The 115,343-nt window shown below is 45.5% G+C and carries 110 protein-coding genes, 2 riboswitches and 1 other annotated feature (1 of these 113 only partly in view); of the genes, 104 read left to right on the top strand and 6 right to left on the bottom strand.

Features of this window, described 5'->3' with window-relative positions; all coding sequences use genetic code 11:
• From bshA to ACYQ3Q_RS05955, 30 genes are all read left to right on the top strand, one after another.
• Positions 1 to 546: the end of an N-acetyl-alpha-D-glucosaminyl L-malate synthase BshA gene (gene bshA, locus ACYQ3Q_RS06100; protein ID WP_459927725.1), read on the top strand. 591 nt of this gene lie to the left of the window's left edge; 546 of the gene's 1,137 nt are visible here — the last part of the coding sequence; its start codon lies off the left edge, out of view; its stop codon occupies positions 544 to 546.
• A 221-nt stretch (positions 547 to 767) separates the two neighbouring features.
• Positions 768 to 1,685 carry an AAA family ATPase gene (locus ACYQ3Q_RS06095; protein WP_459927724.1) on the top strand — a complete coding sequence of 306 codons (918 nt, stop codon included), beginning with the start codon at positions 768 to 770 and terminating at the stop codon, positions 1,683 to 1,685.
• Positions 1,672 to 3,015 (top strand): vWA domain-containing protein, encoded by a 1,344-nt coding sequence (locus ACYQ3Q_RS06090; protein WP_459927723.1) that lies wholly within the window; start codon positions 1,672 to 1,674, stop codon positions 3,013 to 3,015. The genes ACYQ3Q_RS06095 and ACYQ3Q_RS06090 overlap by 14 nt, the downstream gene beginning before the upstream one ends.
• An 89-nt stretch (positions 3,016 to 3,104) precedes the next feature.
• Positions 3,105 to 3,260: a hypothetical protein gene (locus ACYQ3Q_RS06085; protein WP_291300765.1), complete on the top strand. Its 156-nt coding sequence runs from the start codon at positions 3,105 to 3,107 to the stop codon at positions 3,258 to 3,260.
• Positions 3,261 to 3,374: 114 nt separating this feature from the next.
• Positions 3,375 to 3,545, top strand: coding sequence for a DUF362 domain-containing protein (locus tag ACYQ3Q_RS06080; protein WP_291300766.1), 171 nt, complete (start codon positions 3,375 to 3,377; stop codon positions 3,543 to 3,545).
• Positions 3,546 to 3,773: 228 nt separating this feature from the next.
• Positions 3,774 to 4,202 (top strand): Fur family transcriptional regulator, encoded by a 429-nt coding sequence (locus ACYQ3Q_RS06075; RefSeq protein WP_459927722.1) that lies wholly within the window; start codon positions 3,774 to 3,776, stop codon positions 4,200 to 4,202.
• Positions 4,203 to 4,357: 155 nt separating this feature from the next.
• On the top strand, positions 4,358 to 6,511 hold the full coding sequence (locus ACYQ3Q_RS06070) for a glycoside hydrolase family 2 protein (RefSeq protein ID WP_459927721.1): 2,154 nt from the start codon (positions 4,358 to 4,360) through the stop codon (positions 6,509 to 6,511).
• Between the two features lies 1 nt (position 6,512).
• Positions 6,513 to 7,568, top strand: coding sequence for a methionine synthase (locus ACYQ3Q_RS06065; RefSeq protein ID WP_459927720.1), 1,056 nt, complete (start codon positions 6,513 to 6,515; stop codon positions 7,566 to 7,568).
• A gap of 184 nt (positions 7,569 to 7,752) precedes the next feature.
• Complete coding sequence (locus tag ACYQ3Q_RS06060) at positions 7,753 to 7,890, top strand: hypothetical protein (protein ID WP_459927719.1); 138 nt, start codon at positions 7,753 to 7,755, stop codon at positions 7,888 to 7,890.
• Between the two features lie 346 nt (positions 7,891 to 8,236).
• Entirely contained in the window at positions 8,237 to 8,434 is a 198-nt protein-coding gene (locus tag ACYQ3Q_RS06055) for a DUF1858 domain-containing protein (RefSeq protein ID WP_459927718.1), read from the top strand.
• Positions 8,435 to 8,888: 454 nt separating this feature from the next.
• Complete coding sequence (locus tag ACYQ3Q_RS06050; RefSeq protein WP_459927717.1) at positions 8,889 to 9,356, top strand: LysM peptidoglycan-binding domain-containing protein; 468 nt, start codon at positions 8,889 to 8,891, stop codon at positions 9,354 to 9,356.
• A 308-nt stretch (positions 9,357 to 9,664) separates the two neighbouring features.
• A complete protein-coding gene (gene lpdA, locus ACYQ3Q_RS06045) occupies positions 9,665 to 11,047 on the top strand; it encodes a dihydrolipoyl dehydrogenase (protein WP_459927716.1) in 1,383 nt (460 codons plus the stop codon).
• Positions 11,048 to 11,299: 252 nt separating this feature from the next.
• On the top strand, positions 11,300 to 11,731 hold the full coding sequence (mraZ, locus tag ACYQ3Q_RS06040; protein ID WP_459927715.1) for a division/cell wall cluster transcriptional repressor MraZ: 432 nt from the start codon (positions 11,300 to 11,302) through the stop codon (positions 11,729 to 11,731).
• Between the two features lie 16 nt (positions 11,732 to 11,747).
• A complete protein-coding gene (gene rsmH / locus ACYQ3Q_RS06035; protein WP_459927714.1) occupies positions 11,748 to 12,680 on the top strand; it encodes a 16S rRNA (cytosine(1402)-N(4))-methyltransferase RsmH in 933 nt (310 codons plus the stop codon).
• 29 nt (positions 12,681 to 12,709) lie between these two features.
• Positions 12,710 to 13,192, top strand: a complete 483-nt coding sequence (locus ACYQ3Q_RS06030; RefSeq protein WP_459927713.1) for a septum formation initiator — start codon at positions 12,710 to 12,712, stop codon at positions 13,190 to 13,192.
• 54 nt (positions 13,193 to 13,246) lie between these two features.
• Positions 13,247 to 15,301, top strand: coding sequence for a penicillin-binding transpeptidase domain-containing protein (locus tag ACYQ3Q_RS06025; protein ID WP_459927712.1), 2,055 nt, complete (start codon positions 13,247 to 13,249; stop codon positions 15,299 to 15,301).
• A 95-nt stretch (positions 15,302 to 15,396) separates the two neighbouring features.
• Positions 15,397 to 16,884: a UDP-N-acetylmuramoyl-L-alanyl-D-glutamate--2,6-diaminopimelate ligase gene (locus tag ACYQ3Q_RS06020; RefSeq protein WP_459927952.1), complete on the top strand. Its 1,488-nt coding sequence runs from the start codon at positions 15,397 to 15,399 to the stop codon at positions 16,882 to 16,884.
• Positions 16,877 to 18,298, top strand: coding sequence for a UDP-N-acetylmuramoyl-tripeptide--D-alanyl-D-alanine ligase (locus ACYQ3Q_RS06015; RefSeq protein ID WP_459927711.1), 1,422 nt, complete (start codon positions 16,877 to 16,879; stop codon positions 18,296 to 18,298). Before ACYQ3Q_RS06020 ends, ACYQ3Q_RS06015 begins: the two co-directional genes overlap by 8 nt.
• A 15-nt stretch (positions 18,299 to 18,313) precedes the next feature.
• A complete protein-coding gene (mraY, locus tag ACYQ3Q_RS06010) occupies positions 18,314 to 19,321 on the top strand; it encodes a phospho-N-acetylmuramoyl-pentapeptide-transferase (RefSeq protein WP_459927710.1) in 1,008 nt (335 codons plus the stop codon).
• A 538-nt stretch (positions 19,322 to 19,859) separates the two neighbouring features.
• Complete coding sequence (locus tag ACYQ3Q_RS06005) at positions 19,860 to 20,126, top strand: hypothetical protein (protein WP_459927709.1); 267 nt, start codon at positions 19,860 to 19,862, stop codon at positions 20,124 to 20,126.
• A 76-nt stretch (positions 20,127 to 20,202) separates the two neighbouring features.
• Positions 20,203 to 21,576: a UDP-N-acetylmuramoyl-L-alanine--D-glutamate ligase gene (gene murD / locus ACYQ3Q_RS06000; RefSeq protein ID WP_459927708.1), complete on the top strand. Its 1,374-nt coding sequence runs from the start codon at positions 20,203 to 20,205 to the stop codon at positions 21,574 to 21,576.
• A gap of 16 nt (positions 21,577 to 21,592) precedes the next feature.
• Positions 21,593 to 22,687, top strand: a complete 1,095-nt coding sequence (gene spoVE, locus ACYQ3Q_RS05995; protein WP_459927707.1) for a stage V sporulation protein E — start codon at positions 21,593 to 21,595, stop codon at positions 22,685 to 22,687.
• An 82-nt stretch (positions 22,688 to 22,769) separates the two neighbouring features.
• Positions 22,770 to 23,879: an undecaprenyldiphospho-muramoylpentapeptide beta-N-acetylglucosaminyltransferase gene (murG, locus tag ACYQ3Q_RS05990; RefSeq protein WP_459927706.1), complete on the top strand. Its 1,110-nt coding sequence runs from the start codon at positions 22,770 to 22,772 to the stop codon at positions 23,877 to 23,879.
• Positions 23,880 to 24,012: 133 nt separating this feature from the next.
• Positions 24,013 to 24,873: a hypothetical protein gene (locus tag ACYQ3Q_RS05985; protein WP_459927705.1), complete on the top strand. Its 861-nt coding sequence runs from the start codon at positions 24,013 to 24,015 to the stop codon at positions 24,871 to 24,873.
• Positions 24,788 to 25,699 carry a UDP-N-acetylmuramate dehydrogenase gene (gene murB / locus ACYQ3Q_RS05980; RefSeq protein ID WP_459927704.1) on the top strand — a complete coding sequence of 304 codons (912 nt, stop codon included), beginning with the start codon at positions 24,788 to 24,790 and terminating at the stop codon, positions 25,697 to 25,699. The genes ACYQ3Q_RS05985 and murB overlap by 86 nt, the downstream gene beginning before the upstream one ends.
• Positions 25,700 to 25,723: 24 nt before the next feature.
• Positions 25,724 to 26,977 carry a UDP-N-acetylglucosamine 1-carboxyvinyltransferase gene (gene murA, locus ACYQ3Q_RS05975; protein ID WP_459927703.1) on the top strand — a complete coding sequence of 418 codons (1,254 nt, stop codon included), beginning with the start codon at positions 25,724 to 25,726 and terminating at the stop codon, positions 26,975 to 26,977.
• A gap of 127 nt (positions 26,978 to 27,104) precedes the next feature.
• Entirely contained in the window at positions 27,105 to 27,830 is a 726-nt protein-coding gene (locus tag ACYQ3Q_RS05970; RefSeq protein ID WP_459927702.1) for a cell division protein FtsQ/DivIB, read from the top strand.
• A gap of 255 nt (positions 27,831 to 28,085) precedes the next feature.
• On the top strand, positions 28,086 to 28,415 hold the full coding sequence (locus ACYQ3Q_RS05965) for a small basic family protein (protein WP_034145548.1): 330 nt from the start codon (positions 28,086 to 28,088) through the stop codon (positions 28,413 to 28,415).
• A 299-nt stretch (positions 28,416 to 28,714) separates the two neighbouring features.
• The gene (gene ftsZ, locus ACYQ3Q_RS05960; RefSeq protein WP_459927701.1) at positions 28,715 to 29,776 is read left to right on the top strand and encodes a cell division protein FtsZ; all 1,062 of its coding nucleotides are present in this window, start codon (positions 28,715 to 28,717) and stop codon (positions 29,774 to 29,776) included.
• Between the two features lie 257 nt (positions 29,777 to 30,033).
• Positions 30,034 to 30,435, top strand: a complete 402-nt coding sequence (locus ACYQ3Q_RS05955) for a hypothetical protein (protein ID WP_459927700.1) — start codon at positions 30,034 to 30,036, stop codon at positions 30,433 to 30,435.
• 135 nt (positions 30,436 to 30,570) lie between these two features.
• Here the strand turns inward: ACYQ3Q_RS05955 and ACYQ3Q_RS05950 are convergent, their stop codons facing one another.
• Entirely contained in the window at positions 30,571 to 32,190 is a 1,620-nt protein-coding gene (locus ACYQ3Q_RS05950; protein ID WP_459927699.1) for a methyl-accepting chemotaxis protein, read from the bottom strand.
• A 430-nt stretch (positions 32,191 to 32,620) separates the two neighbouring features.
• Here ACYQ3Q_RS05950 and ACYQ3Q_RS05945 point away from each other — a divergent pair, with 430 nt between their 5' ends.
• The 38 genes from ACYQ3Q_RS05945 (at position 32,621) to ACYQ3Q_RS05760 (ending at position 72,345) form a co-directional block, all read left to right on the top strand.
• A complete protein-coding gene (locus ACYQ3Q_RS05945; RefSeq protein ID WP_459927698.1) occupies positions 32,621 to 33,538 on the top strand; it encodes a sigma-E processing peptidase SpoIIGA in 918 nt (305 codons plus the stop codon).
• Positions 33,539 to 34,264 (top strand): RNA polymerase sporulation sigma factor SigE, encoded by a 726-nt coding sequence (gene sigE / locus ACYQ3Q_RS05940; RefSeq protein WP_034145552.1) that lies wholly within the window; start codon positions 33,539 to 33,541, stop codon positions 34,262 to 34,264.
• A 56-nt stretch (positions 34,265 to 34,320) separates the two neighbouring features.
• Positions 34,321 to 35,094, top strand: a complete 774-nt coding sequence (gene sigG, locus ACYQ3Q_RS05935; RefSeq protein WP_034145553.1) for an RNA polymerase sporulation sigma factor SigG — start codon at positions 34,321 to 34,323, stop codon at positions 35,092 to 35,094.
• Positions 35,095 to 35,501: 407 nt separating this feature from the next.
• Positions 35,502 to 35,777: a YlmC/YmxH family sporulation protein gene (locus ACYQ3Q_RS05930; protein WP_459927697.1), complete on the top strand. Its 276-nt coding sequence runs from the start codon at positions 35,502 to 35,504 to the stop codon at positions 35,775 to 35,777.
• Positions 35,778 to 36,014: 237 nt separating this feature from the next.
• Complete coding sequence (pgeF, locus tag ACYQ3Q_RS05925; RefSeq protein WP_459927696.1) at positions 36,015 to 36,902, top strand: peptidoglycan editing factor PgeF; 888 nt, start codon at positions 36,015 to 36,017, stop codon at positions 36,900 to 36,902.
• A 5-nt stretch (positions 36,903 to 36,907) separates the two neighbouring features.
• Positions 36,908 to 37,594, top strand: coding sequence for a response regulator (locus ACYQ3Q_RS05920; RefSeq protein WP_459927695.1), 687 nt, complete (start codon positions 36,908 to 36,910; stop codon positions 37,592 to 37,594).
• 6 nt (positions 37,595 to 37,600) lie between these two features.
• Positions 37,601 to 38,974: a sensor histidine kinase gene (locus ACYQ3Q_RS05915; protein WP_459927694.1), complete on the top strand. Its 1,374-nt coding sequence runs from the start codon at positions 37,601 to 37,603 to the stop codon at positions 38,972 to 38,974.
• Positions 38,975 to 39,039: 65 nt separating this feature from the next.
• On the top strand, positions 39,040 to 39,975 hold the full coding sequence (locus ACYQ3Q_RS05910) for a biotin/lipoyl attachment domain-containing protein (RefSeq protein ID WP_459927693.1): 936 nt from the start codon (positions 39,040 to 39,042) through the stop codon (positions 39,973 to 39,975).
• Positions 39,976 to 40,040: 65 nt separating this feature from the next.
• A complete protein-coding gene (locus tag ACYQ3Q_RS05905) occupies positions 40,041 to 40,736 on the top strand; it encodes a YggS family pyridoxal phosphate-dependent enzyme (RefSeq protein ID WP_459927692.1) in 696 nt (231 codons plus the stop codon).
• Positions 40,737 to 40,804: 68 nt separating this feature from the next.
• Complete coding sequence (locus tag ACYQ3Q_RS05900) at positions 40,805 to 41,248, top strand: cell division protein SepF (protein WP_459927691.1); 444 nt, start codon at positions 40,805 to 40,807, stop codon at positions 41,246 to 41,248.
• A gap of 24 nt (positions 41,249 to 41,272) precedes the next feature.
• Positions 41,273 to 41,527 (top strand): YggT family protein, encoded by a 255-nt coding sequence (locus tag ACYQ3Q_RS05895; RefSeq protein ID WP_459927951.1) that lies wholly within the window; start codon positions 41,273 to 41,275, stop codon positions 41,525 to 41,527.
• A 1-nt stretch (position 41,528) separates the two neighbouring features.
• A complete protein-coding gene (locus tag ACYQ3Q_RS05890; protein ID WP_459927690.1) occupies positions 41,529 to 42,326 on the top strand; it encodes a YlmH family RNA-binding protein in 798 nt (265 codons plus the stop codon).
• Between the two features lie 11 nt (positions 42,327 to 42,337).
• Positions 42,338 to 42,799, top strand: coding sequence for a DivIVA domain-containing protein (locus ACYQ3Q_RS05885; protein WP_459927689.1), 462 nt, complete (start codon positions 42,338 to 42,340; stop codon positions 42,797 to 42,799).
• A gap of 86 nt (positions 42,800 to 42,885) precedes the next feature.
• Positions 42,886 to 43,356 (top strand): hypothetical protein, encoded by a 471-nt coding sequence (locus tag ACYQ3Q_RS05880; RefSeq protein ID WP_459927688.1) that lies wholly within the window; start codon positions 42,886 to 42,888, stop codon positions 43,354 to 43,356.
• 25 nt (positions 43,357 to 43,381) lie between these two features.
• Positions 43,382 to 43,589, top strand: a binding site (T-box leader).
• Between the two features lie 91 nt (positions 43,590 to 43,680).
• Positions 43,681 to 46,449, top strand: a complete 2,769-nt coding sequence (ileS, locus tag ACYQ3Q_RS05875) for an isoleucine--tRNA ligase (RefSeq protein ID WP_459927687.1) — start codon at positions 43,681 to 43,683, stop codon at positions 46,447 to 46,449.
• Between the two features lie 77 nt (positions 46,450 to 46,526).
• Positions 46,527 to 46,634, top strand: a riboswitch (glycine riboswitch).
• Between the two features lie 3 nt (positions 46,635 to 46,637).
• Positions 46,638 to 46,714: riboswitch (glycine riboswitch) on the top strand.
• 201 nt (positions 46,715 to 46,915) lie between these two features.
• Complete coding sequence (gene gcvT / locus ACYQ3Q_RS05870; RefSeq protein ID WP_459927686.1) at positions 46,916 to 48,013, top strand: glycine cleavage system aminomethyltransferase GcvT; 1,098 nt, start codon at positions 46,916 to 46,918, stop codon at positions 48,011 to 48,013.
• 320 nt (positions 48,014 to 48,333) lie between these two features.
• The gene (gene gcvH, locus ACYQ3Q_RS05865) at positions 48,334 to 48,720 is read left to right on the top strand and encodes a glycine cleavage system protein GcvH (protein ID WP_459927685.1); all 387 of its coding nucleotides are present in this window, start codon (positions 48,334 to 48,336) and stop codon (positions 48,718 to 48,720) included.
• 1 nt (position 48,721) lies between these two features.
• Positions 48,722 to 50,062 carry an aminomethyl-transferring glycine dehydrogenase subunit GcvPA gene (gene gcvPA, locus ACYQ3Q_RS05860; protein ID WP_459927684.1) on the top strand — a complete coding sequence of 447 codons (1,341 nt, stop codon included), beginning with the start codon at positions 48,722 to 48,724 and terminating at the stop codon, positions 50,060 to 50,062.
• Positions 50,059 to 51,519, top strand: coding sequence for an aminomethyl-transferring glycine dehydrogenase subunit GcvPB (gene gcvPB, locus ACYQ3Q_RS05855; RefSeq protein ID WP_459927683.1), 1,461 nt, complete (start codon positions 50,059 to 50,061; stop codon positions 51,517 to 51,519). The genes gcvPA and gcvPB overlap by 4 nt, the downstream gene beginning before the upstream one ends.
• Positions 51,520 to 51,586: 67 nt before the next feature.
• Positions 51,587 to 52,477, top strand: coding sequence for a LipS1 family lipoyl synthase (lipS1, locus tag ACYQ3Q_RS05850; RefSeq protein ID WP_459927682.1), 891 nt, complete (start codon positions 51,587 to 51,589; stop codon positions 52,475 to 52,477).
• Positions 52,474 to 53,454 carry a LipS2 family lipoyl synthase gene (gene lipS2 / locus ACYQ3Q_RS05845; protein WP_459927681.1) on the top strand — a complete coding sequence of 327 codons (981 nt, stop codon included), beginning with the start codon at positions 52,474 to 52,476 and terminating at the stop codon, positions 53,452 to 53,454. Before lipS1 ends, lipS2 begins: the two co-directional genes overlap by 4 nt.
• Before the next feature lie 3 nt (positions 53,455 to 53,457).
• Complete coding sequence (locus tag ACYQ3Q_RS05840; protein ID WP_459927680.1) at positions 53,458 to 54,270, top strand: lipoate--protein ligase family protein; 813 nt, start codon at positions 53,458 to 53,460, stop codon at positions 54,268 to 54,270.
• 136 nt (positions 54,271 to 54,406) lie between these two features.
• Positions 54,407 to 55,132 (top strand): 2-phosphosulfolactate phosphatase, encoded by a 726-nt coding sequence (locus ACYQ3Q_RS05835; protein WP_459927679.1) that lies wholly within the window; start codon positions 54,407 to 54,409, stop codon positions 55,130 to 55,132.
• A 375-nt stretch (positions 55,133 to 55,507) separates the two neighbouring features.
• Positions 55,508 to 56,086, top strand: coding sequence for a phosphate propanoyltransferase (gene pduL / locus ACYQ3Q_RS05830; protein ID WP_459927678.1), 579 nt, complete (start codon positions 55,508 to 55,510; stop codon positions 56,084 to 56,086).
• A 228-nt stretch (positions 56,087 to 56,314) separates the two neighbouring features.
• Positions 56,315 to 56,605: a DUF5665 domain-containing protein gene (locus ACYQ3Q_RS05825; RefSeq protein WP_459927950.1), complete on the top strand. Its 291-nt coding sequence runs from the start codon at positions 56,315 to 56,317 to the stop codon at positions 56,603 to 56,605.
• Positions 56,606 to 56,625: 20 nt separating this feature from the next.
• Positions 56,626 to 57,291 carry a TraR/DksA C4-type zinc finger protein gene (locus tag ACYQ3Q_RS05820; protein ID WP_459927677.1) on the top strand — a complete coding sequence of 222 codons (666 nt, stop codon included), beginning with the start codon at positions 56,626 to 56,628 and terminating at the stop codon, positions 57,289 to 57,291.
• A gap of 396 nt (positions 57,292 to 57,687) precedes the next feature.
• A complete protein-coding gene (gene lspA, locus ACYQ3Q_RS05815; RefSeq protein ID WP_459927676.1) occupies positions 57,688 to 58,200 on the top strand; it encodes a signal peptidase II in 513 nt (170 codons plus the stop codon).
• A 19-nt stretch (positions 58,201 to 58,219) separates the two neighbouring features.
• Entirely contained in the window at positions 58,220 to 59,224 is a 1,005-nt protein-coding gene (locus ACYQ3Q_RS05810) for an RluA family pseudouridine synthase (protein WP_459927949.1), read from the top strand.
• A gap of 335 nt (positions 59,225 to 59,559) precedes the next feature.
• Positions 59,560 to 60,114 (top strand): bifunctional pyr operon transcriptional regulator/uracil phosphoribosyltransferase PyrR, encoded by a 555-nt coding sequence (gene pyrR, locus ACYQ3Q_RS05805; protein WP_291299801.1) that lies wholly within the window; start codon positions 59,560 to 59,562, stop codon positions 60,112 to 60,114.
• A gap of 350 nt (positions 60,115 to 60,464) precedes the next feature.
• Positions 60,465 to 61,403, top strand: a complete 939-nt coding sequence (locus ACYQ3Q_RS05800) for an aspartate carbamoyltransferase catalytic subunit (RefSeq protein ID WP_459927675.1) — start codon at positions 60,465 to 60,467, stop codon at positions 61,401 to 61,403.
• The gene (locus ACYQ3Q_RS05795) at positions 61,390 to 62,700 is read left to right on the top strand and encodes a dihydroorotase (RefSeq protein ID WP_459927674.1); all 1,311 of its coding nucleotides are present in this window, start codon (positions 61,390 to 61,392) and stop codon (positions 62,698 to 62,700) included. Before ACYQ3Q_RS05800 ends, ACYQ3Q_RS05795 begins: the two co-directional genes overlap by 14 nt.
• A 63-nt stretch (positions 62,701 to 62,763) precedes the next feature.
• Positions 62,764 to 63,876 carry a glutamine-hydrolyzing carbamoyl-phosphate synthase small subunit gene (carA, locus tag ACYQ3Q_RS05790; RefSeq protein ID WP_459927673.1) on the top strand — a complete coding sequence of 371 codons (1,113 nt, stop codon included), beginning with the start codon at positions 62,764 to 62,766 and terminating at the stop codon, positions 63,874 to 63,876.
• Between the two features lie 2 nt (positions 63,877 to 63,878).
• Positions 63,879 to 67,052 (top strand): carbamoyl-phosphate synthase large subunit, encoded by a 3,174-nt coding sequence (gene carB, locus ACYQ3Q_RS05785; protein WP_459927672.1) that lies wholly within the window; start codon positions 63,879 to 63,881, stop codon positions 67,050 to 67,052.
• A gap of 158 nt (positions 67,053 to 67,210) precedes the next feature.
• Complete coding sequence (locus ACYQ3Q_RS05780) at positions 67,211 to 68,071, top strand: dihydroorotate dehydrogenase electron transfer subunit (RefSeq protein WP_459927671.1); 861 nt, start codon at positions 67,211 to 67,213, stop codon at positions 68,069 to 68,071.
• Positions 68,058 to 68,978 carry a dihydroorotate dehydrogenase gene (locus ACYQ3Q_RS05775; RefSeq protein WP_459927670.1) on the top strand — a complete coding sequence of 307 codons (921 nt, stop codon included), beginning with the start codon at positions 68,058 to 68,060 and terminating at the stop codon, positions 68,976 to 68,978. Before ACYQ3Q_RS05780 ends, ACYQ3Q_RS05775 begins: the two co-directional genes overlap by 14 nt.
• A gap of 146 nt (positions 68,979 to 69,124) precedes the next feature.
• A complete protein-coding gene (gene pyrF, locus ACYQ3Q_RS05770; RefSeq protein ID WP_459927669.1) occupies positions 69,125 to 69,835 on the top strand; it encodes an orotidine-5'-phosphate decarboxylase in 711 nt (236 codons plus the stop codon).
• Positions 69,836 to 69,857: 22 nt separating this feature from the next.
• Complete coding sequence (gene pyrE, locus ACYQ3Q_RS05765) at positions 69,858 to 70,475, top strand: orotate phosphoribosyltransferase (protein WP_459927668.1); 618 nt, start codon at positions 69,858 to 69,860, stop codon at positions 70,473 to 70,475.
• Positions 70,476 to 70,854: 379 nt separating this feature from the next.
• Positions 70,855 to 72,345, top strand: coding sequence for an alkaline phosphatase family protein (locus ACYQ3Q_RS05760; protein WP_459927667.1), 1,491 nt, complete (start codon positions 70,855 to 70,857; stop codon positions 72,343 to 72,345).
• 261 nt (positions 72,346 to 72,606) lie between these two features.
• Here ACYQ3Q_RS05760 and ACYQ3Q_RS05755 read toward each other — a convergent pair whose 3' ends face one another.
• Entirely contained in the window at positions 72,607 to 74,445 is a 1,839-nt protein-coding gene (locus tag ACYQ3Q_RS05755) for an Rqc2 family fibronectin-binding protein (protein ID WP_459927666.1), read from the bottom strand.
• 160 nt (positions 74,446 to 74,605) lie between these two features.
• On the opposite strand from ACYQ3Q_RS05755, the gene ACYQ3Q_RS05750 reads away from it, so the two are divergent.
• The 8 genes from ACYQ3Q_RS05750 to metK all read left to right on the top strand — a co-directional run bounded on the left by ACYQ3Q_RS05750 (position 74,606) and on the right by metK (position 83,150).
• Positions 74,606 to 77,344 (top strand): calcium-transporting P-type ATPase, PMR1-type, encoded by a 2,739-nt coding sequence (locus tag ACYQ3Q_RS05750; RefSeq protein WP_459927665.1) that lies wholly within the window; start codon positions 74,606 to 74,608, stop codon positions 77,342 to 77,344.
• A gap of 218 nt (positions 77,345 to 77,562) precedes the next feature.
• Positions 77,563 to 78,411, top strand: coding sequence for a diaminopimelate epimerase (dapF, locus tag ACYQ3Q_RS05745; RefSeq protein ID WP_459927664.1), 849 nt, complete (start codon positions 77,563 to 77,565; stop codon positions 78,409 to 78,411).
• A gap of 252 nt (positions 78,412 to 78,663) precedes the next feature.
• Positions 78,664 to 79,542 carry a YicC/YloC family endoribonuclease gene (locus ACYQ3Q_RS05740; protein WP_459927663.1) on the top strand — a complete coding sequence of 293 codons (879 nt, stop codon included), beginning with the start codon at positions 78,664 to 78,666 and terminating at the stop codon, positions 79,540 to 79,542.
• A gap of 12 nt (positions 79,543 to 79,554) precedes the next feature.
• Positions 79,555 to 79,830, top strand: coding sequence for an extracellular matrix/biofilm regulator RemA (gene remA, locus ACYQ3Q_RS05735; RefSeq protein WP_034140263.1), 276 nt, complete (start codon positions 79,555 to 79,557; stop codon positions 79,828 to 79,830).
• A gap of 9 nt (positions 79,831 to 79,839) precedes the next feature.
• Positions 79,840 to 80,445, top strand: coding sequence for a guanylate kinase (gmk, locus tag ACYQ3Q_RS05730; protein WP_459927662.1), 606 nt, complete (start codon positions 79,840 to 79,842; stop codon positions 80,443 to 80,445).
• Positions 80,445 to 80,651 carry a DNA-directed RNA polymerase subunit omega gene (gene rpoZ / locus ACYQ3Q_RS05725; protein ID WP_459927661.1) on the top strand — a complete coding sequence of 69 codons (207 nt, stop codon included), beginning with the start codon at positions 80,445 to 80,447 and terminating at the stop codon, positions 80,649 to 80,651. Before gmk ends, rpoZ begins: the two co-directional genes overlap by 1 nt.
• Before the next feature lie 4 nt (positions 80,652 to 80,655).
• Complete coding sequence (gene coaBC / locus ACYQ3Q_RS05720; protein WP_459927660.1) at positions 80,656 to 81,852, top strand: bifunctional phosphopantothenoylcysteine decarboxylase/phosphopantothenate--cysteine ligase CoaBC; 1,197 nt, start codon at positions 80,656 to 80,658, stop codon at positions 81,850 to 81,852.
• Between the two features lie 107 nt (positions 81,853 to 81,959).
• Entirely contained in the window at positions 81,960 to 83,150 is a 1,191-nt protein-coding gene (metK, locus tag ACYQ3Q_RS05715) for a methionine adenosyltransferase (RefSeq protein ID WP_459927659.1), read from the top strand.
• A gap of 140 nt (positions 83,151 to 83,290) precedes the next feature.
• On the opposite strand, the gene ACYQ3Q_RS05710 is transcribed toward metK, so the two are convergent.
• Positions 83,291 to 83,434 (bottom strand): acetolactate decarboxylase, encoded by a 144-nt coding sequence (locus ACYQ3Q_RS05710; protein WP_459927948.1) that lies wholly within the window; start codon positions 83,432 to 83,434, stop codon positions 83,291 to 83,293.
• Positions 83,435 to 83,525: 91 nt separating this feature from the next.
• Here ACYQ3Q_RS05710 and ACYQ3Q_RS05705 point away from each other — a divergent pair, with 91 nt between their 5' ends.
• Together ACYQ3Q_RS05705 and ACYQ3Q_RS05700 are read left to right on the top strand one after the other, a co-directional pair.
• Positions 83,526 to 84,821: a phenylacetate--CoA ligase family protein gene (locus tag ACYQ3Q_RS05705; RefSeq protein ID WP_459927658.1), complete on the top strand. Its 1,296-nt coding sequence runs from the start codon at positions 83,526 to 83,528 to the stop codon at positions 84,819 to 84,821.
• 2 nt (positions 84,822 to 84,823) lie between these two features.
• Entirely contained in the window at positions 84,824 to 85,225 is a 402-nt protein-coding gene (locus ACYQ3Q_RS05700; RefSeq protein WP_459927657.1) for an ACT domain-containing protein, read from the top strand.
• A gap of 414 nt (positions 85,226 to 85,639) precedes the next feature.
• On the opposite strand, the gene ACYQ3Q_RS05695 is transcribed toward ACYQ3Q_RS05700, so the two are convergent.
• Positions 85,640 to 86,869, bottom strand: a complete 1,230-nt coding sequence (locus ACYQ3Q_RS05695) for a solute carrier family 23 protein (RefSeq protein WP_459927656.1) — start codon at positions 86,867 to 86,869, stop codon at positions 85,640 to 85,642.
• A gap of 327 nt (positions 86,870 to 87,196) precedes the next feature.
• On the opposite strand from ACYQ3Q_RS05695, the gene priA reads away from it, so the two are divergent.
• The 18 genes from priA (at position 87,197) to hslO (ending at position 105,527) form a co-directional block, all read left to right on the top strand.
• Positions 87,197 to 89,491: a replication restart helicase PriA gene (gene priA / locus ACYQ3Q_RS05690; protein WP_459927655.1), complete on the top strand. Its 2,295-nt coding sequence runs from the start codon at positions 87,197 to 87,199 to the stop codon at positions 89,489 to 89,491.
• Between the two features lie 135 nt (positions 89,492 to 89,626).
• Positions 89,627 to 90,079, top strand: a complete 453-nt coding sequence (gene def, locus ACYQ3Q_RS05685; protein WP_459927654.1) for a peptide deformylase — start codon at positions 89,627 to 89,629, stop codon at positions 90,077 to 90,079.
• 111 nt (positions 90,080 to 90,190) lie between these two features.
• A complete protein-coding gene (fmt, locus tag ACYQ3Q_RS05680; RefSeq protein WP_459927653.1) occupies positions 90,191 to 91,138 on the top strand; it encodes a methionyl-tRNA formyltransferase in 948 nt (315 codons plus the stop codon).
• A gap of 125 nt (positions 91,139 to 91,263) precedes the next feature.
• A complete protein-coding gene (locus ACYQ3Q_RS05675; protein WP_459927652.1) occupies positions 91,264 to 91,953 on the top strand; it encodes a zinc metallopeptidase in 690 nt (229 codons plus the stop codon).
• Positions 91,946 to 93,301 (top strand): 16S rRNA (cytosine(967)-C(5))-methyltransferase RsmB, encoded by a 1,356-nt coding sequence (gene rsmB / locus ACYQ3Q_RS05670; RefSeq protein WP_459927651.1) that lies wholly within the window; start codon positions 91,946 to 91,948, stop codon positions 93,299 to 93,301. The genes ACYQ3Q_RS05675 and rsmB overlap by 8 nt, the downstream gene beginning before the upstream one ends.
• Before the next feature lie 199 nt (positions 93,302 to 93,500).
• Positions 93,501 to 94,568, top strand: coding sequence for a dual-specificity RNA methyltransferase RlmN (gene rlmN, locus ACYQ3Q_RS05665; RefSeq protein WP_459927947.1), 1,068 nt, complete (start codon positions 93,501 to 93,503; stop codon positions 94,566 to 94,568).
• A 2-nt stretch (positions 94,569 to 94,570) separates the two neighbouring features.
• Complete coding sequence (locus ACYQ3Q_RS05660; protein ID WP_459927650.1) at positions 94,571 to 95,386, top strand: FhaA domain-containing protein; 816 nt, start codon at positions 94,571 to 94,573, stop codon at positions 95,384 to 95,386.
• Between the two features lie 19 nt (positions 95,387 to 95,405).
• Positions 95,406 to 95,855 carry an FHA domain-containing protein gene (locus ACYQ3Q_RS05655; protein ID WP_034140279.1) on the top strand — a complete coding sequence of 150 codons (450 nt, stop codon included), beginning with the start codon at positions 95,406 to 95,408 and terminating at the stop codon, positions 95,853 to 95,855.
• Positions 95,836 to 96,555, top strand: coding sequence for a Stp1/IreP family PP2C-type Ser/Thr phosphatase (locus ACYQ3Q_RS05650; RefSeq protein ID WP_459927649.1), 720 nt, complete (start codon positions 95,836 to 95,838; stop codon positions 96,553 to 96,555). Before ACYQ3Q_RS05655 ends, ACYQ3Q_RS05650 begins: the two co-directional genes overlap by 20 nt.
• Before the next feature lie 4 nt (positions 96,556 to 96,559).
• Positions 96,560 to 97,843: an FtsW/RodA/SpoVE family cell cycle protein gene (locus tag ACYQ3Q_RS05645; protein ID WP_459927648.1), complete on the top strand. Its 1,284-nt coding sequence runs from the start codon at positions 96,560 to 96,562 to the stop codon at positions 97,841 to 97,843.
• Positions 97,843 to 99,246: a peptidoglycan D,D-transpeptidase FtsI family protein gene (locus ACYQ3Q_RS05640; RefSeq protein ID WP_459927647.1), complete on the top strand. Its 1,404-nt coding sequence runs from the start codon at positions 97,843 to 97,845 to the stop codon at positions 99,244 to 99,246. The genes ACYQ3Q_RS05645 and ACYQ3Q_RS05640 overlap by 1 nt, the downstream gene beginning before the upstream one ends.
• A gap of 10 nt (positions 99,247 to 99,256) precedes the next feature.
• Positions 99,257 to 101,020 (top strand): Stk1 family PASTA domain-containing Ser/Thr kinase, encoded by a 1,764-nt coding sequence (gene pknB / locus ACYQ3Q_RS05635; protein ID WP_459927646.1) that lies wholly within the window; start codon positions 99,257 to 99,259, stop codon positions 101,018 to 101,020.
• A 42-nt stretch (positions 101,021 to 101,062) separates the two neighbouring features.
• Positions 101,063 to 101,953 (top strand): ribosome small subunit-dependent GTPase A, encoded by an 891-nt coding sequence (gene rsgA / locus ACYQ3Q_RS05630; RefSeq protein ID WP_459927645.1) that lies wholly within the window; start codon positions 101,063 to 101,065, stop codon positions 101,951 to 101,953.
• Between the two features lies 1 nt (position 101,954).
• Positions 101,955 to 102,623 (top strand): ribulose-phosphate 3-epimerase, encoded by a 669-nt coding sequence (gene rpe / locus ACYQ3Q_RS05625; protein ID WP_459927644.1) that lies wholly within the window; start codon positions 101,955 to 101,957, stop codon positions 102,621 to 102,623.
• Positions 102,616 to 103,317, top strand: a complete 702-nt coding sequence (locus ACYQ3Q_RS05620; RefSeq protein ID WP_459927643.1) for a thiamine diphosphokinase — start codon at positions 102,616 to 102,618, stop codon at positions 103,315 to 103,317. The genes rpe and ACYQ3Q_RS05620 overlap by 8 nt, the downstream gene beginning before the upstream one ends.
• A gap of 703 nt (positions 103,318 to 104,020) precedes the next feature.
• Entirely contained in the window at positions 104,021 to 104,269 is a 249-nt protein-coding gene (locus ACYQ3Q_RS05615) for a hypothetical protein (RefSeq protein ID WP_459927642.1), read from the top strand.
• Positions 104,269 to 104,475: a hypothetical protein gene (locus tag ACYQ3Q_RS05610; RefSeq protein WP_459927641.1), complete on the top strand. Its 207-nt coding sequence runs from the start codon at positions 104,269 to 104,271 to the stop codon at positions 104,473 to 104,475. The genes ACYQ3Q_RS05615 and ACYQ3Q_RS05610 overlap by 1 nt, the downstream gene beginning before the upstream one ends.
• A 176-nt stretch (positions 104,476 to 104,651) precedes the next feature.
• Positions 104,652 to 105,527, top strand: a complete 876-nt coding sequence (gene hslO / locus ACYQ3Q_RS05605) for an Hsp33 family molecular chaperone HslO (protein WP_459927640.1) — start codon at positions 104,652 to 104,654, stop codon at positions 105,525 to 105,527.
• A gap of 500 nt (positions 105,528 to 106,027) precedes the next feature.
• Here the strand turns inward: hslO and rpmB are convergent, their stop codons facing one another.
• Positions 106,028 to 106,219 (bottom strand): 50S ribosomal protein L28, encoded by a 192-nt coding sequence (rpmB, locus tag ACYQ3Q_RS05600; RefSeq protein ID WP_459927639.1) that lies wholly within the window; start codon positions 106,217 to 106,219, stop codon positions 106,028 to 106,030.
• Positions 106,220 to 106,454: 235 nt separating this feature from the next.
• On the opposite strand from rpmB, the gene ACYQ3Q_RS05595 reads away from it, so the two are divergent.
• The 8 genes from ACYQ3Q_RS05595 to ACYQ3Q_RS05560 all read left to right on the top strand — a co-directional run bounded on the left by ACYQ3Q_RS05595 (position 106,455) and on the right by ACYQ3Q_RS05560 (position 113,747).
• The gene (locus ACYQ3Q_RS05595; protein ID WP_034140291.1) at positions 106,455 to 106,811 is read left to right on the top strand and encodes an Asp23/Gls24 family envelope stress response protein; all 357 of its coding nucleotides are present in this window, start codon (positions 106,455 to 106,457) and stop codon (positions 106,809 to 106,811) included.
• Between the two features lie 43 nt (positions 106,812 to 106,854).
• On the top strand, positions 106,855 to 108,528 hold the full coding sequence (locus ACYQ3Q_RS05590) for a DAK2 domain-containing protein (RefSeq protein ID WP_459927946.1): 1,674 nt from the start codon (positions 106,855 to 106,857) through the stop codon (positions 108,526 to 108,528).
• A gap of 88 nt (positions 108,529 to 108,616) precedes the next feature.
• Entirely contained in the window at positions 108,617 to 109,285 is a 669-nt protein-coding gene (gene sdaAB, locus ACYQ3Q_RS05585) for an L-serine ammonia-lyase, iron-sulfur-dependent subunit beta (RefSeq protein WP_459927638.1), read from the top strand.
• Positions 109,286 to 109,301: 16 nt separating this feature from the next.
• Positions 109,302 to 110,165, top strand: coding sequence for an L-serine ammonia-lyase, iron-sulfur-dependent, subunit alpha (gene sdaAA / locus ACYQ3Q_RS05580; RefSeq protein ID WP_459927637.1), 864 nt, complete (start codon positions 109,302 to 109,304; stop codon positions 110,163 to 110,165).
• Positions 110,162 to 112,714, top strand: coding sequence for an ATP-dependent DNA helicase RecG (gene recG, locus ACYQ3Q_RS05575; protein ID WP_459927636.1), 2,553 nt, complete (start codon positions 110,162 to 110,164; stop codon positions 112,712 to 112,714). The genes sdaAA and recG overlap by 4 nt, the downstream gene beginning before the upstream one ends.
• Before the next feature lie 60 nt (positions 112,715 to 112,774).
• Positions 112,775 to 113,347: a Uma2 family endonuclease gene (locus ACYQ3Q_RS05570; RefSeq protein WP_459927635.1), complete on the top strand. Its 573-nt coding sequence runs from the start codon at positions 112,775 to 112,777 to the stop codon at positions 113,345 to 113,347.
• Between the two features lie 110 nt (positions 113,348 to 113,457).
• Complete coding sequence (locus ACYQ3Q_RS05565) at positions 113,458 to 113,583, top strand: hypothetical protein (RefSeq protein ID WP_459927634.1); 126 nt, start codon at positions 113,458 to 113,460, stop codon at positions 113,581 to 113,583.
• 35 nt (positions 113,584 to 113,618) lie between these two features.
• Positions 113,619 to 113,747 carry a small, acid-soluble spore protein, alpha/beta type gene (locus ACYQ3Q_RS05560; RefSeq protein WP_459927633.1) on the top strand — a complete coding sequence of 43 codons (129 nt, stop codon included), beginning with the start codon at positions 113,619 to 113,621 and terminating at the stop codon, positions 113,745 to 113,747.
• Positions 113,748 to 113,955: 208 nt separating this feature from the next.
• Here ACYQ3Q_RS05560 and ACYQ3Q_RS05555 read toward each other — a convergent pair whose 3' ends face one another.
• On the bottom strand, positions 113,956 to 115,053 hold the full coding sequence (locus ACYQ3Q_RS05555; RefSeq protein WP_459927632.1) for a response regulator: 1,098 nt from the start codon (positions 115,051 to 115,053) through the stop codon (positions 113,956 to 113,958).
• Positions 115,054 to 115,343 lie beyond the last annotated feature (290 nt).

Genomic DNA, 115,343 nt, shown 5'->3' with positions numbered 1-115,343 from the left:
GAGAAAATCTTGGCCCACATCTCAAACTTTAGAGAAGTGAAACGGGTCGTGGATGTGGTTAGAATATTTTCTCTGGTTGAGAAAGTCATTCCCTGTCGGCTTTTACTGGTCGGTGATGGACCGGAAATGGTTCGGGTTGAACGGGAGGCCGTAAAACTAGGGCTTGAGAGAAAAGTCATGTTTCTAGGAAAACAAGAAAGTGTTAAAGAAATTTTGCAGATGGTTGATGTTTTTATTCTGCCATCGGAACAGGAAAGTTTTGGTCTTGTCGCCCTTGAAGCGATGGCTTGTGGGGTTCCGGTCATCGCCAGTCGGGTTGGTGGATTACCCGAAGTCGTTATCCATGGCAAGACCGGCTATCTCGCAGAAGTCGGGGACGTCCTAGGGATGAGTGAGGCAGTACTTAGCCTATTGACCGACGATTTACGCTATAAGTCCTTTTCTGAACAGGCTGTAACTTGGGCAAGAGAGACGTTTCCGGTAGAACGGGCTGTGAAAGAATATGAGTCGGCTTACGAAGATGCGATCCAAGGTCGTAGTTCGTAGTTCGATTATCGTGGTTCGTGGTACGGAGCGGGAAGTCCGCAAAGGTCATTATCGTAGTTCGAAGTTAGTGGTTAGTGGATTGTGGTTCGTAGTCTGAATATCAGATATCATAAATGTTCGAGGTTCATGTAGATTTAAACTACGAACATCTTTGTCGTGGTTTATTAAGCATTCGAACCACGAATATCGAACATCGAACATCGATTAGGGGGTGGGTTTAGATGCCAAACCGGATGACGCTAGATCAGTTTGAAAATGAGTTGGAATCCGTCGGTTATATTACCGAACGGGATGATCGAATCGCGCTGACTGCTTTTTTAGCGACGCAATTAGGTAAACCACTTTTAGTCTCAGGGCCAGCAGGGGTAGGCAAGACGGAAATTGCTAAAGTGTTAAGTCAGGTCTTTGGGGCACAGCTTATCCGCTTGCAGTGTTATGAAGGGCTTGATGAAACTAAAGCCCTTTACGAATGGAATTATCAGCGTCAACTTTTAAAGATTCAAATGGGTCGAGAGCACCTCTCAGAAGCTGACCTCTTTTCAACAGATTATTTACTGCCCAGACCCTTGCTTCAGGCACTCTTGAGTGAGAAGCGAACTGTGTTGCTCATTGACGAGATTGATAAGACGGATTCGGAATTTGAGGCATTTCTCTTTGAACTTTTGGGTGAGTTTCAAGTGACTATTCCTGAGATGGGGACAATTATCGCCAAAGAACGTCCTATTGTGGTTTTAACCTCTAATGGAGAACGGGAGCTTTCGGACGGATTAAAACGACGCTGTATTTTCCTGCACGTGGAACCACCTTCAGTGAACAAAGAAGTCCGTATTCTTCGAGCCAAAATTCCCGATTTGCCAGAACGATTAGCTTTAGAAGTGGCTAGAGCGGTTAATATCCTTAGAGAGCGGCTTGTTCTTAATAAGATTCCTTCGGTATCCGAAACCATGGACTGGGCTAAGGCGTTGCTCGTGATGGGTAAGACTGGCCTCGATCCTGCTTGGGTTGATGCCACACTGACCCTGCTGCTTAAGAGCCAGGACGATGTGGAACTTTTCTATCGGGAGATGGGAGCTGAACAACTCCTTTTTGAGTCTAGTAAGTTAGCACAGGGAGAAAGACGTGCTCATGGACAATCATGATAGAGCCAGTGAGTTAGATCGACATTTAGTGGAGTTTGCGCAATTGTTAAGGTCAGTAGGACTTAAGGTTAGCCCTTCTGAAATTTCAGATGCCGCAGACGGATTAGCTGTGATTGGTTTAGCGGATCGTGAAAGGGTAGAGGCCGTGCTCCAGGCAACTCTCGTAAAAAATGTCCAACATATTTCTGCCTTTAAAGAAGCCTTTCGGGCGTACTTCGCGTCTTTAGAACAGAAAGAAGCATGGCAGAAGGATGTAGCAGAGAAGGCTACTCAGTGGAACGAGCAGATCGAGAGTACCCGAAAAGACTTGCGTTTTCAGGAAAATGAGTTGGATATTAATGAGGAACAGCGAGCAATTTATGCTAGCCTACCAGAGAAAGACAAACAACGCCTGCGTGATTTCTTGGAAAGATCGTCCAATGGCACGAGAAGTGGAATACCAGTCGATCATTCTTATCAACCTATGGTTGAACGGGTTTTGCGGGGGTCCTTGGAGTATTGGCGTAAGAAGTTAAACGAAGAAGAGCCAATTTCTTTGCCAGGATCCACGGATGGAGTGCTCTCTGAAGTAGAACGTGCACTTCGCGATCGGGAAGCGGAGGTTTTAAGCCGAGATTTAAAGAAGATTTCCCCTGAAGAGTGGCCAGAGGTTATCCGCTTAATTCGCCGCCTTAGTCAACGCCTTGCCAGCCAGGTAACTCGTCGCTACCGGGCAGCTCGAAGACGTGGTGGACTAGACATGCGCGCGACCTTACGGAGGAATTTACGCTATGGCGGGGTGCTTGTGGAGCGAAGCTATCGCAGCCGTCGGATGGGTCGTCCGAGAATTATTTTGCTTTGTGATATTTCGGGTTCAATGCTTAAGTATACTGAATTTATTTGGCAATTTGTTTATGGCTTATCTACGGTGGTTAGTGGGATTAAAACCTTCGCCTTTGGGGAAACTTTGATTCCTTTAACCGACAAGTTTAGAAAAGGTCAGAGATTCGAGGTAATGGTTAAAGAAGCCCTCTCCGTGTCTGGAAAGGAATGGGGAGGAGGGACGAATTTAGCGAATGCCTTGGAAAGCCTGCAGGGTAGGTTCCCTGATACACTTTCTAGGCAAACATTGCTGCTGATTGTAAGTGATGCACAGACACTGGAAGGGGAAAAAGCAGCGGCCTTACTGGGAAGAATTCGTCGTCAGGTCCGTCAGGTGCTTTGGCTCAATACACTCCCAGAGCGTCGCTGGGTGGAGACACCCCATGTTAAAGCGTTTCTGCCGTCCTGTTTGATGTATGAATGTTTTACCCTAGGTCATTTAACACAGATTCTAAACAAGCAATTCTAATTGAATTGCTTGTTTATTTTATGGACAAAAGGAGCATACTATAGATAGATTATTTGTACAGAAACGCACAAAGTGTGGGGGGTATACTTATGTTAGAAAAATGTCGGGCTTGCGGTTTTGAACATGAAGATTTAGGTCACATCTTATTCCGAAGGAATCACGTGAGTAATCGTGTTTTACCCTATTGCTCACATTGTCTGCGCCGGCTTTATCAAGTACCATATCGACCAGAAAAAGATCTGTAAATTGTTGTATATTTAAAGTGTCAATGGGAAATACTATAGGGTTTTATAGCTTGCCTTTTCTCCGAAGCTTTGGTATATTTGTTTTTGAAGTGAGAGAAAAGGGGATGTAGTAACATGGCATACGTTATTAACTCAGAATGCATTAGTTGCGGCGCTTGCGAAGGCGAGTGCACAGTTTCCGCAATTAGTGAAGGTGATGGCTTGTACGTTATTGATGCGGAACTTTGCATCGATTGTGGGTCATGTGCCACGGTTTGTCCAGTTGAAGCACCAAATCCAGCGTAATACTCATAAACAATACTACCAAAAAGGAGAGTTGAATGAACTCTCCTTTTTGATACTAGTCAGACTCCATTGACTGAGAATGCAAAATGAGCTATTGCTAACCTCGAACATCCCTGTTCAGATTCATATGATTTTTAGGTTGCGAAATTATGTTGACAAATTTATTATATTAATTTATTATCTAAATAACAATAATTTTAAATTATAATAATAAAAGGAGATATGGGTATGGATGCCATCGAAATTCTCAAACAACTTAAAAATAAAGGTGTCCGTTTTACACCGCAGAGACAGGCGATTTTAGAATTCATACTGGAAACTGTATCCCACCCCACGGCAGATGAAATTTATCACCACGTTAAGGAAAAATTTCCGGGGGTGAGTTTAGGTACAATTTATAATACACTCAACATGCTGAAAGAGCATGGGCACCTCTTGGAGTTGTCATATGGCGATATGTCAAGTCGCTTTGACGGGAATCCAGAAAATCATTATCATATTGTTTGCTCAAGATGTGGTAAGGTGGCGGATCTCCATCGCCCTCTAATCGACATGGATCAAGAAGTCGAGGAGCAATCAGGGTTTCAAGTTTTCGGACATCGCATGGAGTTTCATGGAGTTTGTCCAGAGTGTCTTAAAGGTGTACAGTTGAATTAACTGGAAATAGATTTAAACATAACTCATGGGTAAGCGTGCTTCGATGGAAGCTGGTTACCTATGGGTTTATTTTTATGGAGTGCAAGGGTTTTGGAGATCTTTCACGAATAAGTCAACTAATCGCAATTTGCGTGTAGATATAAAGAGGGGATTTTATGTTCAATCGTCGCTTAATGATTTTTATTGCTTTATGGGCATTAACTTTAGGAGCCTTATGGTGGTACTGGCAAAGTCCGCAAGGGGAATCTCTTCAACACGGGCAAATAGGTATAAGTGCGTCACGTTTTACGCAGAATTTAAACGGGAGTTGGGATCAGTTCTCTTCATTGCGCCAAGCTTGGACAACAGAATCCGAACGTGCTAAAGGCATTAACAATCAATCCTTTTTAACGGGAGGGAAGCCCTTAACCCTACCTTCGAGTGAGAGATTTACGGTCGTGGCAAAACGATTGCGAATCCCAGGAGAATGGAGTTCCCGAACTATGTTGCTTACGTTGAATGGTGTTCAAGGGCAGGCGAACATATACTTAAATGGGATCACAACCAGCCAAAAAATTGGTGAATTTGAAGGAAGCGGCGGGGCGGACGAATTAGAGATTCCTGCTAAGGCGTTTCGCTATGGAGAGGATAATATTATCTTAGTAGAGCTTGCCGGAAGCGCTGAACAACGAGCTTCGTTTTTGGGCTCCCGTTGGCCAAAAGCAGGGCGCATTACGGGTGGTATTCGCCTGGATGCTGTGGTTGAAACGACGATAATGCCTCCGCAGGTGCAAGTAGTGTGGAATGGAACTACCGCACAAATCAAGGTAGAATCTAATCTACAGCATCGAGGTTTTTCTCAAGCAGGTCCTTGGACTGTTTACGGGGTACTCTCGGATGGTTCGGCTGGTGTGGCGGAACAGATGCTAACTGTGTCCCCTCAAGAAAAGGTGGATACTTCTCCAGTGATATTGACGTTTTCTGTGCCGGATGCTAGACGTTGGACCTTAGAGGAGCCCTTTCTCTATCAGTTGTATTTAACGGTTACGAACAGTAAAGGGGATAAAGATGATTTGGCGTTACCCATAGGGCTGCGTACGATCGCTTTTTCGGCTGGGAACTGGGTATTGAATGACCAGCTGATCCCCATTGTGGGGAAGGCCTTAATACCAGAGGAGGAGTATCGGCTTAGGCATGTCGGAGAGGTGGAAGCTTGGCTGAGATCCGAGCGCCAAAATGGCGTCAACCTAATCTATTTTATCGGTCAGTCTCCTGACGAGCTCTGGTTACAAGCTGCAGACCGTGTTGGTATGGGATTATGGGCAGAATTGCCCGTTGAACTAATTCCCTCCAAACGACTCCCGCAACCCATTGTCTTCCGAAAAATGATTAAAGAAAAAATGCTACATCCCTCTCTATGGGTATGGACAGTTGGAAAAGGGTTGGATTCCGACGGCTTGACCAAGTCTTATCTCCTCCAAGCAGGGCAAGCAGTGCAACCTAATATAGCCTTTGCCCTCGAAACGATGCATAATGGTGTTGCAAACCTCTCTACGGAGCAGTCGCTCGTTATTCAGGGGAATAAAATTCAAGGAGACTGGGGACAGGTAACGGTCGAGACCCCTTTAACCTCAAGTCTCCTTTGGGTTAAAGAACCAATTGCTAGTAAGGTATGGGCTTTATTAATGGTTTTCTTGGCTTGGATGAATATCAGGTCAGTAACCTGGCGCTATAAGGAAATTGGAGCAAGAAAGCCGAGACGACGCTTGCGTAATGCTTGGCGCTGGGATGGATTGTTCGTATTTGCTCGTGAAGGCATGTTGGCAGGATTAGTGACTTCGGGAGTATTCCGTATCCCGATTCATAGTAGTCCATGGGTTTCACACTTGTGGCCTGGGATTGAATTGATACAAGCGCAATCCCCCTGGTTGACTTGGGCAATGTTAAGCGTGTTCTTTATGCTGATGCGATTACTTCAAGTCGGAGTGGTAGCTCCCCATATGCCAGACGCTCCGCATGCTGTAGGACTTGTTTATTGGCTGGAACGTCGCTATCGATGGGCTGTTTTTATTGCCATCGGATGGGCATCAATACCCTGGGGAGTTCCGTTCTACTATCCAATTCTAGGCTATATGGCGCTTGTTTTCTTGTTTCTACCTATTCGTGTGCGTGATATCCACCGAACAGGAGGACATTACTTGCCATTTTTGTGGGTACCCGGGATCATAGTTGGTTCAGTCTTGGTTTGGGCCGTTTTTTACATTGCAGATTGGATTTACCTGTGGCATATGCTGTCTGAAACAATAATTTACTGGATAGGAAGAGGTTAATATGCAAACTAATAGTTTTAAACCCAACTTTTTGGCTTCCGGAGTAGGAAGTGTACCTCAGAAGAAGAGTGAAGATGCCTTGGAATTGATTTGGAAAAGTGTACCGCTTGCGCCGCATTGGCCTCAACTTCCCGGTCTTGGTGCAGAAAGCTCTTTTGTTGGGCAATACCTCAACGCTCTGCTGGAAACTGGAGTCATTGCTGATGTTAAAGTTCCAAAGTTTCAAGTTGAGGCTGAGGATTGGGCTGAACGGATGACGGTCTTCTATACTCAATATTTGGAGGCTGTTGAGGGAAATGAACAAGCTCTGGAGAGCTTTGGATTTAGTGCCCAAGGTGGCGAGGGGTTTGAAGCTTTCTGCCGAGATCTTGAACGGTTCGGAACCCGGGACGCTGTGCTTTTAAAGGGACAAGTTAGTGGTTCATTGACACTAGGGATGCAGATTACAGATAAAAATAGACGCTCAAGCTATTATGATGACACTCTGCGGGATATGCTAGTTAAAACCCTTGCCATGCACGCCGAGTGGCAAACCAAACGGCTTCGAAAGTTCGGGTTGCCAGTCTTGATGACTATTGACGATCCAGCGCTTTATGGCTTCGGTGCCTCAACTCATGTTACCTTAAATCGTGAGCAACTTATTGAAGAGTTAAATGTAATTATTGAAGGAATTCTTCTGCAAGGTGGGATTCCTGGTGTGCATGTCTGCGCAGGGATGGATTGGACCCTTCTTTTTGACTCCAAGGTGCAGGTTGTAAATTTCGATGCTTATGATTATATGCAAAGTATGATGGTCTTAGCTGAGCCCATCAACCGGTACTTAGCTCGTGGAGGGGTTCTTTCTTGGGGGATTGTTCCCACGAATCCGGTAGCCTGGCAAGAAACGGCTCAAAGCCTTAGACTTCGATTGGAACAGAACATCGCAGAGCTTGTGAAACGAGGGGTCGACGAAGCGCTGCTTCGTCAACAAAGTATGATAACCCCGAGTTGTGGGACGGGAACACTTCCAATTGACTTGGCAGAACATGTGTATGGGCTTTTAGCGGGACTTGCGTGAGGGGACTTGTGAGGGGACTTGTGTCACACAGCGCTCGGTGCTTACGACGCAGAGCAAACTAACCGTTCAAGCTCCTGGTATGGGGAGCGGGATACATCCTTCGGCGAAAGTATTATTTTAAGAACCCGCCTACGGCGATAATCTCCACTGGAGACTATCGTGCCAGACTCGCCATCCGACGACCATGGATGGTCTAGTGTCACCGGAGCCAAGGATGGCGGGAGGGGACCTTGGTTCGGTTGGCGGCAGTGCACATCCCTGTGCACTGTCCCGTATTTGGGGTCGGTCGCTTGAACGGAAGTTTGCTAGTCTGCTTACGTAAAGACGTCGCGCTCGTGTGACACTGCGTCCTGGGCTTAGGTCGGGGAACGAATAGAAGTTGGGTAGAAGTTGGGGACGGTTCTTGACTTGCAGTACTTGTATTTGGGAGACGGCACATTCATGTGCACCGTCTTGTCTAGGGGGGATTTTCGAGGAGGTTGCTTGTCTGTTGTACGTAGAGGCGTCGCGCTTGTGTAACAAATTGGCCCGGGGTTTGCTACTGTGGTATGTTTGTACGTTGTGATTTGCGCATTAGAACGTGGGCTCGACCAGGTTGCATATCCGACAAATATGCTTTATAATAAAACCAAGCGTTTTACTAAGGAATCCAAAGGAGGGACATTTATATGTTAACTAAAGAGATGACAGTAGGTCAAGTGTTACGATCATATCCCCAAACTGTTCAGGTTTTCCTAGAACTTGGGATGCACTGTTTAGGATGCCCGTCTTCCACAATGGAAAGCATTGAAGGAGCGGCGTTAACCCATGGAAAGAATGCGGATGAGCTTGTTGCAAAATTGAATAAGGCTATTGCAGAAGTCTAACATATGCATTGCATAAAGCATCAAGAGAGCTTACCGGATAAGGTAGCTCTCTTTTTTGACGATTTGAAATGGAGCTGTGACAGGCCGTATGCCTAATGATACTTATAAGACAAGGTCTCCATCCACAGGAAGCAACGATATATCTATGACATGGCTTATCTTTAAACAACAATATTGTCCAATATATTCACATAAAGTTCATATTATAAATGTCGAAGGAACGTGATTGTTGCATTTTTTGTACAAGTCACTGTTATAGGATATTAATTTATTTACTGGCAGTAAGTAAGGGCCATATTCGCTAGCTCTAATGTAAAATATGTTTAAAAAAATAAAATAAATAAAAGGTACATACACACTATACCGTAATTACCATATATTGTTATTAATTAAAGGCAAGAAAATAAAGATCAACACTAGATTGTCTTGCAACAGTTAAAAGGAGGAAATTAATATGGAATTACGTTCCGTTGCTTATAATCCAATTCCCGCACCTGGTATGGGTGGAATGCAAGGAATGCAAGGGATGGAAAGCATGCAAGGTATGCCTGGAATGCAGGGTATGCAAGGTATGGGTGGAATGCAAGGTGGTATGATGGGCCATGGTATGTACCCACAAGGTGGTTTTGTAAATTTAGACGTTGACATGGATCCTGGTTTCGCAACGCTTGATCTCGACAGCCAAATGGGCTGTGCACCGTGCGGCCCACACATGATGCATCATCAGGTTCATTGCCCTATGCCGACACCGATTCCTACCCCTACCCCTCAACCGGAAGTTTATGTCGTGAAAAAAGGGGATTCAATTTACAAAATTGCCAAACGTTATGGTACGACCATGCAAGCTATAATTCTTGGGAATAACCTGCGCAACCCAGATCTAATTTATCCAGGCCAAATCTTATTCATCCCTGGAGTATAAGGGTTCAAAGGCTAGATCAACTGTGCGATTGAGTTCATCAGCCAAACGTTCTAAAACGAAGGCTAGGTATAAACTAATAATATCCTATCTAACCTAAACCCTGAGTGAAACTCGGGGTTTAGGTCATTGTAAGGAAGCAAGTCTCTCGGTACGCTGATCTTAAGGACGTGCATAGGGATTGATTGGCTTGGACATATTGTTTAGGAAATTATTTTAGTGTCATTGTCATTGTTAAGGTGATAGATTAGGCAGGGAAAATGATAACATGAGTAGAATAATGGAGAAGGGTATGGAAGGAGAGAGTTAACGTGGATTATCAAGTTGGTATTCTTGGCGGAGGGCCTGGAGGATATGTCTGCGCACTAAGAGCTGCTCAATTGGGTTTATCAGTTGTGCTGATTGAGGGAGAACGATTAGGTGGTACGTGTTTAAACCGAGGGTGTATACCTACCAAAGCTTTGGTAAAAAGCGCAGATTTATGGCGTGAGATGGGACGAGCTGAGGAATTTGGCTTGTTTGTGAGCGAAAAGCGTGTAGACTTTGCGGCTGTGAACGCGCGTAAGGATCAAATTGTTAATGCGCTCGTGAGTGGTGTTGAGAAATTGATGAAAGCGGGAAACATTCGTGTAATCAAGGGTTGGGGAGAATTTAATCAAGTTGGTCAAATCTCTGTGACGACGGATAACGGAGTTGAACATATCCAGGTTGAGAAGGTTGTTATAGCAACAGGCTCAGTACCCATGCGTATTCCGATTCCTGGCGCAGATCTTCCCGGAGTGGTAACAAGTGAGGAAATTCTGGAAGGAAAAGAGTTACCTAAACGCCTTGTGGTCATCGGAGGAGGTGTGATTGGCTTAGAATTTGCATCGATTTATGAAGCCTTTGGAGTCAAAGTAAGTGTCGTAGAAATGCTGCCAACCTTGCTGCCGACCTTAGACGAGGAAATTCCCAAGCGCTTAACTCCGCTGTTAAAGCGATCTGGGATCGATGTTTTTACTAAGACAGCAGTTAAACAGATTTCTCAAGATGGAGAAAGTCTTGTAGTCCAGGTTGAAGATGCCAAAGGATTAAAAGACATTCCTGCTGATCGGGTACTACTATCCACCGGTCGTAAACCCAATCTGCAAGGAATTGACGTTCATAAATTGGGTCTGGAGCTTGAAAAAGGCGCTATCAAAGTAAATGCTCAGATGCAGACGAACCTTCCTAATGTTTATGCCATTGGTGATGTAGTCGGTGGGATTATGTTGGCTCATGTGGCTTCTGCTGAAGGAATCATAGCAATAGAGCATATTGCAGGTCATTCTGTAGAGATGAGATATAGCGCTATACCAAGCGCAATTTTTACGCATCCCGAGATTGCCACGGTGGGGTATACCGAGCAGGAACTTAAAGCTTCTGGTAGGGATTATCGTGTGAGCAAGTTCCCATTCTCCGCGAATGGCAAGGCCTTAGCCTTAGGAGAAAGCATTGGACTTGTTAAGATTTTGGCTGATGCTGAAGGAGTGATTGTGGGGGCTAGTATCATGGGACCGCAGGCCAGCACCTTGATTTCAGAATTAGTCATTGCGGTAGAAAAAGGACTGCGGGCAGAGGAGATTGCCCGGACGGTCCATGCCCATCCAACGCTGCCAGAAACCATTATGGAGGCAGCACACGGGATCGACGGCAAACCGCTTCATTTAGCATAGAATGCTACCAAGCAATGTGATTGCAGAGCAGACACAAGAGGCTGTAACAAACTCATTCCGAGTTTGTTACAGCCTCTTTGTGTTTGAGAAAGTGTCATAGGCTAATGGGCAGATACGGTAGGACTTTATTCCTGTCTTTGGACTTTTATTAAAAAAAGTAAATAAGGAAGCAGGATTATCATCATGCATGGAGAATAGTGGGAAGAAGTGGGGTAAAGTGGGGCGGATATCCACTACAGTGGGGTGAGCACTATGTTTATGGGGGAACACATTCATACGATTGACGGAAAAGGCCGGTTGATAATCCCGGTGAAATTCCGAGAAGGCTTGGGGGAACAATTCATTGTGACCAAAGGCTTAGATCACTGTTTGTTTGTTTACCCTCGTTCTGAATGGAGTATTTTAGAACAGAAGCTCCGTGCGTTACCGTTTACCCAACCTGATGTTCGTGCTTTTGTCCGTTTCTTTTTTTCTGGGGCGTCGGAATGTGAACTGGACAAGCAGGGAAGAATTCTATTGCCGGCAAATTTGCGTGATTATGCGCAGTTGGAAAAGGATCTAGTTCTAGTGGGAGTGTCAAGTCGTGTCGAGATTTGGAGTCAGACACTTTGGACAGACTACAGTCGGCAAGCAGAAAGTGCTTATGCCAGCGCTGCTGAATCCTTAGTTCAGCTCGGTATATAGAAAGGAACGGATTTACTTGGAGTTTCATCATGTTACAGTGTTATTGAATGAGACTGTGAATGCAGTCGTTTCGAATCCCTCGGGTCGATATGTCGATTGCACACTGGGTGGGGCTGGACATAGCCAAAGGATTCTTTCGAAGCTGGGGGCTTCTGGAAAACTGATCTGTTTTGACCAGGATAGACAAGCTATCCAACATGCTGAAGAGATCTTGGGTCAGGATGAGCGGGTCACCTTAATTAATCGCAACTTTGAAGCGTTAGAAGTTTCTCTTCAAGAATTAGACTTGCTTCCTGTCGATGGAATTATATTCGATTTAGGGGTCTCATCCCCTCAACTTGATGAAGCCGAACGGGGTTTCAGTTACATGCAGGATGCCCCTTTGGATATGCGTATGGATCCTTCGGGTGTCTTAAATGCAAGGGAAATTGTCAATACGTGGAGCGAAGAGGCGTTAGCGCAGCTAATTTGGAATTATGGGGAAGAAAAATGGTCGAAACGAATTGCCCAATTTATTGTTCAATCACGCCATGAGCGACTGCTTGAAACAACAGGCGATTTGGTTCAAGCGATCAAAGCAGCGGTTCCGGCAGCAGTTCGGCGTAGTGGACCTCATCCTGCAAAACGGACATTTCAAGCGATCCGGATTGCAGTAAACGATGAATTAGGGGTTTTAGATCGAGTACTGGATCAAGCGATGCGTTGCTTAGATCATGGTGGACGAATGGGTGTAATTACGTTTCACTCACTCGAGGACCGGATCGTCAAAGAGCGAATGAGATCTTGGCTTGGGCGCTGCACTTGTCCACCAGAACTGCCCATTTGCCGATGTGAGGCAAAGGCCATAGCTAAGGTATTGACACGTAAACCTATTCTCCCCTCAGAAGAGGAAGTTGAGCAGAATCCGCGCTCAAGAAGTGCAAAATTACGGGTTGCCGAAAAAATATAAAGTCTAAAGCTTAAGGAGGAAGAATACCCATGGTAGTGGCGCAGGAAACGATAGAGTGGCAAGAACCATTAACCCAAACCCAGGCCCAGAGAAATCCTCGAACCACAAAAAAGGGGAAAGAATACCACAAAATCAAGTGTATCATGGCCTTGGCTTGCATTGTTGGGCTGACTGGTGCAATTGGTGCGGAAACGATCCAGCTCACTGTCGTCAAGGGGGCGCAGGTGCGGAGTCTGGAAAAGGAGATTTCTGCCATCAAAATGAAGAATGATCTGCTTCAAATGGAGGCTGACAAACTTCGGGCAGTGGGGAGAATTGAAAGTGTAGCCTTATCGATGGGCATGGAAAAACCAACTGGAAAAGTGTATATGGCAGGTGCGGTACCTGCGGTCAAAAGTCAAAAAGGGGCTCCTACGACCCAAGCCTTAGATCAACCGACTGAAGCTAACCCCACGACACTTCAGCAATTTTCACAAATTTTTACGAGCTTCTTTGCTTCAACACAACGTTAAGAGAATGGCGCTTTGGGTACGCGGAGACCCCTAGAAAGGTGGGGGTGAGGACTAATGAGTCCTTTTGTCGTCATGCGTAAACGAATCGCTTTTCTTTTTTTGTGTGTGAGTATTTTTTTGGTCGTCTTAATCCTTCGATTGGGGTTCGTGCAACTGAGTCAGGGAGCTGATTTGCGTAAAAAAGCGGATGATTCTCACTTCCGTGGTGTACCTGTGGCGCCTAAACGTGGAAATATTGAGGACCGTCAAGGAAATATCTTAGCGATGAGTGTCAGTAGTGAAACGGTCTATGCTGTTCCGGCAGAAGTTCGGCAGTCAGGAAGAGCCAAAGAGATGGCGGTCACCTTAGCCCCACTGCTGGGAAAAACTGCACAAGAGATTGAAGCGCGGATCACAAAACGTTCAGCTTTAGAATATGTTCAGAAACGTGTTAAGCCAGAAGTTGCAGCTCAAGTACGGGCGTTGAATTTACCAGGAATAGGAACTACGGAGGATAGCCAAAGGTATTATCCTAACGGAACCTTAGCGGCACATATTATCGGCTATGCAGGAATTGACAGTCAGGGCCTTGAAGGGATAGAGTTGACCCGGGAAACAGAGCTGAAAGGGATTCCCGGCAGTATTCTCCAAGAATTTGCGGCTAATGGGATTCCACTTCCTCAGGCGGAACATCAGTATTTGGCGCCCAAACAAGGCAACACTGTTCGATTAACCATCGATAAAAATATTCAGGCTTTTGCGGAGCGAGAGTTACAAAAGCTGATGACCGGTCAGGGGATCAATATGAACGGCAAGGTGCCTAAAAACGCCTCAATTTTGGTGATGGATCCCAATACGGGGGAAATGCTGGCCTTAGCTTCAGCACCGACCTTTGATCCAAATCACTTTCAAGAAGCAGATCCCAGTACGAGGAGAAATATTGCCATTCAGAATGGCTATGAACCAGGGTCGACCTTTAAAATCATCACGCTTGCTGCCGCCCTCGAGGAAAAGAAAATTAAGCTTACAGAGCATTTTTTTGATAAAGGGGCTTATACCGTATTAGGGAAAAATGTGCGTTGCTGGAAAGCGGGAGGGCATGGCGACCAAACCTATTTGCAAGTGGCCGAAAATTCCTGTAATCCAGGGTTTATCGAAATGGGACAGCGTCTAGGAATGGATAATTTTTATAAGTATTTGCGTGATTTCGGGTTTGGTCAGAAAACAGGAATTGAAATGTCCGGTGAAGCGCTAGGGATTCTGGCGAATAAGAAAAAAGCAACTGCGCTGGACTTAGCGACGATGTCCATCGGGCAAACGAATAATGTTACCCCTATCCAGTTATTGGCCGCAGTTTCAGCGGTGGCTAACGGTGGAACCTTAATGAAACCCCAACTGGTGGCAGAAATTGTAGGCCCCAGTGGAAGGGTGATTACCCCCTTTGAAAAGGAAGAAATTCGTCGAGTCATCAGTGAAGAATCCTCTAAATTAGAACGTGAAGTCTTGGAATCTGTCGTGACCAATGGAACCGGGCGACGGTCGTTCCTTCCCGGCTATCGAGTGGCAGGCAAGACTGGGACAGCTCAGAAGGTAGCAAACGGAGGGTATATTCAAGGGGAGTATGTCGCTTCCTTTGTGGCGTTTGCTCCTGCAGACAAACCCCGACTGGCCATACTTTGCGTGATCGATGGTGTTCCGTTTTATGGCGGGGTTGTGGCATCCCCCGTTGTCCAGACTGTGTTGCTCGATTCTCTAAGATACTTGGGTGTTAAACCAGATCCTCAGGCACCGTTGACGCCTGGCAAACCTATGCCGGGTCTTGAATTCCCGCCAATTAAGAAAACAGCTACTGTTCCTTCAGTCGTAGGCCAGCCTTTAGCCGAGGCGAAAAAGATCTTGGCTGAAGCTGGGTTTAAGACTATGACGGAGGGTAAGGGCGAGATGGTTCTCGATCAAATTCCTCATGGGGATGCGCAAGTAGAAGCTGAATCCAATGTGCTCCTCTACCTAGGAACAAATGCATCCACGCCAACACTCGCGAGATGGTGGGAAGATGAGGATGAAGATATCGAAGCAATTCGCAGTCTGACGGGGCGTATTCCAATCTCCGCTAGTTCACTAGGGCGTTAGGAACTCATTCAGGTCTGTCGAAGGGGTATTTTGTCTATAATAAATTAGTTGGATTAATTATAAGATGGGTCGTTCGGAAAACGTTGGAAAGGAAGATGAGGATGCCCACAGTATGCAAACCATTATCAGATATGACGAACGGAATTGAGGTGCTTGAGGCATCTGGGGATAGCCAGGTCATTATTCGGGGGATAACGATGGATTCGCGGCACGTTCAGCCGGGCGATCTTTATGCTTGCGTACCTGGCTTTAAAGTGGACGGTCATGACTTCGCAGCAAGTGCCATCTCTTCCGGGGCTGTGGCGTTAATTGTTGAGCGGTTTTTACCCCTCAATGTTCCTCAAGTCAAAGTTTCAAACGTACGCCAGGTCTTGGGACTCTTAGCGGCTAATGTTTATGGTCAACCCAGTGAACAACTGGAGTTAGTGGGCGTGACAGGGACAAATGGGAAAACGACTATAACTTACCTTATTGAGAAAATCGGGTCAAGGCAAGGCAAGAAAGTCGGTATTATCGGAACCCTAGGTTCAAGGATCGATGGCCGGGATATTCCGGGAGAGCGAACGACACCAGAAGCCATTGAGGTTCAAAAACTCTTAGGAGAAATGGTTGCTGAAGGTGTAGACCTAGCAGTGATGGAAGTGTCTTCCCATGCCTTGGCCCTTGGGCGCGTAGTAGGCTGTGAATTTGACGCAGGAATTTTTTCGAATTTGACACAAGATCACTTAGATTACCATAAGACAATGGAGGATTATCTTGAGGCCAAAGCTCGTTTGTTTGCGCATTATTTAAAAGGCAAGAAATCCTCCCCAAAGATTAGTATCTTAAATGGAGATGATCCGGCATTTTTTGAATTAAGTCACGCTTCCGCAGCTACTGTCGTGAGTTATGGAATTCACAACGAGGCGGATTACCGCGCAGAGAACGTTGAGGTCACCACTGAGGGGGTTAGATTTCAGGTTCGTTTCCGCGAGCATAGCCAGGAGATAGGGTATGCTACCCCGGGTTTCTTTAGTGTTTATAACGCTATGGCAGCGTTTGCCTGGGGTGTCGAACGGGGATATGATAGCGCGGCGGTAGCAGATGCATTAGCGGATATTTCTGGCGTACCTGGCCGTTTTGAAAGTGTTCGACTTGGTCAACCATTCCAGGTCATTGTGGATTACGCTCATACACCTGACGGCTTAGAAAATGTTGTGCGAACAGCTAGAGATTTTACGAAGGGGAGACTTATCACTATCTTTGGGTGTGGGGGAGACCGGGATCGGAGTAAACGACCACTTATGGGGGAGGTAGCCTCGCGGGGGAGCGATTTTCTCTTCGTGACCTCGGATAATCCTCGTTCGGAAAATCCCGATCAGATCATCCAAGAAATTTTAGCAGGAGTTTCAGGAGTGGAATATGTCGCCTTATCAGATCGGCGTGAAGCTATTTGGGCAGCGTGCCGCATGGCAAAACCTGGAGATACAATTCTGATTGCTGGCAAAGGACATGAAACTTATCAGATCTTTGGGACGGAGGTTCATCCCTTCGATGACCGAGAAGTAGCGCGTGAAGCAGTGAGGGGGCTAGGCTATGCGTAAATGGACAACTGAGGTAGTAGCCCGGATTGCCAAGGGAACCTTGATCGGCAACCCTGATCTTGAGGTTGCGGGGTGTATTATAGATAGTCGTCAAGTACAAGGCGGGGAGATGTTTTTCGCGCTACCTGGAGAAAAAGTGGATGGACATGATTATATTGACGTTGTCTGGAAGAATGGGGCTGTTCTGGTAATTGCTGAAGAGGTTCGCTTTCAAGCACTTGTAAACAGCCCTGTTGTCCCAGAAGGAAAAGCTCTCCTGCTTGTCAAATCGGTCTTTAATACACTACAAGAATTAGCTAGGTCTTGGCGTAGTGAATTAGGCTGTAAGGTGGTCGGGGTTACCGGGAGTAATGGCAAAACTACCACGAAGGATATGATCTCAGCAGTACTCTCTCAGCGCTTTAGAGTTCATCGCAATAAGGAAAATCAGAATAATGAATTGGGACTTCCTATAACAATCCTTAACGCTCCACTGGGTACGGAACTCTTGATCCTAGAGATGGGGATGAGGGGTTTAGGTGAAATCAAAACCTTGTGCGATATTGCTAGACCGGATATCGGGGTTATCACGAATATTGGTACCACTCATTTAGAGTTATTACAAACTCAAGAGCGAATTGCCCAAGCAAAGTGGGAATTGGTTGAGTCTCTACCGGAAGCGGGAATAGCCATCCTCAACGCTGAGGATTTGTTTTCAGTAAAGATGGCGAAGAACGATTCGCATTTAACTCGATATTATGGTATTGAAGGTGAGTTTGCGCTTCCTCAGATAAAAGGGGCACAACTTAATTCTTGGGGGGCCTTGGGGACAACGTTTGATGTGACTTTTCAAGACGAAATGGCAAAGGCTAAACTCCCGCTCCCCGGTACTCATAATGTGCTAGATGCCTTAGCAGCCCTTGCGGTCGGCACTGTATTGGGTGTTTCGTTAGCTGAGGGGTGTGTAGGATTAGAAGAGTTAGAATTATCTGGAATGCGCTTAGAGGTTCGTCAAGGAGTTGGGGGAACTGTCCTGCTGAATGATGTCTATAATGCGAATCCGGTTTCGATGAAAGCATCCTTGCAAGTTCTCAAGGGACGAGCGGGTGCGAATAAATCCCTGGCAATTTTAGGCGAGATGTATGAACTTGGAACCTCGGCTGAATCAGGTCATCGTGAAGTAGGTCAGACCCTTGCTGAGTTGGGGGTCAGTAGACTGATCACCGTGGGTAAATTAGCAGAGGAAATTGCCCAGGGGGCTAGAATGGCCGGATATCTTGAGACTCAGATTAAGGTGACGAATACGCGTGAAGAGGCGATCGAGAAGGCACTTGATCTCCTTACTCAGCTTGGACCAGGGACCTGGGTGTTAATTAAAGGTTCTCGGGGTATGAAGATGGAAGAGATTACTACCCGACTCGAAAGATCAGAGTAAAGGATGGAATGACACATGTCTGAGCGTTTGGTCTTAGCGGCAGGATTAGCCTTAATCATTACCTTAGTTTTAGGTCCATTTTTGATACCGGTCTTGAGAATTCTTAAATTCGGTCAAACAGTACGAGATGATGGTCCTAAAAGACACTTGAAAAAGGCTGGAACGCCTACGATGGGTGGGATAATTTTTCTTGTCGGTATCATTGTGAGTGCTTTGTTTTCTGCTGAACAACCTACCTCCCTGGAAATGGTCACCTTAGTAGGGATCACCTTGGGATATGGTTTAATCGGATTTATAGATGATTTTATTAAAGTAGTCATGCATCGTTCTTTAGGGCTGCGTGCCTATCAGAAATTGATTGGGCAGTTTGGATTGGCCTTTATTCTTTTGTGGGTTTCCGTTTATTGGTTGGGTCGGGGAACGGATGTGGCGATTCCTTTCACAGCTATTCACTTGGAACTGGGCTGGTTTTACTATGTTTTGATCTCCTTAGTCGTCGTAGTCATGACGAATGCGGTAAACCTCACCGACGGATTGGACGGTTTGGCTGCGGGAACTACCATGTTTGCCGGGGCAAGTTATGTGGTAATTGCTCTGCTAGCGGCAATTCATGGCGGTGGGGTAGCTGTTATGGCGCATGAGACAGATATGGCTGTTTTTGCGGCAGCTTTGGTCGGCGGGTGTCTAGGATTTTTGCGTTTTAATACTTATCCTGCCCGAGTCTTTATGGGGGACACGGGTTCATTGGCTTTAGGTGGGGCTTTAGTTAGTTTGGCTGTGCTGACAAAGAGCGAATTAGTGCTGATCATCATCGGCGGATTATTCGCAATGGAGGCACTCTCAGTGATTATTCAGGTTATCTCGTTTCAAACGACGGGGAAACGAGTCTTTAGGATGAGTCCACTTCATCATCACTTTGAACTCGTAGGCTGGAGTGAATGGAAAGTGGTCATCGTTTTTTGGACGGTGGCGCTGATTTGTGCTGTGCTGGGGATTATAGGGTATATGCCGACGTTGGGGTAGAGGGAGGAAGCGCGGAGGAAGCTGGAGGAAGTGTCTTAGCACGTTCGCACATCCTACGCCGGTAAGTATTTCTTTTGGGATCACGGCTTCGGCGATACTCATCCTACGGCGCGATAGTAGTCGTATGTGGTACTGCGCCTTCGGCGAAAGTCTCCACTGGAGACTTTCGTCACTGGAGACTATCGTGCTCCATTGCTATTCGCTTGTCGCTCAGGCTAAACCCGCAAAACTTCTGGGCTTACTGGTCGAATGCTATGCCGTCCTTGGCGCATTCGACACTTGGCACGTCCTGTGCCGGCGCATGTGAACAGTTGCGGTTCTTAACGCCTGATCGACTGCGCTCATTGACGCAATTCCACTAATCGTGCTCTCTAAGCTAAGAAACTTCCTCTGGTCTTGGGTCGACGGGTGCAAGATGAGTGCAAGATGGGACGGTTCTTGACTTGCACTTAGAACCGTCTCCACTCCTCCTTCTAAGTGTTTTATCCATGAACCACAATATAATATCTTAAAAAGTAAAATAGGGGAGAAAACAATTGTGCTGAGAAGAGAATTGGTGGATAATAAATCTTTAATATCAGACTTATGGGAAACTGAAAGATTGAATATGATTTTTGCTTGTCATCAGAATCCTAAATCAGAAGAAATGATAAAATCTGTCGTCGAACAACTCAAAAAGCATGCTAATGAAGTCTTTTTGAAGGTTAATCAGAGAAATGAACGAATTTATATTGTGCCGGTAAGAGATGAGAACGGAGACTTGCTAGGATATATTGAAAGGTTCGAAATGAACTTGCAAAAGTAGGTCTGACTGAGCATATGATTGATATGTCATGGAGCTATTTGAGCCAAAAATCTGTGGTTTGCGGAGGACGAAGAACGTGAATTGGATGAATAAACGTGTTTTGGTGATTGGTGCGGGTCTTAGCGGGCAGGGGGCTGTTCGGAAACTGCAGAACTTGGGTGCGGAGGTTTTCTTGACAGATCATCAGTCGAGTGAGAGGCTCGCTGGGGTTGAAGAGTTAGGTCTTGATCAAGATCACTTGCTGCTGGGATTTGAACCAAACTTTGGGGAGATTAAGCCTGAGCTACTTATCTTATCTCCTGGGGTATCCCCTAAGCTTTCTTTGGTACAGGAGGGGATTTTCCTTAATGTGCCCGTGTGGAGCGAAGTAGAGCTGGCTATGTATGAGTGCCCCGCGCTTTGTGTTGGGGTCACTGGAACGAATGGCAAAACGACAACCACCACTTTAATCGGGGAATTGGCGAAGCTGACTGGTCGGTCTACGATGGTTGCAGGAAATATTGGGGTCGCTTTAAGTGGCCAGGTGGACAAGATGGATGAAAGCAGCATTGTCGTGGCTGAACTTTCTAGTTTTCAACTGGAGTTTACCCATAAGCTCCGGGTCCAGATTGGTATTTTGCTTAATCTTACGCCAGATCATTTGGATAGGCATGGTACTCTAGAAGAGTATCTGAAGGTCAAAGCTCGAATTTTCGAGAACCAGACGGAGATGGATTTAGCGATTCTGAATTGGGATGATCCATTAGTACGAGATTTGGGACCGAAATTGAGAAGTAGGGTCATGTATTTTAGTTCGACCTCCTTTTTGCAGGATGGAATTAGTCTTTGGCACGACCAGATCGTCTATGCTGAAAAGGATAAGAGGACGATGATACCGATTATTTACAGAAAGGAACTTCAGCTCCGTGGGGCACATAATCTAGAAAATGTTATGTCAGCTGCAGCTGCAGCGAGGGCGTTTGGCCTTTCATGGACAGAGATTGCTGAAGGTCTGCGACAGTTTAAAGGAGTAGAACATCGACAAGAAGTTGTGGGATTGTTTGAGGGGATTCTTTTTATCAATGATTCCAAAGGGACTAATACGGATGCAGCTGCCAAGGCTTTGTTAGCCTTCGACGAACCTTTGGTGCTGATTGCTGGGGGTAAAAATAAAGGGCTGGATTTCCATGATTTTATGAAAGTTGTTCGAGCTAAGGTTAAAAGCCTTGTTTTATTGGGGCAAGCGGCCGATGAGATGGAACAAGCTGCCCGTGACGAAGGGGTGCAGAGGATCATTAAAGTGAACACCTTCGAGGAGGGTGTAGAAACGGGGATTTCCGAGGCGATTCCTGGTGATGTTGTTATGTTATCCCCTGCTTGTACAAGTTGGGATATGTTTAAGAATTATGAGCAAAGAGGGGAATTGTTTAAGGAGTTAGTGCGTAGGCATTATAGGGAACCCATTCAATAATAAGGGGGAACTATCAATGCGAAAGTATCATCGACCTGATTTGGTCTTGCTGGGAGCGATTTTAGCTCTGTTAGGGATAGGGTTTATCATGGTCTACAGCTCAAGTGCTGTCCGAGGGTTCATACAGTTTGACGATCCTTATCACTATCTCAAGATGGAAATAATGTGGGTTACGATGGGACTAGTAGCGATGTTCTTCGCAATGTGGGTTGATTTGCGCTGGTTGCGTCAATTTGCCAAGCCTGCCCTTTTTCTAGCAATTGCCTTACTCATAGCTGTTAAAATCCCTGGAATTGGAAGAAAAGTCAATGGTGCTGATCGTTGGATTGGGCTTGGACCTCTCTCAATTCAGCCCTCGGAAGTGATTAAGCTTTCTATGGTCTTGATGATGTCCCATTCACTAGCCTTTGATCCTCATAAGATCGAATCGTTTCGCAAGGGGGTACTACCTATCCTTGGTTTACTTGGGGTAATTGCTGGGCTTATCATGCTCCAGCCGGATCTGGGAACAACACTGGTCATTGCGGCTACGACGTTTTTTATGTTGATTGCGGCAGGCGCACGAGTTAGTCATCTTCTTGCCTTAGCAGGAACAGGACTCGGCTTAGTCGTGGCAGCTATTGCCGCTGCGCCCTATCGCATGCGGCGTATCTTTGCTTTTTTAGATCCCTGGGCCGACCCATTAGGAAACGGATATCAGACGATCCAGTCACTCTTAGCATTAGGTCCAGGTGGATTATTTGGCCTAGGGTTAGGGCAGAGTCGCCAGAAGTTTCTGTATTTGCCGGAAAACCACACGGACTTTATCTTTGCCATGATTGGAGAAGAACTGGGTTTTATCGGTGCTACGTTGATTATCCTACTCTTTTTCCTCTTCGCTTGGCGAGGGTTTCGAGTGGCAATGAGGGCCCCAGACGCATTTACAGGTTTTCTGGCGGTGGGACTGACGGCTATGGTGTCAATCCAAGCGATGATCAACATGGGCGTAGTGAGCGGGGTATTGCCAGTCACCGGGATAACCTTACCCTTTATAAGCTATGGGGGCACATCCCTCGTTTTTACAATGCTAGGGGTCGGAGTGCTCCTGAATATTTCCAAAGATGTAAGATAACAAATCGAGGCACGAAGTTCGAGGTTCGAAGTTCTAGTGCATGAGGGTGGAAGTCACGGACGTGGAGAAAGGGGTATAGATTGTGCGTGTGATTTTGACGGGTGGTGGAACAGGGGGGCATATCTATCCGGCCTTAGCCATTGCCAAAGGATTATTGGCGCGTGACGCTGAGACTCAAATTCTCTATGTGGGAATAAAGGATGGTATGGAAGCACGTTTAGTGCCAGAGGCTGGGATCGAGTTTGTGGGGGTTTCAGGAAAAGGGCTTCCACGCAGGTTAAGCCTCGATACGATAAAAGTATTAGGTAAAAGTCTAAAGGCCCTCTGGGAAACAAAGACTATTTTACGACAGTTCCATCCTGATCTAGTCATAGGAACTGGAGGATATGTATCAGGACCGGTTGTCTTGACAGCTTCGCTTTTCAATATTCCAACCTTGCTTCATGAACAGAACGCTTTACCTGGAATTACGAATCGAATCTTAGCAAGGTTTGTGCGCCGAGTAATGGTTACCTTTCCCGAGAGTATCTCACATTTTGGCGCATTGAAAAAGCTTGAACTTGTGGGGCTTCCAGTTCGTGCGGAAATAGGAAAGGTCACGCGAGAGGTAGGAGCTAAGAAATTCGGGTTACGCGCTGAGCGTTTGACCTTGCTAGTAACGGGTGGGAGCCGGGGTGCCCTTACCTTAAATAAGGCCATGATCACTGTCTTAGAGCATCTCGCCCAACGCACGGATATTCAGGTGATTTGGGCAACCGGTCAAATGACCTACTCCCAAACGATTGAAGAACTTCAAAGACGAGGAATTTCGTGGCGACGTCCTGGTTGGCGTGTCTTAGAATATTTGAGCGATATGCCTGAAGCCTTGGCTTGTGCTGACCTCTACATAGGTCGGGCAGGTGCAGCTTCTTTAGCGGAGCTGATGGTGGCTGGCATTCCCAGTGTTTTAATTCCATATCCTTATGCTGCAGAGAATCATCAAGAACATAATGCCCAAGCGCTCGTTCAGGCTGGTGCTGCGCAAATCATCTTAGACTCAGAGTGTAATGGAGAACGGTTATGGAAAGAAGTGGATGGTCTGATTTCTCAACCAAAGCTTCTCGCTACAATGGGAGCCGCTGCACGAAAGCTTGCGCAACCTCAAGCTCTAACTAAAATCGTAGATCTTTGTAGGGAAATTGCTTGGCACTGAGCGAAGCGCGAGGTTCGAAAGCCGAAATCTAAAATCGAACCTCGCGCATCGCGCATCGAACCTCGCGAACACTCACACCTTTTTACTCCGATGCATAGCATATGGCAGTAAACAAAGTAAAGGAGTGAGCGTGGTGTGGCCAAAACGTAAAATTCAACTGGTCGCTTCTTCTGCGGCTCCCGGAATTAACGGGGTACGGGCCGTGTTAAAAGGGATTCAGCTTGAATGCTCTGAGGTAGAACCATCTGCGGAGGATTTACTTGAAGCACCTTCGGAATGCTGGATCGAGAAACCTTTCCCAGAGATGTGCAAGTCTGGTGAATGGCAGCCTGTGACAGAATTGGCATATTGGCCAGAGGGGTTGGAGCATGATTCCTGGAGAAAACGGGCACTTGCCCAGGGGATAAATCAATTGCCTATACAATCCTTGATACATAATCTTCTGGAGGATGAACTAGTCTTATGGATTTCTGAACCGACGGTACTCATCGATGGACGTCCCTTGTTAGGACATATTTTAGAGAGGGCTGGGTTTGAACCGACGATACTTTGGCCGAGGGCAGATGGAGAATGGCAATGTGAGAGGAAACAAGGCTTACATTGGTTGATTCCAGAATCATGGTTGGAGGGACTTGTCGATAAAAGTAGATTAGGAAGAAGAGTGCAGCTTAGAGAAAATGAGCAAACGACTTGGGTAGTCCGCGAAACTCAGGTTGATTTTTATCGCTGTACGGGGAGCCATTGTTATCTAGGTCATTTGCCGCGTTGGCCAGAACCCTTAGAAGAGCAAATGGCGTGTCAGACTATAGCTTTGTGTCTTGATATGGGGGTTTCTTGGCTGGATATTAGGTTGGCTCTGGACACTCTTTGGAAGACCGCACGAAGGGATAACATGAGGTGGAAAATCAATGATTTTGGATGGAATAACGGGACGTGTGGAGAGAAAATATCCACTGAACCAATTGAGCACTTGGAGGATTGGTGGGCCCGCTGAGGTCGTATATTGGCCGGAGAATGCTAAGGATTTGTTAAGTGTCTGGAAACGTGCTAAGGAGGCTGAAGTTCCTGTTTGGTTGATCGGACGGGGATCTAATTTACTGTTGCCTGATGAAGGCCTTCCTGGAATAACGATGGTGACCACTGCATTGCGAGAGATTCATTGGGGTGATTACACTGTTCGAGTGGAAGCGGGGTATCCATTGGCTCGCTTGGCGCAAGAGGCCGGGGAACGAGGCTGGAGCGGTTTAGAGTTCGCACGGGGAATTCCCGGATCTATTGGCGGTGCAGTTATTATGAACGCCGGAGCCCATGGCTCTCAAATAGCTTCTCAAATCAGGAGTGTCACCGTACTGGAGATGGACGGTACGCTGAAAAAGTTAGAACGAGAAGAGCTTGAATTTGCTTACCGTTTTTGTTCTTTACGTAACCATGCTTGGGTGATTGAAGTCCAACTAGCATTTTCCAGAGGAGATCGGGAGCATATTTTAAAGACAATGAAAGAAAACTTAGTTAAGAGATCAGCTAATCAACCGCTCGAGAAACCTAATGCGGGAAGTGTTTTTCGTAATCCTCCGGGTGATTCAGCCGGCCGATTAATTGAAGCTGCAGGTTGGAAGGGTAAAAGTATGGGTGGTGCTCAGGTTTCTGAGAAACATGCAAATTTTATCGTCAATACCGGTGAGGCTAAGTCGAAAGATGTACTTGCTTTAATCGATGCTATTATGAAGGATGTTCGTAGCAAATTTGGAATCACTTTGCAAACAGAAGTAGAGAGTATTTCCACCAAAAATCTTGGAGTTGCAAAAGATATAGAGAATTGACACCTGTGAAAAGGAGGTTGGATTATGGCGATGGATCGGTATGTCATCACCGGAAAACAACGGTTAGAAGGAAATATCCGGGTAAGTGGAGCGAAAAACTCTTCCCTTCCCTTATTGGCAGCAACCCTTCTAGCTGATGGGTCGTCAGCCTTATTAGAAATACCGGATTTAGCGGATATTACTCATATGGTTGAGGTACTCGAGCATCTAGGATGCAAGGTTGTGCGCCAAAATGAGGCTTTACTTATTAATGCTGGGGCTTTAGAGTCCTGTGATGTCGATGAAGGACTCATGCGCAAAATGCGTGCTTCAAATTTGATTTTAGGTCCACTATTGGCTCGGTATGGGCGGGTAAAAATCTCTAGACCTGGTGGTTGTGCCATTGGCTCACGTCCTATGGATCAACATATTAAGGGGCTTCAACAACTTGGTGTAAGAGTAAAAGAAAAACATGGCTATATCGAAGCTTGGGCGGATCGATTACAGGGGGCAGATGTTTACTTGGATGTCCCAAGTGTAGGGGCTACCGAAAATATTATGATGGCGGCAGTCTTAGCAAAGGGTGTAACGTTGATTCGCAATGCGGCACGTGAACCGGAAATTGTCGACTTACAACTATTTTTAAATAAAATGGGAGCAAAAGTACGCGGAGCAGGAATGGATGTCTTGAGAATCGACGGGGTAGATGCGCTCCACCCTGCAGAACATGCCGTCATACCGGATCGGATCGAGGCGGGTACCCATATGATTGCTGCGGTCATGACCGAAGGAAATGTGCTGATCGAGAATGTAGTACCAGAACATCTGGAACCGGTAATCGCTAAATTACGCCAAGCAGGAGCCAGTATAACCCTGATGGATGAAGCAGTTCGTGTTCAACAACGGGGAAGAATTCAGAGTGTAGATCTTAAGACAATGCCCTATCCTGGATTTCCCACGGATATGCATCCCCAGTTTATGGCGTTGCTTTCTTGTGCGGAAGGAACTAGTATCATTACTGAGACGATCTTTGAAAATCGTTTTCAGCATGTCGATGAGTTACGGCGTATGGGAGCGCAAATAACGGTTGAGGGGAGAACGGCAGTGATTCGTGGGGTGGAAACTCTAGAAGGTGCTTTCGTTGAGGCTACTGACCTCCGAGCTGGAGCAGCCCTTTTCCTGGCAGCACTCGCGGCAGAGGAAGCTACAGTTCTTGAAAAGGTAGATTTTATTGATCGTGGGTATGAAAGGCTAGAAGAGAAATATTGCCAATTAGGAGCCAAGGTTGTGCGTGTCTAATTGGACCCAATCAACCGTCGAAGGTGTAAAAACGCACTTATGACATATTTTGTCAATAAAAGTCTCCTAAAAAAGCATGACAGAATAGGACTGTATTCGTTATACTGGGACAAGGAGGAAAGCTAAAATGCAACCCAAGAAAATGAATACGTCCTTTCTCTATGTCGCAGGTTTGACGATGTTGCTTGCACTGGGTATGGTGCTCTTTGTGCGCTCGGGTGCCTTTGCAGTTAAACATGTCATTGTGCAGGGACTGAGTGTGATTTCTGAAAATGATATCTTAAAATTATCGCATGGGATACAAGGACAAAACAGTTTGCTCTTCGATCAAAAGGCCTTAAGTCATAAAATTTCTTTACACCCGCTTGTTCAAAGCGTGCATTTCCAGCGGAAGCTTCCCAACACACTTATCATACAGGTGACAGAACGAACCCCGATTGCGTTGGTCGCGGTCCCGAACGGAGTCTTGGAGGTCGATAACGAAGGTATATTTCTAAGACGATTGGAAAGTTGGCCCAAAATAGATTATCCTGTTATTAGTGGAATAACTCTTTCCGACACGGTAGGACCAGGTCAAAGTCTAGCGAATCCTCTGCTCACAGCTGCGCTTCGCTTACTGGGACAAGCTCCCCCCGAATTGCTTTTACAGATAGGAGAGCTGCATGTCAATGAAATACAACAAATGACCTTGTTCTTAACTAGTGGAGTAGAAGTTCGATTGGGACAAGCTAATGATTGGATCGATAAATTAAAGGCCTTATATCAACTTATTAGCGACAATGGGTATACATCGATTCAACAAGGGGTACGATACATAGATTTTACTGCGGCAAAGCCAGTAATTGGCCGCTAAGTGAACTCGTTCAGCTAAAGCCGAACATCGGGACTTCGGTGACGAAAGCTTCCAGTGACGATAGTCTCCAGTGGAGAGTATCGCCGAAGCGCACGGCCCTTAACGAATGCTATCGCGCTGAGGATCGGTTTCGCCGAGCCGCCTATCCAAAAAGGAATTCTTCGCGGCGAAGGATGACTCTACCCCCACCGAAGCAGATTATGGAACACCCACTTATAGAAGTGGGTGTACGTGGATCAGGGAGGAAATGTAAAAATGTGGTTACCGCTCTTAGGCCTAGTATTAGGATTGGCGATCGGGTATGTCAGCCCGTTTTCAGTCCCGATTGAATATGCTAAATATTTATCCGTCGGAATCCTGGCAGCCTTGGATTCTGTTTTAGGAGGGATACGTTCTGCTCAAGAAGATCATTTTGATAGTGCCGTGTTCTTAACAGGATTTTTTAGTAATATGCTCCTTGCAGCCCTGTTAGCCTACGTGGGAGATCGTATCGGAGTGGATCTTTATTTAGCGGCTGTGGTGGCATTTGGTGTGCGTATATTCCAAAATTTGGGAAGCATTCGACGGCATCTTATAAAAAAGTAAAGTTCGTTTAGACCACTTTAGACTGAAAATAATTTATGGGAACTTTGTAAAAACTTTTTTTCAAATAGAGGGATAAAACATTAACATATAGAATTTGTATTAGTGTATGTAATTTATCTGAATGAATGTTTTATGTTAATGGGCATGTTCAACACCAAATTATTAGATTAGCAGTAGGGTAAGTTTAGGGCATCGTGGTTTTACAAATGCGGGTGCTTGGACGGCAAAGCCGAATATTAGAAACCTGATACTTTCCAAGGGATAGCAGGTTAGAATGAAGCGAGGGGGTTATAACCTAAATGCTGGAATTTGATACGGACTTAAACCAATTTGCAGAAATAAAGGTGATTGGTGTAGGTGGTGGTGGAAACAATGCGGTTAATCGTATGATTACCGCTGGATTACAAGGGGTGGATTTCGTAACAGTCAATACAGACTCACAAGCCTTACAGCTTTCCCGTGCTGGGCAAAAGGTACAAATCGGGATAAAGCTAACTAAAGGACTTGGGGCAGGCGCTAATCCGGAGATTGGAGCTAAAGCAGCGGAAGAAAGTCGCGAAGAACTCGCTAAGGTGCTCAAAGGGGCGGATATGGTCTTCGTTACTGCCGGGATGGGAGGCGGAACAGGTACTGGTGCGGCTCCTATTGTAGCAGAAGTGGCCAAAGAAATGGGTGCGTTGACGGTAGGCGTGGTCACACGGCCATTTACCTTTGAAGGCCGTAAGCGAGCTATGCAGGCTGAAAAAGGGATTGCTGAACTCAAAAGTAAAGTGGATACACTGATTACAATCCCGAATGATCGTTTACTGCAAGTAGTGGACAAGCATACAACGATTCATGAGGCGTTTCGGATTGCTGATGATGTCCTGAGGCAAGGGGTACAGGGTATTTCAGATTTAATCGCGGTTCCCGGACTGATTAATTTGGATTTCGCCGATGTTAAGACTATTATGTCAAATACAGGTTCTGCACTCATGGGTATTGGTCAGGCAACTGGAGAAAATCGTGCTGCAGATGCAGCTCGAAAAGCAATTTCCAGTCCCTTGCTAGAGACTTCGATTGAGGGAGCTAAAGGTGTGCTCCTGAACATTACAGGTGGTACTAACTTAACGCTCTTTGAAGTGAACGAAGCAGCTGGAATTATCGCGGAAGCAGCAGATCCTGAAGCCAATATTATTTTTGGAGCAGTCATTGATGAAAACCTTAAGGAAGAAATAAGGGTCACCGTGATTGCCACTGGATTTGACCAGCATTGGGCTGGATTTGGAGTAGCCCCAGGAAAAGTTCAGGAGAACATTATTAAAACAGTTTCCAAGGAAGGGGATCTCGATATCCCCGAGTTCCTAAGACGCCGACGTTAAGTAAAAAGTGAAGAAAACTTGGCTGGCGCCAAGCCTTGGCGCGGCGGCCGCCTTAGTTGCACTGATGCTTCCAGAAAGTATACAACTGAAAGTTATACTTTCTGACTAGTACAAACAAGCAAAGTATAAAACGAGATGCAATTATTCTGTAAAACGCGTAAGATTTACTTCACTTGGGACGCACTTTATAATTGCACCTCGTTTTTGTGTCGGAAGAAAGGAAGTGCGTCTTGTAGGTAAATAGGGGGTGAGTGAATATGGACGAAGAGATCATGGAAGTGCTCAATAAAATCCTTGAGAATCAAACAATAATGACAAAGAGATTAGATGTTGTAGAGGCTTTAAAGGAAGAAGTAAGGAATAACACAGTGAGCTTGGGAATACTGAAGGAAGATTTGCATAATAATAGTTTAATACTTGAGGCCGTTCAAACGAATATTAAAACTATTGTTGAAGTGCAACACAATCATATGGCCCAAAGTGAACGACGAGATGAAGAAATTATAAGGCATATTGGCGATAAAACTAGCCTATTAGAGAGCATCTTGAAGCGAGTCTCAGCAGATCTCGAGGATTTAAAAGAAGATAAGAAGTCCACTGACGAAGTACTAGGACGACACGAAGTGGCTATTAGAAGCCTTCGACGGAGGCATATCTAAAGCCCTGACAGCCAACAGCAAGAGGCTTCTTAAGCTACATCGTACAATAATTGATCATCGATAAACTCTCGTTAACCTGCAAAAGCGGTCAGATCATTCGGAAGATCTGACCGCTTTATTTATGATGTAATCCTGCTACCAATCAAACCGTTGAATAACACGGTGTAATTGAGACGAAGTTTTCGCTAATTCTGCAGAAATGGTGGCGATCTCCTGGGTCGAATCCATTTGCTGCTCTACAGTCGTTGCCGCTTGAGTTGCCCCTTCAGCAAATTGAGTAGCTATCGATGTAGCTTGCCTTTGAGCTTCGGCTAAGAGTTGACTCTGAGTTAGCAACCGATCGGCATTTTGGAGGTTTTCGTCGACTTTAATCGAGGTAGCATTAATCACTTCGTCTAGAGAGGTGATTGCTTTTCCAGCCTTTTCAATCACCTCTTTGCCATGATTAACCTCACCCATTCCTTGACTAATGTTTTCAACCGTTGTTTTAACCATCCCTTGAACATTAGAAATCAATTCCATAATTTGATGAGAGGAATGAGCTGAACTGTCCGCAAGCTTTCTGACTTCCTCTGCAACGACGGCGAACCCTCTGCCATGTTCTCCAGCCCGAGCGGCTTCGATGGCTGCATTTAAGGCCAATAGATTGGTTTGAGCGGAGATCCCATTGATAACTGAGATGATATCCCCGATCTTTTGTGCCTGCTCGGCTAAACCCAGAATCGAATGATGGGCTTGCTCGGTGACCTGATAAATAACGCCCATCTCCCGAATTGCTTCTTTGACCGCTAAGCTGCCATCATGACTCGTGGCTTTAGCGGATGTTGCTAAGGAAAGGACTTGCTGAGTACTGGTTAAGATACTTTGGGAAGCGGATTGGATTTCATCCACTTGTTTTTGGGACATCTTCATTCCTTGAATTTGTTCAGTAGCTCCTGCACTAAACTCTTCTAATGTGGCTGCTATTGTTTCTTGATTTTCCACTAAAGTGTGAGTATGGGTAGCTTGAGTTTGGCTCATATCCTGAACTCGCTCGGAAAAAGAAGCCAGATCCGTGATGATTGATTTCATGCCAAGAGAGACCTTGTTTACTTCATAAGATAAGTTACCCAATTCATCGTCTGTATGCGCTTTGGCCAGAATTTTCAGATTCCCCTTGGCGATCGCTTTAGTCACCTTAAAGGTTTCGTTAAGAGCAGTCTGGAATTTATTTTTTAGCCAGGCACTATAAAGAATCTGTACCCCCAGAGCGATCAGCGAAGAGATAATGGAAACTGTTGAAAAGGAGCTTAAAAAAACCCAGGCCCCACCGAGAAAAAGAAGGGGAAGTATTCCTGTAAACAACTGCTTGGTAAGTTGAAGTTTTTGAAGAGGAATACCTAAACGAACAGTATAAAGATGCTGTCCGTTGATGAAAATTGGACTTGCAGCGTCCAGTAAAACTTCCCCCGTATTACGATGGTAAATCTGGGTAATGGATTGAGTACACTGAGCCGCTTTGAGTTCAATCTCATTGTTAAAGTAAATACCTTCCCGTAAACGATTCGAGTGAACTATCGCCAGCCCGTTTAAGTCACAAAGCACTAAGAATTCATGGGCTCCGAGGTTGCGATCGATTGCTTCTCTGATGGGTTGATTAGCACTTGTTAAATCCTCATACTGATCTAAGATGCCCTGTAACTCTTTGGCGATGTGAGAAATGGTTTCTAAGCCACGTTTCTGCTGAGTAAAACTTACTTTTTGAGTTTTAGCCATGATCCTCTACCACCTTTATGTATTATGTACTAGGGAATGCGAAAATGTATGGAAGGAGATATGTGGAAAGAAGTACTACCACGCAAAAACACATAATATAAAAAAAGAAATTTTGTAATATTATGCAATTTACAATAACACGAGCTCGATATTTTTACAATAAGATTGTTTTATAAGCAATGCTCTAACCTCGAACATCCCTGTTCGAGTCTTGGCCAGCGCGCTCTTCTCGAACTTCCTTATTCGTGATTAGAGTGCCTAAGTGAAGGTGAGTTTGCATATCCTGTCGACCTATATGTTTCTCGGAGAAAAATCTACACCACTCGCATTGGTTTTCCTAAAAAATTCCATTTCGCCCCCCTGAAAGCGACAGGTTTTATTACCTTCTTTAGATATAATTTTTACAGAAGTGTTAGAGAGGGTGTACCAGATGGACGTAGCAGAGACTTATCTCGATCTGGATATTCTCATTAACGGGGGAATGGACACTCTACTTCTTATCCTGATTGGTCGGCTCATTCGTCTTCCAATCCGACCTTACAGAATCTTGGTTGCGACTATACTAGGTGAGATTCCAGTGGTTTTAGCCTGTTATTCTGTAGCTCCGTGGACCACATTAAGCAAATGGGTTGTCCCATTTCTTATGGTTGGGGTTGCTTTCCCAACCAGGAAATTGAAGGGAATTCTCAAAGCGCTGATAGGGTTTTGGCTTCTTTCTGCAGGACTTGGTGGATTTGTGTATGCCTTATGGGGGTGGGTTAATTTTGAGGATGGATTGGGTATTGAGCGCTTAACTCTGGTTTTAAGCAATTTGTGGATTCTTCCGTTAGCGGCAGTAATGTGGTGGTTATTACAGCTTGTTTGGCAGAAATGGCAGGACAGAAACTCCTTACTGGAGCAAATTATCTACGATTTGGAAATCAAGTTTGGCGGTGATAATCGTGACGTAGTGCGCATTAAAGCGTTAATGGACACTGGAAATCATTTGCGAGATCCAATGACTGGCCACCCGGTTATTCTACTTGAAGAGGAGGTCGCAGCAAGTGCGATGCCCGATAATTTAAGGGCATTTCTAAAGGTCCCTTGGCAAGATGTCGAAAACCCTCGGCCTTTAGTTTGGCAAAGCAATCCTGAGCTGGTAAAACAGATTGTTTTCATCCCCTTTCAAACAATTGATCGCCAAAGTTGGCTTCTTGGTATTAGACCTGAGCGCGTAACCTGTTACGACAAAAAGGAATCCCGACAAATCCAGGCAACCGTGGCACTCGTCAAACAAGTCTTAAGTTTCGAGGGTGAATATCAAGCGTTACTACACCCAGAACATGTTCAGAAAGGTGGAGATAGTTAGATGAAGTGGTGGAGTAATGTTCAAGATAGGGTTAGACGGCTTTGGTTCCTGCTTCTTCAGAAGGTCTGTGGGGTTAGTGGAATCTATTATGTTGGAAGCAGTGAAGCTCTCCCACCACCACTTAACTCGGATGAAGAAGGGGTCCTCTTGGAGCGACTGGAAATGGGAGACTTCTCTATCAGGGATATTTTAATCGAACGCAACCTTCGTCTTGTAGTTTATATTGCTCGGAAATTCGAAAATACTGGAATTGGAATTGAAGATCTTGTTTCAATTGGCACAATTGGACTCATTAAAGCGGTTAATACGTTTGATCCTCAAAAGAAAATAAAACTAGCAACTTACGCCTCGCGATGTATTGAAAATGAAATATTAATGTATCTAAGAAGAAACAATAAGACCCGTTCTGAAGTATCGTTTGATGAACCCTTAAATATTGATTGGGATGGCAACGAATTACTGTTATCCGATGTTTTGGGTACAGAGAATGACATTATCTCAAAACCCATCGAAGAGCAGGTTGATCGCCAATTGTTGCATTTAGCGATGGGTAGACTTACAAATCGAGAAAAAGTGATTATGGAATTAAGGTTTGGTTTAGATGATGGGGTAGAAAAGACTCAAAAAGAAGTAGCCGACCGCTTGGGGATTTCGCAGTCATATATTTCACGACTCGAGAAGAGGATTATTCGCAGATTGCGTAAAGAATTTTGCCGATTGGAATAACCTAAACTGTGTTAGGGTATACTTCCCAACAGAATTGGCTGGGAGGTGCTCTTAGATTGGCATTAAATAAAGTTGAGATTTGTGGAGTAAACACCTCGAAGTTGCCCGTGTTATCCAGCGTAAAAATGAAAGAGTTGTTTGTGATCTATCAAGCTGGAAATCGCAGCGCACGGGACAAACTTATCCATGGAAACCTCCGTCTTGTTCTCAGTGTGATTCAACGGTTTACGAATCGTGGAGAATATGTGGATGACCTTTTCCAAGTAGGCTGTATCGGATTGATGAAAGCGATTGACAATTTTGATCTTGGACAGAATGTTAAGTTCTCCACCTATGCGGTTCCCATGATTATCGGGGAAATTCGCCGTTATCTAAGAGATAACAATCCAATCCGGGTGAGTCGGTCTCTGCGAGATATTGCCTATAAGGCACTTCAAGTTCGTGACCAGTTGGTTAGTGAACGCTCTTGCGAACCAACTGTTGCTGAGATCGCCCATAAGCTTTCGCTGCCAAGAGAAGACGTTGTTTTTGCCTTAGATGCTATCCAGGAACCGATCTCGTTGTTTGAGCCCATCTATCATGACGGAGGAGATCCGATTTTTGTTATGGATCAAATAGGGGATGATAAACAGTCAGATACTGGCTGGGTAGAAGGGCTTGCCGTGCGGGAAGCTTTGCGACGCTTAAGTGAACGGGAAAAATTGATCTTATCTCTGCGCTTTTTTCAGGGTAAAACTCAGATGGAAGTCGCGGATGAGATCGGAATTTCTCAGGCTCAGGTTTCTCGCCTTGAGAAAGCCGCCATGGTACACATGCGCAAGTATGTTTGATGCGAGGCGCGAGGCGCGAGGTTCGATGCGCGATGCACTATGTACGATGTATCAAGCATCAAGCACCAAGCGCAATGCACGCTTAGTACGGTGTGTGCAGTATTTGAACTAACGCCTCGCTAAGTGCGTTGGCACAATATTCGGACGGACCTCGAGCCTCGACTAGGGCATGCGTAATGTGCGTGGAAGCGCTAGGCGCTATGCTTGATGCGCCAATTTCGAACCTCGCGCCTCGTGCCTCGAGCCTCGAGCCTCGAAATATGTGTCAAGTGTAGGCTATTTTGAAACGTTCCCTCATATGATGACATATACGATGCATGAGGAGTGAAGCTTGATGTGCGATATCGGTCTTCAGTCTTCGAACCTCGCGCCTCGCGCATCGAGCCTCGAATAGGGGGGATGTAACAATGCGTGTCTCAGATTTGCGAATATTGGATATTGTCAATGTTAAGGATGGACGAAGGCTTGGACCAATTAAGGACCTAGATCTGGATCTGGAACGGGGCGTTGTCAAAGGAATTGTTGTGCCGGGACCCTCGAAAAGCTGGGGACTCTTTGGTGGTGGCAAAACAGAAGATTACTTTATCCCATGGGATCGCGTAAAGAAGATTGGGGTTGATGTCATCTTAGTCGATGTCAATGATCTGCCTGAATTTAATATTGAAAACGAAGACCGTCGCTAGACCGTCGCAAACGTTACTTAGATTTGAAGCATAATTCGCTTGTTCTTTTCTAGAACAGGGGCTTTATGCTTGTTTACTTATTTAACATGCGAAAAGATATTTACACTTATTCATAGGTACAAGTATACTATGACTAGGACTTTTGGCAGGTTTGTTCTCAGGCATATTAAATGATATATTTGTACTAGTATGGATAATTTCTAAATGTTTCTATATATCAATCAAAGGAGTTAACGGATGAACTGGAAGTGGCTTCATGAAGGTAATTTAACCTACCTAACCCTGCCGAAATGGCAAGCAGAAGGAATAAATCTGGGTTTTTCGACTCGTGTTGGGGGAGCAGGCCAAGTTCCATACGATACTTTCAATTTAGGACTTCATGTGGGGGATGATCCTGTAGCGGTTCTGGAAAATCGAGGGCATTGGATAGGACATTGGAAAGTTTCTTGGTCAAGGGTTGTTGTGGGCGAACAAGTTCATGGCACGAATGTGTTATGGGTTAATGAGGAAGATGGAGGGCGTGGCGTTCGAGAATTAGAAACGGCGATTCCTGGAGTGGATGGATTATTGACACAGCAGACGCTTGGACTACTGGCTTTTTTTGCCGATTGTGTCCCTCTCTATTTCTATTACCCGGATCTTAAGGCAGTAGGAATTGCGCACGCTGGTTGGAAAGGCACGGCTCAAAAGATCGGACAGAAGGTAATAGAACGATTTGAAGAAGCGGGTGGGCAGACTGAAAATGCTTGGCTGGCGATCGGGCCGAGCATCGGTCCTTGCTGTTATTCAGTGGATGAGAGAGTTGCTGAGCAGTTTCGCTCGAATTACCACAAAACACCGTTTCTTCATCCGCAAGCAGACGGACATTACCTGCTTGACCTATGGGAGGCTAATCGAGCATCGTTCTTGGAAAAAGGGGTTCGCCCGGAGAACATAGATGTCGCTGACATCTGCACCGCAGACAATCCTGAATGGTTTTTTTCCCATCGTCGGGATGGCGCTCGGACAGGCCGGATGGCAGGATGGATCAGTATGCGAGGCGCGATGCACGATGCACGATGCACGAGAGATGCGGAATTTTCGAACTTCGCGCCTCGAGCCTCGAGCTTCGATATAGGGGGTTGAGTTAGGTGGCGACAATTTTAATGGTAGATGATGAGGAGCCAATTCAAGAACTGCTTAGATTTAATTTAGAAAAGGAAGGTTATCTAGTCCGTGTCGCAAAGGATGGGAAAGAGGCCTTAGATCGTGTGGCGAAGGAACAACCCGATCTGATTGTGCTTGATCTCATGTTGCCAGGAATGGATGGCTTAGAGGTATGCAGAAGGCTCAAACTAACTCCTAGCTTTCAACAAATACCGATCATTATGTTAACCGCTAAAGGAGAGGTCATTGATAAGGTGTTAGGACTTGAGCTAGGTGCAGATGATTATATGACAAAACCGTTCAGTCCCCGGGAATTAATAGCCCGCATTAAAGCTCGTTTGCGTCGTCTGAAGCCGAACGAAGAGGCGGATGATCGGATTATTCGAGGGGAATTACAGATCGACGTTAAGGGATTTCGTGTCCATGTGCGTGGACAGGAAACTGAGTTAACACCCAAAGAGTTCGAATTACTCCGCGTGCTTGTAGCTCATTCTGGTAAGGTATACTCTAGGGATGAACTTCTAGAACGGGTTTGGGGATATGAATATGACGGGGATACTCGGACGGTTGATGTCCACGTCCGCCACCTGCGTCTAAAAATTGAAAGGGATCCTTCCAATCCCGAGTATATTGAGACATTGCGCGGGATTGGCTACCGCTTTAAAGGATAAACAGAGATGAGTATTAAATGGCGATTAACCGGACTGTTTTTTGGAATGACAGCTCTTTCCTTGCTTTTGTTTTGGGTGGGGGAGAGCGTGAGGCTAGTTTCTGCCGAACAACGCAGTGATATAGGAGTAGTGTTTCTTGCCTTAGCTCTTCCCACGGGGGTAGTTTACTTCTACTCTAGCAAACTTTCTCGTCGCATGGAGAAACTTCACCTCGCCACGCAGCGAATAGCTAGAGGAGATTTTGAGGCCATCTATTTAACAGATTCAACGGATGAACTTCGACAATTTACAGTGGAACTAAACAACCTTTCCCGACACGTCGAGAAAATTGTACTAAACGGGACACAAGAAGCAAACAAAATGGAAGCGATTCTGGCGGGTATGCAAGAGGGTGTTGTGGCTGTAGATCACATAGGGCGAGTCGTTTTAGTGAATGCTGCTGCAGAGAAAATTTTTGAACGACGAGGAACGGATCGTGAGCTGGAGTATTTATTAGAGCTGACTTATGATTCGGAATTGGAACAACTAATTCGCAAGGTACTTTCGGGGCAGCCCCCTGCTACAAGAGAAACTCATATTGCTCAAAGAACGGTCCAAAGCCAGATTAGCCCAATTTTGAGCGAGCGAGGCCAACCACGTGGTGCGGTTATAGTAATCCATGATGTCACAGAACTGCGCCGACTTGAGCAAATGCGAACAGACTTTGTAGCTAATGTATCCCATGAATTAAGAACTCCGCTGACCTCCATTAAGGGCTTTGTAGAAACTCTGCTTGACGGTGCTGCTGATGACCCGTCCTTACGTGACCGATTTCTGAACATAATCCAAGCAGAAACCTTGCGTTTGCAGCGCCTTATCGAAGATCTGTTAACCTTGGCCCATTTTGAAGGACAAGAAAATCGGGCGAGTGTAAGTTCTGACAAAAGAGGCTATGTTCAAAATGCCTATGAAAAAATAAAACCTGTGATCCAAAGTTTTGCTGAGGCGAAAGGAATTAAAGTAGAGGTTATTCTTCCGGAAAATTTACCGCCTGTATTAATAGGAGAAGACTTACTGAGTCAGCTACTTTTAAACCTTTTAGAAAATGCCGTTAAATATACATCCGAGGGGCGTGTCTGGTTACATGCTCAAGTGGGGCTGAAAGAAATCCACCTTGAATTTGGAGATACGGGCTGTGGAATACCAGAGGATATTTTGCCACGGATCTTTGAGCGTTTCTATCGAGTCGATAAGGCTCGCTCACGTGAACAAGGAGGAACGGGACTGGGGCTAAGTATTGTAAAGCACATGGTAGAAGGCATTGGTGGTAAAATTAGCGTTGATTCTCAGCTGGGGCTCGGAACCGTTTTTACTTGTGATTTGCCAAGGGCTATATCGTAAGTTAATAGTTCGTAGTTCGCATCGAATATCGAACTAGCCAGGGAAGGCAAAAATGGAGGGCAAAAATGGAGGAGAAAAAAAGAAAGCAGATTTTCTGGTTTTGGAGTATAGTGCTCATCGTTTTGGCGGGTGGTGTCGTATGGTTATATCGTTCGAGTTTGACAGCGGGGTCTATAAAATATGCTGTAGCCGAAACGGGGACGATCACTCATGAACGGAAAGTGATGGCGACATTTGCCAATCAAGAAACGTTGGTGCTTGCTCCAATCTCTGGAAAGATCCAATATGTGGGCGAAGATGGGCAACGTTTCAGGCGTGGAGAGGCTGTAGCAACCATCCAAGCGGATGGCGCAGCCCCTGGAACTAAACGTGAGAATGCTCAAAACCAAATGATTCAGGCAGTGACGAGCGGGCTGTTTTTTCGCCAGAACGATGGTTTAGAATTAATTCTAACCAGTGAAAACCTTACTACGATGGATTTAGAGAAGTTATTGGCACAGACTGGCAACATGAAAACCTCGGCTGCTACGGTTCAAGCTGGGGAAGTCGTGGGAAAAATCGTCAATAATCTCATACCGACTAAGGCCTTTCTTGAACTCCCAAGTGCCGATCAACTCGAGGTGGGAAAGACGTTACGGATAACGACTGGAAATCAAACGGTCAACGTCAAGATTTTACGTAAATCTGATCAACCCAAAGGTGCAATTGTACAGTTTCCTCACTATGTCGATGGTTCAGTGGCCGATAGGCATCATGAAGTGACTTGGATCTATCGTCCAGCGGTCACGGGTGTTCTCATTCCGAAGAGTGCGCTGTGGACGAAAGGAGAGGAACTTGGAGTCTTTCTGGCGAGTGAGGGTGTTGTGCAATTTAAAAAGATCAAAGTCCTTGACCAGGATGAGGATCAAATCTGTATCGAAAATATCCCGAGTGGTATTCCTGTCGTGATAACCCCACGTGATGGATTAGAAGGATTAGTAGCCAACGTAAAAAATATCTAGGTTTGGGCTTCAAAAGCAGGGAAACTGCCAAAGAACGTAGAATTTACTGCGAAGGGGATTTTCTGATGTTGGTGAGTGATATAGAACAGCGCTTAGTCGAGGTCCGGCAAAGGATTGATGAAGCAATAGCGCGTGGTACAAGAGATCCCAGGACCATTCGATTATTAGTCGTGTCTAAGACCCAACCAGTTGCATGTATCGAGCAGGCTTATCGGGCTGGACAACGAGCATTTGCAGAGAATCGTGTCCAAGAATGGTTAGAGAAGGCTCCTCTTCTTCCCAATGATTGTGAATGGCATCTGGTGGGAAGGCTACAGACTAACAAGGTTAAATACTTAGATCAAAACGTTTCAATGATTCATTCACTGGACAGATTTCCTCTTTTGGAGGCTCTTAACGCACATGGAGCAGGTTGTGGTATTACTTGGTCGACCCTTGTCCAAGTTAATGTCGCCAAGGACCCTGCCAAGGCCGGCCTCGCGCCTGAGGAAGTTCCGGATTTTCTCAATTCTATTAGAGATTTTCCCTTTGTCCGAGTTCGTGGGTTCATGACCATTGGGGCATTGGAGGCTAGCATTGCTGAGACGCAAGAGTTTTTTCGACAGCTTCGGGATCTACGTGATACTTTACAATCTCGGAAATGGGATGGGGTTGAATTACGCGAGCTTTCAATGGGAATGAGTCAAGATTTTGAATTGGCTATAGAAGAAGGGGCAACCTTTGTTCGTGTAGGACGGCAGATCTTCGGTGAACGCGAATAATGCGTAGTGAACGTAAATAGAGAATAGTTATATAGAAAATAGTGTACCTGGAAAGGGAGGAATATTAAGTGGCTAAATTAATTGACAGGGTTATCGGTATTATGGGATTTGCAGATGAGGAACCAGAAGAAGATATTCTGGAAGAAAATGATCGAGAAAAGAATCTTCAAGAAGAGGTACGTACCAGCCGTAAAAATGCTCAGGTCGTAAGTATACACACTCAAAAGCAAATGCGTGTGGTGGTTATGGAACCAAATTCCTTTGAAGAAGCTCAAAATATTGCAGATCAATTGAAAAATCGCCGACCGGTTATCGTTAACCTCGAAAACGCAGAAAAAATGCTAGCAAAACGCATTGTGGATTTCATAAGTGGGACAACCTATGCCTTAAATGGTAACATGCAAAAAGTAGGAAACGGGATCTTTTTGTTTGTACCAAACAATGTCGATATTTCAGGTGAGATGCGCGATGAGCTGAAAGACAAAGGATTGTTTTGGACCAGCTCAAAATAAGGAGGGATTCTCATTTTGTTCATTGTGCAAATTATTAGTCAAGTAATTTCGATCCTCATATATGCAATTTTCGCAAGAGTAATATCGTCCTATCTTGGTCCCAAATGGTCGCCAGCCAATAATAAATTTGTTAATATAATTTACGACATCACTGACCCAATTATTAAGCCATTTCAACGTTTTCAGATTGGTAACGCTTCTATGGCAATTGATTTTTCCCCAATCTTTGCTATCATTGCTCTGAATATAATCCAGTGGCTTTTATATAAAATATTCTAGTATGAAACCAACAATAGATCGTAGGGGACTTAGATATTGGGATGAAAAAGAAACACGTCTAATAGCAGCCCATATCTTGGATCTAGGAGAAGCTGTTTATAATGGAGACGCTAAACAAGTTACACCTTTTTTAACCGGTGCCATGCTGGAATGGGCTGAAAGCGTGCTTAGAAAAGAACATCTCGCCTTTATGACTGAAGGGGGATTTCCAGAAGCAGAACGTGTTCGGATTCTCCTAGGTCCATGGGGAGAAGCTTTGAATTCAAAAGATGCTGACATCGCGCTGCTTTGGGTGCGTTCTCTAGATGCTCGAGCTCAACTGGAACATCGGCAGATCTTGGGTTCTCTGATGGCCCTAGGTTTTAAGAGGGATGTTTTGGGGGATATTCAAGCTGGACCAGATGGTTTTTATGTTGCTTCAACGACTGAGATCGCCCCGTTTATCATTAATCAATGGACCCAAGCAGGGCGTGAGAAGATTGAAGTTGCGCTCTTTAATGAGAAACCAGTAGTGAATGCTGACCAAGGTGAGGCGCGCCGTATTACTGTAAGTTCCGCGCGGCTTGATGCGGTGGTGGCCAATGCTTTTGGAACTTCTAGGGCAGTTGCTCAGGAATGGATTACTCAAGGCAAAGTAAGAAGAGATGGGGTTGTGGTCAGCAAAGCCGAGACGGAAGTACAGCCTGATGATATGATCTCTTGCCGAGGGTATGGGAGAATAAAGCTTTTGGAATGTTCCCAGACCCGCAAAGATAGGACAGCATGGCAAATCGTACTTTTTCGGTCACAACGGCATTAGGAGGGTAATCAATGCAAATAACTCCTCTTGATATTCGAAATAAAACGTTCCGCAAAGGGATTCGGGGTTATCAATGTGAGGAAGTAGAAAAGTATCTCGAAAGTGTTAGCGCAGAGTTCGAATCCGCGTATACCGAAAATTTCGAACTGAAAGAAAAATTAAAAGGGTTGGAAACGGAAGTCGGCCATTATCGTAAAATCGAGAATACCTTGCAACAGACTCTTGTTTTGGCTCAGCAAACAGCCGAAGAAGTGAAGGAAGTTGCGCGTCACGAGGCTGCACTCCTTCTTAGAGAAGCTGAACAAAAGAAGCTGAGCAAAGTGTCTGAAGCCCAAGAAAAGTGGGAAGAAATCCAAGAAGAAATTCAGGGACTTTCGAGAAAACGTGATTTATTACGGACTCAGCTTAAATCTTTTCTGTTGGCTCACCTAGATTTGGAAGCATTGCAGGAAAGAGATGAGGGTATCGCGTAAAGGTTCTGTTGGCATATGTTGCTAATCTGTCTGTATTCATGGTAAAATAATCTATAGATGATTTGAAGGAGAAGGATTATAAATCGATGTATACATTAATTAGTGAGATATCTCCAGATTTTCTCATTCAAGGGTTTGGACTGCATCAGGATGAGAATAAAATTTATGTCGGGAAATTAGGAGGACAAGAGCTCCAACTTGTACCTTCCGTCGATAATTTAGATTCACTAAAGGATACGAAGTTTTTTAGTGTTGGATTTGCAGAAGCAGACCATCATTTTCGCCCAGGAGATGTCTTGATGACTGGAAGTGATGATTTGCTGGATCGGGCGTTTTTAGCGATGGATGAAATTGAGCAACGTGCCGTAGTTGTCAGTTTAACGCCCTCTCAGGATGATAAGCATTTGCACTTTTCCAAAGATCAAATGGATCCCCTTGTTCAAGAATGGAAGAAACGAAAGATTTCCTTCCTGTGTTTGTGGATGGTGGATCCGATCGAGTCGGAAGGACGAGCCAAGCTGGTCACTATCTTGCGCAAAGTCATCGCTAAGGACTAATTTAATTTAACAAGCGTTAATCTTGGAAAACACAGTGAAAAGGACAGTTTTTGTCAAAGGTTTTCCCAAAGCGAGCGGGAAATGGTGTAAGCCCGTGGAGTCTGACAGAAAGATCACCTTGGAGTGTAGGGCTGAAATCTAAGTAAGTTTCTTACGGTTTGTCACCGTTAACTGACTTCCGAGTGGCTAGTTTTGGCGACAAGGGTGGTACTGCGAGTGATCTCGTCCCTTTTTAAGAGGGACGAGATTTTTAACTATTTAAGTCAGAGGTAATTCCTTGAATTACCCTAGATCGTGCATCGTAATTAAGGAGGAAATTTCAAAATGGATTATCGTACTACTCTCAATTTGCCGGAAACGGATTTCCCAATGAGGGGAAATCTCCCTAAAAGGGAACCGGAGATCCTGAAATCATGGGAAGAGGATCATCTATATCAAAAGGTGCAGAAGGCACGTGCAGGACGTCCTAAATACATCCTTCATGACGGTCCGCCTTATGCTAATGGGGATATTCATCTTGGACATGCGATCAACAAGGTATTGAAAGATATCGTCGTTAAATATAAGACGATGATGGGTTTTGATGCCCCCTATGTTCCTGGCTGGGATACCCATGGTCTTCCTATCGAACAACAAGTGATCAAGAAACTGGGCGTGAATCGTCACGCTGTCTCTGTGTTAGAATTTCGTAAGAACTGTAAGGACTATGCCGAAAAATATGTGGGGATTCAGCGTGAACAGTTTAAGCGACTCGGAGTACGAGGGGATTGGGAAAATCCTTACCTCACCTTACAAAAGGAGTATGAGGCCGCGCAAATCGGAGTCTTTGGAGACATGACCCATAAAGGGTACATTTACAAAGGTTTGAAGCCAGTCTACTGGTGTCCTTCCTGTGAAACAGCTCTGGCTGAAGCTGAAATCGAATATGCCGATAAGCCGGCTACTGCTATTTATGTCAAATTTGCTGTACGAGATGGGTTAGGTGTCCTTAATCAGGAAAATTCGTATGTCGTAATTTGGACCACGACCCCTTGGACGCTTCCAGCAAATCTGGCTATCAGCGTTCATCCAGAGTTAACCTATGCGGTTGTCTCCGCACAGCAAGAACATTGGATCGTTGCTGAGGGTATGCTGGACTCCTTGCGTTCACTGTGGAAGATGGAACTTCCAGTTGAGCAGACCCTCTCTGGCAAAGAACTTGAGGGCGTTATTTGTAAAAACCCCTTGATTGATCGTGACTCTGTGTTGATTTGCGGAGAACATGTTACCTTAGAAGCTGGAACAGGATGTGTTCATACAGCGCCAGGTCATGGAGAAGATGACTTTCTGGTGGGCAAGAAATATGGATTACCCGTCCTATGTCCAGTTGACCATCAAGGGAAATTCACTTCGGAAGCCGGGGTCTATGCTGGTCAAAAAACTGGCAAAGCCAATCCAGTCATTGTGGAAGATCTCAAGAATACTGATAATCTCGTCATTGAGGAGACGATTGAACATAGTTACCCTCACTGTTGGCGTTGCAAGAGCCCGATTATTTTCCGAGCGACAGAACAATGGTTTGCATCTATAGATGGATTTAGACAAGCAACGTTAGATGAGATCGAGAAGGTACGCTGGATTCCTGCTTGGGGTAAGGATCGAATCTTTAACATGATTGCCGATCGTGGAGATTGGTGTATTTCTCGGCAAAGGACTTGGGGAGTTCCAATTCCCATCTTCTATTGTGAGGATTGTGGAAAGGTGTTAGTCAATAACCACACGATCTCGTTTCTGCAGAAGATATTCCGTCAAGAAGGGTCAGACGCTTGGTTTGCACATTCTGCTACGGAATTGTTACCGGAAGGGTTTACCTGTGATTGTGGTGGAACTAAATTTCGCAAAGAGACCGATATTATGGACGTCTGGTTTGATTCCGGTACGAGTCATGCTGGGGTCTTAAAACAACGGGATCATCTAGCTTGGCCTGCGGATCTCTATTTAGAAGGTTCGGATCAGCATCGGGGCTGGTTCAATTCCTCATTATCTACGGCAGTGGCCGCTTTCGGTCAAGCACCTTACCGCAACGTGCTGACACATGGCTTTGTTGTCGATGAGCAAGGGCGTAAGATGTCCAAATCACTGGGCAATGGTGTAGACCCGCTTAAGGTCGTTCAAGAATTGGGTGCAGATATTTTACGTTTATGGGTTAGTTCAGTCGATTATAAAAATGATGTCGCTGCTTCTCCTCGGATTATGAAGCAAATGTCCGAAGCCTATCGGAAGATTCGTAACACCCTTCGTTTCTTATTGAGCAATCTCAATGACTTTGATCCTGCGAAAGATAAAGTTTCCTATCAGGAACTTCAGGAACTTGACCGTTGGGCTCTGCTTAAGCTCTCTAAAGTGGTTGAACGCGTACTTCAGGGTTATGAAACCTATGAATTTCACTGGGTCTACCATACAATTCATAATTTCTGCACGGTTGAATTAAGTGCCATTTACTTGGACATTGTTAAAGATAGACTCTATGTAGAAGGAAAAACATCCCTTCTTCGTCGTTCCGCGCAGACAGTACTATTCGAAGTGCTTGATTCTCTGGTACGTCTCTTAGCGCCGGTTTTGTCGTTTATAACGGAAGAAATCTGGCCATATATTCCTGGAGAAAAGACCCTGGAAAATATCCAAATGGCAGAAATGCCGAAAGTGAATGCTGAGTGGATGAATGTAACGATGGTGGATACTTGGGACCAAATCTTAGCCTTGCGGACCGACGTCTCTAAAGCATTGGAAATGGCGCGTCAAGAAAAATTGATCAATCACCCATTAACCGCTCAGGTGGACCTTTACCCGACGGAGGAACAGTATGGTTTCCTACAGCAAGTTCCTAATCTTGCGGAAATTTTCATTGTTTCGGGTTTAACAGTGCATAAACCCAAGGAGAATAGACCGGAAAACGTACAACTAGCAGAAGTTCACGAGGGTTTAGGGATTTTGGTGCAACCGGCTAACGGAGAAAAATGTGAGCGTTGCTGGATGTTCCATGAGGAAGTCGGAAAGGATTCTGATCATCCGACCATTTGCCCGCGTTGTAGTACGGTGGTCAAAAGTCTTTAATTCCTTCAGCAATAAAATCCCAGTAGACATAATAGGCGAAATAGCATATTATATTGAATAATAAGTTTAATAACCGAATGAGACTAGCGGGAGAGATCTGATAAATCCAGGCGCCGAAGGAGAAATCCCTTAAAAATCGCTTTTTTAAGGAGCAAACTCTCAGGCAAAAGTACTGCTAGTTGACGGGACTCTGGAGAGTTTCTCATAAAGAGAACACCAAAGGGGAAGCTGGAAACGGCGAATCTCTCAGGTTTAAAGGACAGAGGAAGTGCGATACGCACTTCCTCTGTCCTTTTTTATGGAGTTTTTGGTATCATTTTCACGGGTGATATCAGTTACTAAGTGACACAATATGAGAGATACCTAATGAGCTTTCAGAGCGATGATTCCGACTGTCTGTCGGTACCAGAAAGCGTCACAGTTTTTAAAAAATCCAATCTGATCAAAGAAGGAGGAGGTGTTCTACATGGTTGAAGCAAAACGTACCCCACTATATGAAGAACATACGGCAGGGAAGGCCAAACTGATCGACTTTGGCGGGTGGGAAATGCCTGTCCAGTATGCAGGTGTGATAGAAGAACACCACGCAGTACGGACAAAGGCAGGTCTCTTTGATGTCTCACATATGGGAGAGATTGATGTTCGAGGCAAAGAGGCACTGGCATTTGTTCAAATGTTGATTACTAATGACGCCAGTAAGCTAGAAGATGGGAAAATTCTTTATTCCCCAATGTGTTACCAAAACGGCGGCATTGTTGACGATTTGCTCGTTTATCGCTATAATCTGGAGCACTTTTTTCTAGTCGTCAATGCTTCAAATGCGGATAAGGATTTTGCCTGGATTAAGGAACAAGCCGAAAAGTTTGAGGTTGTCGTTGAGAACGTTTCAGAACAATATGCACAACTCGCCTTGCAAGGACCTTTAGCTGAAACGATTTTGCAACGTATCACCAAGGCTGATTTAGCACAGATTAGATATTATAGCTTCCTTCATGAAGAAGTTGATGGGGCACCCTGTCTTATTTCTCGCACAGGCTATACTGGAGAAGATGGATTTGAGATCTATGTTGCACCAGAATATGGTCGTCAATTATGGAGGAAAATATTAGAAACTGGCGCCTCTGAAGGGGTACAACCGATTGGCTTGGGAGCCCGTGACACACTGCGCTTCGAAGCTCGACTCCCGTTATATGGCAATGAATTAGGAGCTGATATAACTCCGCTAGAAGCAGGTCTGGGTATTTTCGTCAAACTCGATAAAGCAACGTTTATTGGCCGCGAGGTGCTCCTTGCTCAAAAGGAAAATGGAGTTCCGCGCAAGCTTGTTGGCCTAGAAATGATTGAACGAGGAATTGCCCGCTCGCATTATCCACTCCAAAAAAATGGTCAAGAAATTGGCTTTGTCACCTCAGGTTCATTTTCTCCAACTCTTAACAAAAATATTGCTTTGGGTCTGGTTCGTGCAGATCTGGCCATTCAAGGTGAAACTTTAGACGTTATGATTCGGGGAAAGGCTGTGCAAGCTAAAATTATTCCGTCCTTGTTTTATAAACGTGGCATGTAATCGAGGCACGATGCACGAAGTACGATGCTCGAGGTTCGAATGGAAATTCAAATATTTGAATTGTGCGTTTGCTAGTTTTAATTCGATATTGAGGCTCTCTCTGACATAGGGGAATCATCCGGGTTAGACGATTTGAGATTTTGCCGAGGTATTAAGTTCGAGGCACGGAGTTCGAATATCTAAATATCAGTATTGTAAAATTGTTCTCGGAATAAGGGACTTACTACGTATGGATAAAGCCCTTGTAGTGTGCATAGGGACGAACGGATGTTTATTTAACCTTAGGGTAAGATAACCAAAAATATGAGGAGGATGATCGTATGAATCCAGTTGAATTGAAGTATAACAAAGAACATGAGTATGCTAGAGTGGAAGGAAATGTTGTGACCTTTGGGATCACGGACCACGCACAGGATAGTCTAGGGGATGTAGTGTTTGTTGAGCTTCCTGATGAAGGCTCGACGGTCACTGTAGGAAAGTCCTATGGGACGGTGGAATCTGTCAAAGCAGTTTCCGATATTACTGCCTCAGTTAGTGGAAAAGTCGTTGAAGTCAACACCTTGGTTATGGATACCCCGGAACTGTTAAACAGTGATCCGTATGGAGAAGGCTGGCTAATTAAAGTTGAAGCCGATGATGTATCTCCTCTAGATAGCCTGATGTCGGCTGAGGAATACGAAGCGTATGTAGCACAGGAGGAACATTAGAATGAACTTTGTACCGAATACGGACAGCCAAAAGGATCGGCTCTTAGCCCGTATTGGGATTAAGTCGGTCGAGGAACTCTTTGAGGATATTCCTAAGGAAGTTCGCTTACAACGCCCTTTAGCTATTCGTGGGGGAATGTCAGAGCAGGATTTAGTCAAACACGTGAAAGGATTGGCTAATCGGAACACGACTGTGGAAGAGTTCAGTTCTTACTTGGGAGCTGGGGCTTACGAACACTACATCCCGAGTTTTGTTGACCAGTTATTATTGCGTTCTGAATTTTACACTGCCTATACCCCTTATCAGCCTGAGATTAGTCAAGGAACTCTTCAGGCAATTTATGAATATCAAACCTTAGTCTGTGAACTAACGGGGATGGATGTGGCTAACGCCTCCATGTATGATGGCGCTTCAGCTTTAGCGGAAGCCGCTATCATGTCTTGTGATGCGACACGAAGGAACAAGGTGCTTGTGCTTCAAACTGTACACCCTGAGTATAGAGGGGTACTGAAGACTTATCTTCTCTCACGTGGCGTGGAACTGCTAGAAATTCCTTTTAAGAATGGTGAGACTGATCGAGCAGCTCTGGTGGCTGCCCTTCAAGAGGATATAGCCGGTGTGCTGGTTCAAACTCCGAATTTCTTTGGCAGCATTGAAAAAGCGGAGGAGATCGTAGAGCTTGCCCATGCCAAAGGGGCTTTAGTGGCTATGTCAGTCAATCCAGTTTCCTTAGGTCTGCTCAAATCCCCGGGCGAATGTGGGGCGGATATTGTGGTTGGGGAAGGGCAGCCTTTTGGGAACCCTCTCAATTACGGAGGTCCATATCTAGGCTTTTTGGCCTGTCGGGATAAATTCGTACGGCGGATGCCAGGACGGATTGTTGGAATAACAACCGATAAAAACGGCAAAAGAGGATTTGTTCTGACTCTGCAGGCTCGCGAACAGCATATTCGTCGTGAAAAGGCGACTTCTAATATTTGCTCTAACGAGGCCCTTTGCGCCTTAGCGTTTACCATGCATTTAAGTGCGCTCGGTAAGACTGGACTCAAGGAATTGGCCAATTTGAATTTGCAGAATGCCCATTATGCAGCGCAGGAGATTGCCAAAATTCCAGGAATGAAGGTGGCTTTTCCAGGTCCGTTCTTCCATGAATTTGTGATTGAGACGACGATTGAACCAGCTAAAGTCAATACTATGCTTTTGAAAGATCGGATTATAGGCGGACTTGAGCTGGCTCGATTCTATCCGGAATTAGATCGTCACCTGCTATTCTGTGTAACAGAAACCAAGAGTAAAGCGGATATTGACCGGCTCGTGGCCAGATTGGGGGAAATCCAATGAAAGAGTTAGAACCATTAATTTTTAACCTCAGTGCTCATGGGCGAAATGCGGTCAGTTTACCTTCATGTGATGTACCTGAAGTTCCAGTGGAAACCCTGATACCTAACTCTTTATTACGGCAACAGCAGCCGGAACTCCCAGAACTCTCCGAAGTGGACGTGGTCCGTCACTTTACTCACCTTTCGACGTTCAATCATGGTGTGGACACTGGATTCTATCCTTTAGGATCTTGTACAATGAAATATAACCCGAAGGTCAATGAAATGTTGGCTCGTCTGCCCGGCTTTACAGCACTTCACCCTTATCAGCCTGAAAGCATGACACAAGGGGCCCTGCAGCTCATGGCGGAGCTTCAAGAAGACCTCGGTGAATTGACAGGAATGGATGAGTTTACACTCCAACCGGCTGCTGGTGCCCATGGGGAAATGACAGGGATATTAATCATTAAAGCTTACCATGACCAGCGTGGAGATCATAAACGTAAAAAAGTGATTGTCCCGGACTCTGCTCATGGAACGAACCCTGCTACAGCAGCCATGGCTGGATATGAGATTATTCAAATCCCTTCCAACGACCGTGGCGGAGTTGATCTGGAGGCTTTAAAGAAAGTCCTTAATGATGAAGTCGCTGGCCTTATGTTGACAAATCCAAATACATTGGGCCTCTTTGATGAAAATATTTTGCAAATCACGCAATTGGTTCATGACGCAGGCGGTTTATTATATTATGATGGAGCTAATACCAATGCGATTATGGGTATTACCCGCCCTGGAGATATGGGTTTTGATGTCATCCATCTCAATCTGCACAAAACGTTCTCTACCCCTCACGGTGGTGGAGGACCAGGATCTGGTCCAGTGGGGGTTAAGAAATTTTTGGCGCCGTTTCTGCCCAAGCCAGTGGTGGTTCGCAGAGAGGATGGAACATTTACCCTTGAGAGTAATAGGCCTCTTTCGATCGGACGGGTTCGCTCGTTTTACTCAAATTTCTCGATATTGGTTAGGGCTTATGCTTATATACGTAGCCTTGGTGGCAAAGGTTTGCATGCTGCCTCAGAAAACGCAGTTTTGAATGCCAACTATCTAATGAGCATTCTTAAAGAGCATTATTACCTGCCGTTTGATAGAGTTTGTCAACATGAATTTATTATTACTCCGAAAAATCTTAAAGCGACTGGAGTGCATACTTTAGATATTGCCAAGCGCTTATTGGATTATGGCTATCATCCTCCGACCATCTATTTCCCGATCATTGTTGAGGAGGCTATGATGATTGAGCCTACGGAGACAGAGAGCATTGAAACACTGGATGAATTTGCCAGCGTCCTTATCAAGATCGCGGAGGAAGCCTCTAGCACTCCAGATCTCGTTAAGAATGCTCCTTATACGACGTTAGTTACTCGGTTAGATGAAGTAGGTGCGGTGCGGAAGCCGAACTTGCGTTGGCAGAAAAAGTAAAACCTCATAACTAAAAGCCGCTCTAATTAGGGCGGCTTTTTCTAAAAGTAGTGATAAGGAGAAAGAGATGGAAACTAGAGAATTAGAGACTAAGGTATTGGTTCAACGCGCTTGGGAGGTGCGAAAGAAACATTTTGCCGATGAAATATGGTTTGACTTTCCTTCTCAGACAGAGAGCATCACACTTACCGGTCAGTCCTGTGCTTTGAATTGTGCACACTGTGGGGGGCACTACCTTAAAGGAATGCGTAATGTTGGAGATATACAGATCCAGGATGAATCGTACACTTCGAACTATCCTTTTCGAAGTGCGCTTGTTAGCGGAGGGTGTACTGACGAAGGGAAGGTACCCTTTGCTAAACATCTTGAGTTTCTTCATAACCTAAAACAAGACGTACGTTTGAATTTTCATGTTGGATTACTAGATAAGACGGAAATCGCTCTGCTAAAAGGGTTAGCCGACGTTGTATCGTTTGATTTTGTCGCAGACACCGAAACGATTCAGGAGGTATACGGGCTCAAACAAGGGCCGGAAGATTACAGTCGTGTTTATCTTGAACTTCGAGAAGTCGTCCGAGTAATTCCCCATCTAACTCTTGGTCTGAAAGGGGGAGTGTGGGGGGGAGAGGAAAGGGCTTTAGATACGCTCCAAGAACTAGGTCTCAGTGGACTAGTTTTTAATGTTTTTATTCCAACGCCGGGAACTCGCTATGCCTCACGTCAACCGCTGCCGATAGAGGAGGTTATTCGTTTCTTAGCCAAGGCAAGATTGCGTTTTCCAGACTTGCCCTTAGCCCTAGGTTGTATGCGTCCTAAAGGGGGATATCGCCAACTATTAGATGAAGCAGCAGTTTCTTTAGGCTTAAACCGACTAGTTATGCCGACACCGGCTGCACGTCGTATCGCCAATGAACTGGGGTTGCAAGTGATTCGTGGAGAGGAGTGTTGTGCACTATGACGATCCGTTGTTCCTTAGGTACGGCAAAAGTGTTAGGACTAAAAAAGCTTAAAGCAGATGCTTTACCCACAACCGCTTACCTAATGGTCGGTGAACGTTGTCGATTTGACTGCGCCTTTTGTGCTCAGGCTCGTAATAGTAGCTCACGTGCTGATCTCCTTTCAAGGGTCAGTTGGCCAAAATTTGCAGGGCAAGAGGTCGTCGAAGGGTTCGCCTTTTCCGACGCCCAAACGGTATTGCAAAGGGTTTGTTTTCAAGTGGTTCAAGACAAGGCCGCTTTGGAAGAAACTAAACAATGGGTGAAAATGGTAAGATCCAATTCTGATCTACCTATTTGTGTGTCAGCTGGACCACGTACCCTTGAAGAAGTGCAAGAACTATTGGACCTTGGGGTCGATCATGTTAGCATTGCCTTAGATGCAGCGACACCAGAAATATACGCCCAAACTAAAGACGGATCATGGGTTGAACGCTTTACGTTACTCAGCGAAGCAGCCGAAAAATTCCCTGGACATCTGGCGACACACTTGATTGTAGGTTTAGGAGAAAGTGAAGAAGAAATGGTTCGCTGTCTTCAAACCCTGTACGATCGAGGAATTACTGTTGCGCTCTTTGCTTTCACACCAGTCAAAGGGACACGACTGGAAGGGATTAAACCACCAGAAATGGTGCATTATCGTCGGATACAGGTTGCCCACGATCTAATTCGGCAGGGTTTGGCCCGGGCAGATCAATTCCATTTTGGGGAGGGTAGGTTCCTTGATTTTAACCTGAGTATTGATGAACTCCAAAAGACGAGAGGAGGAGAGCCCTTTCAAACCTCTGGATGCAAGGGTTGTAACCGTCCATACTATAACGAAAAGCCTGGAGAAGAACTTTATAATTATCCAAGGCCTTTGACCCCTGATGAAGTTGAAGCAGCGTGGGGACATGTTAGGATGAAAGTGGATCTAAATGAAGGGAAGAGAAAGGGGTAGGTTATGAGTACTTGGCGATATTTTCCGTATGCGGTGTACTCTGGTGCAGAGAATATGGCCATTGATGAGGCGCTTTTACTCTCCATGGCCCATACGCTAGATCCTCAACCTGTGCTGCGATTTTACGGGTGGAATCCAGCGACACTCTCCTTGGGATATGCCCAAAGTTACCATAAAGAGGTGGATGAAGAATCCTGCAGGGTTGAAGGAATCGATATTGTTCGTCGTCCAACAGGTGGAAGGGCAGTATTACACGACTATGAATTGACGTATAGCGTTATTGCTCCAGAGCATAACCCTAACGTTGCTGGGACCGTGATTCAATCCTACCTGAGAATAAGTCAGGCTCTCTTAAAAGGATTTCGAACCTTAGGGGTTGACGCAGAAATGGTTGCCAGTGAGGTAAAACAACAGGAACGTTCTGCTGTGTGTTTCGAGTCTCCCTCATGGTATGAATTAGTAGTCGATGGTCGCAAACTTGTAGGTAGTGCTCAGGTCCGAAAAGAAGGGGTACTCTTACAGCATGGGTCAATCCTACTTCATTTTGATGCGGAGCGACTCTTTCGGCTGCTCAGGTTTCCTAGTGAGGGGGTACGTCAGAGATTACTGACAGGGTTTAAAGCTAAAGCGTGTGCTTTGGATGAAGTATGGACTCAACCCATTGGGCGTGAAGAGTTAGAATGTGAGATTTGTTCCGGATTTCGCGATGTTATGGGGGTCGAACTTTTGAGGAGTCAATTAACAGATCAAGAAAAGATCTTAATGGAAGAAGTGCTCCCTAAATATAGTTCTGAGGCTTGGACAAAAAAGCGTTAAAAAGTAGTTCGTGATTTTTCGAACAACTTGCAGGATTTCCGACAAAAAAGTTGAATATAGAAAATTGGATGATAGTGACATTAGCACGTCCGGAATTGTGCTGTAATTCACATTTTTTTTGAATGGGGGTGATCGCATGCAGATTGAAGTCTTACCGAGTGCCGGTTCTCCACGGATACCCTATTTGGAGGACAAATTAGTAATCGTAATTGATGTTTTAAGGGCAACAAGCACTATAGTAACTGCTTTAGCTAATGGATGCCAAGCAATTGTACCCGTGCTGACTTCTGAAGAGGCTTTGGAAAAACGCTTAACACTCCCCGGATCATTATTGGGAGGGGAACGTGATTCGCTGATTATTGAAGGGTTTGATCTTGGTAATTCACCCTTTGACTATGTTCCAGAAAAGGTGGGGGGCAGAAGAGTCATAATGACAACCACGAACGGTACTCGTGCAATACGAGATTCAATCGCTGCGCCCATGATCTGGATGGCTTCTTTTGTAAATATGCAGAGTATAGTTTTGGCGATTTTACGGGAATTCGAAAGAAATAATAAACTTCAAGGGATTGTTGTAATTTGTGCAGGAACGGAAGAACGGTTTGATCTTCCGGACATACTTTGTGCGGGAATGTTCATTGATGCCATGGGATCAAATGTAATTCTCAATGATTTGGGTGAAGCGGCCCGTATGTTATATCAAAGTTCAGAGGATCATCTAACTGACAAAATCCGTAACTCGGTGCACGGAAAAAAGCTCATTTCCTTAGGTTTTGAACGAGATTTAGTTTATTGTTCTACTCCTAATATTTTGCCGATTGTGCCAGTGTTTCAAGATAGTGAAATTGTGTGGTTGACGTAGGGTGTTGTCAGTTCTTAATATCAAATCAAACAATACAGTGATAGGCTTGGCTTAAGCCAAGTTTTCTATATCCCGTAAGTAATTTGCGGGATTTTTATTTTCGTAAGTTTTCCGAACCACAGTCATATCAAAAGCGTATAATAAAATTCAGGATAAGGCGGTTAAGATTATAAATAGATATCGGAGTAAATTTGCATTGAATTTCCCGCAGAATATTCAAAATATTGGTCTATTCGACAAAATTATTGAAATCATTATGTCGTTTCTGTTTAAAATAGAGTATAATAGCAGAAATAGAATGGTTTGCACTTGAAACAAGTCACTTAGGCAGAGTTTGAAAGGGCATGCTATTGAACAGGGAGGTTGATAAACTCTATGGGAATTTTTAAAGCACCTGTAGGCATTTCTAATCGCCATATACATTTGTCAGAAGAACATATTGAAGCTCTTTTTGGAGCAGGGTATACTTTGACCAAAACAAAAGACCTAAGCCAACCTGGTCAGTTTGCCTGTGAAGAGACGATAACTCTGATCGGACCAAAAGGGTCGATCACCGGAGTCCGTGTTTTGGGACCTGCAAGGAAAGTATCTCAAGTAGAGCTTACTGAGACAGATAGGTTTAAAATAGGGGTTAAACCTCCAGTCCGGGATTCAGGAAAACTTGAAGGAACCCCAGGTATTGATGTCGAAGGCCCAAAGGGTCGTATTCACTTGGATCAAGGTGTGATTATTGCTGCTCGTCATATCCACATGACTCCTGAAGATGCCACAAAGTATTCATTAAAAGATGGGGACCATGTAAGTGTCGCCATTCCTGGTCCAAGAGGGGGAATTTTAGAACGGGTACTCGTTCGAGTTAGCCCTGACTACGCTTTGGATTTACATTTGGATACGGATGAAGGCAATGCCTTTGGATTGGCCAATGGCCAAGAACTGGAAATTTATTCGAAGTAGGGGTAGCATTTACTGGTTGAATAGATTAGAATTTAATGTAGGATCTTTTTTGAGAGTACCGAAAACCAGAACTAGTTTCTGGTTTTTTTGTTTAAGCTAATGGTTGAGTTCAGTAGTAATTTTGCTAGACGTGGGAAGACTAACTATATGCTTTAGTGAGGTGAGAGTGTGGGCGATTCGGACAATGAAACAAAATCAAGCGTGTTTCTCGCTGCTGAGAAAGAAGTAATCGATCCCGTTACCGAACAAGAGTTAGACGGGTTAAGAAAGCAAGTTATATTGTTGGCAGAGACTCTAGAAAAGATGAGATTGGCCGAATACATTGCTTATCTAAATCGTCCAGGCCGCCTGCTATGGTTTAATTTCTTAATCGGTCTTTTGCGTGGACTGGGTACAGCTTTGGGAGCGGGAGTCCTAGCCGGATTTGCTTATTTCTTGTTAAAACGCATCGTTGTCCTTAATTTGCCGGTCATTGGAGGGTTTATTGCAGAATTAAGTAAATATGTAAATCAGCCATAGAAACGATAGGGGGCTACAATTTGAAGGATAGAACGCATTATAGTAAATTGATTGAAATACTCCGCAAAGAGAAAAAGGAATCTATGGAGACCGCAGCAGAACTTTTCACCGTAGACATGAGAGAGTCTTTGGGGGAATTGTCTCTAATAGATAATCACCCTGCTGACGTTGGTACAGAAGTTTATGAACGATCTCGGGATGTCGCTCAACATGATCGACTTCTCCACAAAATTGAAGCGATTGACGCTGCTTTGGAGCGATTTGACAAAGGAGAGTACGGAAAGTGTGAACATTGCAGGCACGAAATTCCGTTTGAACGACTGGAGGCCCTACCTTATACGACCGTATGTGCAGAATGTAGTCGTGAGGAAGAGAAGGAAGAGCAACATTCCTTACATCGCGACCCTGTTGAGAACGAGATTTTGAATCGACCCTTTTCTAGAACCTTTAACGATGGCACAGATCGCGTAGAGTTTGATGGTGAGGACTCTTGGCAGGCTGTGGCTCGCTACGGTACTGCAGATTCCCTTCAAGATTTAGGTACAAATCGGGATATATCTGACCCTAATGACCTCTATGAAGATTCGGATGAAGTGATAGGGGCGGTCCAATCTATAGAAACAATCGAAACCCAGAGGGAACCGGACAATATGATTCACTATAGTAAGGAGCATGGTCGCACTTAGGAGGAAGTATCTTGGCTCGTTCGCACAACGTTCCATTGCTATTCGCTTGTCGCTCAGGCTAAACCGCAAAACTTCTGGGCTTTCTGCATGTGAACAGTTGCGGTTCTTCACGCCTGATCGACCACGCTCATTGACGCAATTCCACTAATCGTGCTCACTAAGCCAAGAAACTTCCTCTTAGCTTGGGTCGACGGTGGTTAGGAAAGGATGGGGTACCTATTCTGTTTGCGTCTAAGGACGCAAAAGCGAGCTTGAGAGGAAGGATGCATGAGGGCGGCGGTTTACCTGCTCTTCCATAGAGGGCAACAAGAACCGTCCTTCATGCCGCTTTATGATAGTTTGCCCCGATTCAAGCCCTGTGTTAAGATGAGGAAAAGAAGAGTGGGGGGTAGTCGGTTGTTGGTTTGGCTTGCAATGATCGGGGTATGGGGTATTGATCGTTTAGTTAAAGTCCTGGTTCAAACAAACTTTATTCCTGGCGAGACGCTGATAGTTATCCCGAAAATATTTCATTTGACATATGTCCTCAATCCAGGCGCGGCGTTTGGCCTGATGGCCGGCCAAACTTGGATTTTTGTTGTTACCGCGTTTTTAGTGGTGGGCGGAGTGATATATGGACAGTTTCGAATTTCTCGTGACGAAACGATCACACGCTTGGCTTTAGGAATGATCGGAGGCGGAGCACTGGGGAACCTATACGACAGACTTGTTATAGGACGTGTGGTGGATTATCTTGATTTTCAGATTTGGCCCTATGTCTTTAATTTTGCAGATAGCATGATTGTAGTAGGGGCGGGGTTACTGATGCTGGCTTTATATCAAGAAGAAAAATCCAAAGATCAATCTAAAGATGAGTCTAAAGGCGAATTCAAAGATCAACCTAATGGTGAGTCTATAACTGAGAAATAAGAATGAAGTATTGGCGGTTTTGAGAGTGGAAAAAGTTTCGAGTGAAGTCATGTTAGAGGATTTCGAATTAGACGATCAGGCATTAAACGAAGAAAATTTAGTGATTGATTCTAATCATTTTACTGAAATAGAAACCTATAGTCTTCCTGAAGGAATTCGCTTAGATGTCGGAATGACGGATGCTTTGGGTAAAAGCAGATCTTTCGTTCAAGGAATCATTGCTCAAGAATGCGTCAGAGTCAATGGCTTGCCCAAAAAAGCGAATTATAAGGTGCGTCTGGGGGATATGATTGAAGTAACTATCCCTACACTAAGGGCGTCTACAGCCGAACCGGAAAATATTCCGCTGGAGATTCTTTATGAGGATGAGGATATACTAGTCGTTAATAAGCCTCAAGGGATGGTGGTACATCCTGCTCCAGGGGTCTGGACAGGTACAATGGTGAATGCTTTGTTATATCACTGTCACAATCTTTCTGGAATTAATGGGGTATTAAGGCCAGGGATTGTTCATCGCATTGATAAAGATACCTCCGGAATTCTAGTGGTGGCTAAGAATGATATTGCTCATGTAGGGCTGGCCGCTCAACTTAAAGCGCACACGATGGAGAGAAAATATTTAGCCTTAGTTCATGGGGTGGTGTCAGAACCTTCTGGCACAGTCGATGCGCCAATTGGTCGTGACCCATCGAACCGCAAGCGAATGGCTGTAGTGATGCATCATTCGAAACCGGCAGTGACCCACTATACCGTATTAGATCGTTTTAGTGAAGTCTCATTCCTTGAAGTACGTTTAGAGACTGGTCGAACTCATCAAATTCGTGTTCATATGCTCTATGTTAAGCATCCGGTTCTTGGAGATCCTGTGTATGGACCAAAGCGAAATTCTTATGGCCTTCACGGACAAATGCTTCATGCTACGCATTTGGGATTTGAACATCCGCGTAGTGGGACGTGGATGAAGTTCGATGCTCCTTTACCTAAAGTGTTTGCAGCCCTTATTAAAAAATTAGGCACAAATTGAGGAGATAAAGCAGAGTACGAGGCATCACTCCCATTTGAGTGGGAGTCTCACGATTGAATGAAATTCACTAAGAGCCTTCTTCCTAAGGGTGACGAGGTGTAATTTCATTTCCATCGATTCAGCGATCATCACATTGACTTTTGGACGATCTTTTAGTACACTAAGTGACAAGTGATAAGGCCTTTAATGAAGTCCTGTGAGGCTTGGGAAGGCAGACGGAAGTGTCGGAGGACTGTCTGCTTTTCAGACAGTTTTTTTTATACTTATCAGAAAGTTTCTTTATACTAAATTTCCGAGCTAAGGATAAGCACTAGGGCGAAAGGAGTTAGTGAGCTGTGGAAGTAGGCACGATTAAAAGTAAAATCTTAGATGCTGATGGGATTCGTCGAGCGGTAACTCGCATCGCACACGAAATTGTCGAAAAAAATAAAGGAACTGAGAAACTGATCCTAGTAGGGATTCGTCGCCGAGGGGTGCCTTTAGCTGAACGGATTCAACAATACATTGAGGAGTTCGAGGGAGTAAAGGTTCCACTTGGAATTTTAGATATTACATTGTATAGAGATGACCTAAGCACCATAGATGTCCATCCAGTCGTTCATGAAACAGATGTCCCGGTGAGCATTGAAGGAAAAAGTGTTATTTTGATTGATGATGTGCTCTACACTGGTCGAACGGCCCGAGCCGCGTTAGATGCGACAATGGATTTGGGAAGGCCAGAACGAATCCAGCTGGCAGTACTGGTGGATCGTGGACATCGGGAGTTGCCTATTCGGGCAGATTATGTAGGCAAGAATTTACCCACCTCACGGCGCGAAATCGTAGCGGTACGTTTGCAGGAAGTGGATGGGGACGAAGACGTTCTTTTGTTGGAGCGAGATGATATATAAAAATTATTGAGACTTTACCCTTTAAATGTTGTCCAGAGAGATAACCAAGGGGCGAGTGGAATTAGGCTGTGCCTATTTTAATCCTCTCCCTTTGGGAAGAGGATTTTATTATTGTTCGGGGATAAAAAGACGGTTTTTGGCGGTTACTAGGACAAGTATCTTCAAAGAATACTACTAGTAACTACACTCTACTAAAATGGAGAACTTTAAGGAAAAAAGCAGATCTCGATTTTTGGAGTAATTCTAGATATTAGTAAGGAAAAGTCAGGAATGCAAGTCAAGTTTAAATCAAGAGTGCAAGGCAAGAACCATCCCCTTCTTGCATGCAAAAAAAATTTAGGAGGTTTCCAATGAAATGGCAGCGTAAAGATGTTCTCGCGATAGAGGATATGAGTGTTGAGGAAATTCGTCATATTTTGCATACTGCGAAAGTGATGAAAGAAATTTTAATGCGTCCGATCAAAAAGTTACCTACGTTGAAAGGTAAATCTGTGGTCAATCTTTTTTACGAGGCTAGTACACGTACACGAACCTCCTTCGAAATGGCAGGCAAGGTTTTGGGAGCCGATACCACAAGTATTGCAGTAGCCCAGAGCAGTGTGAGCAAAGGGGAAAGCTTGTTCGATACAGCTAAGACAATTCAAGCTATGCGAGCGGATCTGGTGATTATTCGTCACCCGAGTTCTGGTTCGGCAAATTTTTTGGCGGATATTCTTCAGGCTGGAGTTATTAATGCCGGAGATGGTCAGCATGAGCATCCAACTCAAGCTTTGCTAGATGTTTTCACAATGCAAGAGCGTTTAGGAGAATTAGAAGGCAAAAAAGTTGTCATCGTTGGGGATGTTTTGCATTCTAGGGTAGCGCGGAGTAATGCCTGGTGTCTTCAGAAAATGGGTGTCGATGTAACCTTTGTAGGTCCACCGACCTTGGTTCCCATTGAAATGGAAGGACTTGGAGGAGTTAAGCTTAGCCATGACCTAGATGGCTCTTTGCCGGGGGCGGATATTGTGATGGCACTTCGTCTCCAACTCGAACGCCAGAAAAGTGGACTCTTTCCAAGCTTACGTGAGTATAGTCATCTCTATGGTCTGACGGTAGATCGCCTGAAGAAAACAGGAAAGCAAAGTATTGTGCTACACCCTGGACCTATGAATCGGGGCGTGGAAATATCGGATGATGTGGCAGACGGTGTAGACGCTTTGATTGAGCGTCAAGTTACAAACGGGGTGGCCATTCGCATGGCTTTGATTTATTTACTGATAGGAGGTTCTAGCAATGTGGTGGCTTAAAAATATCCAGGTTATTGACCCAAGTCAAAAACTATCATCCCCTCAAGATGTTCTCGTTCAGGGTGGGCAAGTCTTAGCAATTTCCACCTCCATGACCGAGGAAGTGGTCTTAGCTAAAGCTCAAGGGGAACCTGTGGAGACTATTAATGGAACAGGAAAGTTTCTTTTCCCAGGGCTGATCGATGTTCATACGCACTTGCGTGAACCAGGGCAGGAAGATAAAGAGGATATTTTGAGCGGTTCACGGGCTGCAGTGCGGGGCGGGTTTACTGCAATTATGGCTATGGCTAATACTCTACCCGTGATTGATAATCGAGCCTTAGTAGAATTTGTACGCAGGCAGGGGGAACGTGCAGGCTATGCCCAGGTGTATCCGATTGGGACAGTGACGAAGGGTATGCAGGGGCTTGAACTGGTCGAAATGGCAGATATGAAAGAGGGCGGAGCTGCCGCTTTTTCCGATGATGGTAAAAATATTCAAAATGCAGAAATGATGCGGTTAGCGTTAGAATATGCCAAACTCACGGGTCTCCCCATTATTAGTCATTGTGAAGATCAAGAATTGGCTGGAGAGGGCTTAATGCGTCGGGGAGTCGCTTCGACGAGGATGGGATTAAGGGGGATTCCAGCCATTGCAGAAAGTGTGATTGTGGCAAGAGATCTGTTGTTAGCGGAGGAGACTGGGGGAAAACTTCATCTTGCTCATATTTCTACGACAGAGAGCGTGGAGCTGATTCGTCGGGCCAAAGCGAAGGGTGTGGATGTTACTGCAGAAGTGAATCCTCATCATTTGATCTTTTGTGATGAAGACATTACCATAACGGATACAGTACTTAAAGTAAATCCTCCGCTAGGCTCACCAGCGGACAGAGAGGCCCTAATCGAGGGACTTCGCGACGGAACCATAGATATGATGGCCACCGACCACGCTCCACACACTCAGGCGGAAAAAGCACGTCCCTTTGCAGAGGCTCCGTTTGGAATTGCCAGTCTGGAGACCGCGCTGAGTGCGGTTTGGCAACATTTAGTGCTGCCAGGACGGCTAAGTCTTGAGCGGGTGATCGAGGCTTGGAGCTACGCTCCGGCAAAGCGCTTTAACTTGCGTGGGGGATCGTTAATACCTGGGACCCCGGCGGATATGGTGCTCTTTGATCCAGACTTCGCGGAAATGATTGAGCCCGCTTCGCTGGTTTCCAAAGCAAGAAATACACCTTTCTTAGGAAAAACTCTCCAGGGTTTACCCGTGATGGTGTGGGTGGAAGGTCGGCTTGTACAGAGAAATAGAACGGTACTATGAATCGGGGAACTTAAAAACAGGTATAGAAACCAAAGAAAGAGCGGTAAGAGAGGAGTGTCTGAGATGGCTTATCTCGTTTTTCAGGATGGGACGACCTTTGAGGGGGAAGCGTTTGGGGCGTGGTTGAAGAGTTCCAACTCAGTGACAGAACAGGAAGTAGTTTTCAATACGTCAATGAGTGGCTATCAAGAAATGGTCACAGATTTGTCCTATGCGGGGCAGATCCTTGTCCTAACTCAACCGCAAATCGGAAATTATGGCTGGCACCATGAAGAAAATGAAGCGGATAAAACTCGTCTTCAGGGACTCATTTTACGAGAACTTTCCCAGGGAGAGGGAAGTTTACATGGCGAAGGGTCTCTGGAGGACTATTGTCTACAGCAAGGTGTTCAGGGCTTGAAAGGCGTGGATACACGGGCTTTGACAAGGTATCTGCGTCAATTTGGGACCTTACCCGGTATACTGGTTCTAACTAGGGAGGCGGGATTGGAGTTCTGGACGAATTATCAGGGTCAGGATGAGGCGGCGGGTAAACGTGAGCACTGGGTTTATCGGTCAACGGTTAAGGAGGCCTACGAAATTCCAGGATCAGGTCCATTACTCGCTGTGCTTGACTTCGGAGTTAAGCGAAATATTATCCGTCACCTTCAAAAGCGAGGGTTTAGAATCATGGTTTTTCCAGCCAGGTCTACCGCAGAAGAAATTCTCAGTCATCATCCTCGCGGATTGGTGTTGAGCAACGGTCCTGGAGATCCTGAAGAGTTGCCAGAAGAAGTTGCCACAGTGCGAAGATTATATGACAAGTTGCCAGTCTTGGGCATTTGCTTAGGGCATCAACTTTTGGCCTTGGCTGCGGGTGGGGAAACCTATAAACTCCCTTACGGGCATCGCGGGGGAAACCATCCCGTCATTGATACGCGTTCTGGAAAAGCGACTATGACCTCCCAAAACCATGGTTACGCTGTGCAGGAGGCGTCACTAGCAGGCTCCGGTTTCGAAGTGACGTTGCTGAATCTCAATGATGGGACCGTCGAAGGCATGGAACATCAGAGTTACCCTGTCCTGTCCGTACAATTTCATCCTGAAGGGGCTCCAGGACCGGAAGAGAACGCAGTAATCTTTGATCGGTTTAAGGAAATCGTCGAGAAAAGCTTAATCAGAAAGGGGAGGAATTAACAATGCCCAAAAAAGAGTGGAAAAGGGTTCTGGTGATTGGATCAGGCCCGATAGTTATTGGGCAGGCGGCAGAGTTTGACTATGCCGGTACGCAGGCTTGCCGGGCTTTGCGTGAGGAAGGCGTCGAAGTCATTCTCGTGAATTCCAACCCAGCAACGATTATGACGGATCGGGAAACAGCAGACCGTGTCTATATTGAACCATTAACGGTGGAATCTGTGGAACGGATTATTGAGCGGGAAAGACCGGATGGATTAATCCCTACTATGGGTGGGCAGACCGGCCTGAATTTAGCCTATCAACTTGCTAAACGAGGAGTTTTAGATCGCTGTGGGGTTGCTTTAATGGGAACCTCCCTGCTAAGCATTGATCAAGCGGAAGATCGGGAAAGCTTTCGAGCCTTGATGCAAGAACTTAGAGAACCTATACCAGAGAGTAAAATTGTGTCTCAAGTTTCAGAGGCACTCGCTTTTGCGACGGAGACAGGATATCCCTTGATTGTGCGTCCAGCCTTTACCTTGGGAGGTACTGGGGGCGGGATTGTCCAAAATACAGAAGAACTAAAACAGATTGCCGAAAGTGGTCTGCAAGCTAGTCTGATTGGGCAGATCCTAGTGGAACGAAGTGTCGCTGGCTGGAAGGAAGTTGAATTTGAAGTTCTCCGAGATGGAGCCGGAAACTGCATCACGATTTGCCATATGGAAAATATGGACCCTGTAGGAGTACATACTGGGGATAGTATTGTCGTCGCGCCCTGTCAAACCTTGACGGATCGGGAGGTTCAAATTCTCCGCAGTGCATCCCGACGGATCGTCAACGGTCTGAAAATTGAAGGGGGATGTAATGTCCAGTTTGCCCTGCACCCTTCTTGTATGGAGTACGTGGTTATCGAGGTTAATCCTCGTTTAAGTCGTTCTAGTGCCCTCGCTTCTAAGGCGACCGGATATCCGATAGCTAAGGTCGCGGCTAAAATAGCTTTAGGGTATACACTAACTGAACTAAAAAATGCGGTGACAGGGAAAACCTCGGCTTGCTTTGAGCCAGCCTTAGACTATGTTGTGGTTAAGATTCCACGCTGGCCCTTTGATAAATTCAGTGAAGCGGACCGACGCTTAGGTACTCAGATGAAGGCAACAGGAGAAGTGATGGGAATCGGTCGGAACTTAGAAACCGCCCTGCTCAAAGCAATCCGCTCTTTGGATATTAAAGTTTATGGGGTTCGGTTATTGGAACTTGAGGGGCTTGCTGACTCAGAACTTAAAACTCTTTGTCAACAACCGGATGATCGAATGTTGTTCGTTCTGGCAGAAGGACTGAGACGCGGTTGGACGGTGGATTGGCTGGCTGAGGAAACAGGCTGGAATCGCTATTTCTTACTGATAATTAAGCGTTTAGTGGATAACATACCTTTACTTGAAGAAGCACCGTGGGATAAAGACGCGCTGCTTAGTGCTAAACGGCTCGGGTTTGCAGATCAAGAAATTGCGACATTCTGGAAGGGTACGGAAGATGAGGTTCAGCAGTTTAGGCAAGAGCATCGTATTCGACCCGTTTTCAAGATGGTGGATACTTGTGCTGGAGAGTTTGAAGCCACGACCCCCTATTTCTATTCAAGTTATGATGTTGAAGATGAAGGGGAGGTTCACAAGCAGCCCAAAGTCGTTGTTTTAGGATCTGGCCCGATTCGAATCGGACAGGGGATTGAATTTGATTATTGCTCAGTGCACGCGGTTTTGGCACTCAGAAAAGCTGGGTATGAGAGTATTATTATTAATAACAATCCTGAGACTGTTTCGACGGACTTTGACACGGCTGATCGTCTTTACTTTGAGCCTTTAACCTTAGAGGATGTCTCAGCCATCCTAGATAAAGAACAACCCGATGGAGTGATTGTCCAGTTCGGAGGGCAGACGGCGATTGGTTTGGCCAGTGGGCTAGCGCGACGCGGCTATCCTATCATAGGAACGGCTGTAGAAGACATTGACCGGGCAGAAGAGCGGGGAACCTTTGACCGTGTTCTGCAGGAACTAGGGGCAAAACGACCACGCGGAGGCGGGGCCACGAACATGGAGCAAGTGCAGCGAGTGGCTCAGAAAATAGGATTTCCCTTGGTGGTCCGTCCTTCTTATGTCCTCGGAGGAAGAGCGATGGACATCGTTTATGAAGAGAAGGAATTGGAGGCCGTTGTCAGGCGTGCCTTATCTGCCTCAGCGGAGCAGGAGATCTGGATGGATCAATATCTGCTCGGCAAAGAGGTGGAAGTCGATGCAATCTCGGATGGAGAGAACGTCTTTATCCCGGGGATCATGGAACATTTAGAACGGGCAGGGGTTCATTCTGGAGATTCCATTGCGGTTTATCCGCCTCAAACCATCGATTTAAGTATGCAAGAGCGCATCGTTGCTTTAACTGAATCGCTGGCTCGATCGTTGAAGGTTAAAGGGTTACTTAACATCCAATATGTAATTTATAAGAAAGAACTCTTTGTACTCGAAGTCAACCCACGATCCAGCCGAACAGTTCCTTTTCTTAGCAAAATCACCGGGGTTCCGATCATTGATTGGGCGACTCAAGTGATTTTAGGAAGGAAATGGGACGAAATCGCGATCCCGCGCGGTCTCTGGCCAACGGGAGATCGGGTTGCTGTTAAGGCTCCTGTCTTCTCCTTCTCTAAACTGCAAAGGGTCGAACCGTCTTTAGGACCGGAGATGAAATCCACGGGTGAAGTAATGGGAATGGATAGGACTTACGAAAAGGCCCTCTATAAAGCGCTTTTGGGAGCCGGTTTATCCTTTACAACCTATGGTTCAGTGTTTATGACTCTAGCAGATCGCGATAAAGAGGAAGGTGTAGACCTTGCTCGCAGGTTTGCAGAACTTGGGTTTAGAATTATGGCTACCAAAGGGACCACACTCTATTTGCAGAGTAAGGGACTAAGGGTGGAACAGGTGGCGAAGCTGCATGACGGTTCGAACGAAATTATCGACGGAATTCGGAGACAAAAAATTCAATATGTCATTAATACTACGACCCATGGTCGGGTCCAAGAAAGTGATGGTTTTGCGATTCGAAGAGCAGCTGTGGAACATGGCATTCCCTGCTTTACGAGTTTAGACACTGCTGCCGCGTTACTCCAAGTGCTAGAAAGTATTTCACCGGGTCTCTTGCCGCTGTAAGCGAGGCGCGAAGTACGATGCTCGAGGCACGAACGGAAGTTACTAAAGTTTAATTTTGATGTATTCTGTGAGATATTCGATATTCAATCAAGATTGTGTTTATTAACTATTCGAGCCTCGAACTTCGAACATCGAGCCTCGAATTAAGGGAGGTTGCCATGCTTACGGAAGGACAAGTGGTTGTTCATGAACGCTTCGGAGACGAAGATCAAAAGCTTAGGAGACTGGTTCTGAAGGGGCCGATTGCCAAAAACGCGCAAGCGGGACAATTTGTAGCCATTAGAGTTCAGGATCCAGCACTTACATCATATGATCCTTTATTGCGGCGGCCCATTAGCTTGGCGGAAATTTCTCCTGAGCGCGATGAAATCACCTTACTCTATCGAGTTGTTGGTAGAGGAACTGAAATCTTAGCGCGTGCTGGATGTGGAGAGCGTCTCAGCATTATGGGTCCCTTAGGGAAGGGCTTTTCCTTACCGGATGAAGGGGAATTGTGGTTGATTGCGGGAGGGATTGGGATATTCCCGCTTTATCCTTTAGCTCAAAGCGCGCTTGCCCAAGGGTTATCCGTGCGTTTGTTTTGGGGGGGAGACAATCAATCCTTCCTTGAAAGTGCAGGACTATCCTCATGGCAAGCGCTGGGGCTTCCGATACATCTCAGTACAATGGATGGAAGTCTAGGTCAAAAAGGGCTCGTGACGGTTCAAGTACAGGAACAATTATCGAAGTTAACTGGGCAGGGGCAGATGCAACATAAGCTACATACGAGTATGAGTGGCAAGATAAATGTCGCCACTTGCGGTCCTCACAGGATGATGCAGGCAGTGACGGAACTAGGTATGAACTTTGGGGTTCCCGTGGAAGTTTCGCTGGAAGAACGTATGGGATGTGCTGTAGGAGCCTGTTTAGGATGTGTATGTACTCTGAAGGACGAAGCGGGCACTTTGATGCATAGGAAAGTTTGTCTGGATGGACCGGTTTTTCGGGGCAAGGAGGTGGTCTGGGATGTGTCCTGTTGATTTAAGGACTGAGCTGGCGGGTATCCTATTAAGAAATCCGATCCTTACCTGTTCAGGGACTTATGGTTTTGGAGAGGAGTACGCTGCGTATTGTCCAGTCGAAGCTTTGGGTGGAATAACCTTGAAAGGGATTACTCCTTTGCCACGACTGGGAAATCCCGTTCCTCGGTTAGCGGAAACTCCGGCAGGGTTATTGAATGCAGTCGGTCTTGAAAATCCTGGACTTGAGGAATTTCTTAAGTCCTATCTTCCCAAGGTGCGCAAATTGCCGACGGCGATCATTGCCAACATCTCTGGTTTTTCGATAGAAGATTACACTCAGATGGCGCGGGCCTTGCAGAGGGATTCAGGGTTAGCTGCCCTCGAAGTCAATATTTCCTGTCCCAATGTCAAACATGGCGGAATGCATTTTGGCACGGACCCTCAGAGCGCTGAAGAGGTGATCGCAGCAGTGAAGGCAGAGACCGATCTCCCAATTATCGCCAAGCTTTCACCTAATGTCACTGATATTGTGGGAATGGCCCGTGCAGTGCAACGTGGGGGAGCGGATGCCGTCTCACTGATTAACACCCTATTAGGAATGTGTATTGACCTTGAACGACAGCGTCCCATTCTAGCCAATACCTTTGGCGGGCTTTCTGGGCCTGCAATTCGACCAGTTGCTGTCCGTATGGTTTGGCAAGTTTCTCAAGCGATCGATTTGCCGATCATCGGTATGGGGGGGATCACTTCCTGGCAGGATGCTGTGGAATTCCTTTTGGCTGGAGCGACTGCTATAAGCATCGGTACGGGCAATTTTGTTAATCCCCAGGCTCCCCTGGAGGTCCTCCAGGGAATCCAAGACTACTGCGAAAAACACGGAATTGCTTCCGTGGGTGAATTAACAGGATTGGCGCATAAGTCTTAGTGAGTTAGCTTCTACATAGGAACACTTCATGGCAAAGAGGATAATACTCCACCTGAAGTTTACGAAGAATTTACCTTCACTTACTTAAAAATCGGGGTCCGGGAAATTAGATAAATTCTAGCTAGTTGAAACGGAGGTAATCGTTTTTGGATGTCACAAAAAATAATCGGGTCATGGTAGCTCTTGATGTTCCAGGGCGTGAGGAAGCCTTAGCCTTAGCTAGGGTACTCCAAGGCAGTGGCTGTTGGCTCAAAGTGGGGTTAGAACTGTATTCCTATACCGGTCCAGCGATGATTCAAGAGCTAAAAACTATGGGATTTCCTATCTTTTTAGACCTCAAACTCCATGACATTCCTAACACAGTGGAACGGGCAATTCGCGGATTTGTTCAGTGCGGTGTGGACATGATCAATGTCCATTGTAGCGGCGGGTATGATATGATGGCTAGGGCTGCTTACGCAGTACGGGAAGAAGGAAGTAAGCTGGAGCGTGTTCCTAAAGTGATTGGGGTTACAGTCCTGACGAGTATCTCAGAAAGTCAATTCAGTGAAGAGATGGGGATACAACGAAATCTTAGAGATCATGTCGTCTCCCTCGCAAAATTAGCAACCAAGGCAGGACTCGATGGAGTTGTCGCTTCTGCTATGGAGGCGAGAGAGATAAGGCAGATTACCAACCCCGAGTTTCTGATTGTAACACCAGGAATACGTCCGGCCTGGAGTGAAGCGCATGACCAAATGAGGGTTTTGACCCCGGTTGAAGCCTTGGCAGCGGGAAGTTCGTATCTCGTGGTCGGGAGGCCAATTACCCGAGCTGAGGATCCTCGTCAGGCCTTAGAACGACTTTGGGTACAGTAGGAAAAGGAGAGAAATACTAAGCATGAATAACGAATCAAATACAGAATTTAAGCTAGGTAAGGCACCCTTAAGTGCTGATCAATACCTTGACATATTTAGAAAAAGCTCAGCCTTATTAGAAGGACATTTTCTCTTAACTTCAGGAAAGCACAGTGCCCAGTACATGCAGTGTGCTCAAGTTCTTCAATACCCGGATCGGGCAGCTATTTTAGCTGAGGGCTTAGCTTCAGCATTTCGTGACCTGGAGATTCAAACCGTGATTGGACCCGCCACAGGTGGGATTTTAGTGTCTCATGAAGTTGCTAAAGCTTTAGGAGTTCGGTCTTTGTTTACAGAACGAGAAAATGGGATTATGCGTTTGCGGAGAGGGTTTACGCTTTCCCTAGGGGAACGTGTCTTAGTAGTTGAAGATGTGATCACAACGGGTGGATCTGTCCGTGAGGTGCTCTCGGTTGTCCGAGAATTTGAGGCTATCCCTGTCGGGGTTGGTGTGCTAGTGGATCGAACTGGAGGAACGGTAGATTTCGGCCTGCCACAGAGTTCGATTATTCAATTAGAAATCCAAGCCTATGAAGCTCAGCAATGCCCGCTTTGCGCTCAAGGGATTCCTGCGATCAAACCGGGAAGTAGAAAGCTTTAGGTAGTTGTTAAATTCTATTGAAGAGGTTAAAGGTTCACTTAAAAGAGGGTTGTAACAAACTGAAAAAATCATTTGTTACAACCCTTAACCCTTTAAGAACAACCTGAATTAACCGAAATTCGTAGGAATTTAAGAAGTGGTTATTACTTGGTGGATGTCTTTTTCGGGGATATTATACGATTCTATAAAAACTGAAGTTATTTCCAGAGTAAGAGGTATATATTGGATTAAAGCGAATAATGAAGGGATAGAAAAAGGTCCACTATGATCAATATTTATAAGTTCAATGTACTTCATGGCAATCAGACAAACAATGGGCGATATGATGAAGATAGTTTGATATAATGAAGTGATTTAGTTTTCAGAGAGGGGGTTGATCGTGAAGAAGGTAATCCTATTTGTCATTGACTCCCTTCATCCTGTGGTCTTGGCCAGGATCCTTTCGGAAGGAAATGCCCCTGCTTTGAGCTTTCTTGCAAAACACGGAACTTACTTTGATCAAGTTATCTCCGCTTTTCCTACCATGACCCCTGTCGCCACAAGTTCCATGATCACGGGCACTTGGCCTGATCAACATGGAGTTCCTGGTTTTATCTGGTACAACGAGGAGATACGGAAGATTGTAGATTATGGAGCGACTTGGCAAAGCGTTTTAAAAATTGGTCCGCAGCAAGTACTTCGCAACCTGTTAATTAGGCTTAATGAGGAGCACCTTAATTCAAAAACGCCGACTTTGTATGAAGAACTGGAAGCAGGCGGATATAGTTCTGGTAACATTAACTTTTTCATGCATCGGGCTACACACCGTTACAAAGCAAAAATCCCCTTTTTGCTTTCTTTGGCGACGGGTTTTCGTTTAAAACAAGAACAAGTTTCAGGACCAGCACACTTGACCCTTGGTCAACTCATCCATCCGCCTTTCTACGGATGGCCTGTGAGTTATCCGATAGGGCCTTTTCATCGTTTCGGAGTCAATGATGTTTTTTCTGGGATGATAACTGCTCAGCTGGTCCGCGAAAAGAAGCAGCCAGATTTCACAGTGGTTTATTTCCCGGATAATGATAAATATTCACACCAATACGGTCCTTTGCGCTCAGGGCCTTCAATCGAGCGTGCAGACCAACAAATCGCTCTGGTCCTTGATGAGTTTAGTTCGTGGGAAAAAGCCTTAGAGGAAAATGTCATTATCGTTACTGGAGACCATGCTCAGTCGACGGTTGGGTTAGGTAAAGAATATCTGATCGACTTAGATTATGCGTTAAAGTCGTTTCAGCGCTTAAAGGCTACAGAAGAAGCAAGTGGAGATGACAATAGCAAAGAGATTGCCATTTGTCCGAACGAACGTATGGCTTTTATTTACCTGCTCCAGCGTAAAAACGAGATTTTACCAGAAGTGGTGGGCATTCTAGCGAAAGATCCGCGCAATGCCCAAATCGCATGGAAAGTGTCTGAAAATAGATATTGTGTTCTTCAAGGCGGAACGGAAAAACAACTTTACTTTTCGCGCATAGGCCCTTATCAAGACGTTTACGGTCAATTATGGTCTTTTGAAGGGGATCTGTCTGTGGTCGATGCCCAAGAAGCAGACCAAAAACTCATCGAATTTGGCAAGTACCCGGATGCATTTAATCGTTTGAGATCAGCCCTTGAAGCGCGGAGCGGAAGTCGTGTTGTTGTTTCGGCGGCATCGGGATATGAATATTTTGCTGTCGGTGCACCCATTCATCCGGGCGGAGGGAGCCACGGCTCCCTTGAACAAGAGGATTCGACAGTGCCGATGATTATTTCTGGAATGCCGGTCAGTTTGAAGCACCCACGGATTGTTGATTTATATTCAGTGATTCTCGAGCACTTTGGATTAGGTCGATAAGTGTAAAGTAAATAAGTAGTTATTTAGGAGAAGTAACAATTGACACGATGTATAACATTTTGCGATAGAATGTCAACTCTAATAATTAAGAAAGGAGCAGAAATCGTTACAGATTTCTGCTCCTAGTCATGTACACTGAGATCACTTTTATCCAATCGTAAGACTCCCACTTCTACAAGTGGGAGTGGTACCCCCGGCTCCGCTTCGGTGGGGGTAGAGTCCCCCACCGAAGACTCAATGTTCAACTTTAGTTGAACGAGTTCACTCTAATATCTCTTCGCTGGCCAGCAACTTTTCTAAGATCTCCGGTTTAGGAGTCAGGTATAAGGTCCAGTTCTGATCATAGATCACCATTCCGGGTTTAGCTGAGTTAGGCTTCTTTAACTGTTTGACATGTGTGTAGTCGACAGGGACTTGGGAAGAACCACGAGCTTGGCTGTAATAGATTGCCAGGGCCGCTGCTTCTTCAAGGGTGGTGTCGTCTGGAAATTCTTCTCCATCCTCGAGGGGAACGAGGACGTGAGAACCTGGAATTTGCTTGACATGGAGCCATAGATCATTGGGTTTTCCTTTGCGCAACGAGAGCCAATCGTTTTGAGCATTATTTTTACCGACAAAGATACTTTTGCCCTGACTGGAGCGATAGACGCGGGGCTGAGGAACCTCCTTAGGAGATTTTGCTTTAGATTTGGCATTTCCCTGGGGGCGGCCTTTTTTTAGTTTCAGGGTACTTCTTTTCAAATGCTTTCCAGTCACATACCCTTGTCCGACTAGTTCAATATGGATTTCATTCAGCTCAGCAAGGCTGGAGGCTTGATCCAAATTGACTCGTAATGAAGCTAGGTATTGAACTTCATCAAGTGTGGTTTCTTTGAGCGACTTTGTCTTGAGCAAGGTGGCTTTTGCTTTGTTATAAAGTTTGTAGTAGTGCTGGGCGTTGTCAATGACACTGATATGAGGATTGAGCGGAATGACTATGCTAGTGAGGTTGGGATCAAAATAATCTTCCACAGAGGTTTCGACTGATCCTTGGGGGATGCGGTAGAGATTCGCAGTCAACAGTTCTCCCCACTTTTGGTAGTTGAGGCTTGAATTAGCGTTGAGTAGGGCCTCCTCATAGATTTTAAGCTTCTTAGTGAAATGGGCATGTTTTTCTTGGACAATCTTTCTTAGAGAGCCCCGTTTCGATTCAAGCGAGTTGTTGCTGGATTTTGACTGATAAAAGATCTGGACTGCGTCATTTATTGAAGGGACGTGTTCCCTTCTTAATTCTTGATATTGTTGAAAAGGGGTAAAACTAAAGGCGATGAGTTTGTTTTCCGGTAGGGGATTATAGTAAAGGCAGGGTTGAATTTCGGGATTCTCCTCAGGATTGCCTAACTTACGGTAGGCTTGGAAAAGCCGTGAACAATCGATGTCACCGCACTGGTGGAGGAGGATTTCTGGATTCAATCCCGCTTGAATTACCATTTCACGGGCCAATTCTGGGCTGATCCCGGCAAAGCGGGCGAGAAGGATACCGGTTATGGAATGATCTAGATCTTCTTGGTAAAGGGTCTCTCGCCAGAGTTCTTCATCTGCTAGAGGCGGTTGTTTTTCCTGCGAAGGAGGAGAGAGATAAGCGCGACCGGGTAAAACCTCGCGGTATTGGCTTAGGACATGTGAGTATCGTTTAAGTCCGTCAAGGATCGTATTCGTGGTTGGGTCAACGAGAATAAGATTGCTGTGTTTTCCCATAATTTCTAAATGTAGATGCAACGAAACTAAATCGCCACGGTCGTTGTAATTTTGAATTTCGAAGGCCACAACACGTTCCAGATCTTTTTGGTGCAGGTCAATGATTTTACCACCCTCTAGATGTTTGCGGAGAATCATACAAAACATGGGGGGAGAAGGTGGATTTTTTTTGTTTTCTTGAGTGAGGTGAAAGCGGGGGGAAGTGGCACTGGTACTAAGCAGAAGGCGTCTAGATCCCTGTTGACGCAATTGGAGATGAATCTCATCTTTTTCGGGTTGATGAATTTTATCGATACGTGCTCCGATGAGTTGTGGAGCAAGTTCATTTACGAGATAGGCGAGGGTAACACCGTCTAAGGCCATGTGATGACATCCTTTCTATAGAGAATCCCCTTTTTAGTATAACACACTTGTTTTACTGAGGCATTTTTCCATACTTTAGGGAATAAGCATGTACTACAAAAGGGACAAAGCCATTTGTGCGATGTGCGATGCACGATGCAGGAAAAGGAGGAAAAAGGGCATGCGGCAACAGGCGTGGCATGTGCTGCCTTGGCTTGACGTGGCCAAGGCGTTGGATGTACATCCGGCAAAAGGGTTAAATCTTAAAGAAGTGCGTAACCGATTACAGGAGGTTGGAAAGAATGTTTTAGCGGTAAAAAAAGGGACGCATCCTGTGTTTTTGTTTCTGGGACAATTTAAGGATTTTATGGTGCTAGTTTTACTAGCGGCCACTGTAGTCTCAGGGCTATTAGGTGAGATCGCGGATGCCATCACGATCTTGGCAATTTTAATGATTAACGCCATTCTAGGTTTTGTGCAGGAGTTTCGCGCGGAGCGTTCCATGGAATCGCTGCGCTCCCTCACGGCTCCAGAGGCGCGAGTGTTGCGGGAAGGTATGGAACAACGGATTCCAGCAGCAGATGTTGTGCCTGGAGATATTGTGCTTTTGGAAACCGGAGATCGTATTCCGGCGGATTTGCGTTGGATTCAGGCAGTCAACATACAAGTGGAAGAATCAGCTTTGACGGGGGAATCTCATCCTGTGGGCAAAAGTATTTCTCCACTTCAGGAGGAATTAACCCCCATGGCAGATCGGAAAAATATGGGATATATGGGGACTTCTATCGTGAACGGTCGAGGGGCAGGGGTAGTCGTAGCGACTGGGATGGAAACGGAGATGGGCGTCATTGCCGACATGATCCAAAATGTAGAAAATGAAGAAACCCCTTTGCAGAAGCGTTTAGCGGAACTCGGTAAATGGTTGGTCCTGATCAGTTTTCTGGTCTGTACTGCTGTGGTGGTTACAGGGGTCTTAAGAGGTGAGGACTTTTATAAGATGTTTTTCACAGGAGTTTCCTTGGCTGTAGCAGCTATCCCAGAAGGTCTGCCGGCTATTGTTACCGTTGCTTTGGCAGTAGGAGTTCAACGAATGGTTAAGCGGCAAGCGATCATTCGGAAACTGCCAGCTGTTGAGACGTTGGGGTGTGCAACGGTGATTTGTTCGGATAAAACGGGGACCTTGACCCAGAATGAAATGACAGTACGCCTAATCTATTCAGATGGACGAAAGATTACAGTTTCAGGTGAAGGGTACGATCCCAAAGGTGAGTTCCAGGGTGCGAATCCAGAAAAAGAACGGGATCCCCTCAACGCCGGGTTAAAGATCGCAGCACTTTGCAATAATTCCATCTTGACAAAGAAGGGAGTACAAGTTGCTGGCCTCTTCCGTTCCAAAGGAAAGGATGCCCCTTGGGGCATCGAGGGAGATCCTACTGAAGGCGCTATTTTAGTGGCTGCTGCGAAGGCTGGGATCTGGCGAGAGGTTTTGGAACGCAAACAAGAGCGGATTGGCGAGTTGCCCTTTGATTCGGATCGCAAGAGGATGAGCGTTGTCTATCAGACGAAGCAGGGGCGCAAGGCCTATGTTAAAGGGGCGCCCGATATGGTGTTACGACTTTGCCAGAAGGAGTTGACTGGGCAGGGAGTTGTAGAGCTATCCGCTGAACGCAAGAAAAATATCATGCGGGCCAACGACGACATGGCACGGCATGCTCTTAGGGTTCTAGCAGTTGCTGAAAAACCATTATCAGATTCCGAGCCGCTCGATGAGAACGTAGAACATGGCTTGACCTTTGTCGGGCTGTTGGGAATGATTGATCCACCGCGAGCCAGTGCAGTAAAAGCGATTAGAGTCTGTCGACAAGCTGGGATTAAACCAGTCATGATCACGGGAGATCATCGCCTAACCGCTGAAGCCGTCGCTCATGAATTAGGAATTTTCCGCGGTTCGAGCGGGGGGGTCATAACCGGAGCAGAACTGGAGCAGACGTCTGATCGGGATTTAAGTGAGCGAATTATGGATATTTCCGTTTTTGCCCGAGTGACCCCGAAAGATAAACTCAGAATCGTACGTGCCTATAAAAAGCGGGGACAAGTGGTTGCTATGACTGGGGATGGGGTTAATGATGCTCCGGCAGTCAAAGAGGCGGATATTGGGGTAGCCATGGGTAAAACGGGAACGGATGTGACGAAGGAAGCTTCATCAATGGTTCTAGGTGATGATAATTTTGCGACAATCGTAGCTGCAGTGGAAGAGGGGCGAGGAATCTACGACAACATTCGGAAGTTTATTCGCTATTTACTTTCCTGCAATTTAGGAGAAGTCCTGACGATGTTCTTAGCGACGCTCGTGGGGTTACCACTTCCCTTATTACCGATTCAAATACTATGGGTTAATCTAGTAACTGACGGCTTACCTGCGATGGCCTTAGGGGTAGATGGAGCTGAACCAGGCATTATGAACCGTCCACCAAGGGTCCCCGGAGAGAGTATTTTTGCGCGGGGGTTGGCCAGAAAAATTGCAGTCAGAGGTACATTCATTGGACTAGGAACTCTCTTCGTATTTGTAGTGGCACTTTTCATGGGGGTCAATATGCTGGGTGCCCGGACTATGGCCTTTACAACGCTGGTGTTTTCCCAATTGTTCCATGTTTTTGATTGTCGGTCAGAGGAACGTAGTATTTTTGAAGTGGGCCTCTTCTCAAATCTCTATCTTGTAGGAGCGGTGATGATCTCTACTATCATGCAGCTCTGCGTAATCTATCTTGAGCCTTTACAAGCCATCTTTAAGACCGCACCGTTAGTTAGTTGGCAATGGATTTTAATTCTATGTGTGGCCGGTGGACCATCCGTTCTGATCGGATTTGCTCGGTTCATTAAGCTCAGTTGGCAAGGTAAACCAGCTATCGTTAAGGGATAAATGCGAATCTCGACAATCCCTCGTGTATACTTGGTTAAAAGGTTGACCCACTTCACCTGGCGTAGTATTCTTTTAATGAGATATTGCGTAGGATATAGAAACTAACTACAGATGGAGTGAACTCCATCTGTAGTTTAGCTTAAACCATCGAGAGGCAAAATTTGATATTCGAACCTCAAAATCGCTTAACAGATCAAAATTCAGAGAGGGGAATACGAATGGAATTCATTAAAATGCATGGTCTAGGAAATGATTTTGTCTTTCTAGACCATTTTTCGGTTACACCGGACGGAGAAGTGGATTACCCGGAGTTAGCCAAGAAGCTCTGCCACCGTCAATTTGGAATTGGAGGGGACGGATTAGCGGTTATCTTACCTTCGCAAGTCGCGGATGCTAAGATGCGAATTTTTAATCCAGATGGATCGGAACCTGAGATGTGTGGGAATGCTATACGTTGTACTGCGAGATATGTCTACGATCTTGGCATTGTGATTCATGATCCAATCCTCGTGGAAACTCTTGCGGGTGTCTTGAAGCTTAATCTCTTTATCGAAAAGGCTCAAGTTCAGGGAGTGAAGGTGGATATGGGCGAGCCCATTTTGCGTTCAGACCTGATTCCTGTTCTAGGTCAAGGGGAACCAGTCGTGGGGCAGAGTCTTGAAGTCTTAGGAGAAACGTTCTTATATACTGCTGTATCGATGGGAAATCCGCACTGTGTTATCTTTGTCGATGATTTTAGCACACTGGACTTTGATCGTGTTGGACCGGCAATTGAGAAGCATTCGTTGTTTCCACGTAAAACCAATGTGGAATTTATCCAAGTCAATTCTCCTCGGGAATTGACCATGAAAGTTTGGGAACGAGGTGCTGGACCAACGTTGGCCTGCGGGACAGGTGCCTGCGCATCTACCGTTGCCGCCGTGCTTAATCAGAAAACTGAGCGTGCGGTCACTGTACATCTGCCCGGTGGAGACCTATTTATTGAATGGGGATCAGATAACCACGTGTATATGACTGGACCTGCGGCTTACGCGTTTAAGGGTGAATGGCTGGAGCCAAAGGAATAAGAGAGCTTGTCATTGAAAAAGTGCAGATTAATGGGTGGGAAGTTTCGGCTGCGTAGTAGAAGTCTTAAGGATGGGGCTGTAACAAACTTAGTTTTAGTTTGTTACAGCCCCATCATGCATTAGGGTCATAGGTAATATGTCGCGGATTTGGTATAATATTAGAAAGAAGCATTGTGAATTAGTGAAAGTGAATTAAATAAATAATAAAGAGGTGAAGAAACCCGGATGACCGGTGCTCATTCCGGGTAGCATATGGCAAATAGCATGACTGGTTTTGGTCGCGGAGAGGCTAGTGGAAGTGGTTATCAAGTATCAATCGAACTCAAATCTGTTAATCATCGGTTTTTGGAGATGGTGGTAAGGACCCCGCGTAACTATAGTAGCTTTGAGGAGCGGATCCGAAAAATGCTTCAAGAAAAGTACCAACGCGGTCGGATTGAAGTCTATCTAAATGTGGTGGAAACAGAAGGACGAAAGAGATTGGCGAAGGTTGACAATGATTTGGCACTGTCGTATGATAAGACATTGAAAGATCTCTCTTTAGCTCTACATACAGCGTATGAAACAGATATTTACCGTTTAGTCTCTTTACCAGAGGTTCTCTCGGTTGAGGAGCCTGTCATCGATCTAGATGCTTTATGGGGGGTATGTGCCGAAGCCCTTTTTAAGGCATCTGAAGGATTCGGGCAAATGCGCCGTACTGAAGGAGGAAAGTTAACAGTTGATCTACTTCAAAGGCTCGATCTCATCAGTGAGCATCTGCAGACAATAGCTGAGCGCGCACCGTTTGTCGTAACAGATTACCAAGAACGTTTACAGGAACGACTTCAGACAATCTCGGGCGAGGTTGAATTGGATGGGGCTCGATTAGCAAACGAAGTTTTATATTTTGCAGATCGTGCCTCGATCACGGAAGAGTTGGTTCGTTTTGACAGTCATCTAGCTCAAGGTCGGGAAGCCTTGGGAAGTCAAGATCCGGTCGGGCGTAAACTGGACTTTTTAGTTCAAGAAATGAATCGCGAAATCAATACTATTGGGTCTAAAGCGAATGATTTAAGGATTGGCCAACAGGTGGTTAGTGTCAAAACTGAATTGGAAAAGATTCGCGAGCAAATCCAAAACTTAGAGTAATGGAGGATCAACGTGGACATTAAGCTCATTAACATAGGGTTTGGCAATATTGTCTCTGCCAATCGAATTATATCCATTGTGAGTCCGGAATCCGCCCCGATAAAACGTATTATCCAAGAAGCTCGAGATACAGGTATGCTGATCGATGCTACTTATGGACGGCGTACACGTGCCGTGATTATCTGTGACAGCCATCATGTGATTCTTTCTGCCGTCCAGCCTGAAACTGTGGCTCACCGTCTTTCTGCGAAAGAGTCAACTACTCACGCTGAAGACCCAGCAGATTAGGGGTGTAGTGTGGAAAAAGGTCATGGATTATTAATCATTCTTTCAGGCCCTTCTGGAGCGGGCAAGGGGACGCTTTGCCAAGAATTGCTTCGCCAGGTACCCAATTTAAAATATTCTGTCTCTATGACGACGCGGTCGCCTCGCCCTGGTGAAGTGGAAGGAATTCATTATTTTTTTCGCCCACAGACAGAATTTGAAGCCTTGATTGCTGGGGATGAATTATTAGAATGGGCATCATTTTGCGATAATTATTATGGAACGCCACGATTTGCTGTTGAACAAGCGATACAAGAAGGACAGGATGTCATTTTAGAGATCGAAATTCAAGGTGCCTTACAAGTCAAAAAGCGGTTTCCTCAAGGTGTCTTTACGTTTATTGTCCCACCTTCTTTGGATATTCTAGCTGAACGCATTCACAAGCGGGGGACTGAGACGGAGGATGTCATTCAGAAACGCTTAGCCACCGCAATACAGGAACTGGAGTATGTGAGTGAGTATGACTATGTAGTCATTAATGATGAAGTTCCTGTGGCTGTCGATAAACTTAAGAGTATTTTAGTGGCAGAAAAATGCCGGGTTAAACGAAAACCGTTTGTTTTTAAGGGGGAATTTTAATGAAACAACCGTCACTTGATGTGCTTATGGGTAAGGTCGATAGCAAGTATACATTAGTCATCGTGGTTGCTAAACGGGCGCGAACGATTATGGAAGAAGCTAAGCATGAAGATTTAGCTAAGGGTATAAAGCCAGTGAGTATATCATTGGAGGAGATTTCGCACTCAAAATTTAGCTATGAATGTACCCCTGAAGAGGGAGTGTAATATTATGTTTACTGGGAGGAAAATCCTTGTCGGGGTCACCGGTGGAATTGCAGCTTACAAAGCGGCAGAAGTTGTTAGCCGCTTACGCAAATTGAACGCTGAAGTCCATGTGGCGATGACAAAATCTGCGACAGAATTTATAACTCCCCTTACACTGCAGAGCCTTTCGGCAAACCCAGTGTGCGTAGACATGTTTGACGAACCGAAGCGTTGGAATGTGGAGCATATCGCCCTGGCAGAGCATGTCGATGCAGTCATAGTTGCTCCGGCCACGGCCAATATATTAGCTAAGATGACAACTGGCTTAGCCGATGATTTTCTTTCAACGGTTCTATTGGCAACACGAGTGCCCATTTTTGTGGCACCGGCCATGAACCAGGCCATGTATCATCATCCGGCCACTCAAGCTAACCTGACACGTCTCCAAGAGCGCGGGATAAAGATCATAGGCCCTGGCACTGGTTTTCAAGCGTGTGGCACAGAAGGGGTTGGTCGCATGAGTGAAGCGATCGAGATCGTGGAGTCTTTAGCACAGTTTTTTTCTGGATCGGATTGGTTGAAGGGTAAGAAGGTGCTTGTGACGGCTGGAGGAACGCAAGAACCGCTTGATCCTGTGCGTTATCTGGGCAACCGAAGTTCTGGACGAATGGGATATGCTATTGCTCAGGCCTTACAAGAGGTAGGCGCGGAGACAGTTCTAATTAGTGCACCTACGGATTTACCAACTCCGCAGGGAGTGACAAGGGTATCAGTGCAGACAGCTCTAGAAATGTACGATGCAGTTTTGGAGCGGTTCCCTGAGGTAGATGTTGTTATCAAAGCAGCAGCCGTAGCGGATTATCGACCGGCGGTTCTTGCTGAGCAAAAGATTAAAAAGGATGGGACAAAGCGTACGATAGAGTTAGTTCCTAACCCTGATATACTAGCGGAACTTGGGCGTAAGAAAACATCTCAAATTTTAATTGGGTTTGCGGCGGAGACGGAGAATCTCCTAGCGAATGCCCAAGGTAAAATGCTCAGAAAGAACGTCAATCTCTTGGTAGCTAACGATGTTACCAAGCAGGGAGCCGGCTTTGGTAGTCCAACAAACATTGTCAGTTTTCTCTTTCCCGATGGGAGAAGAATAGATTTTCCTCAAATGAGCAAACTGGAGGTTGCACGGAATCTCGTGGGTGAAATTGCCAACCTCCTCGGCGTATAAAGAAAACCTGACTTGTGCCAAGCCACGGGCGAGGCGGAAGTCTTTGGTTGCACTTATGCCACCCGAACTTAAACAGCTCATTTGGTAAAAACAAAGGAGTGAAATAATTGGTCAGAAAATTATTTACATCAGAGTCTGTGACAGAAGGGCATCCGGATAAGATCTGTGACCAGATTTCAGATGCTATTTTGGATGCGATTTTTGCCTTAGATCCAAATGCCCGAGTGGCTTGTGAAACAACTGTTACGACTGGATTAGTTCTTGTCGCTGGTGAAATTACAACCTCGTGTTATGTGGATATTCCACATGTGGTACGGGAAACAATCCGGAAAGTGGGGTATACCCGTGCCAAATATGGCTTTGACGCCGATACTTGCGCTGTCTTAACCTCAATCGGAGAACAATCTGCGGATATCGCTCTGGGCGTGGATCGGGCCTTGGAAGCGAAAACGGGGGATATGAGCGATAGTGATATTGAAGCGATCGGAGCCGGTGACCAAGGAATGATGTTCGGCTATGCAACGAATGAAACCGAAAGCTACATGCCAGTTCCCATCGATTTAGCTCACCGTTTAGCACGTCGGCTTAGTGAGATGCGTAAATCAGATCTTTTAAACTATTTGCGTCCGGATGGGAAAACCCAGGTGACTGTAGAATACGAGGACAACAAACCGATTAGGGTAGATACCATCGTAATCTCTACTCAGCATCATCCAGATGTAACTCAAGACCAAATACGCCGCGATTTACTTCAATATGTTGTGTACCCAACAGTTCCCAAAGAACTACTTGATGAAGATACGAAGTATTTTATTAACCCGACGGGACGTTTCGTGATTGGTGGTCCTCAAGGGGATTGCGGCCTGACGGGACGTAAAATCATTGTGGACACTTATGGCGGGATGGCACGCCATGGCGGCGGCGCTTTCTCTGGCAAGGACCCCACAAAGGTTGACCGTTCAGCTGCTTATGCTGCACGATACGTGGCAAAAAACGTTGTAGCTGCTGGGTTGGCTGACCGTTGCGAATTACAAATTGCCTATGCCATTGGTGTAGCCCGCCCGGTATCTGTTTCTATTGAGACGTTTGGAACTGCTAAAATTGCCGATACTAAGATTGTGGAGTTTATTATGCAGACGTTTGACCTAAGGCCTGCTGGAATTATCAAGGCTTTAGATCTCCGTCGTCCAATCTATCATCAGACAGCCGCCTATGGGCACTTCGGCAGAACTGATCTCGATCTTCCTTGGGAAAGAACAGATAAGGTGGAAGTCCTGCGGAAACTTGCAGGACTGTAGGCCTATAACCCTAAAAGTCAGACTGTTAGAAGGAGTCCCACGTTAGTATTGAGAGATATTGATGTGGGGCTCCCGCTTTGCCCACTACTTTTCCACCTTATCAATTTCTTTTTTAATATCGCTGATTGCCCCTGAAACACTTAATTTAGCATATCAAAGGTACCAATTCCAATGTCACCATTTTCCTTCAATTTACCGACACTTTGAAATCCATCATAATTTCCTGCAAGAAGTGAATTAATAGTAGAAACCTGATATAGAGTATCACTTTCTTTTGATAGTATATTAGATCATATAATTGCGCTCTGAGGGTAATGTGTTATAGTAATAAGCATAATTAATAGTGGAATTTTTGCAAAAGTAGGAGATGGGGTAATGGACATAGCAGATAAAGTGTCTAAGTTAACAGAATCTACAGAGAAACAATGGCTAGCGGGTCTTCAGAAAACGGTGGAGCGAGTATTGCCTATCCCCCATTATCAAGAAAGCTATAGTGCTGTAGGGATAACTCAAGCAGCGCATATTAAGTCACTCAGAGATTTTCAGAAACTTCCATTAACGACTAAAGAAGATTTGCGCAAGAATTATCCCTTTGGACTTTTTGCCGAACCGATGGAAAATATTGTGCGTCTTCATGCCTCCTCAGGAACAACGGGTAAGCCAACTGTTGTGGGGTATACTAGCCAGGATATTTCGTTATGGGCGAAGATTGTGGCCGATGAGCTGAGACGAGTCGGCGTAACAAAAAAAGATGTTGTCCAAATTGCTTACGGATACGGCTTGTTTACAGGGGGGATGGGACTGCACTATGGCTGCGAGGAACTTGGCGCTATAGTAGTCCCTATTTCTGGAGGAAATACAGCTCGACAGCTAATGCTAATGAGGGATTTCGGTACAACTGTATTGGCATGCACCCCTTCTTATGCTTTATATCTAGCGGAGAGTCTAGAGGAATCGGGAATTTCTCGTGATGAGTTAAAGTTGAAAATCGGGGTCTTCGGTGCAGAGCCATGGTCCGAAGGCATGAGAGAACAAATCGAGACGCGATTGGGCATCAAAGCTTATGACATTTATGGACTCAGCGAAATCATGGGACCGGGTGTTGCTTTAGAATGTCCAGCCCAAAATGGATTACATATTGACGAGCATTTTTATCCGGAAGTCTTAGATGGAGAAGGAAATCCACTCCCTGTCGGCGAACGAGGAGAACTAGTGATTACCAGCTTAGAAAAACAGGGCTTTCCAGTTTTGCGCTATCGAACCAAGGATTTGACCAAGTTGCGTTATGGTAAGTGTTCTTGCGGACATATCGGATGGACAATGGAACGTGTTACAGCTCGAGTAGACGATATGTTAATCATTCGGGGAGTTAATGTCTTTCCTAGTCAAGTTGAAGAGGCAATTCTTTCTTCGGGTGGTTTTGAACCACACTATCTGTTGGTCGTTTATCGCGCTGGGAATTTAGATCAACTAGAAGTCCAAGTGGAAGTTAATGAAACGAGCTTCTTTGATGAAGTCCGTGAATTAGAAGTCCGTCAACAACGTTTACAACAAAGGATAGAAGAAATCTTGGGAATCTCGGTCCGCATACGCTTAGTTGAACCTAAGAGCATACCGCGAAGTGAGGGCAAGGCTATTCGGGTTATTGACAAACGTAATAAGGAGGGGTAAACGTGTTACAATTATCTATTTTTCTGGAAAATGCTAAAGGACGATTGGCTGAGGTAATCAGCCTCTTAGCTGAACTAAAGGTAAATTTAAGGGCCCTGTCGTTAGCAGATACCAAAGATTATGGAGTGTTACGGATTATCGTGGATGAACCTGAAGTGACAGCGGAGAAATTACGTGAACGAAAAGTGGTTGTTTCCTTAACCCCGGTATGGGTTCTAATGGTTCCAGATCGCACGGGTGGATTAGCTGAGGTACTCAATCTGCTCGTCCAACAGGATGTGATCGTGGAGTATATGTATGCGTTTGTTGAGGCAAAGGATCAGAAAGCTCAAGTTGTTCTGCGTGTTCAGGACAAGGAGATCATGGAAAAGGCTGTGAAGACGCTTAATTTGCCTGTAAGGTAGGAGGAAGTGGGGAGGAAGTATCTTAGCACAGTCGCACATCCTACGCCGGTAGGTATTTCTTTTGGGATCGCGGCTTCGGCAATACTCTATCCTTCGCCGCGAAGTGTTTCTTTTGGGATCAGCGGCTTCGGCGATACTCTATCCTTCGCCGCGAAGTGTTTCTTTTGGGATCAGCGGCTTCGGCGATACTCTCCACCGGAGACTATCGTACCGGAGACTATCGTGTTCCTTAAGCTAAGAAACTTCCTCTGTCTGGGATTTAGAGCAAGATTATTGGGTCCTAGGGGCTGTTTGCTCGAGTATGGAATGAGGATGTCCATAATTGTGTGAGAAGAATAAAACAAGCGGCTCTTGCTAGAACAAGAGCCGCTTGCTATATTTATTATTGCTTGCTGCTTTTTCTTTACTCTTTCTTTACTCTTTCTTCCCAGAGCTTGAAGCTACGACAGGGGCCCCTTTGAGCACGAGGTTTAAGGTAATACCAACGATGGTTGCCCAGGCGACTCCGTGTTCTTTTAAGCCAATCCCGAGGGCGAAGATGACGGAAGCTATGATGAGGTTTTTAGTATCAGAAAAATCAACTTTAGCTTCGATGAGTGTACGTAATCCCGCTGCGCCAATCATCCCGAAGAGGAGGATTGTGACCCCGCCCATGACGGAAATGGGAATGGACATGATCGCGGCTTGTAAAGGGTTAATCATACTGAAAATAATTGCCAGAATAGCGGCAATCCAGATGTTGAAGGTGCTGTATACTTTTGTTACGGCAAGTACCCCAATGTTCTCACCGTAGGTGGTAACGGGAGGGCCGCCGAGGAAACTGGCTACGGCTGTGGCTAGACCATTGCCGAGGAGGACTCGATGAAAGCCTGGTTTTTTAATGGGGTCAGAATGAGTAATGTTGCCTAAGACAATCATATGTCCCAAATCTTCGATGATGGTAACTAGAGCCAGTGGAGCCATTACCAAAATCGCCATTTTATCAAGGCTAGGCAGTCGAAAATCGCTTCCTAGGGCGACTGGGAAGACAAAAAGTTGATTAAAGGAGGCATAGAATGCGGTTAGATCAACGAGTCCCATGACTGCTGCGACAATATATCCAGCAACGATCGCGACAAGGATGGGGATGATCTTTAGGAAGCCTTTAGCATACACGGAAAGCAAAGCGGCAATAGCTAAGGTGAAGGCGGCGATATACCAATCATTAGAGGCCATGCCAACAGCAACTGGGGTCAAGCTTAAGCCGATGATGGCAACGACTGGACCAGCAACGATGGGAGGTACAATCTTGTGAATCCAACTGGTTCCAAAAGCAGCCATAAGAACATAGAGAACGATATACACGACACCAACAGCTAAAACTCCACCCATAGCCCCAGCAGGATTGTTATTCGTCTGGACAAAGGTGGTTAAGGCTGCGATGTAGGCAAAGGATGAACCTAAATAAGCAGGAACCCGACTATTGGTCAATAATAGAAATATTATGGTGCCGATCCCTGAAGAAAGGAGAGCCACCGAAGGGCTAAGACCCGTTAGGAAAGGGACAAGAACAGTAGCACCAAACATAGCAAAGACATGTTGTAGGCCGAGAGGGATCGCCTGGGCAAGGGGGAGTTTCTCGTGAATTTGAACTTCTGTAGACATAGAATAACCTCCTCTTTCTTAAACAAAAAACCTCTTCCCTGCCCGCAAGCAAGAAAGAGGTGTCCATGTCAATTCATGGTTCGCCATTCCCTTCTTAGTCTCACGGGACTAATTTAAAGGTGCAAGATTTAACTTAATTGAGCATATCATAATTCGTTCCATTTTGACAAGGGTCTAAATAAACTGTGTCATAAAATTGTTGAGTTAAAATTATTGTTTATATGAGAAAGAATATGATAAAAATGTAATGTGCGCGTGAATTTGGTATAATGTATTGACCAATCTTGACATTAGCGTATTGATGATTTTTCAATAAGGAGGCGTGTGATGTTTCGCTATGCTGAAGTCCTGGTTGATGTAGCAAATCGGCGCCTAGATCAAAGTTATCATTATATAATTCCTGAGTATCTTAGTTTAAGGATAGGAATGAGAGTTGTCGTCTTTCTCCAGAACCGCAAAATACAAGGGCTCGTCGTGAATGTCACCAATGATCTGCCGGTGGAACTGGAAAATATCACTCTTAAACCAGTGATTGAAATTATTGATGAGGGAAGTCTTGTTCCGCCGGAACTCATTGAACTGGCTCATTGGTTAGCCCAAACGACCATTTGTTCAGTTGCTCAAAGCTTACATACGGTTTGGCCGCTTCTTAAAGGAAAGATGGATGAGTGGATTATTCTCATTGCCTCGCTTGAGGATTCAGATGTACAGGCTTTAAAATGGATGGATACGGAAGCTTATCGAGCAATTACAGTGCTAAATAGAGCAAGGAGTAAGGCTATTTCCCTAAAAGTCTTTTTAAAGAGAGCAGATATTTCTGGTGAGACACTCGATAAACTCCTCCACCAAGGTTGGGTGAAAAAAGAAACGCGTTTTGTGTCCCCTCATGGAGCAGGTACAACATCGCCAGTAGCTCATAAACAGGATAACGCTTTTCCTGAGGGAAACGAGGTCAAAGATCAGCGTTTTCCTAGGGGTAGAACCTATGAATTAACTTTGGAGCAAGCTACAGCCGTGAGGAATGTGCTGACAGCTCTGGCAGAAGAGTCGTCTCAAACTATCTTGTTGCATGGTGTGACGGGCAGTGGAAAGACCGATGTTTACCTTGAGTTAATTACTCAAGTATTAGCTCAAGGTGGAGATGCCATTCTTTTGGTACCCGAAATTTCCCTAACCTCTCAAGTAGCCCGATATTTCGAAACCCAATTTGGGGAGCAAGTTATTATCTTGCACTCGGGTTTACAACCGAGAGAAAAAATGAAAGCTTGGCAGGATATTTTGTCAGGGCGGAAACGAATTGTTATTGGGGCACGTTCTGCAGTGTTTGCACCTTTGCCACACTTGCGTCTGATTATTTTAGATGAAGAACATGATAGCGCTTATAAACAAGATGAGAATCCAAAATATCTCGCACGAGATGTTGCCCGTAAGCGGATGGAACAGAGAAAGGGTGTTGTCTTGCTGGGGAGTGCTACCCCTTCTCTTGAAGCCTATGCTGCAGCCCAATCAGGTAAAATCCGCATGCTGACGATGTCCTCACGGATTGGAGCCAGTGTTTTGCCAACCGTCGAAATCGTCGATATGCGTATGGAACTGCAAACGGGAAATCGGAGTATGTTTTCCCTATCATTACAGCAGAAACTGCAGGAAAGACTGGCCCGGGGTGAGCAAACGATGCTTTTCCTGAATCGCCGAGGGTATTCAACCTTTGTGATTTGCCGAGAATGTGGGTATGTGGTCAGTTGCCCTAATTGTGATATTGCTTTGACCTATCATACTCAAGGGCAGGCCATGCGATGTCATTATTGTAATCATCATGAGCTACCACCTCATACATGTCCGAATTGCGGCAGCCGCTATATCCGTTTTTTTGGGCAGGGGACTCAGCGAGTCGAAGAGGAACTACAGGTTTTATTACCAGAGGTTGCTATTTCGCGTTTGGATTTTGATACGACACGATCTAGAGAAGCCCATAGAGAGATATTAGAAAGCTTTCGTCGACAAGAAGCCGCGGTTTTAGTAGGGACTCAGATGATGGCCAAAGGCTTAGATTTTCCGAATGTCACATTAGTAGGGGTCATAGCGGCAGATCAAACCCTCAATATGCCGGATTTTCGGGCTAGAGAACGAACGTTTCAACTATTAACTCAGGTTGCCGGTCGAGCGGGTCGAAGTATCAAACCAGGTGAGGTTGTGATTCAAACCTATTCTCCAATGGATGGTGCAGTCGTGATGGCAGCTCAGCATGATTACAAGGGGTTCTTTTGGGAGGAGATTCGCTATCGCAAAGAGCGCAAGTACCCACCTTACACCCATATCATTCGGGTTTTGCTGCTTCATGACAAGGAAGATCGAGTTATTAAAGGGGCGAATGATTTGGGAGCTTGCTTGCTGCAAGGAATGCAAGATCCTAAATTTAAAAACACTGGCTTTGATATTTTAGGGCCTTCTCCTGCTGTATTGTCCAGGCTTAAAAATCAATGGAGATGGCAGATATCTGTCAAAGGAGCTCGGCAAGACGTGCTTAGAGCGTTTTTGCATCAAGGAGTTCAACAATTTTTTAAAAGTCCTGCTAGCAATGGAATAGTTTTGAACATCGAAGTCAATCCTTTATCTATGTAAGTAGGTCAATTGCAGTGAATCAATGGATTTCAGCGGACATAGATGTGAAAGTCCAAGAATCGGAGGCGAGTGTCCTATGTTGCAAAGTGATATATGACTAAAATACAATAGGATCAACGAAAGGGGTTAGTGAAAATGGCTGTGTATCAAATTGTAGAAATAGGTGCGGATGTACTGCGTGAAAAAGCGAAAGAGGTAAAAGAAATTAATGTGTCGATCATAAAACTTCTCGATAATCTGATGGATACGATGGAGGCTGCCGAAGGAGTGGGGATTGCTGCTCCTCAAATTGGAGTGTCCAAGCGAGTGATTATTGTTAAAGTGGAGGATGTGGTAGTGGAACTCGTCAATCCTGTCATTTTGGAAAAAGAGGGAGAGGCCGTCGCAGAAGAAGGGTGCCTGAGCATACCGAAAATGACAGGAGATGTTGTGAGGGCTGCCAAAGTTCGCGTCCAGGGTTTAAATCGTCAAGGTGAAATGTGTGACATTTATGCAGACCGTTTATTAGCTCGGGCTTTACAACATGAGATTGATCATCTTGAAGGAATTTTATTTGTCGATGTAGCTAAGAAAACTTATCGAAGCTGAGCGCGAGGTTCGAAGCGCGAAGCAGGGAGCACGAGCATGAATGAAGCATAAGGGCGGCCTTAGTTCGAGCCTCGAACCTCGCACTTCGTGCCTCGAGAAAGGGGATTGGGTATGCGTTTAGTTTTTATGGGTACACCGGATTATTCTGTACCGAGTTTGCGGGCCTTGGTGAGAGAAGGACATGATATTGTCGGTGTCTTTACTCAACCAGATCGACCAGCCGGACGAGGAAAGAACTTAAAACCTAGTTCCGTAAAAATTGCTGCTCAGGAATTAGGATTGTCAGTTTTTCAACCTTTAAGAATAAAAACACCTGAAGAAATTCAATTGCTAAAGGATCTGGCCCCAGATAGTATTATTGTTGTCGCTTACGGACAGATTCTATCCAAGGATATTTTACAGATCCCTTTAAAAGGGTGTATTAACGTTCATGCTTCTCTACTTCCTGCTTACCGCGGGGCTGCCCCTATTCATTGGGCGCTAATGAAGGGGGAAACCCTAACAGGAGTAACCACGATGTTGATGGACGAAGGCTTAGATACGGGGGACATGTTGCTGAAACGAGAAATTGAAGTTTCTGAAGAGGCAACCACGGGCGAAATTCATGATCAATTAGCGACTTTGGGAGCGGAATTGCTGATAGAAACGTTGGAGGAGTTAGAATTGGGGAGATTAATTCAGATACCCCAAACAGGTGAAACAAATTATGCTCCCCTCCTAAAACGTGAACACGAACGCCTAGACTGGTCACGTAGCGCTGTTGATCTTCATCATCAAATCCGGGGCCTAAATCCTTGGCCAGGAGCCTACACGACCTTCAGAGGGGAGAACCTTAAGATTTGGCGAAGTGCTCCTTTTCTGACCGTCGAAAAGGGTTCGGAACTAACAGCTCCGGGACAAATTATCCAACTCAGCGGAGATGGTTTGCTGGTGCAGACCGGGGAAGGAATGTTGCGGATTTGGGAAGTCCAACCAGCAGGAAAACGTAGTATGCCTGCCAAAAGTTTTTTCATAGGGCGGCACGGTGAGGCTGGGGAAAAATTTGGAGAAATAGATTAGTGGATTCTTCAGCTAAAGCTGGTTTTGGAGACGACAGTGGGAAATCTATCCCCTCGTTGTAAAAAGGCTAAAACGCCCATCTATAAAGGGGCTGACTACAAAGTAGATAATATGGAGGTGTTTTAATGTTTTTTTGGGATGCTACTATGGTTCTTTTAATTCCTGCAATCTTACTCTCCCTATTTGCGCAATATCGGATTTCTTCGTCTTTCAAAAAGTATTCGAAAATCCGTTCGGAGGCAGGGCTGACAGGGGCGCAGGCTGCACGTGAGCTCTTGAACAGTGGTGGATTATACGATGTGCGAGTAGAACCGATCGGAGGTCGACTTTCCGACCATTACGATCCAAGTACTAGGGTTATTAGGCTTAGTGAGAAGGTTTATCATGGCAACTCACTTTCCTCTGTAGCAGTAGCCGCTCATGAAACAGGCCATGCCTTGCAACATGCCTCAGGATATTTTCCGATGCAGCTTCGATCAACGTTTGTTCCCGTGGCTAACTTCGGCAGTAGCGCGGGCCCAATCTTGATCATGGTGGGTCTTTTCGTGCCAAGCGTAGACTGGCTTCTGCAGCTAGGAATCTTGGCGTTTACCTTTGCGGTAATTTTTCAGTTGATTACACTGCCTGTTGAATATAACGCCAGCAGTAGAGCGATGTCACTTCTTCAAGAGAGAGGCATGCTCGGAGGGAATGAATTGGGCGGTGCCCGTTCGGTGTTAAATGCTGCGGCCCTAACCTACTTGGCTGCTGCTCTAGCTGCGGTCCTTCAGTTAGTAAGATTCATTCTAATTGCGCGGGGGAGAAGCGATGATTAATCTAACAGCCCGAAGCATGGCCGTGCAGATGTTGACGCGAGTTGAGGTCGAAGGGGCTTATGCCAATCTTTTATTACAAAATAACATTGGCAGGCTAACGGATTCTAGAGACCGACAATTTGTGACCTTATTAGTGAATGGCACGCTCAAACATAAACTCACCTTGGATTATGCATTGCGAAGGTATTTAAGCAAGCCAATGTCAGAACTTCCCCATGAAGTCAGGGCAATTTTGCGGATTGGCGCTTTTCAATTGCTTTATGCCGATAGGGTTCCCCCAGCAGTTGCAGTCAATGAAAGTGTAGAATTAGCCAAAGGTTACCCAAAGTATACAGGGTTGGTAAATGTCGTCTTACGAAAAGTAATGAGTACGGCCTGGGAGTTTCCTTGGCCGGATTCCAAGCGCGAAGCTGTGCGCTATCTTTCTGTGCGTTATTCGCATCCTGAATGGATGATTCAGCGTTGGCTAAAACGTTGGGGTCATGAGGAAACAGAAGCTTTATGTATAGCCAATAATGAACCAGCTCATACTTGGATTCGGACAAACACGTTAAAGATCTCCCGTGAGAATTTAAGAGATCGTCTTATCGAGGAAGGAATCACGGTCGAATTAGGAACTCGGATCCGTGAGAGTTTGAAAATTCAAAACTTTAGTGCACTCGATCGACTTGAGAGTTTCAAGGAGGGGTTATTTACCGTTCAGGACGAAAGCTCGCAACTGGTCGCTCATGTCCTTAATCCTCAACCGGGGCAACATGTGTTGGACGCTTGTAGTGCTCCTGGAGGGAAGGCAACTCACTTAGCTCAGCTGATGGAGGATAAAGGGGAAATTCTGGCCTTTGATATCCATTCGCACAAACTTGACCTCATTCAGCAATTAACCCAAAGGCTGGGGATCAAAATCATACAACCTCAGCTAGGGGATGCGCGGGACTTGCCCGGTGTAAGACTCGGCTCCCAACAGCGCGTATTGGTGGATGCTCCGTGCTCTGGTTTGGGGGTTCTGCGACGCAGGGCCGACCTGCGTTGGCAGAGGGAGGAACAGGATCTAAAAGAGTTCCCTACCCTTCAATTAGCCATCTTAGAACGGGCCGCGTCTTGTGTGGACGTTGGAGGAGATTTAGTCTATTCGACCTGTACGACGGAACCGGAAGAAAACTTTGAATTGGTCAAGAGGTTTCGCTCCGGACATCCGGAATTTGAACCGGTCAACTTGGTAGAAAGCTTACCCTTTGAGCTTGAGAATCCGCGAGATATTCAACAGGCGAATAAAGGAATGCTTCAGATCTTACCGAATCGTCATGAGATGGATGGGTTTTTCTTAGCAAAATTCCGTCGCACTAGTTAAAAAGTATAAACTGACGTTACATACTTCGGGAAGGTTCCTTTCTCGCCATCACGGCACCTTGCCATCCATGGCGGTGCTCTAATCTCGAACATCCATGTTCGAGTCATGGCTACAGGGACACTAGGCCATCACGGCCAGCGCTTGGCGCCAGCCAAGTTTTCTTTACAGGGAAGTTTAATTGGAGCGAATTGGGTGAATAATATATATTATGGAAATTATTGAGTTGCGCGGTTGTTTAGAAGATGAGTTGATAGAGATCTGTCGAGAGTTGGGTATAAAACAATTTCGAGGGACTCAGTTATTTCAGTGGGTGCAGCAAAAAGCAGTGCTTTCCTGGGATGAGATTAGGAACATTAGCAAGAGTGACCTGCAAACGTTAAGATCCAGAATGCATCTATATTCTTTGAAACATGTGCACGAACAGCGTTCAAAGGATGGCACGCGCAAGTATCTATTCCGTCTTGAAGATGGAGAGATGATTGAGTGTGTTCTCATGGATTATTCGCGCAAATCAGCGCGGGATCGGCATACGGTCTGTGTTTCCACTCAAGTTGGATGTGCGGTCGGATGCACATTTTGTGCGACTGGATTAGAAGGCTTCCGCAGAAACTTGAGTTCGGCTGAGATCGTGGGGCAAGTTCTAGATATTACCCATCTGGTCAGGCAGGAAGATCCAGATTTCCAGGTGACCAACATTGTCTTTATGGGGATGGGGGAACCACTTCTTAATTATGATCATGTCCTAAAAGCAATCAAACTTTTGAATCATGAGCAAGGACAGGCAATTGGCATGCGCCGGATGACGATTTCAACCTGTGGGGTTGTACCCCGAATTATTCAATTGGCAAACGATAATCCCCAAGTGGGTTTGGCAGTATCCCTTCACGCAGCACAGGATGAAATTAGGAATAATTTAATCCCCATGAATCGTCGTTATCCACTGGCTCTCCTGATGGAAGCCTGTCGTGAGTACTCACGAATCACGCATCGTCGGATTACCTTCGAAGTAGCCTTGACTGCAGATAATACGAGGCGGGAGGAAGCTGCGGCCCTGGCCAGATTACTAAAGGGACAATTAGGACACGTAAATTTAATTCCGGTAAATCCGGTGGAGGGTACTGGGATGGAGCGTCCCAATTCAGAGAAGATAAAGGAGTTTACCCAAGTGCTAGAAGATGCCGGGATAGCCGTATCGTCACGTGAAGAGCGGGGGACTGACATTAATGCAGCTTGTGGACAACTTCGTCGACTGTGGGAGGGTGATTAGTCATGAGCCTATTGGCCCGATTTGAGGGGATGGCCGAATTTCTTTTTACCGAAGCATTTAAAAAAGGTGCAACCCGGCTTCAACCTGTAGAAATTGCCAAAGAACTTGTGAAGGCAATGCTTAAAAATAAGCAAGTCAGTATTTCACAGGTTTATGTTCCGAATATCTACCGGGTCTATCTCCATTCCAGTGATTGGGGGCCAATAGCCAGTTTCGGGGATGCGTTTTTGATTGAACTCTCAAAATATTTATTTGCCGAAGCGGAGCGAAACGGCTATACATTTCTAACTAAACCTGCCGTTGAGTTACATGCGGATGAGACGGTCAATCCTAGACAGATGGTGATTGAAACTGATTTTGATGATTCAATCGTGGTCGACTGGGGAGATGATGAACTCAATGATCAAGGAGTAGAAACGGAAGATGCCCCTTCTAACCGATCGAATTGGAGAGAAAGTACGACTATTTTCCGAGAAAGTGTCAAGACAAACTTCCCTGCCGGGGATAAATTAGGGAGGAATTCCGAATTCTTTCTCGAAATTATTGAAGGTCCCGATATTGGACAGAAGTTCCCGCTCCAGGAGGCGGATCTTTATATTGGTCGTCATGGCCAATGTGATTTGGTACTTCATGATCCAGAAGTCTCACGTCGACATCTGAAGATCGCTTCAGGAGGAGAGAATGGTTGGTGGCTGGATGATTTGGGAAGCACAAACGGTTCCTTTGTGAATGGACAGCGAATTACACATCATACCACAGCTCCAGGGGACCGAATAAAAATCGGACAAAGTGTATTGGTCATACAAAGAGCCCCTTAGGCTCGATTTGGAGGATTGTATGCAATTTGTTTTAGTCATTGGACGACTCATTTTTGTCGCCCTTATCTATCTTTTTATCTTTCGTATTTTTACAGCGTTGTTGGCTGATCTTCAATTAAAGGGGATTTTCCAACGTTCTGTGCATGAGTTCGGGCGTTTAGAAGTCCTTACAGGAGGTGAATCTCTTGCAAGAGGGCGAATTTTTAGGGTAGATGCTAAAGGGCTACGTTTGGGACGGGGAAAGCATAATGATATCGTTTTAACGGATCATTTTGCATCCATTGATCATGCTGTTTTCCGCTTGCAAAAAGGACAAACGATTGTGGAAGATCTGGGAAGTACGAATGGAACCTGGGTTAATGGAGAACAAATCCATTCTTCAGTGCAACTGGTTGCTGGAGACTATGTGAAAATTGGAAGTATTACCTTCCAATACTCGAGGTGGCAAAATGAGAGTTCTAAGCTTTAGTGAAAATGGGTGTGTCCGTAAAAACAACGAGGATTCTTTTCTGGTGATATCCTCGGCAGGGCTCTATGCAGTAGCCGACGGCATGGGAGGGCATCAGGCGGGAGAAGTAGCATCTTCGACTGCCTTGCATGAATTGGAAAAAATAGTTCCTCAACTTGCCAAGCTTGAAGAGCAGGCTTTGGAAAAAGGGTTGACTGAGGCTTTTGCTCAAGCAAATCAAGTAATTTATGAAGCATCAACCAACCAACCCGAGAATGCCGGAATGGGAACAACCCTGACGGTATTACTGATTTGCAACAGCGAAGTCGTGATTGCTCATGTTGGAGACAGTCGAGCTTATTTATGGCGCGATGAGGTATTAACGCTCTTAACAACCGACCATTCACTCGTCGGTGAACTGGTGAGGTTAGGTCAGATCTCCCTTGAAGAAGCAAAAAAACACCCTCAACGAAATGTGTTGATGCGGGCAGTAGGCGTAGACCCAAGCGTAGAGGTGGATTGTCAGACTATGGGTTTGCAAACAGGAGATGTTTTCCTGCTGTGCACGGATGGTTTCTCCAATATGATCAGTGACCAAGAACTAACTGAAGAATTTCTAGAACCGGGCGCTTGGGAAGAACGATTGGAGAAATTACGACAGGTTACACTTGAACGAGGTGCCCCAGATAATTTCACAGCGTTATGCTGTATTATGGAGTGAGCCGATGATTCTGAGTTTGACCTCGCGTGTTTTAGTTTTAGGAATGATGTGGCTAGGACTTAGCCTATTGAAGTGGGACGGCGCTATGAGCCCCCTGTTTTGGCAAGCGCTGATCTTTACGGCTATTGTCCTTGTGGGGAGCTTAATGGAACAACTCTTCCATTATCAAGGGGACCCCTATATATTGCCAGTCGTCCAAGCCATCATGGCCTTGGGTCTTGTATTTGTTGTACGAGTTAATCCGGGGGTTGCCTTGCACCAATTCTGGTGGGCGAATATCGGCTTATTGATGTTTTACACAGTTCTATGGGCAATCCGTGATTATCGATCCTTCGGAAGGTTTAGATACATTTGGGGGCTTTTAGCGGTTGGGCTGTTGCTGGTGACTCTTGTGTTTGGGTCTGAGGAAGGTGGAGCGACGAGCTCGCTGAAGTTCTGGGGATTCGGGTTTCAGCCCGAAGAATTTGTTAAGCTGGCTCTGCTCTTATTCATGGCAACCTACTTAGTAGAAAATGAGGAATTGTTGCGCATAGGGACGGTGCAATGGGGACGTTTCTCTTTGCCTGATTGGCGAACTTTAGGCCCTTTCATGATCATGGTGGCCTTCGTTCTTGGGCTTTTGGCCGCTCAAAAAAGTTTGGGAACTGCCTTGGTGTTTTACTTGCTTTTTGTGCTCATGCTCTATGTGGTGACAGAGCGGGCTTTATATTTAGGAATATCTATACCGATTTTTCTACTGACTGGAACTGTAGGTTATATGCTCTTTAGGCATGTGCGCGTTAGAGTTGCAGTGTGGCTGGACCCTTGGCAAGACCCGACGGGTATGGGGTATCAAATTGCCCAATCCCTGTTCGCTATTGGTGGCGGAAATATCCTGGGAACGGGATTAGGGAACGGGATTGGGGCCTCCACAGTACCCGTTGCAATTAGCGATTTTATATTTTCAGTCATCGCAGAAGAACTAGGATTTGCTGGGGCCATGGCTGTGCTTGTGCTCTTTCTGATTGTGGTTATGAGGGCTTTTGTCGTAAGTATCAGGGCCAAAGATCGATTTGGGCAAATTTTAGCCGCGGGGATTGGAATTCTACTTGGAACAGAGACTTTAATTATTCTGGCTGGGGTTACGAAGCTTTTTCCTTTGACAGGCTTACCGCTTCCGTGGGTGAGTTATGGTGGAAGCTCGCTCATTGTTCATTTTATCTTACTAGGGGTACTGCTCAATATTTCCAACGCCACAGCAACAAGTTCCCACAGCACGAAGAATAAGGGAAGGGAGTATGCAACATAATGCGAGGGATACGTCAAGTAGCATTGGGCATGGCCTTTAGTTTTTTTGTTCTGAGTCTGGGTTTGGTCTATTGGCAAGTTGTTAAGGCAGATACCTTGTTGAAACACCCCGCCAATCGTCGCATGATCCTGATGGAAAACCGTGTGACTAGGGGAGGAATTTTTGATCGTAACGGCGAAGTGATTGCAAAAACCCAGCTTATTAATGGAAAAAAGGTTAGAGTTTATACAAAAGGAGAAATGTACGAACCTGCTCTCGGTTATTCGACGGTGAAATTGGGAGCATCCGGTCTCGAAGGAAGCTTAGCGGATTGGTTGTTAGGGCTCAAAAGGGCTACTCCCACTCAATCAGTTCAACAACTTTTTGCGCTTCCCCTGGAAGGGGATGATGTGGTACTCACTCTTGATTCGCGCTTACAGAGCCTAGCTTTTAATGCACTCAAGGGGAAAATGGGAGCAGTGGTGGCTATCGATCCACGAAATGGAGAAGTGTTAGCCTTAGCAAGCCAACCGAGTTTTGAGCCCAATAACCTTGACCAGAACTGGAATGAGATCAGAAGCCGCGAAAAGGATAGGCCACTTGAACCTCGTTACTCTTCTCTTTATCCTCCTGGATCGACTATGAAGGTCGTTACATCTGCGGCATTATTGCGGAGTGGAGTTAATACCTCAGATTTATACGAGTGTCAAGGATCCACGATTATTAATGGACAAGTTATTCGAGAACAAAACGATAAGGCACATGGCTGGGTTAATTATAATATGGCTTTAGCCGAATCCTGCAACACGTACTTTGCAACATTTGGGGTACAGGCTGGGAATGAAAAATTCTTATCCGCGGTCAAGGGTTTTGGGTTTGGGCAAATGGTTCCCTTTGAACTGAATGTTCCAAGAAGCTCCATTACTAAAGCAGAGAAAATTCCCACGACCTTGAACACAAACCTGCTGGCTGCCAGTACCTTCGGACAGGGGGAAGTTCTAGTCACTCCATTTCAAATGGCCTTAATAACAGCGGGTATCGCCAACCAAGGAGTTATTATGACACCCCATCTTGTGGAGCGGGTCCTTGACCCTTCACAAAATGTAATCTTTAAACAAAAGCCCCAGCCTTGGTTGACTGCTCTTTCCAAGGTAGAGGCGGATAAAATTACTAGCGCGATGGTCACCGCTGTGACGGATGGAACGGCTGCACCGGGAGCTTTACCCAATGTTCAAGTTGCGGGTAAAACTGGCTCCGCCGAACCAGGAGGAGATGTCCCGACGCATGCCTGGTATATCGCCTTTGCACCTGCGGAGAATCCACGGATTGCAATTGCTGTGATGGTAGAAAATGGGGGAACTGGTGGAGGGGCGGCTGCTCCGATTGCACGACAAATCATTCAAGAAGCACTAACCAGAAAGTAGGTGAGAGATAGTGAGTAAAATTTTCGGGGGACGATATGAAGTCCTTGAGCGAATTGGTGCTGGAGGTATGGCAATCGTTTATAAGGCGAAGGATGTTTTGCTTAATCGCGTTGTAACCATAAAGGTGCTCCGGGAGCAGTTTGTCACTGATGAAGACTTTATCCGACGTTTTCGCAGGGAAGCCCAATCTGCAGCGAGTTTATCTCATCCGAACATTGTCTCGATCTATGATGTGGGTAAAGATGGAGATACCGAATATATCGTTATGGAATACGTAGAAGGTCGTAACCTTAAAGAAATTATTCGAGAGTATGCCCCTCTATCCACAGACCAGTCCATTAATCTGGCGCGCCAAATCACTGGCGCTATCCAAAATGCCCATGAACACCATATTATTCATAGGGATATCAAGCCGCATAACATATTGGTGACCGCGGACGGACACGCTAAGGTCACAGACTTCGGTATCGCTAGGGCAGTCTCTTCGGCTACGGTTACCCATACGGGTGATATTGTGGGCTCTGTCCATTACTTATCGCCGGAACAAGCCAAAGGAATTCAAAGTAATGAGCAATCGGACATTTACTCTTTGGGAATTGTTCTTTACGAATTGCTGACGGGTAAAGTGCCTTATGATGGGGAAACCCCGATCGCCATTGCTCTAAAACACCTACAGCAACAGCCTGTTCCGCCAAGCAAGCTTAACCCACGGATCGGCAGGGAATTTGAAGCGGTGATCATGCGGGCGATCTCTAAGTCGCCTGAACAACGATACTTAGCGGCTAAAGATCTCCTGGAGGACCTGAACCACATTCAGAACCGTCGACCGATTACGCGACTTGAAGCCTTTCAAGCGGATGATTCTGAGGCCACTCAGACTCACAAAGGGATGAGTCAAGTTCTGGCACCGATCGGAGTAAAGGACTCTATTCCAGCCAAGTCTAAAAATAAGCAGCGTAGGCTATGGATCATTGGGGGTCTCGTCCTTCTTTTCTCCTTGCTAAGTGGAGTGCTGTGGTTAAAGAGTATTTTTGCGGTACCACCAACCACGGTTCCCGATTTAGTTGGGAAAACTGTGCCTGTTGCAGAAGACTTTATAAATAAGGCTAAACTAAGTCTAAGCCCTGAGCCCACCTTCCAGTTCAGTGATGAAGTCGAGAAAGATCGCATTATTGACCAGGATCCGAAGGCTGGGTTATCAGTTAAAGAAGGTCGTGCTGTTAAAATTGTGGTCAGTAAAGGCGTCGATATCGCGGAATTCCCAGATGTCAAGATAGGACAAATGTCAAAGGATAATGCCGTATTCCTTATTAAAAATGCTGGCTTTACCGGAAAGATAACCTTTGAATCCAAGCCGGATGCTAATGTGCCTAAAGATGCTGTTATTGATCAGAATCCTGCGCCAAAAGCCTCTTGGCCTAAAAACGGGGAGATTCATTTAACCATCAGTACTGGACCACAATTAGTTCCAATTAATATGCCCAGTGTGATCGGGAAAACATCTGCAGAAGCGCAGACGATACTCGTTGGACAGAATAGGCTGATTTTAAAGATTGAAACCGAGGACTCTACGACCTTCCCAATCGATGTGGTGATGAGAACCCTTCCTAACCCTGGAGAGGCAGTTCAGCAGGGGACTGAAGTAACGATTGTTGTTTCGCGTGGACCTGGACCGCTTGCCCAAGGAATAGGTGCCCTAGCAAGCAAGAATCTAGTATCGATTGCCCAGGTCTCTGGTAACGTTCGAAAGAATGGCAAACTTAAGAACTATTAATTTAGATCGAGCTTCGTACACGATAATTATAGTGAGGTATTTATGATCAAAGGAGTCTTACTCAAAGGATATGGCGGATTTTATTATGTTTATGCGGAAGACCGAGTATGGGAATGTTCCTTACGCGGTCGCTTTCGTATTAAAGATCAGGAGTTTATACCTGGCGATCAGGTGGTCATTCTTCCAGAAGGGGAAGACAAGGCGACGATTGAAGCAGTAGAATCTAGGCGTAACAGTTTAAATCGCCCGGCGATAGCCAATGTAGATCAGGCTATTTTGGTCTTTGCTCTGACTTCTCCTAAGCCAGATCGGAATCTTTTAGATCGTTTATTGATTCAGGTCACTGAAGCAGAAATTGAACCTATTATAGTCTTTACTAAATTAGATAAATTAGAAGAGGATGCTTTAAGCAACGACACAGAAGTCCCTTCAATAAGTGATGTCTACCGCAATATAGGATACACAGTGTTCGAAGTCTCCAATCAAACGGGTCAAGGAATTGAAGAATTTGGGAATCGGTTAAACCGGAAAATTAGCGTCCTTGCAGGACCTTCCGGAGTAGGAAAATCGAGTCTTTTCAATGCCCTATCACCAGGTAAGAACCTGAAAATTGGAGATATAAGCGTTAAGTCTAAGCGCGGCCGCCACACCACACGCCATGTGGAATTGATGGTTTGTGCTGGGGGGCTTGTAGCGGATACCCCAGGTTTTTCTGCCCTGGCTATGCCAGTTATGAAACGCGCAGATTTATCAGACTATTTTCTTGAATTTGCCTCACGTCGTGGCCAGTGCCGCTTCAGCAGCTGTCTGCATGACAAAGAACCTAATTGTGCCATCAAAGCTGCGCTTGAAAAGGGAGAGATTTCTCCTTCTCGATATGCGCACTACCTAATATTTTTGCAAGAAGTAATGGAAGCAGAGAGGAAGTATTAATGTGATTCAGATTGCCCCTTCAATTTTATCCGCCGATTTTTCCCGTCTCGGTGACCAAGTCCAGTTGGTAGAGGAGGCAGGTGCTGAAGTATTACATATAGATATTATGGACGGGCACTTTGTCCCGAACCTTACCTTTGGACCTGCTTTAGTAAAATCCCTCAGGGGTCATTCCAAAATGCGCTTTGACGTTCATCTGATGGTTGAAGAGCCAGAGAAATTCATTGTGGATTTTGCGGACGCTGGTGCGAATCATATTACATTTCATTTAGAAACGTCCCGCCACGCCCATCGTGTGATCCAGCAAATCAAAGAGCATGGGATGACAGCGGGAATCGCCCTTAATCCAGCAACTCCGCTGGACGGTATCAAGTATATTCTGCAAGATTTGGATATGGTTTTATTAATGACGGTGAACCCTGGATTTGGTGGACAAAAGTTTATTCCGAATGTTCTTCCTAAGATTCAGGTACTCCATCGCCATTTAGAACAAACCCACTCGTCTTGCTTGATTGAAGTTGATGGGGGAATTAACCTCGAAACAGCAGCGGCGGTTGCCAAAGCAGGTGCCCATATTCTGGTGGCGGGTGCCGCTGTTTTCGCTCAAGCTGATCCGAAACTAGCCGTGGCAAAAATTCGGCAAGCAGCGGTTTTGATCAAGGGTGAATAACTTCAAAATTGCAGTCTTGGCAAATGGTGTTTGGGATTCTAAATGGGGAAAACGTGTTCTGAATGAGGTCGATTTCCTGATATGTGCGGATGGGGGGGCAAATTATGCCGCCCTTTCTGAGCGTATGCCGGATCTTGTAATAGGGGACTTAGATTCGATTTCTCATGAGAACCTAAGTCAATGTGAAACTTCGGGATGCGTAATTGAGCGGTATCCCACTGAAAAAGATGAGACGGATCTTGAATTGGCGTTTTTAAGGGCCGTGGAAAAGGCTGATCTAGTCGGGGAACGGGATATTTGGTTGTATGGAGCAAGTGGAAATCGAATCGATCATTTCTTGGGTAATATTGCGTTAATGCTGGCTTACGCGCGAAAAGGGTATCGGATTCGTTTGGTTGATCCTGAACAGGAAATGTGGGTCCTGCAAGGTCGGGAAGAGATTAGCGCACCACAGGGGCAGGAACTCTCTTTGATCTCCTTATCAGAGCAGGCGGTCGTCACGACTGAGGGGTTGTATTATCCGCTTGATCGGGGTGTGCTTTATCAGGATTCCCCACGTGGGATTAGTAATGTCTTGCTTGGTGGGGAGGCCGTGATTGAGGTGCACGAGGGGTGGGTTATGGTAGTTATTCCTAGCGGAGTTGGGACGACAAGGGTTAGGAACGACGAGGGCAGGGACGCCGGGAGGGTGTGATGTTGCTCCACTCACCCACGGCGCCGTCGCTATCGCGCTTGATTACGAGGCGAGCTTAGGCAAACCTCAGGGTAATACCTGAGGTGAACCAGTGCCACGCTACCGCCTCGTAATGTAAGCGCGATTGACGCGACTATGCCTAACGGGTTCGCTCCGCAAAATCACACCCTCCGGGCTGGGAACGGCCGAGGATGGGAACGACGGTGGTTGGGAATAACGAGGGCAGGGACGCTGAAGAGGGTGTGATTTTGCTCGCTCACCCACGGCGCCGTCGCTATTGCGCTTGATTACGAAGCGAGCGTGGTAAAACCTCAGGGATTGTGTGAACCACGCTCATCGGGAACTGTCCCATTAAGGATTCGACACGCATATGCTTACCCTTACCCTTACCCTCTAGACCCTCTATGATGACTTAATTGCTAATCTAAATAGAGGATTTGAAGATTTTCATTTTACCCAATGATCAAAACAACTGATTATTAATCACTGGCGAAAAAGGGATAAGGAAACTAAAGTTTCGTTATCCCATTGTGTTAGTGTAGTGGCTCAGCCCTTAACTGGATGGACGGAGAGTATTTCTGCATTATAAGGAAGTTCGTCAAATGGTAAAGTTTACGACGGAGTATCGTATAGAAGTATCGGAACAGCGAGTTGGGTGATATAATGGTTCTATACGAACCAGTTGAAGGAGGGAACTTCCCGTATGCTGAAAAAGCTTGAAGGCAATAACGCAGAATTATTTAAAACGTGGCTCCACGATAATAAAGATACAATTGTAGATATCGAAGGCAAGCATTTTTTATTCAAGCCGCTGGAAAGCATGGTCCAAGAGGAAATTGAAAGCGACATGGAACTTAAAACCTTGATTATGCAAGCGAAAGAAGATATTTCCAATGGAGTGGTTTACTCCACCGATGACATTATAGAGGCTATCGAAAAAGGACTGTTATAATGCAAATTAAATGGACTCCTTCGGCAAGACAAAGTCTGGGGCAAATCCGAAGTATTCATTTTACACAGCAAGAAACAAAGCGCTACAAGGTTGAATTGGTTCGCAAAATTCAGCAAAAGGTAGCTGTCGTGCTAGAAACTATGCCATCGAACGAGCCTTCCTGGCAAGGAACCTATCGGATTTTAAACAGCAACAAATTGGTATAAAAGACCACATTAAAATCCTTGGAACGTGGTCTTTTTTTGCGACTAGAATTGTTAATGGAGTGTAAGGATAGCTTTTTAGGGATAGGCTATATATATGATATTTCTGAACGCTTGCTCTTTAATAATATTATGTTAAAGTAATAGAACACATAAGATTTTGATAAAGGAAGTCGATTATGCAACAGGATGAACTTTGGATTGGGACTATGCTTGACGGGAAGGCTCGTTGGGTTTTGGCGAGGACAACGGATACGGTGGAGGAAGCTCGTAGGCGTCATGGGATGTCTCCCGTTGCTACGGCGGCACTGGGCAGGTTGATGACAGGGACTCTTATTCTGGCTAGTTCCCTTAAAGGGGATGAGAGTATCACTTTGCGCTTATTGGGTGACGGTCCTTTAGAGGGGGTTGTCGCAGTAGGAAATGCGCAGGGGGAGGTTCGGGGTTATGTCAGGGAACCTTTGGTGGATTTGCCGCTGAATGCTTCAGGGAAACTTGACGTAGGAACTGCGGTTGGTCTTGGGGAGTTGTCTGTGAGTCGAAGCTTGCAGAATGGCGAGGTTTTTACCGGGACGGTTCCGTTGGTAAGTGGTGAGGTCGCGGAAGATCTCGTTCATTATTTATTGACCTCTGAGCAGATTCCTTCAGCTATGCTGCTAGGTGTATTGGTTGAAAAAGACTATCATGTAGCAGGCGCAGGGGGGCTTTTAATTCAACCCTTGCCTGGAGCGACAGAAGAAGATATCCAAGCGATTGAAAGTCTACTTGGACAGTTAAAGATAGGAATTAGTGAACTGATTGCTCAGAACCAAAACCTAGACGAATTATTAGGTCAGTTGATGGGAGCGCTTTCTCATCGCGTTTTAGAACGCCGTAAGGTGACGTTTTGTTGTACATGTTCCAAGGAACGGTTAAGTGATACTTTGGTTTCGATCGGAAAAAAAGAAATAGCAGACCTAATCTCGGACGGAAATGCCGAAATGATTTGCCATTTTTGCAATGAACATTATCAATTTAATGCGGAAGAACTTCAACAGATCTTAGAGAGGGTGTGATGTTGCTCCGCTCACCCACGGCGCCGTCGCTACCATGCTAGATCACTCGGCGAGAACGGCAAACCTCTGGGCTATTCTGCATGTGAGTCGCTCCTTGCCATCCATGGCACCGCGACATCAGTCCATCACGGCGCCTTGCCATCCATGGCGGCGCTCTAACCTCGAACGTCCTGTTCGAGTCATGGACAAGCCCTGTGCCGTTCTGGCCCCGAGTAATCTAAGCATGGTTGATCGCGACTATGCCTAACGGGTTCGCTCCGCAAAATCACACCCTCTGAACTGGGGTCGTCGTAGGATGGGAACGACGGTTGATTGGAACGACTAAGGCGTGGAACGGTTGAATTGCTTCGCTCTCAACAGCGCTTTTGGCGCTTAGAGTGAGTTTGGTATGGGGAGTGTATGCAAGTCAAGAACCGTCCGTGACTTGCACCCCCCGACTTGCAGGGTGATGGAATTGTGGGTATGAAAAAAGCCCGACATAATGTCGGGCTTTTGATTCATTAGCTAGCGCGTTGAACTTTTCCGGAACGTAAACATCTAGTACAAACCTTGATCCGGGCAGGAGTGCCGTTCACAATAGCACGAACGCTTTGTAAGTTTGGTTTCCATGTTCGCTTTGTCCGTATATGAGAGTGACTTACTTGAAATCCGGTGACTACTCCTTTGGCGCATACTGCACATACTCTAGCCATGTGCTAAACCTCCTTTGCAACCGAAATGACACTAATACATTCTATCAAAAGTCTTACTGGTTGGCAAGGTTTACTAACGAATTTTCTTAGTGGATAGTGAAAGTATCTCTAGGACATCGTCTTTAGACCAATAAATAGTTTTTGTTAAAAAATATTGAGTTTTTCTTTGAACATTTCTCATTTCCTTGGTAGAATAGGGTCAACGTGGACGATACCGGAAGGGGAGGGTCCTAAAATGGCAAAAGAAATTATTAATCATTTAGGTAAAATTGAAATCTCTGAAGAAGTCATATCCACGATTGCAGGTGCTACCGCAATTGAGTGTTACGGCTTGGTTGGTATGGCATCACGCAAGATTACGGACGGAGTTGCGGATTTATTAGGACGGGAAAATTTGGCCCGTGGAGTAGTGGTTACCAATAAAGATAATGAACTTGTGATTGATCTCTATATCGTTGTCGGGTATGGTGTTAAGATTTCTGAAGTTGCATCAAGTGTAATGGAGCGCGTCCGTTATACTACAGAAAAGCTTACGGGATTAAACGTGTCCCAAGTGAATGTGAACGTCAAAGGTGTTCGCATTTTAGAGTAGGGCATAAGAGTAGGGGGATGCGGTTTTGAGACCTGCAGCTAATATGAAAGTCCTAGACGGACAACTATGGAAACAGATGATGGCGTCAGGGGCGAAGTCCTTAGAAGCAAAAAAACACGATGTAGATGCCTTAAATGTTTTTCCTGTACCAGATGGAGATACAGGAACAAACATGTTTTTAACCATTGAATCAGCCGCTAGGGATTGCGAAAAAGTATCCGGCTTAGCTATCAGTGAGGTAGCAGCAGCAGCTTCCATGGGATCCTTAATGGGAGCGCGCGGTAATTCGGGAGTAATTCTGTCTCAGCTCTTACGTGGCATTGCTAAGGGACTTGATGGATTACAATCAGCAAATGCTCTTCAAGTGGCACAAGCGATGCAAGCAGGAGTAGATACCGCGTATAAAGCGGTTATGAAGCCGGTTGAGGGTACGATACTGACGGTTTCCAAGGAAGCGGCGCGGGCTGCCTTAGCCACGGCTAAGGGGGGAGGCTCACTGCTTGAAACCCTTCAAGAAGCACATCAAAAGGGAATGAAGTGCTTAGCAAAAACCCCAGATATGTTGCCAGTGTTAAAACAAGCAGGGGTTGTTGATGCGGGAGGACAAGGATTCCTGATTATTTTGGGCGGATGGATCGCAGTCTTAACTGGCGAAACGCACATTCCCGATACACTATCCGTACCGGTGACCACTCCGACTGAACGAGAAGACCATGATGCAAAACGAGAGTTTATGCAGATTGAAAGCCTGGACTATCCTTACTGTACAGAATTTTTAGTCAAGGGTTCTGATTTACGGGTAGACCAAATGAGACAGGATTTGAGCGATCGTGGAGACAGCCTCTTAGTCGTTGGAACCCCCGAAGTGGTAAAAATTCACGTGCATGTTAAAAATCCGGGAAAAATCCTAGATTATGCTATACAGTGGGGTACGCTTCACCAAGTTCAAATTCACAACATGTTAGAGCAAAATGAGAACATGGCTCATGCTACAAAAGCTGAATCGACAGATTCCGTTGACGCCCTGACAGAGATTAAGAATGAGGTTCAACCTCTGAAAGAATTTGGAGTCGTTGCCGTCGCCATGGGGCAAGGGATTGCGGATGTATTTATAAGTTTAGGTGCTGATGAAGTTGTCTTCGGCGGACAAACGATGAATCCAAGCACAGAAGATCTTGCTGAAGCGGTTCGTAAGGTTCCTGCACGTCAAATCTTCATTCTGCCCAATAATGGAAATATTGTCATGGCCGCTCGTCAAGTTAAAGATGTCGTGCAGGATCGAGTCGTTCATGTCATTTCCAGTAAATCAATCCCCCAAGGAATTGCTGCTCTTCTGAACCTTAATACAGACGGAGATGCAGAGACCAATATTCAAAGCATGGAACGAGGACTCGGCAATGTTCGCTCTGGTGAAGTGACTTATGCTGTTCGTGATTCACAGTATGGAGATTTAAGTATTTCAGCTGGAGATATTTTAGGTTTAGTAGAAGATGTGATTGTCGCTACAGGAGAATCCTTATTTAAGGTAGCACAGTCGACCTTGGAAAAGATGGAATGGAAAACGCATGATTTGGTCACAATATTTTATGGAGAAGATACAAAACAAGAAGAGGTTGAATTACTCCAAAAGTGGCTACAGGAAGAGAATCCGAGCGTTGAAGTTGAGGTTCATCCCGGTCGGCAACCGCTCTACTATTATATTTTGGGTGTGGAATAGGTTATCCTCCGGAATTTTTTCCGGAGGTTTTTTTATAGACCCCCATGCCGCTGTGCACTACCACTGATTCATAGGAGGAATAACAGTTGTGAGTAAGAGTAATGTCTTTGATCTTTTAGGCCCGATCATGGTGGGTCCGTCAAGCTCTCATACGGCGGGTGCAGTCCGTTTGGGTGTGATGGCCAGAAAGATTTTAGGAGAAGAACCAGTAGAAGGGACGATCGTTCTACATGGTTCATTTGCTAAGACGGGGAAAGGGCATGGCACAAATTTGGCCTTGGTTGCGGGCCTGTTAGGCATGGATCCCGATGACGAACGGATACCGGATTCTCCCAAAATTGCTAAAGAGCGTGGACTGAATTTTAGTATCAAAACGGGGGACCTGGGAGATGTCCATCCAAACAGCGTAAAGTTTGACTTGATAGCTAAGAACAATGGCCACGTCCAGGTTATTGGATCCTCTGTTGGAGGAGGGACAATTGTCATCCAGGAGATCAATGGTTTTCAAGTAGAAATAAAAGGAGACTACCCCACCTTAGTCATCCTGCACCAAGATATTCCAGGAGTTGTTGCACAAGTGACGCTTCTTCTGACGACGGCCCAGATCAACATTGCGCGAATGTTGGTTTCCCGTGAAAAAAGGGGAGCTCAAGCGCTCATGGTCTTAGAGACAGATCAACAAATCGACGAGGGCGTCCTTGATTTATTAAGAAAACTACCGAAAATTAATCAGGCATTGGCTATTGAGCCCTTGTAATTATAGGAGGTAAATTATGCGCGCCTACGAAGATTGGGTTATCGAGGCAGAAACAAAAGGGATGAAAATTAGTGGAGTCATACTCCAAAACCAAGTAGAGGAATTAGAACAATCAGAGCAAGCGTTAATTCAACGAATGAGCACAAACTTGAAGGTTATGAGAGAATCCGTCGAAGCGGGTTTAATCGGGAAGCGTCGTTCTCTATCGGGTTTGGTAGGGGGGGACGCAGCGATGGTAGAGAGTCTGCGGAAAAAAGGCGGAAGCTTAGTAGGTGAGGTTGTGAGTGGAGCAATTTCTAAAGCACTTGCTGTAGCCGAAATTAACGCTTGTATGGGTAAAATTGTTGCTGCGCCAACCGCGGGTTCCTGCGGGGTACTGCCGGCAGTTCTGTTGGCGGTTGAGGAGTCCCGTCAAGTCTCTGAGCAGGAACTCTTACTGGCCCTCTTTACGGCGGCAGGACTAGGGATGATTCTTGCGGAACGTGCCAGTGTTTCTGGAGCGGAGGGTGGATGTCAGGCTGAAATCGGATCTGCCGCGGCTATGGCAGCAGCGGCAGCCGTCGAATTAGCGGGTGGATCGCCAAGGCAGACGGCCGATGCTGCCGCGATCGCCATGAAATCGATGTTGGGTTTAGTTTGCGATCCTGTCGGTGGGCTAGTAGAGGTTCCCTGTGTCAAACGAAATGCTACCGGAGCAACGATTGCTTTGGCAGCAGCTGAAATGGCGCTAGCGGGTGTGAAGAGTGCGATCCCTATTGACGAAGTTATCGATACTATGGGCGAGATTGGAAAACAGATGCCTTGTTCTTTGAAGGAAACAGCTCAAGGTGGCCTTGCGGTGACTCCTACAGGACGGCGAATTAGGGCTGATTTTCTATGAACTTATCTCAGATTCGGCTCGTGCTTAATAACTTTCAGCGGGCGCTTTCGGCAGAAGAAAAACAAGGGTTTACGAATACAGGGGTGTTGGGAGGATTTAATGTATTTTTGCGGGGAATTCTCCCCCGGCTGGAACAGCTGTTTCCCGAAAAGGACATGGAGTTGTTGGAAAAGTTGGCTCAGAACTATCCAACTTGGAGCCCGCTTCATCGCAGAGAAGCTTTTTCTGAACTACGCCGCTTTATACAAGAAGTCTTGATTGAGGCAGAGGATATCATCCCTAAAAGTTTACCAACAAGAGAGGATATTAGATCACAGAAGAAACAGGTTGAACCCGAGAAAAAGGGTCAACCCGCGAATGAGAATAAACTTGAAAAACTAGAGCAAGCACAAAATCAGGAACTAACGGAAAAGCAGGGGTTAGAAGAACAAAAAATACCCCAAAAACGGGAAATCTCGATAAAGAGCGGAGAAAACGAAAACCACAGTGTCCAAGTCCAGGAAATACATAAAAAACCTAGCAGTGCTTCCTTGCGAACAAAACCCCTACAATACTTAAAAGGAGTTGGTCCGGAAAGAGCGAAGCAACTTGAACAGCTAGGGATACAGAATGTACACGACTTGCTGCTTTATTATCCACGGCGGTATGAAGATCGTCGCAAGCGGATGATTGCCGAGTTGAAAGATGGAGAAGTGGCGACCATTGAGGGGAAAATAGTTGCAGGGTATGTGACAAGTGGCAAGATGAAAGTCGTAAAGTTAAGTATCGAGCAACAAGGGCGTTTGTTCCACGCAACTTGGTTTAACCAAACGTTTATTCTGAAACAGTACCCTGTAGGAACTCAAGTGATTGTGACGGGAAAGGTGCGCTGGCAGCAACAGGTACCGGAAATTCTAGCGACAGATATTGAAAAGGTCAGTACAATTATCCAGGAAGCCCCTAACCAAGACTCAGAAACAATATTACCTATTTATTCAGAAACAGCGCGTTTATCCTCAAAAGTGATACGCAGTATCATTCAAAGTATTCTGCAACAGGTGGAGGAAGGGTTTCCAGAGATCCTACCCCAAGAAGAATTACGAGAATGGATGGGTCGTTCTCAAGCCCATCGAGAAATCCATTTTCCAAAGAATTATGCCAACCTGTCTCAAGCTAGAAACCGACTGGTTTGGGAAGAGGTCCTCTTTCTGCAACTAGCAGTCGCTGGATTGCGTCAAGGCATGGCCCGGGAGGGGAGCCCTCCGCTTATCGGGGGAGAGGATCTGCTCCAGAGTTTTTACAAGGCCTTGCCCTTTCAACTGACGTCAGCACAACAACGAGTTATCCATGAAATATCTCATGATTTGACAAAATCGCAAGGAATGGCGCGTTTGGTTCAGGGAGATGTAGGATCAGGCAAGACAGCGGTTGCCATGGCTGCCTTGTTACGCGCGGTGGGATCAGGGTACCAGGGGGCAATGATGGCCCCCACAGAGATTTTAGCGTTACAGCATTTGAAATCAATTGAGAAAGTGTTCACGCCTCTAGGTATCTCAGTGGTTTGTTTGCTAGGGAGTCAAAGTAAAGGTTTTCGGGAAGGAATTTTGGCAGAGATTGCAAATGGAACGGCACAGGTCGTCGTGGGAACTCATGCCCTTATTCAAGAGACCGTGGTATTTAAAGCCTTGGGTCTGGCCATTACGGATGAGCAACATCGTTTTGGGGTACGGCAGCGTACTCTGCTTCAGAGTAAAGGTGAAAGTCCTCATGTTTTAGTGCTCACAGCGACCCCGATTCCACGGACCTTAGCTTTGACCCTCTATGGGGATTTACAGCTCTCTGTGCTTGACGAAATGCCGGTAGGGCGAAAGCCAATTATTACCCGCAAATTAACGGAACGACAACGTCCTAAGATGGAAAAATTCTTAGATGAACAAATCAACCTAGGAATGCAGATTTATGTTGTCTGTCCGCTGGTGGAGGAATCTGAGACGCTCGATCTGATTTCTGCGACGCAACGAGAGGCTGATCTTCAGGGTCGTTTCCCAAATCGTCGTGTCGCCCTCCTGCACGGAAGAATGAAGGGGGCGGAAAAAGATTTAATCATGACAGCCTTTCACGCTGGAGAGATCGATATTCTGGTGGCTACGACAGTGATTGAAGTTGGGTTGAATGTCCCGAAAGCTTCTGTGATGTTGATCGAGTCGGCAGAGCGGTTTGGGCTCGCGCAGTTACACCAGCTTAGAGGACGAGTGGGACGAGGGAGTGACCAGTCTTATTGTTTTTTGATGTCCGGAAGTAATAGTCGCCGTTTAGATGTTCTCTGCCAAACCGAGGATGGCTTTAAAATTGCTGAAGAAGATATGCGCTTGCGTGGAACTGGGGAGCTATTAGGGACTAGGCAACACGGTCTAGCCGAATTACGTCTGGCTGATCTCTCTCGGGATGGGATCCTGGTCGAGAAGGCCTATCAGATGGCTCAGAAAGCTCTGCAAGACCCGGAAAAGTATGAGTTGCTTTTTCAGGAAGTAAAGAGGACGTTTCCGCCGGAGAAGATGGGGGTGCATTAGGATAGTCAATGATGAACTCCAAGTATTTTTTGGTATAATATGAGAGTAAGGGGGGATCGTATGCCATTATCAAATGTAGAGAAAAAATATACTTACGCGCACTATTTAGCTTTTCCAGATGACGAACGTTGGGAGATTATTGATGGAGTGCCTTATATGCAGTCGGCTCCGACTTGGCAGCACCAAAGGATATCGGGAGAACTGTTTAGACAAATATCTAACTATTTACTTCACAAATCCTGTGAAGTATTTGCATCACCCTTTGATTTACGTTTATCAGAAGAAGAAGTAATAGATGAAGATGTTCCGAATGTTATTCAGCCAGATTTAGTAGTAATTTGCGATAAGAGTCAATTAAAAGGAACGGGATCTTTTGGTGTACCTAGCCTTGTCATTGAGATTTTGTCGCCATCTACGGCGAAAACTGATAGGCTTATAAAATTTAAGATGTATGAAAAATTTGGGGTGAAAGAATATTGGATAGTAGAGCCGGATATGAAGCTTGTAAGCGTCTTTATTTTACAGGATAATAATCGATATGGAAGAACTGAGTTGTATACTGAGATAGATCAAGTTAAAGTGTCAATTTTTCCTGATCTGGTAATAGATTTAAATACAGTTTTCGATTTTTAAGTAACTTACGTGGGGAAACAAGTGGGTAATGGATGATCAACAGTTTTTTGCCTGGATTGATGAAAGATATTTGTGAAAAGCAGAAGTTACTCAAGCCCAAATAAAAGATAGTGTTCAGAGTTCTGGGAGGAATTGCCGAGTATTTTCTTGATGAAATGCTCGAATACTATAATCAAGCTGAAACGGAGCACACAATTATGACAGCAGCGAAGCAGGTCTGCTGTCTTATTCATTAAATCCCTAGGAACGAAAATCTAAGGAGGTGTAAGCATTGGCTAATTCAAGCAAACCGATGGTTCAACTCACACCCGAATTAGAGAAATTCAAGTATGAAGTCGCTCAGGAGATTGGGATTGCAAATCGAAAACACAAACGTTTCCCCAATTCCCCACAACAGTAAACTATAAAGAAATGTGTCAAGTCGGTGATGCACCAACTTGACACATTTCTTTATAGTTTACTTTCCCTCGGGGTCTGACCTGACCCCCTCAAGGAGATTATCGTCACCGTAGTCTCGATGTCCAACTTAGCTGAACGAGTTGATCATCGGGTTGGGGATTATGCACTATCACTTCAATAACCTTGTCGAAGATCTTCAAAAGTGGCGTTTAGGTAGTTTCAGCCTTGCTAAAACTGAAGTAGAACGTTGCCCCCTCATCAACCTTTCCTGTCATCCAAGCTAAAGCATGATGTCTTTTTAAGATTTTTTGGACTATTGCCAGACCTACACCGGATCCTTCGAATTCATTTTGAGAATGAAGTCTTTGAAAGACGCTAAATAACCTAGAGGAGTAGCGCATATCAAAGCCTGCACCATTATCTTCTACAGAGATAATGAATTCAGCTTCGTTTTCAATCGATCTAGCTTCAATATTTGTTATTTTTTGATTGCGGGTGTATTTTAAAGCATTGGTGAGTACATTTATAACGAGTAGCTTAATCATGACAGGATCACCTTGCATAATTGGTAGAGGGTTAAGCACAAATTTTACATTTCTTTGAGGTTCTAGCTTAATTAGTTCATTAAACACTTCCCCAAACAATTGCTTTAAGTTAATGGGTTCTATGTTCATCGGCATTTCGCTCATTCTCGAAAGTTCCAGTAAATGGTTTACAAGCTGAATCATTTCCTTTGACTTATCCTGAATGTTATCGATTAATTCTCTTCCTTCAATATCTAGTCTGCCTGAGTAATCCAATGCAAGATATTCTGTGAGTTTACTCAGAGATAGTAGCGGTGCCTTCAGGTCATGGGCAACCGTATAACAAAAGCTATCAAGCTCGTGATTTGCTAGTAATAAGGATTCTGTCTGCTTTTTAAGCTTGATATGTGTATGAACGCGAGCAAGTAATTCCGAAGTATTGAAGGGCTTAACCACATAATCTTGGGCTCCTAGTTCAAATCCTTTTTTAACACTTTCTGCATCATTACTGGATGTTAAAAATATAATCGGGATACTGCTAAGACTACTATTAGTTTTGATAATTCTACAGATTTCAAAGCCATCCATCTCTGGCATATAGACATCTAAAAGGATGAGGTCGGGTTGATGCCGCTCGATTAATTTAATAGCAGTGCTTCCTTTAGTGGCAACTCGAACACGAAAGTTATTTTCACGTAAGACAGTTACTGCAGTTTCAATATGCTCTGGTGTATCATCTACCAGTAGTATTTCAGGCTGGTTTATTGACTGGGTGTAATCCAAAGAGACCAACTCCATAAATCTATTTGAACGTATAAAAGGAAAGGGGACACACCTGCTGAAGTAATAGCTGTTTAAAGAGACAGGAATGTCCCCAATAATAGGAATGCCCCTAATAAACATAAATTGTATAGGAATACCTATTTTAAAACAAGTGTCAATGAAACTTAGCTATCGGATTAACAAAGGAAATTAGTCTTGTGTTTTGTATAACTATAGAGTAACCGTTGTAAAGGGCTAAATGATAACCTATAATAATTAATAATCTTGGTCGAAAAGGCAACGGAGCCGGT

The sequence above is a fragment of the Desulfosporosinus burensis genome (assembly GCF_054657535.1).
This window is presented reverse-complemented; position numbering and strand designations above follow the sequence as displayed.

Excerpts from the sequence above, each read along its gene's own strand:
- ACYQ3Q_RS06095 (WP_459927724.1), top strand. The coding sequence starts at position 768 with ATGCCAAACCGGATGACGCTAGATCAGTTTGAAAATGAGTTGGAATCC.
- ACYQ3Q_RS06090 (WP_459927723.1), top strand. The coding sequence starts at position 1,672 with ATGGACAATCATGATAGAGCCAGTGAGTTAGATCGACATTTAGTGGAG.
- ACYQ3Q_RS06085 (WP_291300765.1), top strand. The coding sequence starts at position 3,105 with ATGTTAGAAAAATGTCGGGCTTGCGGTTTTGAACATGAAGATTTAGGT.
- ACYQ3Q_RS06080 (WP_291300766.1), top strand. The coding sequence starts at position 3,375 with ATGGCATACGTTATTAACTCAGAATGCATTAGTTGCGGCGCTTGCGAA.
- ACYQ3Q_RS06075 (WP_459927722.1), top strand. The coding sequence starts at position 3,774 with ATGGATGCCATCGAAATTCTCAAACAACTTAAAAATAAAGGTGTCCGT.
- ACYQ3Q_RS06070 (WP_459927721.1), top strand. The coding sequence starts at position 4,358 with ATGTTCAATCGTCGCTTAATGATTTTTATTGCTTTATGGGCATTAACT.
- ACYQ3Q_RS06065 (WP_459927720.1), top strand. The coding sequence starts at position 6,513 with ATGCAAACTAATAGTTTTAAACCCAACTTTTTGGCTTCCGGAGTAGGA.
- ACYQ3Q_RS06060 (WP_459927719.1), top strand. The coding sequence starts at position 7,753 with ATGGATGGTCTAGTGTCACCGGAGCCAAGGATGGCGGGAGGGGACCTT.
- ACYQ3Q_RS06055 (WP_459927718.1), top strand. The coding sequence starts at position 8,237 with ATGTTAACTAAAGAGATGACAGTAGGTCAAGTGTTACGATCATATCCC.
- ACYQ3Q_RS06050 (WP_459927717.1), top strand. The coding sequence starts at position 8,889 with ATGGAATTACGTTCCGTTGCTTATAATCCAATTCCCGCACCTGGTATG.
- mraZ (WP_459927715.1), top strand. The coding sequence starts at position 11,300 with ATGTTTATGGGGGAACACATTCATACGATTGACGGAAAAGGCCGGTTG.
- ACYQ3Q_RS06030 (WP_459927713.1), top strand. The coding sequence starts at position 12,710 with ATGGTAGTGGCGCAGGAAACGATAGAGTGGCAAGAACCATTAACCCAA.
- ACYQ3Q_RS06025 (WP_459927712.1), top strand. The coding sequence starts at position 13,247 with ATGAGTCCTTTTGTCGTCATGCGTAAACGAATCGCTTTTCTTTTTTTG.
- ACYQ3Q_RS06020 (WP_459927952.1), top strand. The coding sequence starts at position 15,397 with ATGAGGATGCCCACAGTATGCAAACCATTATCAGATATGACGAACGGA.
- ACYQ3Q_RS06015 (WP_459927711.1), top strand. The coding sequence starts at position 16,877 with ATGCGTAAATGGACAACTGAGGTAGTAGCCCGGATTGCCAAGGGAACC.
- mraY (WP_459927710.1), top strand. The coding sequence starts at position 18,314 with ATGTCTGAGCGTTTGGTCTTAGCGGCAGGATTAGCCTTAATCATTACC.
- spoVE (WP_459927707.1), top strand. The coding sequence starts at position 21,593 with ATGCGAAAGTATCATCGACCTGATTTGGTCTTGCTGGGAGCGATTTTA.
- murB (WP_459927704.1), top strand. The coding sequence starts at position 24,788 with ATGATTTTGGATGGAATAACGGGACGTGTGGAGAGAAAATATCCACTG.
- murA (WP_459927703.1), top strand. The coding sequence starts at position 25,724 with ATGGCGATGGATCGGTATGTCATCACCGGAAAACAACGGTTAGAAGGA.
- ACYQ3Q_RS05970 (WP_459927702.1), top strand. The coding sequence starts at position 27,105 with ATGCAACCCAAGAAAATGAATACGTCCTTTCTCTATGTCGCAGGTTTG.
- ACYQ3Q_RS05965 (WP_034145548.1), top strand. The coding sequence starts at position 28,086 with ATGTGGTTACCGCTCTTAGGCCTAGTATTAGGATTGGCGATCGGGTAT.
- ftsZ (WP_459927701.1), top strand. The coding sequence starts at position 28,715 with ATGCTGGAATTTGATACGGACTTAAACCAATTTGCAGAAATAAAGGTG.
- ACYQ3Q_RS05955 (WP_459927700.1), top strand. The coding sequence starts at position 30,034 with ATGGACGAAGAGATCATGGAAGTGCTCAATAAAATCCTTGAGAATCAA.
- ACYQ3Q_RS05950 (WP_459927699.1), bottom strand. The coding sequence starts at position 32,190 with ATGGCTAAAACTCAAAAAGTAAGTTTTACTCAGCAGAAACGTGGCTTA.
- ACYQ3Q_RS05945 (WP_459927698.1), top strand. The coding sequence starts at position 32,621 with ATGGACGTAGCAGAGACTTATCTCGATCTGGATATTCTCATTAACGGG.
- sigE (WP_034145552.1), top strand. The coding sequence starts at position 33,539 with ATGAAGTGGTGGAGTAATGTTCAAGATAGGGTTAGACGGCTTTGGTTC.
- ACYQ3Q_RS05930 (WP_459927697.1), top strand. The coding sequence starts at position 35,502 with ATGCGTGTCTCAGATTTGCGAATATTGGATATTGTCAATGTTAAGGAT.
- pgeF (WP_459927696.1), top strand. The coding sequence starts at position 36,015 with ATGAACTGGAAGTGGCTTCATGAAGGTAATTTAACCTACCTAACCCTG.
- ACYQ3Q_RS05915 (WP_459927694.1), top strand. The coding sequence starts at position 37,601 with ATGAGTATTAAATGGCGATTAACCGGACTGTTTTTTGGAATGACAGCT.
- ACYQ3Q_RS05910 (WP_459927693.1), top strand. The coding sequence starts at position 39,040 with ATGGAGGAGAAAAAAAGAAAGCAGATTTTCTGGTTTTGGAGTATAGTG.
- ACYQ3Q_RS05905 (WP_459927692.1), top strand. The coding sequence starts at position 40,041 with ATGTTGGTGAGTGATATAGAACAGCGCTTAGTCGAGGTCCGGCAAAGG.
- ACYQ3Q_RS05890 (WP_459927690.1), top strand. The coding sequence starts at position 41,529 with ATGAAACCAACAATAGATCGTAGGGGACTTAGATATTGGGATGAAAAA.
- ACYQ3Q_RS05885 (WP_459927689.1), top strand. The coding sequence starts at position 42,338 with ATGCAAATAACTCCTCTTGATATTCGAAATAAAACGTTCCGCAAAGGG.
- ACYQ3Q_RS05880 (WP_459927688.1), top strand. The coding sequence starts at position 42,886 with ATGTATACATTAATTAGTGAGATATCTCCAGATTTTCTCATTCAAGGG.
- ileS (WP_459927687.1), top strand. The coding sequence starts at position 43,681 with ATGGATTATCGTACTACTCTCAATTTGCCGGAAACGGATTTCCCAATG.
- gcvT (WP_459927686.1), top strand. The coding sequence starts at position 46,916 with ATGGTTGAAGCAAAACGTACCCCACTATATGAAGAACATACGGCAGGG.
- gcvH (WP_459927685.1), top strand. The coding sequence starts at position 48,334 with ATGAATCCAGTTGAATTGAAGTATAACAAAGAACATGAGTATGCTAGA.
- gcvPA (WP_459927684.1), top strand. The coding sequence starts at position 48,722 with ATGAACTTTGTACCGAATACGGACAGCCAAAAGGATCGGCTCTTAGCC.
- gcvPB (WP_459927683.1), top strand. The coding sequence starts at position 50,059 with ATGAAAGAGTTAGAACCATTAATTTTTAACCTCAGTGCTCATGGGCGA.
- lipS1 (WP_459927682.1), top strand. The coding sequence starts at position 51,587 with ATGGAAACTAGAGAATTAGAGACTAAGGTATTGGTTCAACGCGCTTGG.
- lipS2 (WP_459927681.1), top strand. The coding sequence starts at position 52,474 with ATGACGATCCGTTGTTCCTTAGGTACGGCAAAAGTGTTAGGACTAAAA.
- ACYQ3Q_RS05840 (WP_459927680.1), top strand. The coding sequence starts at position 53,458 with ATGAGTACTTGGCGATATTTTCCGTATGCGGTGTACTCTGGTGCAGAG.
- ACYQ3Q_RS05835 (WP_459927679.1), top strand. The coding sequence starts at position 54,407 with ATGCAGATTGAAGTCTTACCGAGTGCCGGTTCTCCACGGATACCCTAT.
- pduL (WP_459927678.1), top strand. The coding sequence starts at position 55,508 with ATGGGAATTTTTAAAGCACCTGTAGGCATTTCTAATCGCCATATACAT.
- ACYQ3Q_RS05800 (WP_459927675.1), top strand. The coding sequence starts at position 60,465 with ATGAAATGGCAGCGTAAAGATGTTCTCGCGATAGAGGATATGAGTGTT.
- ACYQ3Q_RS05795 (WP_459927674.1), top strand. The coding sequence starts at position 61,390 with ATGTGGTGGCTTAAAAATATCCAGGTTATTGACCCAAGTCAAAAACTA.
- carA (WP_459927673.1), top strand. The coding sequence starts at position 62,764 with ATGGCTTATCTCGTTTTTCAGGATGGGACGACCTTTGAGGGGGAAGCG.
- carB (WP_459927672.1), top strand. The coding sequence starts at position 63,879 with ATGCCCAAAAAAGAGTGGAAAAGGGTTCTGGTGATTGGATCAGGCCCG.
- ACYQ3Q_RS05780 (WP_459927671.1), top strand. The coding sequence starts at position 67,211 with ATGCTTACGGAAGGACAAGTGGTTGTTCATGAACGCTTCGGAGACGAA.
- ACYQ3Q_RS05775 (WP_459927670.1), top strand. The coding sequence starts at position 68,058 with ATGTGTCCTGTTGATTTAAGGACTGAGCTGGCGGGTATCCTATTAAGA.
- pyrE (WP_459927668.1), top strand. The coding sequence starts at position 69,858 with ATGAATAACGAATCAAATACAGAATTTAAGCTAGGTAAGGCACCCTTA.
- ACYQ3Q_RS05755 (WP_459927666.1), bottom strand. The coding sequence starts at position 74,445 with ATGGCCTTAGACGGTGTTACCCTCGCCTATCTCGTAAATGAACTTGCT.
- ACYQ3Q_RS05750 (WP_459927665.1), top strand. The coding sequence starts at position 74,606 with ATGCGGCAACAGGCGTGGCATGTGCTGCCTTGGCTTGACGTGGCCAAG.
- dapF (WP_459927664.1), top strand. The coding sequence starts at position 77,563 with ATGGAATTCATTAAAATGCATGGTCTAGGAAATGATTTTGTCTTTCTA.
- ACYQ3Q_RS05740 (WP_459927663.1), top strand. The coding sequence starts at position 78,664 with ATGGCAAATAGCATGACTGGTTTTGGTCGCGGAGAGGCTAGTGGAAGT.
- rpoZ (WP_459927661.1), top strand. The coding sequence starts at position 80,445 with ATGAAACAACCGTCACTTGATGTGCTTATGGGTAAGGTCGATAGCAAG.
- coaBC (WP_459927660.1), top strand. The coding sequence starts at position 80,656 with ATGTTTACTGGGAGGAAAATCCTTGTCGGGGTCACCGGTGGAATTGCA.
- ACYQ3Q_RS05705 (WP_459927658.1), top strand. The coding sequence starts at position 83,526 with ATGGACATAGCAGATAAAGTGTCTAAGTTAACAGAATCTACAGAGAAA.
- ACYQ3Q_RS05695 (WP_459927656.1), bottom strand. The coding sequence starts at position 86,869 with ATGTCTACAGAAGTTCAAATTCACGAGAAACTCCCCCTTGCCCAGGCG.
- priA (WP_459927655.1), top strand. The coding sequence starts at position 87,197 with ATGTTTCGCTATGCTGAAGTCCTGGTTGATGTAGCAAATCGGCGCCTA.
- def (WP_459927654.1), top strand. The coding sequence starts at position 89,627 with ATGGCTGTGTATCAAATTGTAGAAATAGGTGCGGATGTACTGCGTGAA.
- fmt (WP_459927653.1), top strand. The coding sequence starts at position 90,191 with ATGCGTTTAGTTTTTATGGGTACACCGGATTATTCTGTACCGAGTTTG.
- ACYQ3Q_RS05675 (WP_459927652.1), top strand. The coding sequence starts at position 91,264 with ATGTTTTTTTGGGATGCTACTATGGTTCTTTTAATTCCTGCAATCTTA.
- rsmB (WP_459927651.1), top strand. The coding sequence starts at position 91,946 with ATGATTAATCTAACAGCCCGAAGCATGGCCGTGCAGATGTTGACGCGA.
- ACYQ3Q_RS05660 (WP_459927650.1), top strand. The coding sequence starts at position 94,571 with ATGAGCCTATTGGCCCGATTTGAGGGGATGGCCGAATTTCTTTTTACC.
- ACYQ3Q_RS05655 (WP_034140279.1), top strand. The coding sequence starts at position 95,406 with ATGCAATTTGTTTTAGTCATTGGACGACTCATTTTTGTCGCCCTTATC.
- ACYQ3Q_RS05650 (WP_459927649.1), top strand. The coding sequence starts at position 95,836 with ATGAGAGTTCTAAGCTTTAGTGAAAATGGGTGTGTCCGTAAAAACAAC.
- ACYQ3Q_RS05645 (WP_459927648.1), top strand. The coding sequence starts at position 96,560 with ATGATTCTGAGTTTGACCTCGCGTGTTTTAGTTTTAGGAATGATGTGG.
- ACYQ3Q_RS05640 (WP_459927647.1), top strand. The coding sequence starts at position 97,843 with ATGCGAGGGATACGTCAAGTAGCATTGGGCATGGCCTTTAGTTTTTTT.
- rsgA (WP_459927645.1), top strand. The coding sequence starts at position 101,063 with ATGATCAAAGGAGTCTTACTCAAAGGATATGGCGGATTTTATTATGTT.
- ACYQ3Q_RS05615 (WP_459927642.1), top strand. The coding sequence starts at position 104,021 with ATGCTGAAAAAGCTTGAAGGCAATAACGCAGAATTATTTAAAACGTGG.
- ACYQ3Q_RS05610 (WP_459927641.1), top strand. The coding sequence starts at position 104,269 with ATGCAAATTAAATGGACTCCTTCGGCAAGACAAAGTCTGGGGCAAATC.
- hslO (WP_459927640.1), top strand. The coding sequence starts at position 104,652 with ATGCAACAGGATGAACTTTGGATTGGGACTATGCTTGACGGGAAGGCT.
- rpmB (WP_459927639.1), bottom strand. The coding sequence starts at position 106,219 with ATGGCTAGAGTATGTGCAGTATGCGCCAAAGGAGTAGTCACCGGATTT.
- ACYQ3Q_RS05595 (WP_034140291.1), top strand. The coding sequence starts at position 106,455 with ATGGCAAAAGAAATTATTAATCATTTAGGTAAAATTGAAATCTCTGAA.
- ACYQ3Q_RS05590 (WP_459927946.1), top strand. The coding sequence starts at position 106,855 with ATGAAAGTCCTAGACGGACAACTATGGAAACAGATGATGGCGTCAGGG.
- sdaAA (WP_459927637.1), top strand. The coding sequence starts at position 109,302 with ATGCGCGCCTACGAAGATTGGGTTATCGAGGCAGAAACAAAAGGGATG.
- recG (WP_459927636.1), top strand. The coding sequence starts at position 110,162 with ATGAACTTATCTCAGATTCGGCTCGTGCTTAATAACTTTCAGCGGGCG.
- ACYQ3Q_RS05570 (WP_459927635.1), top strand. The coding sequence starts at position 112,775 with ATGCCATTATCAAATGTAGAGAAAAAATATACTTACGCGCACTATTTA.